The organism is Paenibacillus sp. Soil787, from assembly GCF_001429545.1.
Taxonomy (GTDB): domain Bacteria; phylum Bacillota; class Bacilli; order Paenibacillales; family NBRC-103111; genus Paenibacillus_E.
Genome location: NZ_LMSP01000045.1, coordinates 57672 through 172360 on the forward strand (window position 1 = coordinate 57672; position 114689 = coordinate 172360).

Genomic DNA, 114689 nt, shown 5'->3' on the forward strand with positions numbered 1-114689 from the left:
GGAAGCAACCTATTTTCAATTTAATGCGGATAAAATAGAAAGCATCGCCAGTGCCGGCAAAGAGCTTGGTATCGAGCTATTCGTTCTTGACGATGGTTGGTTCGGCAAAAGAGACAGCGATGACAGCTCCTTGGGCGATTGGGTCGTTGATAAGGCCAAACTACCGGGTGGACTAGAGGATCTCGTCTCCAGAGTCAATGGGATGGGACTTGAGTTTGGACTTTGGTTTGAACCCGAAATGGTATCCCCTGACAGTGACTTATATCGAAAACACCCAGACTGGTGCCTGCATGTACCGAACCGTAGACGTACGGAAGGCCGTCAGCAATTAATATTGGATTTTTCACGTGCAGATGTTTGTGAAGCGATCACCAAAATGATCCGTGATATTCTAAGCAGCGCGCCGATCACTTATGTCAAATGGGACATGAACCGTAATATGACCGAAATTGGTTCCGCTGCATTGCCGCCTGAAAGACAAAGAGAAACAGCTCATCGCTACATTCTTGGACTGTACCGTATTCTTGAAACATTGACGACCGAGTTCCCGCATATCTTGTTCGAGAGCTGCTCCGGTGGCGGTGGTCGGTTTGACCCAGGCATGCTGTATTATATGCCGCAAACATGGACAAGCGATAACACGGATGCAATCTCCCGTTTGAAAATTCAGTATGGAACGAGCATTGTTTATCCTGTGAGTACAATGGGAGCGCACGTATCCGCTGTACCAAATCACCAAGTTCACCGTGAGACATCTCTGGAAATGCGCGGCGATGTTGCGATGTCCGGCAACTTTGGTTACGAACTCGACTTAACCAAGTTTAGCGACGAGGAAAAAGAAATCGTCAAGAAGCAAATTGCCGATTATAAGCATATCCGACCACTCGTCCAATTCGGCGACATGTACCGCCTACTCAGTCCATTCGAAGGTAACGAAACGGCTTGGATGATCGTTTCTGAAGATAAGACCCAAGCTATGGTCGCTTACTTCCGAGTGCTCGCCGAGCCTAATGCGCCTCTCAAAACGCTGCGGCTCAAAGGTCTCAACCCATCCTTCGATTACCAAATCGCAGGCTTGCAAGGTCAGTACCCCGGCGACCATCTGCTTTACGCCGGCCTTCCAGTCTCTGGTCTCCACGGAGACTTCCAAAGTAAAATCTGGCTGCTCGAACATAAGCCATTATAGACAGTTCAAAAACACTGACTTCTTCACTGAGGTCAGTGTTTTTAGTTTCACGGAAGGGGGCTAGTGCAACAACGCTTTTCATTTTGATTGATGAGCTGGCTTCATATTTGTTCAGGTTTACGATATGATAAGGATATACATAATTTCTATTTTTTATCACGAAGGGAGATTCATTCGATATGCTGCAACGACCTGGTTGTGAAGAATACTCACCATTTTTTACTGGTTACATTTGTCAAGTTCCGGAAGGCGACTACTTGTCCTTTTTACACGGTCAATTAGACGCTGTTGACGCCTTGTTTTCGCCGATTACTGATGAGCAAGGGCTTTATCGATATGAGCCGGGGAAGTGGAGCTTGAAGGAAATTTTGGGGCATATGACGGATACGGAGCGTATTATGAGTTATCGGATGCTGCGTATTGCTCGTGGAGATACAACGAATTTACCAGGATTTGATCAGGATGTATACATCACGAATGCTTCTTTCGACGAATTGTCGATGGAGGATTTGTTGAAAGACTTTCAAGCCGTACGTCAAGCCACATTTTCACTGTTACAAACAATTTCAGAAGCTGCCTGGTCGCGTAAAGGGATAGCTAATAACAATGAAATCTCTGCACGCGCGATTGCCTATGTAATAGCCGGTCATGCTCAGCATCATCTTGGCGTCATCCAACAAAAATACAATTATTAAAAAACGAGAAGTCCTGAGGGACTTCTCGTTTTTTTAGTATAGGGATAAGGCAAGGGAGTCGCGCTCATTAAAGGAATGGAGAATCGCTTCACAACCTACGATTTCAATACTAATGATAGAGTCCAAACATTTCTTAATCGTTGCTCTTCCTTTGGTCACTTTCGCTTCAAGTGCGGATTTCAGTAAATTGAATTTCTTTTTATTTTTCTCATCTGAGTAGACTGGCACGGGTTTGTTGTGAATTGTAATAAACATTTTCATCATTTTTCACCATCCTAGGAATTGGATATAAGATTAGCATATATGAATATTATTAAATTAACCTTAAAATAGTTTTACAATTTTGAAACAAAACCATATATTTCTATGATTTTTACTTCTCATAAGAATATACGTATGAGAGACAAGAATTGTTTCATTCTTAGATAGCATTTCTTGAAAAATTTGTGAATTCAGTGATTTTAATTTTGCTGAGCGTTTTGGCGAAAAAGCTTGGGGGATGTCCCAAATCTATGTTTAAATGCTCGGTGGAAGTAGGGATAGCTGCCGAAACCGCAGCTTAAGGCGATTTGCTCTAGGGACATTGAACTATCATGCATGCGTTCCACAGCACTGGATAAGCGTACCTCAAGGGCATATTGGATCATGGTTTTGCCGAAGCATTCTTTGAACAAATGAACCGCGCGGGAAACGCTGAGCCCAACATGGTTGGCAACATCATCAACTTTAAAAGTAGCCGTAGCTTGTGCTTCAATGAACCTCTTCATACGTGTCCCAGTAAATGGGCGCCCTTGTAAGGAGACGGTTTCTGTTGCAGCACGCTCAACATATAGGCAAAGTGCTTGCAGCAAATAGCCGCTAAGCTCTTGATTTTCTTCTTCCATTCTTCGTTTTTCGAGAATAAGCTGCCGCCATAGCGAGATTAACCGTGCATCTAAGTCGATGCGCGTACAAGTCTGTTTAAGGCTGCGTTTCCACCATGCATCGATCCAAGCACCTTTACAGAATACATAATAGTCGCCACTGGCGATTTTATTGCTTGGTTGATCTGACTCGTGTTCGATACGAAGTTCATAAGGGTCACCCGGTTGAAAAAGGAGTAAATGACCAGCTTCCACTCGCTGCATCTGACCATCCACAAGAACCTCGGAAGTACCTTCTGTTTGTAAACGGAAAAGATAAGAGATTAGACCAGCTTTGGTACTCACATTAAACGGTTCCATATGAAAAGAATAGCCGCAGGTTAAGACCTCAGTTTCCATTGTATTCACCTTTCGTAGCCAAATAGGAGATGTTTTGATTATATCGTGAATGGTCATATAAGGCTATGATCCAGTATACTAATTCTATTATGTTCGATTTATCCAAATATAGATGATAAGAAAAGAGGAGAACAAATGGGACGTTTAGGAATTGGTCTGCAATTGTATACATTAAGAGATGATATGGAGAAAGATATGGAAGGCACACTTCGTCATGTAGCGAAGTTAGGATATGAAGGCGTAGAATTCGCGGGGTATTACGGTAAGCCTGCTGACGAACTTAAACAGCTGCTGGATGAGCTGGGTTTGAAAGCATTCGGCAGTCACGTGAGTTTAGAGAGATTTCGTAAAGATCTTCAAGGAGAACTGGACTACCTGAAAACAATCGGTGCGAAATATGCAATTTGCCCTTATGTTGGTGCTGAAGAACGTGAGTCAGCAGATCAATGGAAAGCACTAATTGCTGAATGCCAAGCGATTGCTGTAGAAACGAATAAACAAGGTTTGCAGTTCCTTTATCACAATCATGATTTCGAATTTCATTATAAAGTGAATGACGAGTTCGTCTTTGATGCCATGTTTGCCAAAACGGGTGAAGATGCCATTAACGTAGAGATGGACGTTTGTTGGGTTCAATTCGCCGGTCAAGATCCCCTTGCCTACATAGCCAAATATGCGGGCCGTTTACCGCTGCTTCATTTCAAAGATTTCACGAAAGATGCAGAAGGTAAATTAGTAACACTCGAACTGGGCTTAGGCGATGTTCCTTTGGAAAAAGTGATTAAAGCGGCAGAGCAAGCAGGCGTGGAATGGCTTGTTGTTGAGCAGGATCACTGCCAGAAGCCACCGCTAACAAGTGTCGAGAACAGCTTAAACTGGGTCAAAGAACATTACACGAATGTTCATAACTAACAATTAGAGGGAGCATAAATAAATATGAGCAAAATTAAAGTAGCCGTAGTAGGTTGCGGTTCTATAGCTAAACATAGACACATCCCCGAATATGCTTGGAATTCGAATGTTGAACTCGTTGCTTTCGTCGATCCTGTTCTGGAGAGAGCGGAGCACTATGCACAGCTGCACGGCGGCAAAGCATACAGCAATTATACCGAAATGTTGAAGCAGGAAAAAGTGGATGCAGTTAGTGTATGCACACCGAACTTTCTCCATGCTGAAGTATCCATTGCCGCTGCAAATGCAGGCGCTCATGTACTGGTTGAGAAGCCAATGGCTTCAACGGCTGAGGAAGCAGAGGCCATGATTGACGCGGCAAAGAAAAATGGTGTGTTTTTGATGGTTGGTCACAACCAACGACTGATGCCTCCACATGTCAAAGCCAAAGAAATTTTGAATTCCGGCAAATTAGGTAAAGTGCTGACATTCCGTACATCCTTCGGACATCCAGGTCCAGAAGGCTGGAGCGTCGACGGACGCGAAAGCTGGTTCTTCCGCAAAGAAGAAGCAACAATGGGCGCGATGGGCGATCTTGGCGTACACAAATCAGATTTAATTCGTTGGATGCTTGCCGATGAGGTGGCACAAGTAGCTGCTTTCGTCGGTACCCTGCATAAAGAAGGTACAGATGTTGACGATAACGCGACTTGCTTGCTGCGCATGAAAAGCGGTGCGACAGGATCACTAGTCGCAAGCTGGACTTATTATAAAGGTCAAGACAATTCAACCGTGTTATGGTGCGAGAATGGTGTTATCAAAATTGATACCGATCCGAATGACCAAGTCATTGTTGAGCTTCGTGACGGTACGGTTGAACGTTATAAAGTTGGACAAATCGCAACGAATGAGAAACAAACGCATAGTGGTATCATTGACGAGTTCATTACTTGCATTTTGGAAGGCCAAAAGCCGCGTATTTCCGGCGAAGAGGGGCTTCGCTCTTTGCAAGTTATCCTTGCAGCCTTCGAATCTGAAGCGACAGGAAAAATTATCTCCATGTAATCAAGGTCATATGATTGAAAAGACCCCTTTTCTCAAATTAGAGAAAAGGGGTCTTGGCGTCCAACTTAGCTTAACGCCCGCCGATTTCGATTGGCAGGGTGTTTGATTTACCAATAATGGTTTCCTTAGAATCTTTCACATTCACCTGAATGTCCCAGATTCCTGACTTGAGTAAATGACCTTCGACCTTGGCAGTCAGTGTATGTTCATCTTGCCATATGCTCGGAACGTCTTTCCCATTTAAAGTGACATAGCCAAGGGGGGGGATATTGCTCCCTCTCACCGTTAATGTCACGCTTGTACGTCCAGATAGGTCCTGTGTATCAGATTCGACTTTATCAAGCTGGATCGGTCCAAAACCGAGTATATACTTGGAATTTATTATGGGAACTTTGTAATCCTTGTAAGCATGCCGGTCGCCGAAAATGATATCATACTGCAAGGTCTCGTAATCCTTTAGGTCCTGTTCATTAATATTCATCGCCTCATAATGATCTTTCGGTGGTATGACAGGGATCTTTTTCGAAAGTTGACTTAAATAATCGGTGTAATAGCTGCCTTGCTGTTTGGATAATTCAATAAGATAAGGGCCTAAGAAAGCAGGGCTAATATTTAAGGTATCTTTGCGCTCATGGTCAAAATTGTTCCAAACGACAAGCGGAACGGTGTACATCTTTTTCAGGAAATCGGGATCGTCTTTGCCGCTAATATACTTTGTGTCAATGTAAGTGGCATAGTCATCACCTAGGGCTGGCAAATGGTCTCCCCAGAAAGCGATAATCGTTGGTTCTCCCTTTTTCTCGTAGTAATCGACTAATTCCTTTAACATGTTATCGGAGGCACTGATGCCTTGGGCAAGCGTCTCAAGCATCCCTCGAGAAGAAGGAGACACATCGCCAGTAACACCGATTGTATTTCTGGGAAATTTGCCTGGGAAAAAGTGAAAATGGTTTTCCATTGTGTTAGCAAATATGAAATCGGGTCCATCGCTTTGGTCCGTCGCATGAATAATATTAGCAGCAACTTCACTGTCTGCGATATAAGGACCTGAATAGTTAGGCTTAAAATATTCGATTGGAATATACTTGGAGAAGCCAAAGTACTTATATATTTTATTACTGTTGAAAAACCAGTTGTAGAATGGACTTATCGCTGTTGATGTATAACCTTGTCTAGCATAAATACTTGCCAAAGAATCTACTTCATTGGTAATGAATTGATTGTAGGCGATTGACCCTTGCGGTAGGAAACGCATAGAGTTGCCGGTCAAAACCTCGAACTCGACGTTAGCTGTACCCCCGCCATACTGCGGTGAAAGCATCGTGCCGCTTGTCCCTGTCTGCTGCAGCTTATGGAAGAAAGGGATGGGATCGCGACTGAATTCCACACCTTTAATGACGGTAGGATCCCAGAAGGCCTCACTTAACACGACAATAACATTTGGTTTTACATGGTTGTTTAGGTCCCCAGCTTTAATCGGTTTAGGTGAATTACTGACAATAGCTTCGACAGCTTTATCATCGTAACCTTCTCGTTTATCGGTTAACATCGATTTGGTATTTAGAAACGTTGCTAATGCGTAGCCGTTCGTTTGGGTATTCTCAACTTGGTTCCATACGGATGCTTTGATCCCGAACCATTTCTGAATCGGAAGGGGGAGATCCGTGTAAACCGCAGACAACATTGCAATCGCGATAATAGCAAGGATTCCACGTTCTTTTAGGACGACCTTCTTCGAGAATAAGGTCGTGCGGTATAACAAAAAATAACTGGCCGCGAGGAAAAGAAAAAGCATTATCAAGATTTGGAAGCTAAGAATATTGGAGATATATTTCACCATATCCGACGCTTCGCCGGCCAAGACGATATCCCAAGGTGTTAATGGGACCCCTAATATTTTCAACTTAACGCCGCTTACGAGAGCCAAGGTAAGAAGTATACCTGAAATGACCCAATAGGCAATTCTAGTCCGGCCAATCATGGCGATGAACAATAATAACAAACTGAATACGATCCATTCATTGAATAGCAGTTCAAGCAGATGCTTGTAACTCCAAGTTATCATTTCTATATAATTTCCGCGGCTCAAAATTTCCATGATCAAGACAGGAATTAGAGCAATTAATAATAGTGGCAATCGTTGCCGGGTTAGAAGCAATAAGCGATTAATGTGCTGGTTCATATATGTCTCCTATGATATTCAAATTAAGAAATTGTAAATGATAACAGCCATCATTATACCATGGCCAACGTTAATATTCGATGGTATATTATCTAACAATTTTTATAATAAAGTATCAAAGGAAAGGCCTAATTTGCAGGAAATAGATGGTTTTGTCGAGAAATGTATGTATAGAGGATAGAGAAATGAGGGGATTGTATGGCAGAAGAACAAATTCAATTGGTGAAAAAAGCAGCAATGCAAATGCAGCATCGAAGAATGACCAAGAAAGCTTTACTTCGGCGCAGCGTGTTTTTATTTTTAGGTGCTGTGTTAATGTCTATTGGATTGGAGATTTTCTTAGTACCTAACAGAATTATTGACGGAGGAATCACGGGGATATCGATCATTTTATCATATCTAACCAATATTCAAGTCGGGATATTTTTGACCTTATTAAATCTTCCATTCCTGTTTATCGGATATAAATTAATAGGAAAAACGTTTGCCTTATCAACGCTTTTCGCAATTCTGGTCATGTCCACAGGAACGTATCTGCTACACCCCGTTAAAGAGCTAACGCATGATCCTTTGCTTGCAGCTGTATTCGGCGGCATTATTCTCGGTATTGGGGTAGGAATGGTGATTCGTTTCGGGGGTTCACTCGATGGGACGGAAATTGTTGCGATTCTCGTGTCCAAAAAAATTCCATTCTCCGTAGGTGAGATTGTGATGTTTTTCAACCTATTTATTCTAGGCAGCGCAGGCTTTGTATACAGTTGGGATCGTGCGATGTATTCTCTAATCGCTTATTTTATTGCTTATAAAATGATTGATGTGACCATTGAAGGGTTTGATGAGTCGAAGTCCGTGTGGATTATCAGTGATAGCTTCAGACAAATAGGTGAAGCTATACTGGACCGCTTAGGGCGCGGTGTCACTTATCTGGAAGGGGAAGGCGGCTTCACGGGAGATAACAAAAAGGTCATCTTCTGTGTCATTACACGGCTGGAGGAAGCGAAGTTAAAATCCATCGTGGATGAGCTCGATTCTGCAGCATTTCTCGCAGTTGGCAATATCCACGATGTCAAAGGCGGACGATTCAAGAAGCGGGACATCCATTAGTCCCCTTTTCCGTTTCCGCCGCTTTCATTTCCTCGTTCAAACAAACCCAAGTCTCTGATTTTCTGCGCGGCATCTTTGCTGCTCGGACTACCTAGTTTTTTCAAGATATGCCCCACATGAATTTTGACGGTTCGCAAAGATATGAAAAAGCGATTAGCAATTTCTGTTTGCGTATGTCCTTGATCAATCATCTCCAGTACCTGAAGCTCTGTTGGCGTGATTAGATCGCTGACTTCTTTGACTTTGAATTGGTGTTCTAACCGTTTGAGTCTGCGGAATTCCTCTCGCATCTGTTCAGCTACTGCCGCGTTAATGGAAGATTGACGTGCATGCACGGCTCGAATAATGGCAGGAAGCTCTTCGAATCGGGATTTGATCTGGTAGTCAATAGCACCGGCTTGAAAGGAACGGAAGATGAAATCCTTCTCCTCCATCGAAGTAAGCATAATGACTTTAGCTCCCCAAGATAAAAGAGCTTGTTCAGCAAGTCCAATGCCCGCAGGCTCATCTTGCAGCATGATATCCATAAGTACGACATCGGCTTCTGGTTCCGCATTAGCAAATAGTTCCCTTGCCTCTTCTGCGGTTGTTAAAGTGCCCACGACACTCAAATCTGGCTGACGATTCAAATAAGCTTTAAGGCCGCGTAGCCAGTCAAGGTCATCCTCAACAATCAAAATACGAATTAGTTCCAAGTGGGAGTCCCCCTTTATTTCTTTCGTCGGTTGCCCGGGAAGGTTAGAAACACACTCGTGCCTTTCCCTGGCGCACTGCTTAATTCCAAGGCCCCTCCATGTTTCTTCATGACACTGTAGCAGTAGGCGAGTCCGAGTCCAAAGTTGCTATGACTGCCGCTTTTGGTCGTATAAAACGGTTCTAATACTTGCTTCAATACGGATTTCTCCATCCCTATTCCGGTATCTCTTATTTCCAAAATAATATTCTTTTTGGCATGAAACGCTTTAAGAGTAAGGTCGCCACCTTGTGGCATAGCTTCTACCGCATTCATGAGTATATTCGTTAACGTTTCCGCAATTTGAATAGGATCTAAATGAAGAATTAAGTTCTCAGGGATGTTCTGATTCACCTGGATATTACTTAGGTAAGGTCTAAGTGGAAGAAGGACTTCATTAATAAGTTCAGCTAAATCATTTGAGGATTCCCGAAGAGGGAGCTCTTGTGTTTGTTCGTGTACTCGGCTAATCATATCACGGATATGCATGGAAGATCCCATAACGACATCGATGTCCTGCATAAGTTCCGACTGATTCGTTTCCCCGGCATACTGCTTCATTTTCTCGAGGAACAAACGCATTTTCCCGACATCGTTCTTAATCGAATGGTTTAAAATCGCTGTTCCCGATGTGATGGCGCGGAGCGTCGAGTCCAGTTTGCGACGTTCGATGAGCAGACGCATGCCGAGAAAACCATATTTGAAAAAGGTGAATACGAAAAAAGGCACAACGAAAGCAAGAATCCATACGTGATAGACCCACATACGGTAAAAACCGAAGCTTGGCATAACGTAATTAAGTATCCCTACACAAAGGATAGGAGGAAGGAGGGCTAAGCAGGTGAAGAGGTGCGTTCGCTTCATAGCCGGAAGCCGTTCTGTTTTGATTACAATAAGTACAGTGCCAATGAAAATGTAAGGAACAGCCCAGGAGGCTACGATGGGAAAGGTAATAGGCATTTCCTCCGTGTAACCAGGTGTGAATAGTATACAGGCAATGGGAGGAATAAGTAGACCTATTGGCAGCCACGTTTGAATGGCTGGTTTCTGCCAGGATGCGTTATATCTCAAAGAAAGCATGGCAAATGAGTATGGCAAGCCGTAGTAAGATAACAGTGAGCTAATGCTCATGACGCGATAAAGATGAGCACTAATGGATGGGTTGGGTACTGTTTGCTGAATATAGGGGATAAAAGTTTCAGATAAAACAGCAGCAAGTGCGCCGAATCCACCAGTAAAAGCAATAGCGCTCATCCAGCGCATCGTACTGGATCGTGGATCAACCATGACAAGCCCCAACGCGATGATCCAGAGTGCAAATAGAACGAAAAGCATGTTTCCTCCGTCAAATGAGTCTAATGTTTCTTCTATTGTGGCATGGAGCCAACATTTGCACAAGAGTATCCTTTCCTTCTGAGACTGGCAGGATATAGGCGATTATTCTCGAATAAGTGATTTAGAAGGGAGTGGAACCTTATTGAAGTAAACAAGTCAAAGTTTTTATCCATACTAACGATTGTGGGTAAAGTATTATTAACACTCGTTTTTATTGTTGTTATTACCGTGTTATTATCAATCGTAGCCGCGGTTGTATCTATTCTGAGACATCCTGCACCTCAGGAGTTAAGTATGGCAGGAGTTGCTGGAGATCCATTCTTTATAAAGGCAGCTTTATGGGCGCAAATCATTGGTTTTATTAGCGGGGTTATTCTTTCGTATGCCATTTTTGAAAGACATAAAGGATGGACACTTGGTCTTCATACTCATCTGCTTGGCAGAAGAGTAGGAGAAGGCTTCGCTGCAGGCGCTTTACTTATTACGATCAGCAGTGCAGGGATATGGCTGCTGGGCGGGATTAAGATCATTTCGTTGCAATGGACTGAAACGCTCGGGATCGAGCTGATGTGGGGTTTTTTACTCTTCATAGGGGTTGCAGTTAATGAAGAGTTATTCGCACGCGGCTATTTACAAGGACTGGTGAAGATAAGGTTCGGCACCAAATCTGCAATAACGGTCTCGACCGTTGTATTTGCCTTTTTGCATACATTTAATCCAGGCATGTGGAATTCGCCTCTTCCAGTCTTGAATTTACTTCTAGCAGGCCTATTATTCGCCTTAAGCCGAGAGTACTCGGGCGGTTTGTGGATGCCGATAGGCATGCACTTGTCTTGGAATTTTTTTCAGGGCTGTATCCTCGGATTCGAAGTTTCCGGTACACCGATGTCGTCGCTCATTAAGACCGAGATACAGGGAGCTTCACTTATCTCAGGAGCTGACTTTGGGGCTGAAGGCAGCTTGGTCACCACCATCATCCTTGTACTTGGAATTGTTTTGATATCTAGATACTATCAAAGTCGTGCTAAGCAAATGCTACATACCAAGGAGGATTCATTATGAGTCAGTACGAGATTATCAGCAGCGAGTGGGACGGGGAGTCGACCCTGCGCCTAGTCGACCATCATGCACAGGCCGAGGCCGAAGTCATTCCGGCCGTCGGATTGCATCTGTTCCGCTTCGATGTGCGGAACCATGCCTACATCGCGAAGCCAGCCAGCTTGGCTGAGCTTCGCGTGAAGTCTTCGCGCTACGGCGTGCCCATTCTGTTCCCGCCGGGGCGCGTCAAGCTTGCGGCCTTCTCCTTCGAAGGCCGCGAGTACCGGCTCCCCGCGAATCGGGAGCCGGACCACGCCCACGGCGAGCTGCGCGAGCGGCCGTGGAAGGTCATTGCCAGCGGTGCGGATGCCGCTGGCGGGGCGTATGTCTCCGCGGAGTATCCTGACATGCTGGCGTATTATCCACACGCCGCATGCTTTCGATTCACGTACCGTCTGAAGGACGGTACGCTGTCGCTCAGCGGTGAAATCGCCAACCGCAGCGGCCAAACGATGCCGCTATCTCTTGGCTTTCACCCGTACTTCGCGTTCGCGAAGGGTGAAGCCGGCCGCGTGCGGGTCGTGATCCCCGCGGCGGCAGAGTGGCCGCTCAGCGCGGATGGCTACGCGGCAGCGGAGCCCGTGTCTTCGCCGCTCACTGCGGCGCTGCAGGAAGGCGCGCTCATCACGGAGCTGCCGAATTACCCGGGCGGCTCGCAGATGCTCAGCATCGAGCCGGGCCCGCAAACCTGCGAGCTTCAGTATGAAGCTCGAGGGACTAAGCTTGTGTACAACACGGGAGACAAGTTTCCCATTCATGTGCTATTCACAGCGCCATGGACGGAAGCTGTGTCGCTTGAACCTTATACAAGTATCATGAACGTGTTCAACGAGCCCTTTTCTCCAGAAATTTCGGGTGCCCAAGGCTTAGCAGCGGGTGAATCATTCAATTTCAATTGGTCAATCCATATTGAACCATTGCAATAACACTCAAAAAAGAGTCAAAGGAAGGCACATCAGCCTTCATACTTGACTCTTTTTTTAATTCCAATTTATGACTACTTACCATGGCTCATAACCAAAACCAACAGATGAATAACCAGCGTAACTGTGTCGGTGCAACTCCTGAATATGACCTTCTATTTGCTTAGATTTAACCACTGCACCTCCACGCGAGGTGTTGTAAGCGTTAAGCTCAACAGTGCCTTCAAGTAAATGAAAGTGAGTTCCATCTTGGAGCGCAATGGCAGGCCCAGTCGTACCATAATAAGCATGATAATGGCCATATCGGATGCCGGAAATGCCTTGGTATTGATGTACGTGATTGTCGTAAGCCGTACCGTTAACACTAAACGTATATAGTCGCAATAAGTGATGATGGTGTAATACTTCTGATGTTATTATTTTAAAGAAATGAACATGAGCAGGCGGTATACGTGGGTGCATGAAAAACCCCCTCGGCTACAGGATATGTTTCATCCTATTCGATGGGGGCTAGAGTCATGACTAGGGGAGAGGATAAAGGTTGGATTGGCCGATCTTCATCTTTTTATCATCGTGAATACGTACTTCAACTTGATGAGGTTTCCCAGGCATTAATGGTGGGTTATCTGACAGATCGACATAAAGCGTATCTTCACCATTGAAATTGGATTTAAAAGCTACACCATCAATATAAACATTGCAGGAAGAATAAAAGGGACTACCAACAACCTGAAGTTTATTTTCACTTTGAATTACTTTTGTTATAACGGGATCGCCGTAACCCAAGGTATATCCAGGTTGTACAATCGAGTTTTTAAAACCCTTGGCTTCGTACCCATACCGGCCTCCGAATAAGTTATCGTACTGAAGCTTCATGTAGTCGGAGAGATCACTATCTTTTATTTGATATTTGTCCCACATCTCATTTGGCGGAATAACAGGGATTTTTTGTGATAATTCGTAAAGATAGTCTGTGTAGTAACTGCCCTGAACACCAGCCATTTGAAGAACCTTAGGGCCTAGAAAGGAAGGGCTGATCTTTATATCCTTTTTCTCTTGATCCGCAGGCAGGAAATTGTTCCAAATTAAGAAAGGCGTGTAATGTGTCTTTGTATATAAATCCGGATCATCAGGAAGAACATACTTGGCATCGCGGTAGACTTTATAATTTTCCTCGAAAAAAGGTAAATGATCTCCGAAAAAGAGAATGATCGTTGGCTCGGACTTTTTTGAGTAATAGTCAACTAGTGACTGCAGCGCTTTGTCAGTACCCGAGATACCCTGGGCGTATGTCTCCAAAATACCCTTGGATTCAGGTGTGATATCTCCTTTAACTTCAATCGTGTTTTTGATGAATTTCCCCGGTTTAAAGGGATGATGATTCTCCATGGTGTTCGCGAAAATGAAATCAGGCCCCTGGCTTTTCTCCGTTTCTTCAATAATCTTTTTTACAACAGCTCTGTCCGCATAGTTCGGTCCTTCAAAATCATTTGGGAAAAACTCACTGGCAATGAATCGCGAAAACCCAAAATGCTTATACACCTTTCTGCTATCGAAGAAATAGCTGAAGAATGGGTTAATGGAGGTGGCGGTATAACCCTGCCGCGTCGTAATACTGGCTAAAGAGTCAACGCCATGATTCATATACTCGATGTAAGGCAATATTTTATCCGGTGATTTCCCAAAGAATCGCATGGAATTACTGGATAAGACTTCAAATTCAACATTGGCAGTGCTGCCTCCGAATTGTGGGGACAACATCCAACCGCTGGTGAATGTTTTTTGTAGCTGATGCAAATTGGGTATCGGATCCCGGCTAAACGTGATGTTTTTCATGATCGTTGGATCCCAGAAGGCTTCTCCAAGCATCACGATGATGTTTGGCTTTTTGTCATTCGCCGCTTTTTTCTCTGGAATTTGTTCCAGAATAGACGTAACGGCTTTTTTACTATAACCATCTGGTTTTGCTACATTCAGAAAACCTAACATTTGTACAGAGGAATACAAGTATCCATTCTCGTCGTAAGTGATTGTTTGATCCCAAGGCACCGTGTAAATGCCGTATAGATTCATGAAAGGAATAGGCTTGTCCATATAAAGACTAGTCGCCATAATGATGGCAATGATGGCATAAATACTACGTTCAATCCAAGTGAATTGGATACGTCGATGCAGCAACATCAAATGAAATAATAAAGCAATTATTGCGATGAAAATGATGACTGTACCCAGTAATCTATAATTGAGATACCCTTGCAAAAAAGCTCTGTACTCAACAATTTGATTATTAAATACGAGGTCCCATGGATAATAGGGCGCTCCAATGGCTTTTAATTTACTGCCGCTAATTGCTCCTAGAGGAAGTAAAATGGCACAAAGCACCCAAAAAGATAACCGGCTTCGACCAGTTATTGCAATAAGGAACAAATACATAGTACCAACAACAAAGTAGGCAAGAACCATTGATAGCGGGTGAGACATGATCCATTTATGAAGTTCTTCATAAGAGCCTCTTTCTAAGTATTCAACCATGTCCATCAGTAGAAAAGGTAATACAATAATCAAAATGCGAGAGGGTACATGCTTTAGTGTTTGAAGTAAATTAGTCATTTTTTTAACTCCTGTTCTATATGAGCCAGTTCCATTCGTCCATTGTCTCAATAATAGAGAGTCGGTTATTTTTGTTTTAAGCCTTTTCTTCCGTTTGCTCCTCGCTGATTTGCTGCAGGGCTTGCAGGAAGGTAGCCGAAGGCTGAGCGCCAGTAAGCGCATATTTACGATTGATTACGAAAAAGGGAACTCCCGAAACTCCAGCTTGTCTGGCAAAATCAAGATCATCCTCGACTTGCTTTAACCCTTCCTTTGCATTTAAGCGAGTGGAGGTTTGTACCCGATCCATGCCGAGTTTCTCAGCAAAATCAAGCAAAACATCCACTTTCCCAATATCTTTTCCATCTTCAAAATAAGCTTTAAACAAATCGTCAACAAGCTCTTTTTTACGATCTTCCGGTGCGATAGCGATGAGTTGATGCGCCTTTAACGTATTCGGCATCTTCTCAACTTTTGAGAAATCAAAATATAAACCTGACGCTTGACCAGCTTGAGTAACCTGCTGCAGCATGCCATTCAGCTTAGCTTCATCCGCTCGAACCTTTTGGAGCATAACATCACGGAAGGGTGATCCATCTGGAGGTGTTGAAGGGTCAAGTTGATAAGCACGATACTGGATTTCAACAGGCTCTGATGTAAAATTGGCTAACGCATCAGTCAAATTCTTTTTGCCGATACGGCACCATGGACAAACAATATCTTGAAATATTTCAATAATCATAAATTAGACTCCTTTGATGAAAAAATAGTAACTATATTTTAATTATAGCACATTAATTCATTTGCCTAAACCGCTCGGGTGTGAGTCCGACGTGCTTTCGAAAACTCGCGACAAAGTGGCTTGTATCTCGGAAACCTACCTGCTCAGCCACATCCTTGACAGTCTGATGCTGCTGCTTCAATAGCATCTCTTTGGATTTGCGAAGACGCAGCATAATTAAATAGGAATAAGGAGACAGCCCAAAGGCATGCTGAAACAGTGTATTCATGTGTCTAGGCGTAATCTGTAGGATCCCTGACATTACTTCAAGTCCGATATCAGGGTTATGATAGTGACTATCAAGCCAAATCAATAATGGCTGCAGCTGGACCATTTGATTACGAATAGAGGCGCGGTTATTGATTTGTCCATGCTTTTTTAGCTGAATTAGAAAGTAATATAAATCCGCGGAGGCTTCATACCCTGAATATTCGTGTGCTGCATCCATATTGGCCAAAATTCGTCCTATTTCCACTTGCAGCGGGCCTTCCTCATCCCAACGAAAAATTGCAGTCTCCATCAAATCAAAGGAACGAAGAATGGCATCTGCACAAGTCCCTCCGAATGTGACATATTGCGTACACCATTGTTCAGTTACAGCCCAATAAGAATGAGGTACACCTGGAAGCAATAAAATCCCTGAACCTTTGGTTAAGCTAAATTTTTTTCCTTCTATAATGAACTCCCCTTCACCTGCATAAGTTTGCAGCCAATGATAACTGGGAAACCCCTCAGGTCTTACTAATTTTTCTTGATCCTCATGGTGACCAATACTTTCAATAAATAATGGGAACGGTTGCGCAGTTGAAGGCATTAATTCATATCTCTTATGCATTTTTCACCATCCTGTTCCATTTTATTATATAGTTGTGTAAGAATATTATATTTTAAGCCAGAAAATAATCCAATACAATGTACTTATTCTTATATTAATTCCAAAAAAAGAGGTGCAAAACTTGATTAACAAGAAACTTCCTAAAATTTGGTATGGTGGAGACTACAACCCAGAGCAATGGGACAAAGAGATCATGAATGAAGATCTACGGATGTTTAATCTTTCAGGGATTGATGTTGCGACCATAAATGTTTTTTCGTGGGCGCTTTCACAGCTGAATGAAGATACCTACGACTTTACATGGCTGGACGAAATTATCGACCGTTTGTTTGACAACGGAACTTTCATATGCCTTGCCACAAGTACAGGGGCTCATCCTGCATGGATGGCACGTAAATATCCAGATATATTACGAGTTGATTTCGAGGGCCGTAAACGTAAATTTGGAGGACGACATAATTCTTGTCCAAATAGCCCAACCTATCGAAAATATTCGGAGCGAATTGCAGAAAAGCTTGCAGAACGCTACAAGGATCACCCAGCCATTTTAATCTGGCATGTTTCTAATGAATACGGTGGCTATTGTTACTGCGATCATTGCGCGGACGGCTTCCGGAATTGGCTCCAAGAGCGTTATACAACACTCGAAACCTTGAATAAAGCATGGAATTCAGGTTTCTGGGGTCATACTTTCTATGAGTGGGAAGAGATCGTTCCACCAAATGCTATTTCTGAAGAATGGGGAGTGGATAATACCAACTTCCAAGGAATCTCGCTTGATTACCGCCGTTTTATGTCAGATAGCTTGCTGGAGTGCTACAAACTAGAATATAACGCCATCAAAAAACATACACCTGACCTACCCGTAACAACGAATTTAATGGGACTATATAAAGAATTAGACTATTTCAAATGGGCCAAACATTTAGATGTTGTCTCATGGGATAATTATCCTTCCCTAAATACACCTATTAGTCTGACCGCTATGACCCATGACCTTATGCGCGGCTTGAAACAAGGACAGCCATTCATGCTTATGGAACAAACCCCGAGTCAGCAAAACTGGCAGCCCTATAATTCCCTCAAACGGCCCGGAGTTATGAAGCTTTGGAGCTATCAGGCGGTGGCTCATGGAGCAGATACCGTGATGTTTTTCCAGCTGCGCAGATCAGTAGGAGCATGTGAGAAATATCACGGTGCCGTCATCGAGCACGTGGGACATGAACATACACGAGTGTTCCGCGAATGCGCGGAGCTAGGTTCTGAATTGCAAAAACTGTCCGACAGTCTGCTAGACACCAGAATCAACGCTCGAGTCGCCATTGTTTTCGATTGGGAGAATCGCTGGGCAATAGAACTGTCAAGTGGCCCAACCGTTGCGCTCAACTATGTGGACGAAGTCCACAAATATTATGACGCTCTATTTCAGCAAAATATTCAAGCCGATCTAATAGGTATAGATACAGATCTATCAAACTATGACATCGTTATTGCACCTGTGCTATACATGGTGAAAAAAGGCTACGCGAAGCAGGTAGAGGACTTCGTTCGTTCAGGAGGAACCTTCCTGACGACATTCTTTAGCGGAATAGTCAATGAGAACGATATCGTTTCACTTGGCGGTTACCCTGGGGAATTACGTGAGCTGCTCGGAATATGGGCAGAAGAAATAGATGCGCTTTTCCCTGACCAAAAAAACCAAATCGTACTAAACGAACCGTGGGGAGCGCTCAGCGGTGAGTACCAATGTGGACTTCTATGTGACTTAATCCATTCAGAAGGAGCCGAAATAAAAGCGGTCTATGGCAGCGATTTCTATCAAGGAATGCCAGCACTTACCGTAAATAAATTCGGAGCAGGTCAAGCTTGGTATGTAGCCTCTAGTCCGGAACCATCCTTCTTGAAGGGGTTTCTAGCAAATTTGTGCAAAGAAAAAGGGATAACAGCACCTATTACCCCAGTTCCTGGTGTTGAAATTTCACAAAGAACCAATGAGAGTGAAACATATCTGTTTATCCTGAATCACAATGATCAACCCGTTAATGTAGATTTAGGTACCTTAAAGGGATTGGATTTAATAAAAGGTCAACCAGTAACCGATACCGTTACACTTTCAACAAAAGGTGTTCTCATTCTATCAATAAGCTGAACAAAAACTAGCATAAATTATTCAATAAGTTCTCGAAAACGGCCTCTGTCTAAAGACAGAGGTTATTTTCATTTTTGAGAAATTTTATCTCGCTATAGACGTAACTAATGTTAGTAAAAGCGTCTTGAAATGGGTAAGGTCGATATTTTCAGTCACTGTGAGGAAAAGCCAGTCCCAGGTTATTCATCAGCAAAACGTATATTCTGTGGTATCTACAATGAATAAGAAAAGGATAACCTAAACTAAAAATTAATAATTAATAATTAAAAATTAAAAATTAAAAACTAAAAACTAATAATTAATAATTATTAATAACTGATATCTGATCTAATATCTGATTGCTGATTACTAAATCAAACTTAAAGCAATTCTTTTAATAATTAATTGAACTACTGAATATCAACCGAATCATCAAACTAAACAGTTCGTCCAAAATGGACTACTGTGAGTACTATAATAACTTGAATAAACTTAGTAACTGAGTTTGCAAAGTTACCAGAACCATGCATATGGGCAGAGCTTGCGGAGTAGCAGAGTAAACAGAATTACAGATTGGCAAAGCTTGTGGAGTTGCAGAGTAACCAGAATTAACAGACTGGCAGAGTTTGCAGGGTGAGCAGAGTTAGGCGGCCCTTAAACTCCAACAAATTGAAAATTCGATTAGAGGTTAATTGAAGTAATATTTCTAGTTTGAAAATGTATTTTAATGGCTTTGTATATGTCACAGAATTTCATTTCTGCCAAGTATATATTGCTAGCTCGAGTAGCCTGAAAAGAACTTCACAAGAGAACATTTGTTTGGTATAATACATATAGGAACAAAAGTTCGCGTATGTAAAGGAGTGAGGAAATGGAACTGCATTTTAGCGATGTGCAATCTCATATGTTTCAAACAGAAGAGGAATGTGAGAATTTCTTAATGAAGATGCGCTGGTCTAATGGGTTTTGTTGTCCTTGCTGTGATTATAATGAAGCTTTTAAAATCCGTACACGTAGATTATTAGAGTGCAAGGAATGCAGAATGCAAGTCTCCATAACTGCTGGGACGATTATGCATAAATCCAAACTCTCATTACTCCATTGGTTCCGTGCCATCCAACTGCTATTGCAAGAAGGCAAAGAGTATACTGCGAGTTCATTGTCACATATCCTTGAAATTAATTATAGAAGTGCTAGATTGATGCTTCAGAAAATTCATTATGCAAATTTGATTAAAGAAAATAGGCTTAATTATTTTCAAAAAGTTAGAGAATCAGCCTCTGAAGCTCCGATATTTAATGATCAGGAATCTAATGAAGAAACGCCTCAAACCCACTTAAACCAAAACTCCTCTAATGAGTGGAGTCTACGCTTATACCTAGAATCCAAATTAAATAGACTCAATACCAAACTGATGATACAGAATATTTTGCCTAATGAATACCGAAGATATTTGGGTAATAAGAATCGATCGGGGTTTACGTTTAATTATTGGATCAAGACGTTTATGTCGGTCTATTTATATCCTACTTTTCTTAAGTGCTATCAACTCTCTGCGTAACACAATGGCTTGAATTGACTCAGTCCTTTTTTTCAGGCATGATGGAAGTGCAGCATGTTTTGAAAAACAATGGAGTAGGGAGAGAGGCTCGGTTGAAAAAGACTTTACAAGTACCTATTCATTTCTATCGGAAGTTTATTTCTCCGTTGAAGCCGCCTACTTGCCGATTCTATCCCACTTGTTCGCAATATGCGTTAGAAGCAATTGAAGTCCACGGTGCGTTGAAGGGATCATGGTTGACGGTGAAACGGATTTGTAAATGCCATCCTTTTCATCCGGGTGGTGTTGATCATGTGCCGGTACGAGCGGAAAATTTATCTCATAACGATCAGTCTGCTTGACAGGCAGCTCATTTTTTCGATATATTTGCCTTAAGTTGTAAATATGGTTTCGATGAACGGATAAGTACAAACGGATGCCTATAAACAGAGAGCCGGGTTAGGTGAAAGCCGGTATAGGAGTAGGTTTGGAATATGGTCCCGGAGAATAGGCCTTCGAGCTGCCCAGATTGCATTTGTGAAGCAAATGGTAAAATGGGAGTAAGCTGGCCTCGTGTCCCAGCGTTAATGGGCAAGTCGTAATCGACTTACTGAGCCCCGAGCTTGTGAAAGGCGGGGGAACCTGGGTGGTACCGCGTGAGTTAAGCTCTCGTCCCAAGATGGATGAGGGCTTTTTGTGTTTTCTACTATTTGCTAGGAGGAACGAATGATGTCAACGCAATCGAAAACATTTTACATTACAACACCGATTTATTACCCGAGCGATAAGCTTCATATCGGTCACGCTTATTCTACGGTAGCTGGTGACGCTATGGCACGCTACAAGCGGCTGCGCGGCTTTGATGTCAGATATTTAACCGGTACGGATGAACATGGTCAGAAGATCGAGCGTAAGGCTCAGGAGAAAGGGACAACGCCTCAGCAATTTGTTGATCATATTGTTTCAGGGATCAAAGAGCTTTGGACGAAGCTGGATATTTCTTATGATGATTTTATTCGAACAACCGAAGATCGTCATAAAGATGCCGTTGGAAAGATTTTTCAAAGATTACTGGATCAAGGGGATATTTATTTAGGGGAGTATGAGGGCTGGTATTGTATTCCCGATGAATCTTTTTTCCCGGAGAGCAAGCTGGTAGATGGGAAATGTCCAGATTGTGGGCGACCTGTGGAGAAAATGAAGGAGCAAACTTATTTCTTCCGGATGAGCAAGTATGCAGACCGCTTAGTGCAGTATTATGAGGATAATCCAGATTTCATCCACCCAGAATCTCGTAAAAATGAAATGCTGAATAACTTCATTAAACCAGGTCTTGAGGATTTGGCTGTGTCCAGAACGACATTTGACTGGGGAATTAAAGTTCCAGGGGATCCGAAGCATGTCATTTATGTCTGGATCGATGCACTTTCCAACTACATTACCGCGCTTGGCTATGGTTCTGAAGATGAAAGTAACTTCAAGAAATATTGGCCTGCGGATGTTCATTTAATGAGTAAGGAGATTGTTCGATTCCACACGATTTATTGGCCCATTATGTTGATGGCTCTTGACTTACCTTTGCCGAAGAAGGTGTTTGCGCACGGCTGGCTGCTCATGAAGGACGGCAAAATGTCGAAGTCCAAAGGGAATGTTGTTGATCCGGTTACGTTGATCGACCGCTATGGATTAGATGCGCTGCGTTACTATCTCATGCGCGAAGTGCCTTTTGGGGCGGATGGAACATTTACACCGGAAAGTTTTGTTGAGCGAGTCAATCATGACCTCGCCAATGATCTCGGGAATCTATTGAACCGTACGATCGTGATGATCGATAAGTACTTTGCAGGCAAGATTCCCGCTTATGTTGCGGGGGCTACCGAGTTTGACGAAAGTCTCTTGGAGACTGTTCGTTCTACGATAGCGAAGTACGAGGAAGCAATGGAAAAGATGGAATTTTCCATTGCGCTTTCAGCCGTGTGGCAGCTAATCAGCCGTACGAATAAATATATCGACGAGACGCAGCCGTGGTCGATGGTGAAGGATGAAGCCAAGCGCGAGACACTTGGCTCCGTGATGTATGTGCTGGCTGAATCCCAGCGCATCTCATCCGTGCTGCTGCGTCCGTTTTTGACTAAGACGCCGCAATTGATTTGGCAGCAGCTAGGCTTAGCTGCCGAAGACCTGCCACGTTTGACCTCATGGGAGAGCGTGCAGACCTTCGGGCATCTCCCTGCCGGCACTAAGGTGCAGAAGGGGGAGCCTATGTTTCCTCGGCTGGACGTGGAGGCAGAAGTCGCCTACATCGTCGAGGCCATGGGAGGCGGCGCTGCAGCTAGCACCGATGAATCAACATCGGCAGCTCCTTCGGCAGCTGCTAGCACTGTGCCCGCGCCAGAGGCAAAGGACGAAATCGCTATTGACGATTTCGCCAAGGTGGAGCTGCGCGTAGCACAGGTAATTTCGGCGGAGCCTGTGAAAGGCGCCGATAAGCTTCTCAAGCTGCAGCTCGACCTTGGATATGAGCAGCGCCAGGTTGTATCGGGCATCGCGAAGTTTTACTCGCCCGAAGAGCTTGCTGGACGCAAAGTGATTTGCGTCACGAATTTAAAGCCCGTCAAGCTGCGCGGCGAGCTGTCGCAAGGTATGATTCTCGCCGCTTCACATGGCGACCAGCTGACTCTTGCTACAGTCCCTGACTCGATGCCTAATGGAGCAATTGTGAAATAAATAGTAGTTAAAACGAACAAGTACCTCATCCCTTATTTTTCCGGGATGGGGTGTTTGTGTTAGAAGGGTGTTTTTAATGTGAGTGGGGCATGATAAAGGAAACTAACCACGGAGTGAGGCATATGAGAGTTCGGTTTCTTGTGAAAATAATGGGAATTACAGGAATGGTTATTCTTGTATCGGCTTGTTCAATTTTCGGTGGCGACTCGGCTAAGAAGAAGGAGGATGCCAAAAAGGAACAATCGAAATCTAAAGAGCAGAGTACGAAAGGGAAAGAGAGTATTATTAATCAAGAGTTGAAAAAGCAATACCAGATCTACAATGAGATTGTTCAGTATAAGATAGAACAGGATAAAAAGCTCATTAAACAGTCAGAAGAGCATTATAAGAAGTTAAAAGAGGAAAGTGAAAAACCATCTGGTTCAAAGAAAACTGAGGATTCAAGTAAAAAGGACTCAGGTGGGAAGAAAAGTAAAGAATCAGGTGGGTCAAAGGAGGGAGGTTCAGATAGCTCGAAAAAGACAGAAGGTGGCGGAGAACAATCGGAATAATCATTACGAACAATACTTGCAACAGTTGGGGCCATGCTGCGAATTCAACAGCTGGCTTTTTTGTTTTTTGCGCTTAGATGTATTGACTTCAATTAAGGGGACTCGTATAATCAATTCGTTAATAAAAATTATTACGATTTAGAAATGGGTGGATTGATTGTAATGTTAAGAAATAAGAAAGTTCTTTACATAGTCTTGTTGGCTATTTTAACTGTTATCATGGCGGGTTGTGGAAGTACTGTAAGTTCGAAAGCTAAGATGGTTCAAGGCAAAGTCAATGTGGTGACCAGTTTTTACCCCCTTTATGAATTTACCCGCAACATTGGCGGGGAGTATGTCAATGCAATCAATTTGGTCCCAGCAGGCGTAGAACCGCATGATTGGTCGCCAAAGAGCAAAGATATCAAAAATATGACCCAAGCTCAGGTTTTTGTGTATCAAGGAGCAGGGTTTGAAGGTTGGGTGCAAGACTTCCTCGGTAGTTTGTCAGCAGACTCTTCTTTAAAGGTAGTTGAGGCTAGTAAAGGGGCAGATTTAATAAAAACGACGGAAAATAAAGAGGAATATGATCCTCATGCTTGGTTAAGCCCGTTAAATGCTGTGAAAATGGCTAATAATATTAAAATAGCATTGATTGATGCGGATCCTGCTCATAAGGATGTTTTTGAGCAAAATTATACGAAATACGCAGCTAAATTGACCGATTTGGATGCACGATACAAAAAAGAAATTGCTCGTACATCGAAGAAAGAAATTGCGGTTTCTCATCACGCTTTTGCGTATTTATGTCGGGATTATGGTTTGACACAAATGTCCATAATGGGTTTATCACCGGATGCGGAGCCGACTGCTCAGGATTTGAAAAAAATGAATGAGTTTTTGAAAGATCATGACTTGAAATATATTTTCTTTGAAGAGCTGGTATCCGATAAATTAGCCAAGACGTTAGCTAAAGATGCGAAAGTGGACACAATGGTGCTTAACCCAATTGAAGGATTAACCGATGAACAGATGAAAGCAGGCAAAGATTATATCTCAATCATGGACGAAAATTTGAAAAACCTAGTAATTGCCTTACAATAAGGAGAGGAATTCCATTCTTAATAAGTCAGGAGTAAGAAGATGGAGAATAACAGTACAAACTTTTGCCATCGGAGCATAGTATCTATTGATAACCTTTCATTCTCTTATGATAATAAGAAAGTGATAGATAAGCTTCATTTCGATGTTCTTGAACGTGATTTTGTGGGTGTCATTGGTTCCAATGGCGCTGGTAAAACCACACTGCTTAAAATGCTTGTCGGTTTGTTAAAACCAACTATAGGGGAGATCAGGTTGTTTGATCGCCCGCTGAGCCAATTCAAAGATTGGGAACGTATCGGTTATGTTCCTCAAAAGAATGCGTTCAACCCCTTATTCCCAGCTACAGTCAGGGAAATTGTTCTATCTGGTATGTATAGCAAGAAGCGGGTCTATCGCCGGCTGACCAAGGCCGACCTTCAAAAGGCCGAAGATGCGATGCTCGCAATGCGCATCGAGGATTTGGCTGACCGACGCATCGGTCAACTGTCTGGCGGACAGCAGCAGCGTGCTTTCCTCGCACGCGCGATCGTAAACAACCCTGAGCTGCTCATTCTCGATGAGCCGACGGTAGGGATCGATGCTGAAACGCAGGTCGGATTTTTCCGGATGATCCGCCATATGCACCAGCATCATCATATGACCTTCATCATGGTATCCCATGATATGGACATGATGCAGTCTTATCTAGGTACAGAGCCGCAGAAGGTTAGCGGCGGTATTAAATTTTATGTAAAGCATACCCATGATCCGGAGGATTGCCGTGAAACGAATTTGACACACTCAATCGGCCAGATACGTGAGATGATCGGAATTCAATAAAGAGGAGAAACTTTGTTCTCCGAACAAAGATCCCTATATTAGGAGCGGGCATTTTGGACATATTTACGGAACACTTTTTTCAACGTGCATTACTTGGCGGCATACTGATTGGGCTTACAGCGCCTTTAATGGGCGTTTTTCTTGTCCTTCGACGGTTATCAATGATTGGGGATACACTAGCGCATGTCTCAATTGCGGGCGTTGCTCTTGGATTTCTCATTAATGTGTATCCTTTAGGTGTTGGCCTAGTGTTCGCTTTGCTTGCATCGTTTGCCATTGAACGTTTGCGCAAAGCCTACAAGACTTATGCTGAGCTATCCATAGCCATTATTATGTCAGGCGGCGTTGCACTAGCGACTCTCCTTTTTACCATTGGCAAAGGCTTTAATATGAACGTCATGAGTTATTTGTTCGGCAGTATTTATACATTGGATTCAACCGATTTATGGGTTGTTTTTATTGTTTGTATACTTGTTGTTGGCGTAATCGCGGCTCATTTCAAGGAGTTCTTTCTTATGTTCTTTGATGAAGATGCAGCGAGTGTAAGTGGACTTCCGCTTAAATATTATAATATGATGATTACAATGCTTACGGCTCTTGTAATATCAGTCGCTATCAAAATTGTTGGAGCACTGCTTGTTTCTTCGTTATTAACGATACCGGTAGCGTGCAGTTTATTGATCGCTCGGAGCTTTAAGCACTCCGTCTTTTTAGCGATACTATTTTCTGAAATTGCTGTGGTCATTGGTCTTGTCGTTGCGGGTGTGTGGGATCTTGCTCCAGGCGGAACGGTTGTACTCACGCTTATAGCGATACTGATCGGGATCATTTTGAAAAGAGGATTGAGGATTTAATATGGATTCTGTTAATTTGTGGATTGCTTTATGGGCGGGAATTGCTTCTTTCATATCACCTTGTTGTTTGCCCTTATATCCTTCTTATCTTTCTTACATAACGGGAATTTCAGTTAGTGAATTAAAATCTGGGGAATCTTCTTCAGCAGTTCGGCGACAAACGATGCTTCATACGTTAAGTTTTATCGTTGGGTTTTCGATCATTTTTTATGCTTTAGGCTTAACAGCGGGCTTCCTAGGCAATTTTTTCATCGATTATCGTGATTTGCTTCGACAAATAGCAGCTTTATTAATTTTCATTATGGGATTATTCCTGATTGGCATTTTCCAGCCTCAATGGTTAATGAAGGAACGTAAATTCAATATCAAATTTCGTCCTGCTGGGTATGTTGGTTCTGTTCTTGTTGGAATGGGCTTTGCAGCAGGATGGTCTCCTTGTGTTGGACCGATTCTGTCCGCCATCCTTGCACTGGCAACAACGGAACCTGGAACATGGTTTCAATTAACGACAGCCTATTCACTTGGTTTTGCAATTCCATTTTTTGTATTATCTTTTTTTATTGGATCTACGAAATGGATACTACGTTATTCCAACCTGATTATGAAAATAGGAGGGGGCTTGATGATCGTCATTGCGGTTCTGCTCTATACGGGCAAAATGACGCAAATTACGCTTTGGTTAAATTCCATAACCCCCGATTGGCTAAAGTTTTAGTTATTTGACCGTATCTAGGTTGATGCATTATGATAGTTAAGCAGTAGGCAGCAAATAAAGGAAAAGCAGGGGGAAATAAAGCAATGGCAACGCCAAGCATGGAAGACTATTTGGAGAGAATATACAAGCTTATTGACGAGAAAGGTTACGCTCGTGTCTCCGACATTGCTGAAGGGCTTGAGGTGCACCCCTCTTCTGTAACTAAAATGATTCAAAAGCTGGATAAAGATAATTACTTGATCTATGAAAAATATCGCGGACTCATGTTAACTCCCAAAGGGAAGAAAATGGGGAAACGTTTAGTGGAGCGTCATCAACTTCTAGAAAATTTCTTAACGACTATTGGTGTCCAAGAGGACAATATATATAAGGATGTAGAAGGAATTGAGCATCATCTAAGCTGGGATTCCATTACTTGTATTGAAACGTTATTAGAATATTTTCGAAGAGAACCGAATCGGATGGATGATTTAATGAATGTTCGTAAAGAATTAGAAGCTGAAAGCTAGGCAGAGACCGCTATTCGCGGTGCTTTGTCTTTTTTTATGGGTATATAAACAAACTGCCTTCGCATACATAACAATGGAAGCCCTATCGTCGATATACTAGGAGGGGTGTCGATTTGAAGATCAATGGCGTGTTTGAAGGCGGTGGCGTAAAGGGGATTGCACTGGCTGGCGGAGTAAGCGCGGCGATGAAGCAAGGGCATGTCTTCAATGAAGTCGCAGGTACAAGCTCAGGGGCCATTGTAGCGGCTCTTTTGGCCGCAGGTTATACAGGGGAAGACATGAAAGAAATGATCCTGAGAGCACCTTTCAGGTCGTTTATGCAGCGCTCACCTATTTTTAATACAAAAATTATTGGTCCAGCCGCGCGGCTATTCATCAAAAAAGGCTTGTACTCCGGAGCAGCGCTCGAGGAATGGGTAAATCAACAATTAGCAGCTAAAGGAATCCGTACATTCGGTGACTTGAGACACAATCAGCTGCGCGTTATTGCATCCGATATTACGCAAGGTAAGCTTTTGATCTTACCGAATGACATAGCGCAGTATGGGATCGATCCACGCAAATTTTCTATCGCGAAAGCCGTTCGGATGAGCTCAAGCATTCCTTATTTCTTCGATCCTGTCATGATTCGGCGCCAAATAAAAAGCTCTGCAAAGGCAGCGCCATTCGCAGAGCAGTTTTATTATATTGTAGACGGCGGCTTGTTAAGCAACTATCCACTTTGGGTGTTCGACCAGGAAACGGATCGCGAGGATATCATCCCTGTTATTGGGTTCCAATTAGTCGGTAAAAGCGATATGCCCACACGTAAAATTAAAGGACCGATAACCATGCTGGAAGCGTTATTTGGAACGATGCTGAGCGCTCATGATGAGCGCTACATTGAGCAAAAGAATCGGTTTCGTACGGTCAAAATCCCTACGTTAGGTGTGGGGAATACTCAGTTTAACTTATCGAAGGAACTCAGTATGTCTTTATACGACTCGGGCTTTCAAGCTTCCAATGATTACTTCAATAATTGGTCCGCCGAAACTTATGAACAAAACTATGAGAAGTTAGTATTGCGACGCCCATAATGCTTAGTGATATTAATGATATTTGGGGAAATCATCCGAATCAGAATCTTTACTGCCGTTGATAACGCGGAACTTGGCGTTTTTCCTTTTTCCTTTGGCAGGCCCACGACCCGTCGAATTCTTTTTCCAACGAGAAGGTGGGAATTTGTATAGAAGAAAAATAATCCCTAACACGAGAATAGGAATGAATAAAGTTCGCAAACTTACCAGCAAACCAATCGCAATCAAAATCGCAATGGCGACCTCGATCGGGGAAAATTTTCTTCTCATGCCCGTCCCTCCAAAATTCGTTGTTCTGCTTCACGCATGCGGTTGAAAGAAGCGATCGATACCTCAACTTGACTGTCTTCAGGTTCCTTGGTCGTAAGCAGTTGAAGCCATAGTCCAGGATATCCTAAGTAACGAAGGACAGGAACCTCACGAAGCGAGTTAGTGAATCGTAATACCTCGTAAGAAACACCGATTACTACAGGCAGCAATATTAAACGCTGCACGATGCGTTCGACATATCCGTCATAGTGTAGGAATGAGTAAATGACGACCCCGATCAATACGGTGAAAACGATGAAACTGCTGCCACAACGATAATGAAGCGTGTTGAATTTCTGTACGTTACTTACCGTAAGCTCTACGCCAGCCTCATAAGCACTAATAACCTTGTGCTCAGCGCCATGATATTGAAACAATCTGCGAATCATGGGTGTCAAAGATATGAAATAAATATATCCGACAAGTAAAATAATCTTAATAATACCTTCTATAAGATTATGAAGAAATTGATTGCTAAATACATTTTGGAACAAAAACTGTTCGATGACAGCTGGAACCAGCGTGAATACGAATTTCCCGAATAAAAATGAAAGTACACCCACAACAGCTACGCCAAGAATCATCGAAATGTTAGAAAAGAAACCTGGTTTTTCTTCTTTCTTGGCATTGTTGCCATCCTCACCCTCTTGTTCAGCAAAGGATTCAGCCGAGAAATTCAAATGCTGAGCGCCTTTAGCGCTAGATTCTATGATTCCCACAATACCGCGAATAAACGGAATTTTCTTGAGTGTTTGGACCCAAGGGATCACTTTCTTCGGTACTTCCAAGTAATCAAGGGAACCGTCTTTTTTGCGCACAGCGGTTACATGCACATTTTTTCCTGCGAACATGACGCCTTCAATGACGGCTTGTCCTCCGTATATACTGTTTTGTTCTGCCACAAGATCCACCTTCTTATCTTTCTCAAATTCAGTTATTTGTACTTCCTTATTGTAACGGATTCGCAGGTTGAATGCTACCGATAGCGGTAGAACATACTATTCTTACCTAAGGAAAGACAAGTAACATCTGCAGAGAAAGGAAGAAAATGCATGGAGAGAGATAAAAAGGAGGAAAAACTTCTGACAAACCGTTGGCTGTTTGTCCTTTACATCGGTTTTTTCGCTGGATTCATATGGGGGGCAATCAAAATTGTTGAGAACTATTTAAAGTTCACTACGATTATAATCGGTTTTCTTGTGGAGCCTTTTTTCAAGCATGATTTTCTGCATACCTGGCAAGGAACGCTCATTGGTTGGGGGTTCTTCACTGTATTTTCAATCTTTGCAGCGCTCATGTATATGGTTATGATGTGGAAGCTTCAGGGCCCTTGGTGGGGTCTTGGGTATGGAGCTTTATGGTGGGCTGTGATATATCTACTCATAGGGCCGTTATCGGGGATGACCTATTGGATTTATGATCTGGATCTAGATACAGTTCTTAGTGATTTTTGTTTGTTCCTACTGTGGGGGATGTTTATTGGTTATTCCATTTCCATTGAGTACACGGATGCAAGAACAATACGGCCTATACACAAGACATGAAAGTTATGGTAAAATATCAAAGGTTAAATAGGCTCATAAAGCCCATTTTTCAATGAAAAATGCTTGGGAGTGATTTCTTGTTGAAAAAGGTTCTAGTCATTAATGGTCCGAACTTAAATATGCTCGGCGTACGTGAACCTGGCGTGTACGGAACGCTTTCGCTTTCAATGATTATTCAAGGTTTAAATGATTTAGCTGGGACGCTGTCGATCGAGCTTGAGAGCTTTCAATCGAATCATGAAGGCGAGATTATTGATAAAATTCATGAAGCGTTCGGCAGTAAAGACGGTATAGTGATCAACCCAGGCGCATTCACGCATTATAGTTATGCCATTCGCGATGCACTTTCCGCGGTTCAATTGCCAACTGTAGAAGTTCACATTTCGAATATTCATAAGCGCGAGGAGTTCCGTCATCATTCGGTTACTGCGCCGGTTGTTATCGGTCAAATCAGTGGATTCGGTGCACAGAGCTATGAACTTGGTTTAAGAGCATTATTACCTCATCTGTAAGAAAGAATGGTGATCTGAATGCAGGAGAAACGTCTTGAACGTCTTCGCAAGGTTATGCAACAGCAAGATTTACCGGCAATACTCATCACGAACGCATACAACCGTACATATGTATCTGGTTTCACTGGTTCTTCCGGCTATGTTCTTATAACGTTAGACCGTGCCTTATTGTTAACTGATTTTCGTTATATGACGCAGGCGCCTCAGCAAGCTAAGTTATTTGAAGTTGTTGAGCACAAAGCTAAAGCCATCGAAACAGTGAAGGAACTCTTGCAGCAGCAAGGGATCACGAAGCTTGGTTTCGAGCAAGTGGATGTATCCTACGGCGATTTCCTAAGCTACCAAGAAGGATTAGCGGGTATCGAATTGGTGCCTACATCACGCGTTGTTGAGTTGATTCGTATGGTTAAAGATGAGGCGGAATTACAGATCATGCAAGAAGCCGCCGATCTAGCCGATCAAACTTTCTCACACATTCTGTCTTTCATCAAGCCAGGTGTTAAGGAGAAGGATATTGCCCTTGAGATCGAGATATTTATCCGCAAAAATGGCGGGACTTCAACTTCGTTTGAAACAATCGTTGCTTCTGGCGAACGCTCTGCGCTTCCTCATGGCAAAGCGAGCGATCGCGTGCTACAATTAAACGAATTTGTCAAATTAGATTTTGGAGCGTATTATAAAGGGTATTGCTCAGATATCACTAGAACGGTTATGCTAGGTAAGCCGACAGACAAACATAAAGAAATTTATGACATTGTACTGGAAGCCCAATTAAACTGTTTAGCCAATCTCAAACCAGGTATCTCTGGCAGAGAAGGCGATGCTTACGCACGTGATGTGATTGTGAAGCATGGTTATGGCGATTACTTCGGTCACGGTACCGGACATGGTTTAGGCATGGAGGTACATGAAAATCCACGCTTGTCGAAAACCGAGGACATGATTTTAACACCTGGTATGGTGGTTACTGTTGAACCCGGCATTTATCTCCCCGGCTTTGGCGGAGTTCGAATCGAGGATGATGCAGTAATTACTGACACCGGCATTAAAATACTTACACATTCTACCAAAGATTTTCTTATTATTGACTAGCGGAGGGATTCACAAGTGATATCAGTTAATGATTTTAAAACAGGCCTTACGATTACAGTTGAGCACGATATTTTCACCGTTCTGGATTTCCAACACGTTAAACCAGGCAAAGGTGCAGCATTCGTGCGCTCCAAGCTTAAAAACCTGCGTAACGGGAATACCGTTGAACGTACTTTCCGTGCTGGTGAGAACGTTGGCCGCGCACACATCGAAAACCGTGAAATGCAATACTTATACGCAGCTGGTGACGAGTATACGTTCATGGATACAGAAACGTTTGATCAGATTTCCCTTTCCCACGAACAATTGAAATGGGAATTGAACTTTCTAAAAGAAAACATGAACATCAAAATCTTGAGCTATCAAGGTGAAATTCTTGGGATTAACCTTCCGAAGAGCGTTGACTTGAAAGTTATCGAAACTGATGCAAGCGTTAAAGGAAACACAGCACAAGGTGCTTTGAAAAATGCGAAAGTGGAAACAGGTCTTAACGTGATGGTGCCACTTTTCATCAACGAAGGAGATATTCTTTCCGTTGATACGGATGATGGAAAATACCTTTCACGCGCGAGCAGCTAATGACTAAAGCCTTTCAGACTCTTTGGAGTCCAAAAGGCTTTTTTTCATTTCATGTGGATTTCTTACCACAACAAGGCGTTTTTATGCTATAATGTTGAATTGTTATGCTACTTGATGCGTTGGGAGTGGGTCGGCTTTGTCTCTTATAGTGATGAAATTTGGCGGAAGCTCTGTCGGTGATGCGGAGCGAATGAAGCGTGTTGCAAAAAGAATCGTTGAGCGAAAACAAGCAGGACATAGCTGCGTTGTTGTCGTCTCGGCGATGGGAGATACAACGGATGACTTGATCGACCTGTCTAAGCAAATTTACGATGGAGCCCCTCCGGCTCGTGAAATGGATATGCTGTTAACGACAGGAGAGCAGGTATCGGTAGCTCTCTTATCGATGGCGATACATAATTTGGGTGAGCAGGCGGTGTCTTATACCGGTTGGCAAAGCGGTATATTTACGGAACCGGTTCATGGTAAGGCAAGAATTACGGATATTCAGCCGCACCGTGTTCTGAAAGCTCTAGAACAAGGCAATGTCGTCATCGTAGCCGGCTTCCAAGGTATGACCGAAGCGGGTGAGATTACCACACTAGGCCGCGGCGGGTCCGATACAACGGCTGTTGCGCTTGCTGCTGCAATTAAAGCGGATCTATGTGAGATTTATACCGATGTAGACGGGATTTATTCGACAGATCCGCGCATCGTGAAGGTTGCGAGAAAGCTTAATGAGATTTCCTATGATGAGATGTTGGAGCTTGCTAATTTAGGGGCTGCTGTTCTGCATCCAAGGGCTGTAGAATATGCCAAAAATTATAACGTTACCTTAGTGGTGCGTTCCAGCTTTACTTACAATGAAGGTACCAACGTGAAGGAGGAAGCAGTGATGGAGCAAGGAATCGTCGTTAGAGGCATCGCTTACGATAAGAATGTGGCAAGAATTAGTATTCTGGGTGTACCTGAGAAACCGGGACAGCTGGCGAAAGTGTTCATTGCGCTTGCCGAAGAGCAAATTGATGTCGACATCATTGTACAAAGCGGTGTGATCAGCGGTTCGGCTGATTTCTCTTTCACAACGACCCTTGCAGATCGCGAAAAAGCATTGACCGTCATTGAACAAATTCGCCGTGACATCGGATACCGTGAAGTGACTTCGGAAGTGAATCTTGTGAAAGTGTCCATTGTTGGCGCAGGTATGGTAAGTACACCAGGTGTTGCTGCAACGATGTTCAAGGTAATTTCTGATCTTGGTATTTCAATTTCGTTAGTCAGTACGTCGGAGATTAAAATGTCCTGTGTCGTTGACAACACGAACCTTACTGAAGTAATCAGTGCTCTGCACACAGCATACGGCCTGGACACTAAAGAGCAGGCATTTGTTGGTGGACCAGAAGATCGCAGATAATCGAAACATTAATGCAACTTATCCGAAATAAAATAAGCCAGCTTTAATAAAAAAGCCGTTATCCCGGCTGCCATTAAGGGACCAACCGGAATTCCACGCATAAATATAATGCCAAATATAGAACCAATCACAAGACCCACAATTAATTGTGGGTCTAATTTCAGCAGTTCCAACCCTTTTCCATTCATATAGGTGGCAATAGCTCCGCCAAGTAGTGCGATGATGCCCGGCCAAGTGGTGAATACCGACAGGATATCCTTCAAGGAGATGCGCTCGCTGGCAAAGGGGACCAGCACCCCAATCGTTAAGAACAATAACCCGAGTTCTAAACCTCTGCGCTCCATCGTAGGGAAAAAACGGTCTAACCCAATAAGCTTGATCGCAAGTAAAATGCAAGCCGCGGTCGTAATAATTGGTGATCGGCCAATGAGTCCAATAATAATGAGAATAACTAAGAGCAAATCGCCATTCATAATGTCAAAACCCCTCGTCCTCATAACTTCAATCTTAGTTTATGAGAAGGGCTTGTATTTAGAACGAAGCGTGTCTGTCAAAGATGCATGAGTACCATCTGATCTCTTTCCAATATGGGAACTTGATCTGTGGTATTCGCTTTTGAACACATAACCAAATCAGCCTGGAAACCAGTTTTATTCATTTTCTTTCCATTACTGCAAGTTAATATGGTTTCATGCAATGTATTCTTCGATTGCAGATAACACCCTCGCATGGCCATGCCGAAATCATTGACTGCCATGTTCTTGTCACCGAGTAAAATTGACAATTCCTCAAGGATTAGACCTGCGCAAAGCCCATCTTCCAATGAGAAAACATCTTGAGTTCCTGCACACAATATAACGGTGTCCCGTTTGAAATCGACCGCTGCCCTCGCACAGGCTCTGCTATTTAGTAGGGCTCCAGCTAATACGTGATCGGCTTTCATCGCTTTCTGAATGCCTCTTGTTCCATTTGTGGTTGTAAGAATAATTCGCTTGCCCTGAACGGCTGCCTTTGTGTATTCCAGCGGCGAATTGCCGAAATCGAAACCAGGTATCTTTTTGCAAAAACGCTCGCCTCCAAGCAAATCACCTTCGCGAAATAACTCTTTGGCCTTCAGAACCGTTTCCACAGGAACAATGGCTTTGCAACCGTTCATTAGTGCGGTGATGATCGTGCTTGTTGCACGTAAAACATCAACGACTATGACGGTTTTATGGAGAAATTCGTCACTTCTAGCTTCGCCGATGTTGGCGACAACCTCGATATGCATCGTTTAATCCTTTCTGGTACCCAACGACAACGTATCGGAACGGAGTCCTCTCCGTAATGCTTCCAACGCAATCAACTCATCCGGTGGAATATTGCCCAAGTGGATGTTGGGGCCTAGCATGTTAATTAAATGCACCTGCTGACTTTTGAGCGGTGCTTCCCATAAGAGCTGCTGCCCTGGAATGGCGGAAATAACTCTTTGCAGTTCATCATCTTTACATTTCCCGCTATGATCAAAAATACCTACGCCCATGCCGGATTCCCGGGCTTCAATGGTAACCATTTTTGCCCCGAGTTCGGTGTCGATCAAGACCGTTTCAATTAATTCCTCCAACTCAATGGAGGATCCCCAGCCTTTCTTGCCATATTCGGTAATGACCTCGAAACCCTCATCCAATCCTCTGGCAATAAGCTCATTTCGAAGTCTGCGCTCCATCTCAATGGTCCCATCGGAAATTTCAATGCCATTAAAACCAAGTGCGATAAGCATGTCAAAAAAAGAGTTTACCTCATTTTGTCGGATGGCGACCTCCAGAAAGGTACCACCCGGGTAAATGCAGATGCCGCTTTCTTTGGCTGAGTTAATCTTACTTTTAAGTACGTTAAGCGGATATAGCGGCGAGGTACCGAAGCCAATTTTGATCATATCCAGATGGCTGCTAGACGTGCTGAGCAGATCTTGAAAAGCGTTCAAGCCTAATCCTTTATCCATCACCATCGTTTTGCCAAGCGTTCGTGGTTTAGCCTGCCTTTGTCCTGAGGGGTCGGCTAGAACGGGGTTCCATTTCAAATGAGAGGTCACTTTCATCTGTAATTCTCCTCACTGTCCTTTGAAGGTTCAATTCTGTGTTCAGCATATGCATCTTCGCAAATGGAGGTGCCCAGCATGCCTAAAATCAGACGAGCCTGCATAAGGTAGGGTAAAAAGAGTGAGCTGCTGTTGAACCCTGCCTATAAGATACTGTCGAGTGCTCCACGATTTTATAAAAACCTCCAGGACTCCATTGTAAAACTGTTCCTTTTATTGGATTGGCCTTCGGGTGGTAGGAACAGTTTTACAAAAGTCGTTCTTCCGGCCTTTTATAAAATCACTCCGCTGAGTAACTTTGGCATTGTTCAAAAGAGCTATTACTTTTTAAGGGAGGTAGTAGAAAGAAATGAACAAAATTGTCCTAACGATGGCTTCGCTGAGGATGATGTCGGGGAGTATCGAAATTATTGCGGCGATCTTGATGCTGAGGCTCGCGACGGTGGAGAAAGCGCTGCTGGTGAACTCGGGTTTGGCTCTAGTAGGTCCTCTAGTATTACTAGCAACAACGACGATTGGATTAGTAGGGATCGCAGAGAAACTATCAATGGGTAAGATGCTTTGGGTGATTGCTGGGGTTAGCTGTCTGTTTATAGGTATTTTAAAAAAGTAATCGGTCATATTTCTTTCTATTAAGCATAGAAATAAGTATAGAAGACTGGACAACTTGGAGGGATGTCTCCCTATGCTTGATTCGATTATGTACTTGCTGCCTCAAACTTTCCGATTTCTCTTAGCCGCACTTCCGCCAGACGTACAAGCTAGTGTTGAAGAAATCAGGGTGAGAGAGTCACGGCCTCTTGAGATTAGCTGGGGGGATCGTTATACCTTTGTGGGTGAACGGGGAGAGATGGTGACTCAGGAAATGAAGGCATATAAGCCGACACGGCAAGATTGTCTGACGCTGCTAGAGATGCTCACGAATCATTCCTTATACACCTTCGAGGAAGAGCTGCGTAGAGGCTATATCACGATTGCTGGCGGTCATCGAGTAGGACTAGCAGGGCGAACTGTTTTGGATCAGGGGCATGTCAAGCAAATTCGTGATGTGAGTTCTTTCAACATAAGGATTGCCCGTGAGATCCAAGGGGTCGGCCAAGAGGTGTTGCCACATCTATTCGATCCTTTGCTGAGAAGCATCCATCATACGCTCATTATTTCACCTCCGCAGCATGGGAAGACAACGTTGATCCGCGATTTAGCTAGATTGATAAGCCGGGGAGAATGGGGGGCGAATAACGTATCTGCGTCTGGTAAGAAGGTGGGGGTTGTGGATGAACGATCGGAACTGGCTGCGTGTGTCAAAGGTGTACCTAGATTCGATCTGGGGCCGCGAACTGACGTCATGGATGGTTGCCCGAAGGCGGAAGGCATGATGATGATGATTCGGTCGTTATCACCGGAAGTCCTGATTGTGGATGAGATTGGGCGTCCAGAAGATGCGAACGCCATTCATGAGGCTGTACACACGGGGATTCGCGTCGTAGCCACTGCGCACGGTGCTGATTATGACGATGTACGCAGGAGGCCTGTTCTGAAGCAGTTGTTGGATGAAGGGGTATTCACGAGGTATGTCATCCTGCATAGAAGAAAAGGTGCGCCGGCATCGTATCGCATCTTGGATTATCAGGGCAAGTCCTTGGAACTCTATCCTGTTCGCAAAGGATGATGTGAGATGCTGAAATTTATCGGCGGGGTTCTTATTATCGGTGCTGCCACATTGTTTGGCTTCCTAAAGGCTGCGCACTATGTTAGGCGTCCCAAGCAAATCCGCAGCCTTATTAGTGCGTTAGGGAGAATGGAGACGGAAATCATGTATGCACTCACACCGCTGCCTGAAGCATTCGTCTCGCTGAGCAAGCAGGTTGCAGAACCGCTATCTTCCTTATTTCGAATAACTTCAGAGCGTTTATTGAAGAGCGACGGTAAATCCACACGTGAGATTTGGCAATGGAGTGTCAATGATGTATGGACAAGAACTTCGATGAAGCAAGCGGAACAAGAGGTGGTGCTTCAGCTGGGTGCTGTTCTTGGACTCACAGATCGAAGTGATCAAATCAAACATCTACGGCTCGCAATTAGCCAACTTCAAACGGAAGAAACCGAGTCCAGGGAAGAGCAGCGGCGCTACGAGAAAATGTGGAAAAGCCTCGGTGTCTTAATCGGAGCATTGATCGTGATATTGATGTATTAAGGGTAGCAAGGGATACTTGGCCGTACAAGAGAGTTCCTTGTGAACAGAGTGAGGTGCCTGGAATGAACGTAGATGTGAATGCCATTTTCCAGATCGCCGGCATCGGTATCATCATCGCGATGATCCATTCGGTGCTCAAGCAGATGGGCAAAGAGGATATGGCACACTGGGTCACGGTCATTGGCTTCGTGGTCGTGCTCTTTATGGTCGTCAGTATGCTCGATCATTTATTTAAAGAAATCAAAACGATCTTCCTATTCCAATGAGGTGGGCCTGATGGAAATCATCCAGATCGTAGGTTTAGGACTCATCGTTACGATATTAACGCTCATCATCAAAGAGCAGAAGCCAATGTTCGCTTTCTTGCTGGCAGCATTTACGGGCATCATGATTTTCTTGTTCCTGATCGGTAAAATTTCTTCTGTCATCCAGGTGCTCGAGGACTTAGCTCAAAAATCTAGCATCAATATGGTTTTTCTCAAAACGATTCTGAAAATCATTGGTGTTGCTTACATTGCTGAATTCGGTGCTCAAATCGTGCGAGATGCCGGCCAAGAATCTATAGCCTCCAAGATCGAGCTTTCTGGGAAAGTGCTCATTATGGTGATGGCTATTCCAATTATTTCTGTCATCATTGAGACCGTCGTTAAACTGCTCCCCGCTTAGATGATCCATGAGGAGTGACATTTATGAATCTACTTTATTCGCACCAGAAGCTGAACAACCGCTGGATTATCTTGTTCATCATGATAATGGGTCTTTGGCTTGGATTGACGGGTACTATGGCCGCTGAATCGCCAACGGATATCATGATCAAGGAGCAGGCCAACCATCTAAATACGGAGCCTGTTGAGCAATATTGGGATAAGCTCATGAAGGATTACGGCGGTTACTTCCCTGAAAGTAAGACGCCAACCTTCATGGAGTTGCTGCTTGGGACTAAGGGTATTAGTATGAAGAGCATTTTCAAGGGGCTGCTAAGCTATGTGTTCCACGAAATCATCATTAATGGAAAGCTGTTAGCTTCGATCGTAATCCTGACGATTTTCAGTATGATTCTTGAAACACTTCAAAGCTCCTTTGAGAGAAACACGGTCAGCAAGCTTGGTTATTCAATTACCTATATGGTTCTGATCATTATAGCAATCAACAGCTTCAGCGTAGCAATCGGTTACGCCAAAACGGCTATTTCATCCATGATTCAGTTCATGATTGCCATTGTACCTTTGCTGTTAACTCTTTTGGCATCCATGGGAAATGTTACTTCTGTGGCGATTTTACATCCACTGATTGTGTTCATGATCCATTCAGTTGGCACAGCGATATATGTGTTTATATTCCCTTTGTTGTTCTTTTCGGCTGTCCTGCACATCGTAAGCTCGCTAAGTGAGAAATACAAAGTCACCCAGTTAGCAAACCTGCTGCGCACAATAAGTTTAAGCATGCTGGGCATATTCGTCACTGTTTTCCTAAGCGTAATATCGATTCAAGGGACTGCTGGAGCGGTTAGAGACGGGGTTGCGATTCGAACGGCAAAGTACATTACCGGAAACTTTGTTCCTGTAGTGGGACGCTTATTCTCGGATGCGACAGAGACAGTGATTGGGGCATCCCTGCTTGTGAAGAATGCAATCGGACTCGTCGGAGTAGTCATTCTCATCATGTTGTGCGCGTTTCCGGCTATCAAAATTTTAACACTAGCTTTCATCTATAATTTATCCGCAGCGATCATGCAGCCCTTGGGAGATAGTCCAATAATCGCCTGCTTGCAAACGATTGGGAAGAGCTTAGTTTATGTGTTTGCGGCACTAGCAGCCGTCAGCCTAATGTTCTTTCTAGCTCTAACGATCATGATTGCGATCAGTAATGTCTCCGTGATGATGCGGTGAAAGGAGGCAGCTATGGATTGGTTAGCGGGATGGCTAAAAAGCGTCATCATGGTCATTATGTTGGCTACATTTGTTGATCTGCTACTTCCTAGTAATACCATGCAGCGATATGTCAAAACGGTTATGAGTTTATTCATCCTGCTCACGCTTTTAACGCCAGTACTTCAATTGTTTCAGAAGAATTGGGACATCGATCAATTGATCGGTCAAGCGGAGCAGCGGCAAAACGAGAAAACCATGCTTGCGAGCAGCGGCGGTGGAAATTCATTAATGAAATCGCTCGATGTAATTACGAAGGATGCTCAAAAGCTTCAAGAAGCAGGACAAAAACAATCACAGCAAATGATTCAAACACAGCTGGCTGAGCTGATGAAAGAGGATTTACAGAAGCAAACCGAGCTGATCATCCAAGATGTTCAAGTGCTGGCGCAAATCGACAATAACGGGAAACCCGCTATAACGAAAGTCAGGGTAACCCTTGATGATATAGAAGCGACGAAACAGGGACAATCAAAGTCAGCCTCCAAAAGCATAGCTGTCATGGAACCAGTCAAGCCAATTGATCCGATACGGATCGAACCAACAACGAAGCAGCAGGGAAGTAACCCAAGCGACAAAGAAGCAGCTGCTATGCCTAAGTTATCCTCACGAATCGAGCAAGAGGTCGACCATCTCAAGCAAAAAATCGTGCGTGATTGGACCTTGGAGCCTGCACAGATTGATATCCAAATGAAACAAAGGAATGGAAGGATTGCGAGGTGATAGGGTGGGAACATTGCTGCAATGGATGGAGCACAAATTCGGCGGAGGTCCGGGAGGACCCAAACGAAAGAACACGCTCTTGTGGGTCGTCATGATTGGACTCTTGGGAGCTGCGCTGATGATTATGAATGCATTTATGACTGTAAAAGATGTTGATCCCATCAATGCGGGCAGAGCCTCTCCGCAACCCAGCAAAGAGACATTTCTCAACAGTACAGCCAAAGAAAATTCTACCTTTCACGATTATGAAGCGGCTTATCAAACACAGTTGAAGGAGATTTTGCAGAAAATTGTGGGCGTAGGCGATGTTGAAGTGCTCGTTACAATTGAGTCCACGGAAGAACTGACAGTCGACAAAAATTATAATGACAATCAGCAAATGACGGTAGAACGCGACAATGGTGGAGCGACACGGAATATATCCCAGGTAACGCGGAGCGGTGAAGTGGTTGTCTATCAAGTTTCCGGTGACCAGAAACCGCTTGTGCTCAAATACATTAAACCTAAGATCAGAGGCGTCATCGTTGTCGCCAAAGGCGCCGAGAATCTCACGGTGAAAAAAATGATTACAGAAGCTGTAGAGCGAGGACTTGATGTGCAAGCGAGTAGGATCTCTATTTTACCCCGCAAAACTGGGGGATGAATGTGGTAGTCAATCAAAATTGAGGAGGAATTTCAATGAATGCGAAAAGACAAACAATTTGGCTCGTTTCTATGCTTAGTTTAATGGTGGTGCTTTCTGCCTATTATCTGTTCACAGAGGATGTCAATAAGCTTGACTTAGCAACAACACAATCGATCAATAAAACACAAGAAGTGAAGATTGATATGAGTCAGGTTGACCCTGCGAACGCGGCCAAAACAGATGTGAAAGCATCAACAGGTGGAGATGCAAAAGTCGACACAAAAGCTGTAACTCCGCAAAATTCAACAAAAACAGACGTGAAAACCGATGCAAAAACGGATGTTAAAACAGATGCTAAAACAACAACGACGCAAGATGCTTCCAAAGAAACGAAACCAAATACAGCCAAAACAGATGATCAAGTTCTGAAGATCGTTGAAGAGCAAGCGAAAACGACATCTGCTAGCGATTATTTCACGAATGAGCAAATGAAACAAAGTGATTATTTTAGCAAAACGTCGACGGCTTTAATGGAGATTATTACCGATTCGAAGAAGACGCCAGAAGCTGTGGCTAAAGCGACAAACGATTTAGCGAAGCTGACAGATATCCAAGATAAAGTAGAAAATATAGAAGCTTTACTTTTGAAAGATTTTCCACAAGCCATCATTAATCAAGATGAAAACAAGTGGAAAGTGACAGTTCAAAGCGATAAATTGGAGAAAAGCCAAGGTGTATCGATTGTTGATTTGGTGATGAAAGAGCTTGGTACGGGTCCGGAAAATATTAAGATTCAATATGTTCGTCCTTAGTAAAAATAGGTGAGAATAGCCTGCCTAGGATGGCAATGGAAAGGGTCCGGACAAACTGGACTCTTTCCATTTCCTGCGTTTATGGGTATAATACATACGTTGCGGCTATGAAACCGCATTTTTACTGGTTCACCAACCTTGAAGGAGTGACATGAATGTTCAAATTGAGTGAAATCAAAGAGTTGATCAAACTCGTCGATCAATCCTCTTTACAAGAGCTTGAAATCGAAAATGAAGGTGCACGCCTTTCTATTCGCAAGCCGAATAAAACGGAGCCTGTCTATGTAACAGCCCCCGTTCAACACACGTATGCTCCGATCGGTCAAGCAAGCATTGCTAACACAGCACCTGCTGCCGCTCTCGAAGCTTCTATCCCTACGACTAATGGACATGCTAAGCAAGAGGACTCATCTTTACATAAGATAGTTTCACCGATGGTAGGAACGTTCTATCAGTCTGCTTCTCCTGGCTCTGCTCCTTTCGTAAGTGTTGGCTCCAAAGTAGGCGACAAAAACGTTGTCTGTATTGTGGAAGCTATGAAATTGATGAATGAAATCGAAGCTGAAATAAAGGGTGAAATCGTTGAAGTGCTCGTAGATAACGGTCAGCTTGTTGAGTACGGACAACCTTTATTTTTAGTTAGACCGGAGTAAGCGATTAGTAAGCATATGCTTATGACGCAGTTTTGCTTGAGCAAAACTCAGAACACGCTTATGATGCAAGTTTTCCTAACGGAAAACTCTTAGGAGGAAAAATAATGGAATTTCATAAAATCCTAATAGCGAACCGCGGAGAAATTGCTGTTCGTATTATCCGAGCTTGTCGTGAGCTCGGCATTTATACAGTTGCTGTTTATTCAGAAGCTGATCGTGATGCGCTTCATGTGCGTCTAGCCGATGAAGCTTATTGTATTGGGCCGACTGCCTCCAAGGACAGCTATTTGAACTTCACGAACTTGATGAGTGTTGCTACACTAACAGAATGTGATGCGATCCATCCGGGATATGGCTTCTTAGCAGAAAATGCGGACTTCGCAGAAATTTGCGAGAGCTGCAATATTACATTTATCGGTCCATCCCCAGATGCCATAAGCCGGATGGGTGATAAAGCGGTTGCCAAGCAAACGATGAAAGAAGCTAGAGTTCCGATCATTCCAGGTTCAGACGGTTTAGTTGAGAACGTTGATGACGCGATAGTCATTGCCAGAGATATCGGTTACCCGATTATTATTAAAGCGACAGCAGGCGGCGGCGGTAAAGGTATCCGTATTGCCGAGAATGAGGAAACACTCGTACAGCAAATAACTGCCGCGCAGCTAGAAGCACAAAATGCTTTTGGCAACGCAGGTATATATTTAGAGAAATACTTAACAGGCATGAAGCATGTTGAGATTCAAATTTTAGCTGATAAACACGGTAATGTTGTTCACTTAGGTGAGCGTGACTGTTCCGTTCAGCGCCGTAGACAGAAGCTTGTTGAGGAAGCACCATGCCCGATTCTGACAGCTGAAACACGCACAGCAATGGGGCAAGCGGCCGTTCGTGCAGCGAAAGCCGTTAATTACTCAGGTGCAGGAACACTTGAGTTCCTGCTTGGTCCTGATGGGAAGTTCTACTTCATGGAAATGAACACGAGAATTCAGGTTGAGCATCCGGTAACTGAAATGATTACAGGAATCGATATCATCCAAGAGATGATTCGTGTTGCAGAAGGCAATCCATTATCATTTGCGCAAGAGGACGTCCGCATCAATGGATGGGCCATCGAGTGTCGTGTGAATGCGGAGGATCCGAATCGGAACTTCATGCCTTCAGCCGGTCAAGTGAAGTTTTACTTGCCGCCAGGTGGCTTTGGTGTTCGTGTTGACAGTGCGGTATATCCGGGCTATACAATCCCGCCACACTATGATTCCATGATCGCGAAGCTGATCGTTTGGGGAAGTACGCGTGATGAAGCGATTGCCCGTATGAAAAGAGCGCTCACCGAATTTGCGGTAGATGGTGTGAACACGACAATTCCATTCCATTTGAAGCTGCTTGAACACAAGAAATTTATCAAGGGTGACCATGATATTAAGTTCTTGGAAGAGCATGACGTGAATGATCCAGAATCGTAGACAAACATTTGTCATATTTTTGGTGAAATGGTATACTTATAAATTAAGATGGCTTATCCAAACCATGGATTATGCAAGAGAATGCTTACGAAGAAAGTTTGTTCCACAAACTCTAGGGAGGTGCCACAATGAGCACAATCGCTCCGGATTACGTTAAAACAGACATGGGCAGCATCCAAATTGCCCCCGAGGTTATCGAAATCATTGCCGGTTTGGCAACGGTGGAAGTGCAAGGAGTAGCGGGGATGAGTGGCGGATTAGCTGGCGGCATTGCTGAATTACTTGGACGCAAGAATTTGTCCAAAGGCGTAAAGGTAGAAGTCGGACAACGTGAAGCAGCCATTGACGTCTCCATCATTATTGAATATGGCAATCGAATTCCTGAAGTTGCAAGCGACATTCAACAAAATGTGAAGCAGGCAATTGAATCGATGACAGGCTTGAACGTTGTTGAAGTCAACGTTCATATTCATGATGTTCATTTTAAACAGGCAGATAAACCGGTTGAAGAAGAAACAGCAGCTGCCCTTCGAGTGAAATAGGCGGATTGCTGCATCCATATGGATCAATTGAAACCCCCTACAGGTTGCAGGGGGTTTCCTCTAACTATAGGAAGGGGACAAGCTTACGTGGGTAAAATTGTGGACAGGCTCTTGCTACTTCTCTATAGCCTAATTATTCTAATTGCTTCTATCGTTGTTTTGTTCACAGCTTCGAGCTGGATCCCGTTAGAACAAGCAGGCCAAATGCTAAGAAATTTTTATTTCGAAAAAAGCTTTGCGTACCCGGCGATTATCATCAGCTTAATCATGCTGCTGATCTCTGTTCGCTTCCTCATTTTGACGCTGCGTCGTGGTCGTTCTCAGGCGCCATCGATTGACCAACGAACGGATTTCGGAGATATTCGCATCTCGATCGAAACGGTTGAGAATTTATCTTTGAAAGCTGCTGGTCGTATCAAAGGTTCCAAAGATCTACGTGCCCGTGTTAGGGTGAATCAATCAGGTCTAGAAATTACGATCAGAACTATTGTGGATGGGGAAAGTTCGATTCCTGAACTTACTGAAGAGATGCAAAGTACAGTGAAAAGTTACATCGAAGATATTACTGGCATTCCTGTAGCTTCCGTAACCGTATTCGTAGCGAACATCGTGCAATCAGCCCCAACTTTTAAAAGCCGAGTCGAATAGAGGTGAACCCACTCATGTGGAATGAGCTGTGGGCGTCCCATAGGGGCAAAGTGATCGGAGTGGCAGCAGGCGTTTTCTTCGGCTTCATTTATTTATTTTTTGGTTTTTGGGATATGTTGATCTTTGGATTCATTGTTCTGCTCGGATTGTATGTAGGGAACAAATTGGATCGGAAAGAAAATTTCGTCATTCTTGAAGACATTTGGCGCTACCTCACGCAAAAATGGAGAATGTTTCGCTAAAATCCCTGGTTCTACCATGGATTTTTTTGTTTGGATTCATTCCAATATGACGTATACTAGTAAAAAGAGTTTTTTAGGACGAATTACACAATCGAATGCTTACGAAGTCAGTTTTCTGGCGAAAACTTTAGGAGGACCACAATGAAACGCAGAGTTGCACGAGAAATTGCTGTACAAAGCCTTTACCAAATCCAGATGAATGAGGCTACACCTCAGGAAGCTGTCCAAATTGCGATTCATGAAGCAGAGCATGATAATGAAACAGAGTTGAATTTTTCCGGAGATAAAATTGACCCTCTTTACATTATTGAACTCGTTGAGGGTACATACAGTAACAAAGTTAGAATTGATGAACTGCTTGAAGAGTACTTAAAAGGTTGGGCGATGGACAGGCTCTCACGGATTGATCGTGAAGTGCTGCGTTTGGCTGTGTATGAAATGCTGTACAGAGATGATGTTCCACCTAAAGTTGTCGTCAATGAGGCGATTGATTTGGCCAAGCATTATGGCACGGAGGAGTCAGGTAAGTTCGTTAACGGTGTACTTGGTAAAATGATTAAAGAAGTTGAAGATTTAAAGGGTAAAGTAACACCATCCTAATTAACATTGATTATTCAACCATTTATATATTTAGCTTTAGCAAGCCCGAAGCAAATGTTTTTCACAAAACTCTTAGGGGGAAATAACATGTCTGCACAAGTTATTAATGGGAAAGAACTCGTGAGTTCCATCCGTGAGGAGATCAGGTCGGATGCGGCCGCGCTAACAGCGCAGGGCAGCCAGCCTGGTCTTGTTGTTGTTATTGTGGGAGAAGATGCGGCGTCACAGGTATATGTAAGAAACAAAGCGAAGGCCTGCGATGATGTAGGGATTTATTCCGAAGTCCATCGTTTGCCAGAACATACAACACAACAAGAGTTAATCGCACTTATTCATAAATTTAATAGTGATAACCGAATTAACGGCATACTTGTTCAATCGCCGCTGCCTAAGCATATCAATGAAGAAGCTGTTGTTGACGAAATTGATCCGCTTAAGGACGTAGATTGTTTCCACCCCATTAATGTCGGCAACTTGATGATTGGCAAAGACGGCATGAAGCCATGTACACCGCAAGGTGTAATCGAAATTCTAAAACGCACTGGAGTAGAAATAGCTGGTAAGCATGCTGTTGTTGTAGGAAGAAGCAACATCGTTGGCAAGCCAATGGCTATGCTGCTTCTACGCGAGCACGCGACGGTATCTATTGTTCACTCCCGTACTCCGAATATGGAGGAAATCACGAAACAAGCGGATATTCTTGTTGTTGCTGTCGGTAAAGCGCATTTGATTAAAGCTCATCACGTGAAGCCTGGTGCTGTCGTTATCGATGTGGGGATGAATCGTCCTGCTGACGGTAAACTGACAGGGGATGTTGATTTCGAAGCGGTTAAAGAGGTTGCAAGTAGCATCACACCCGTACCTGGTTGCGTAGGTCCCATGACGATTACCATGCTTCTTCGCAACACGGTAGATGCAGCGGGTCGCGCAGCTAAAGCGAATGTGAGTGTTTAACAAGGAGTATGGCGAGAAACGAGACGAAGATCTTATCTGTTAAGGATTTGAACCGGTATATTAAACTCATGCTAGAAGGCGATTCCCGACTGCAGGATGTTTGGGTTCGTGGGGAAATTTCTAATTTTACTCACCATTCCAGCGGCCATATGTATTTTACTATTAAAGATGCGGATGGCAGGCTCAAAAGCATCATGTTTGCTTCTCATAACCAGAAGCTCGGTTTTATACCGAAAGAGGGAACGAAAGTGATCGCTCGCGGTAATATTTCCGTATATGAAAGAGACGGAGCATATCAGTTCTATGTGACGGCGATGCAGCCGGATGGCATCGGCAGCTTGTATATGGCCTTCGAGCAGCTTAAGAAGAAGCTCGAAGGGGAAGGGCTGTTCGCGGCGGAGCGCAAGAAACCGATTCCTCGGTTTCCGCGCGCGATCGGCGTGATCACGTCTCCGACGGGGGCCGCCATTCGTGATGTCATCATCACACTGCAGCGGCGTTTTCCGTCGATTCCGATTCTCCTGTACCCAGTCTTGGTACAGGGGGCGCAAGCGGCGCCTTCGATCGTCAAGGCGATCGAAGCGATGAACCGGCTCGGTGAAGCCGACGTGCTCATCGTGGGCCGCGGCGGCGGCTCGCTCGAGGAGCTCTGGGCTTTCAACGAGGAAGCCGTTGCGCGGAGTATCGCGGCCTCCGCAATCCCTATCATCTCGGCCGTCGGCCACGAGACGGACTTCACGATCGCGGACTTCGTCGCCGATCTCAGAGCGCCGACGCCTACGGCGGCGGCCGAGCTCGCGGTGCCGCACCACCTCGAGCTGAAGCAGCAGCTATCGCAGCTCGCGCAGCGGCTGCACTACGGGCTGCTCCAGCAGCTGCGCCGCAAGCAGGAACGGCTGGAGCGCGCGAAGCGCTCTCCGTTCCTGACGAACCCCCGCAGGCAGCTGCTGATGCAGCCTGCGGAGCGGCTCGACCGGCTGGCGGAGCAGCTTAGGTTTCGTATGCGCCAGCGCCTAACGCTGCTGGCGGAACGGCGATTGAAGCTGGAGCGCCGCTTATCCAGCTTCAATCCCAAAGAGCAGGCCGTGGCCGCAAGGCGCCGTTTGAATACGGCGGAGCGGCAGATGCTCACGGCTATGCAGACCCTCCTGCGTACGAAGAAGCAGGAGTGGCAGTCCGGCGTCCGTCATTTGGACGCCCTCAGCCCGCTGAAGGTCATGCAGCGAGGCTACAGCTTGGCGTACGACGAACGAGAGCATGAGCTCATTCGTTCCGTCTCCCAAGTGAAGGTTGGGGATTTCGTTAAGATTCGTCTCAAGGACGGAAGGTTGAATTGTCAGGTATCGGGGATGGAGGAGAACAAAGATGTCAACGAGTGAAACGGAAGTTAGCTTTGAACTGGCCATTGAACAGCTGGAACGTATTGTTGCCCAATTGGAAAGCGGCGATGTGCCTTTGGAGAAAGCCATTGAGTTATATCAGGAAGGCGTTCGGCTCTCCCATCTGTGCGGTGTGAAGCTTGAACAAGTAGAGAAGAAAATTGAGATGCTGGTTGAAGGTGAAACGGGTACTGTAAGCAGGAAGCCTTTCCAGCCTGTCTTGGAAGATAAGGGGAATTAGGTTGAATAAGACGTCTACGATTCATGAATATATAGCTTCCCATGCAGACATGGTCGAAGCGGCTTTAATTCAGGCGCTGCCTGCAGCTTGGGACGTTCCTGGTTCTCTTCGTGAGTCCATGAACTATTCCTTAATGGCTGGGGGCAAGCGCTTGCGCCCCATTCTGGTACTTGCAGCAGCTGAAGTGCTTGGGGGTTCCCTAGAGGCAGCGATGCCTGTTGCAATAGCCATTGAGATGGTTCATACATACTCCCTGGTTCATGACGATTTGCCAGCAATGGATAATGATGATTATCGCCGCGGCAAGCTGACGAATCATAAGGTATATGGTGAGGCTATGGCCATTCTAGCTGGCGATGCATTGCTGACTCAAGCATTCTTCAGCATTACGCAAGCTCATAAAAGTCATGGCATTCCAGCAGAACGCGTGCTGGCCATTACAGAAGAACTTGCCGTATATGCAGGAGCAAGAGGGATGGTTGGCGGTCAAGCCGCTGATATGCTCGGGGAGCAAGGCATAACAAAGCTTGAAGAATTAGCTTTCATTCATACGCATAAGACAAGTGATCTCATTGTTTTTTCCTTACGTGCTGGCGGTCATATTGCCGGCGCAACGGAAGCGCAACTGAGTGCACTTAGTGAATTCGGCAATGCCATTGGTCTTGCTTTTCAAATTCAGGATGATATTTTGGATATTATCGGTGATGAGAAGAAGTTAGGTAAGCCTGTGAAGAGCGATGAGAAGCAGCAGAAGGTAACTTATCCCTTTTTTATCGGGATGGAAGCTTCGGAGCAGAAGGTCAAGGATTTAACGAATCACGCCAAAGAAACACTGCTTCGTGCACAGATTGCGCACCCTGAGAGGCTTCTCCAACTGGCGGATTACTTAATGCAGAGGGATCATTAATCCTATGTTGCGTGTATTTTCTCGTTGCATTTTTGTCGTTTTACACGAAATACCCAAATTATGATATAATAGTGAAATCGATCTCAGTATTTTCACATTGAAAGTGAGGAAACAAGCGTGCTGCTCGAACAAATCAATCGGCCTGAGGACTTGAAGCGTTTATCCTTGACGGAGCTTGAGACATTGGCTGGTGAAATCCGTCAATTTCTGATTGAGAAGCTGTCCGTTACAGGGGGACACCTTGCCCCGAACTTAGGCGTGGTTGAGCTCACCATTGCTTTACACACCCTGTTCCACAGCCCGTACGATAAATTTATTTTTGATGTGGGTCATCAAGCTTACGTACACAAAATTTTAACCGGTCGCAAAGATAAATTCGATACCCTGCGCAAGTACAAGGGGCTTTGTGGATTCGTGAAGCGTTCCGAAAGTGAACATGACGTATGGGAAGCCGGACATAGCAGTACTTCTCTGTCAGCCGCCATGGGTATGGCGATGGCGCGTGATCTCAAAGGTGAACATAATAAAGTTGTTGCCATAATCGGTGATGGGGCGATTACTGGTGGTATGGCTCTGGAAGCTATGAATCATATTGGTCATGAAAAGAAAAATATTATCGTCATTCTGAATGACAATGAAATGTCGATTGCGCCCAATGTCGGGGCTATTCATAATTATTTGAGTAAAATTCGTTCGGATCGTCATTATTTGAAAGCCAAAGAAGAAGTTGAACATTTACTGAAGAAAATTCCTGCCATCGGCGATACGCTGGCAAAAACAGCGGAAAAACTGAAGGACAGTCTCAAATATTTTGTTCTAAATGGAGTTTGGTTCGAAGAGTTGGGTTTCACATACATCGGTCCTGTTGATGGACATAATTTACAGGTACTGTTCGATACGCTTAAGCAAGCAGAAAAAGTGAACGGTCCTGTGCTTGTACACGTCGTTACAACCAAAGGAAAAGGCTATATACCTGCGGAGAAGGATTCGCATACATGGCATGGTCTGGGACCTTACAAGATCGAATCAGGTCAAGTGCTTAAATCCGTAGGTCCTCCTATGTATACAGAAATTTTTGGGAATACGTTAATCGAGCTTGCTGAGAAGGACTCCAGAATTATTGCGGTTACTCCTGCTATGCCTGGAGGCTCAGGGTTACTGAAGTTTGCGAAGCAATTCCCTAACCGGATGATTGACGTCGGGATTGCGGAGCAGCATGCGGCTACACTTTGTGCAGGACTTGCGAGTGAAGGTTTGAAACCTGTATTTGCGGTATATTCCACTTTTCTACAGCGAGCTTACGACCAAGTCGTTCACGACATTTGCCGTCCGAAGCTGAATGTTACATTTGCAATTGACCGTGCGGGGTTTGTGGGTCCAGATGGCGAGACCCATCATGGTGCCTTCGACATTTCATTTCTACGGACTCTTCCGAACATTGTTGTTATGATGCCGAAGGACGAACGTGAGTTAAGAGATATGATGCAGACTGCGCTTGAGTACAATGATGGACCTATCGCATACCGCTATCCAAGAAGCAGTGGAACGGGATCGAGCATTGTTGAAGCGCCAAAAGCGATTCCAATTGGTACGTGGGAGACACTACGTGACGGTGAATATGCTGCTGTACTTGCTGTTGGACCGATGGTGCAGATTGCTGAAGAGGCAGCCGAACAATTAGCTAAGGAAGGCATCAACCTTCGCGTTGTCAATGCACGATTCATTAAACCGCTTGATGAATCCTACTTACTTCAGTTAGCGAGCGAGTCTATTCCAATTATCACGATGGAAGAAGGGGCAATCCAAGGCGGACTTGGCAGCAGCATCATGGAATTCTATGCAGCCAAAGGGGTCGTAGGATTGAACGTTCAAATCATGGGTATTCCGGATTACTTCGTAGAGCATGGAAGCGTGAAGGAACAACTTGAAGAAGTTGGACTTACCGCTCAAAACTTAATCGCTGAAGTGAAGAAGCTAGTGCCGCGTAAACGACAACGAGCTTAAGGCTATGGATGATAAGAATAGGAGTAACACAAACACAATGTCATCGGATAAAGAACGATTAGATCTATTGCTTCTTGAGCAAGGTTATTTCGAAAGTAGAGAAAAGGCAAAGGCCGCCATTATGGCAGGCCTTGTTTTTGCTGACGAAGAACCAGTAGATAAAGCGGGAATGAAGATCAGCCGAAAGGCTGTTTTGAAAGTGAAAGGTGCCATTCATCCTTATGTAAGCAGGGGCGGCCTTAAGTTAGAGAAGGCATTGAAACACTTTGATATCGACTTAAACGGAGCAGTTATGTTAGATATCGGAGCTTCGACAGGCGGGTTTACAGACTGTGCTCTGCAAAATGGTGCTTCTTCTGTGTATGCTGTCGATGTTGGTTATAATCAATTGGACTGGTCGCTTCGTAATGATGAACGTGTTCATGTTATGGAGAGAACGAATTTTCGCTATACGAAAATGGAGGATTTGAACGGTCCACGACCTACATTTGCAAGCATTGATGTTTCTTTCATTTCATTGCGTATTATTTTACCGCCATTGAAAGAGATCTTGTTAAATCAGGGGCGAGTGGTTGCCCTCATTAAACCTCAGTTCGAGGCAGGTAGAGAGAAAGTTGGTAAATCCGGTGTTGTACGCGATCCCGATGTGCATGTGGATGTGCTGACTACTGTGTTAACTTTTGCAGAAGAGTTAGGCTTTCGCTTGATAGGGCTGACCTACTCACCAATCACAGGAGGGGAAGGGAATATTGAATTCCTTGCCTATTGGTCTAGTGATACAGATGAAAGTACTTCTCTTGCTGACGCTTCTTCTCTGAAAGTTTTGATAACGGAGACAGTCAAAGAAGCACAAAAATTGCACGGTAAATAAACTCATCTTTGAGAACGCCTTTTTGCGGCCCAGAGATGGGTTTTTTCAGTAGATAGTAAAGTATAAGGTTTTATACTTTTGCTTCGCATCTACCTTGACAAATGCGCTCGTCCCAGAAGGACGACGGAGTCGTTTATCCTTACTTCATAAAAAAGGGTTTTCCGGGTAAATTCGCGAATACTATGGCGAGGTGAAGGACATGGAACAAGGCGATGTTAAAGTCATTTTGTTAATCCTGATCATAGTTGTAGGCATTATCTTTTGGCGATTCCAAAGGTGGCTTGACGGACCGAAAAAGAAGCGAAGAAGGATTCCTAGACACTCAGTAGTACCACAGGATGAAGTCGTGGAGCTGCTTGAAGGGGCCGGCTTCGATGTGCTTGCAGGTAAAACCAAAATCCCCATCAGCATGACGATCAATGAAAGAGAACAGCTGGAAAGCCGGCTATTCATTGACTATTTTGCTCAGAAAGAAGAACAGATTTACCTCGTGAAAGTAGCGAAGGAACGTAAACCGCTTGAAATGACAGGCAGCGCTGTTCGTGATATGCTGCTAGCCTATAGTCTGATTTACCCAGAAGCTGACGGCATGCTTTATGTGGATATGGCTCTAAACAAAATTAAAAAAATCACATTTCATATAGAGGTGTAAGGATGAAAGGTCAAAGGCATGTAAAAATCAGAGAGATTATAACGAACCACGAGATTGAGACGCAGGATGAATTGGTGGAGACGCTTCGGGCTGCTGGCTTTCATGTCACACAGGCGACAGTCTCACGCGATATCAAAGAGCTTCATCTGATTAAGGTTCCCTTGGATGATGGCAGATATAAGTACTCCATGCCTGCTGATCAGCGATTTAATCCGATGCAAAGACTGCGTAGAGCTTTAAGTGACCATTTTGTAAGCATCGACCATACCGACAATCTTGTCGTGATGAAATGTTTGCCAGGCACCGCGAATACGATATGCGCACTTATTGATAATCTGGAGTGGAACGGTGTTATGGGAACAATTTGCGGAGATGATACCATTCTTGTGATTTGCCGCGGCAAAGAGAATAGCCTTACTTTTGTGGATGAAGTCATGTCATTACTATCTTAATTTCAGGGGGAGCACATGCTTACAGAACTTTCGATTCGTAATTTGGCTGTAATTGAACATGTACATATTCGTTTTAAAGCTGGTTTTCATGTCCTAACAGGAGAAACAGGTGCAGGTAAATCGATCATTATCGATGCCTTAACACTCATTGTTGGCGGTAGAGGATCTTCGGAGCTGGTACGTTATGGTGCCGACAAAGCGGAGATTGAAGCGTTGTTCGAATTACCACCTGCGCATCCGGTTTGGCATACGCTTACAGAACTTGGCATAAGTGCGGATGCTAGTGAACATTTACTCATTCGTAGAGAAATCACCGCATCGGGTAAAAGCTCAAGCCGAATTAACGGTCAGCTTGTTAACTTGACAATGCTTCGCAAAACAGGGGAGTGGCTGGTTAATATTCATGGTCAGCATGAGCATCAATCCTTGTTGAATGTAGATGAACATATAGATTCTCTTGATTTATTCGGTGATTCTGAAGTTGAGGCCGCGAAAAAAAACTATCAAGCTAGCTATGATCAATATATGAAGCTGCAAAAAGAGCTGCGAGAGATTCAAGAAACTAGCAAACAGGCGCTACAAATGCTTGATTTATATCGCTTTCAAATCGATGAAATTTCGGCTGCAAAGCTCAAAATGGGGGAAGATGAGACCTTAATCGAAGAGAAGCGAAAGCTGGCTAACGCGGAAAAATTATTTCAAAGCTCTTCCGAGGCGTATGATTTCCTCTACGCGACGAACCGCGGCTTAGATGCTGCCGGAAAGGCTGTTTCCAGACTGCAGGATATCGTACAACTTGATCCAACGAAGCTAAGTCCTCTTCTCGAGCAGGCGCAATCTGCTTATTATCAAATGGAAGACGCAGCATACCAACTGCGCGACTATCGAGATGGCATCGAGTTTAACCCTTCACGTTTGGATTTTATTGAACAAAGATTAGATCTGATCACGTCTCTTAAACGAAAATATGGAGAGAATATTAAAGAAATACTCGTTTATTTGGATAAAATTAAAAGTGAAGTCGATACCATTGAAAATAAAGATGAGCATATTCGCAAATTAGAAGACAAGCTTGCGGCCGAAGAAAAACAGCTGGGCATAGCGGCTTTGGATCTTTCCAATTTGCGCAAAGGGATTGCTGAACAGCTTGCAAATCAAATTGAGCATGAACTTCGCGATCTGCAGATGGAACGCACGCAGTTCCGTGTACAAGTGGAACAAACATTTGACGAACGCGGGATTCTTGTTGAAGGCAACAAAGTACGTTACTCACGGCAAGGGATCGATCAAATTGAGTTTCTCATGGCACCCAATCCTGGAGAGCCTTTACGCGGTCTTAGTAAAATTGCTTCTGGCGGAGAGCTCTCTCGTATTATGCTCGCGATGAAAACCATATTTGCAAGGATTGATCAAATTCCTGTCCTTGTTTTCGATGAAGTGGATACTGGTGTAAGCGGCCGCGCGGCGCAAGCTATTGCCGAAAAAATATCCGCACTGTCGACAAACTGCCAAGTTTTCTCGATTACGCATTTACCTCAAGTGGCTAGTTTCGCAGATGTTCATTTCTACATTCGGAAAGAGGTTGATCAAGAACGAACATTTACACGTGTTCAAGATATGCCTGATTCTGGACGAATTGAGGAATTAGCGAGAATGCTCGGAGGTGTCGAAGTGACGGAAACCACCCTGCATCATGCTGGGGAAATGCTTGCCATGGCAAGAAATAAGAAAGCAAGGGCATGAAAGTATAGATAGTCAGCATTTTCAGTTATAAAACGGGGTGAGTGGGGTTAACTTAAAGGTACGCATTTGACGACGACAATCGTCAGGGCTCAGGAAGTGTGAAGGAGCGTGAAGATATTGCAATCCAGCAAAAGAAAAAGATTGTTCGGACTCCTGCTCGTCTTCTTCGTTTGTATGGTAAGTTTGTCTCCGCCTTTTCAAAGCTTTGCCTCCTTCCCCCAGGAACTTCGCTTATTCAGCGGGCAAGGGAAGCAGCTCCAACTAACAATGCCGGTCAACGCCCAAGTCACGGTAAAAGATACGGATATTGTAAAGGTTAACGGCAATGCCAAGCACTCATTTCAAGTTAATTTGAAAGAACCCATCTCTTTACAATCCGATCACTCTGGGCAAACAGAAATGAAGCTCAAGCTATTCGGTGCAATCCCCATCAAGACCGTTAAAGTCAATGTAGTGCCGGATTTGAAAGTCATCCCAGGTGGTCAAACTATCGGTGTGAAAATTAAGTCTGCCGGTATTTTGGTCGTAGGTCATCATTTAGTAACTGTTGCCCAAGACCAAAAAGTTTCACCTGGTGAAGAAGCGAAAATTCAAGTAGGTGATTTAATTACTAAGATCAATGGTAAAGATTCCAAGGATGTCAGTAAGGTTGCTGATCTTGTAGCCAAATCCGGAGAAAGCAAATCACCGCTGGAGCTAAAAATCCTTCGTAACAATGAAGAGATTATTGTTAAGCTGCAGCCTGTCTATGACGTCGTAGATAAGTCCTATCGCTTAGGTTTGTACATTCGGGACTCAGCTGCGGGTGTTGGTACCTTAACCTTCTACGCACCAGATCAAGGCGTGTACGGGGCACTGGGACATGTTATCACGGATATGGATACCCAAACGCCAATTATCGTTGGAGACGGCGATATTGTGTACTCGAATGTGACCTCTATTTCTAAGAGTCATAATGGAGATCCAGGCGAGAAACATGCTACCTTGTACAAAGATAGTAAAGTCATTGGCAATATCGAAAGAAACACAGCATTCGGTATTTTTGGCAAAATGTATGCTGCTCCTGACCACAGCTTGGATAAAGAAGCCATACCTGTTGCTTTCGCTGAAGAAGTGAAAGAAGGTCCTGCTCAAATTTATACAGTCGTGGAAGGACAGAAGGTTGAGAAATTTGACATTCAAGTTGTCCATGTGTCCAAACAAGACATTCCAGGAACCAAAGGAATGGTCATTAAAATCACGGATCCGCGATTGTTAGATAAGACAGGCGGTATTGTGCAAGGGATGAGCGGCAGCCCCATTATCCAGAATGGCAAGTTAATCGGAGCCGTTACTCACGTATTTGTGAATGATCCTACAAGTGGTTACGGTTGTTTCATAGAGTGGATGCTTCAGGACTCAGGTATTATCCTTAGACCTTCTTCAGGAGCCTCGTACAAAGAATCAAAGGCGAGCTAAAAGCCTTTGATTCTTTATTTTATTTTAACCTTTATTCTACAGGAAAAACACAGCTTTATATGAGATTGTCGAAAAATGTTGGAAATAGAAGATAAATTTATTATTATATAAGAAAGTGAATTAAAAGAAAAGAAAAATAATATTCGACAGAAGGAATTTAAGTTAGGGTGTCGAATACCTTTACTTAAGAGAGAATAACCAACTTGTATGAGTAGCTAAAGGAGGATTTTAAGTTGCAAAAAATTCAGGTGTTACTAGCAGATGACAATCGTGAGTTTACCCATTTATTATCAGAGTTCATTGGTGAGCAAGAGGATATGGAAATTGTAGGAGTGGCGTACAACGGTAACGAAGTTCTTCGTTTTCTTGAACAACAGCGTGAATTACCGGATGTACTCATTTTAGATATTATTATGCCTCACTTGGATGGCTTGGGTGTACTTGAAAAAATGCGTGAGATGAATCTTCCCACACAACCAAAAATCATCATGCTAACTGCATTTGGGCAAGAAAATATCACTCAAAAAGCTGTGCAACTTGGAGCCTCTTACTACATTCTCTAGCCTTTTGATATGGAAACGCTAACGAACCGTATTCGCCAGCTTGTTGGTAACAATCAAGCATCCGCAACCACTTCAACATCACGTGCAAATATCGTACATATGCCTAAAGGTAAAAACTTAGATGCTAATATCACTAGCATCATACATGAAATCGGCGTTCCTGCGCATATTAAAGGATATCAATATCTTCGCGAAGCGATTACGATGGTTTACAATAATATCGAAATCCTTGGTGCGATCACCAAAACTCTGTACCCAGCTATTGCTGAGAAGTACAAGACTACACCAAGCCGAGTCGAGCGTGCCATTCGTCATGCGATTGAAGTCGCTTGGACCCGCGGCAACATTGACTCCATCTCGTTTATCTTCGGATATACGATTAATATCTCGAAGTCGAAACCAACAAATTCGGAGTTTATCGCCATGGTTGCTGATAAGCTTCGCATCGAGCATAAGGTTTCTTGAGAGGGTTAGATTCTTTGTAATGTTTCGGAGGTCATCAGAATGAAATATGAGCTCGGTCGCTGCCTGCTTAGTGAGCGATTACTTGAATCCAACATGACTGCCTTTGATCTCGCTCGAACTTTGCTTTACAAGCCAGAGCGGATTATCGACTTTGTTGAAAACAAAAGAATTATGCCGCTTAAGTCTGCTATATCTATCGCTGACACCCTAGGGTGTGATGTGAATGAATTGTATGAATTAGTCTCGATCGAGGCAAACGTATTGAATTGATGGCTGTAAGACTATATATCAAAAAGAGGGCGCTCTAATCCCAGAGCGTTCTTTTTTAGTTTTATTAAACTTTCATGGATTAGGGGAATGTCAGAAAGACTACCTATGATGATAGGTAGCCCTTCTGTATTTGTTTCAATTTACCAAACAAAAGCGCTTGTGATGATAACCAGTAAAATGAAAAGTACCAAGATTGCTGCTGAAGAAGTATAACCTACGCCAGTTCCACAACTCATTCGAATCAACCTCCAACTGAAAGTGGTTTGTGTTTCGAGATAGCTTATGACTATTTTGGAGGAATGTTTGGGCGAATCGACTGATTGTGCTTTTGTCCCTATTTTCGAAAAAAAATTGAAATCAAATCTTGGAACCATACGATGCGGATTTACGTTAATACATCTAGTCATAAAAAGACTATTCCAATAAGCTTAAACCTGGAGGCGGAAGTGAAGTTGTTACTTATATTAACGAGTATTGTAGTGGGAATTGTGTGCGTTATTGTTCTTTTTATGAAAGTTTACCCTGCTTTTGGGCGGAGACCCTCGAAGGAGAAGGCACAGGCTTTCTCTCGATCCTCTCAATATTTGAATGGGAAATTTGAAAACCCTGTTCCTACCATGATGAATATGGGCTTCGGGAATACGGTGGGGATCTTGCGTGATTTTGCGAAAAACAGTCCTAATCGACGTCCAAAAACGCAATTTGCGATGGGAACCCCCAATTTGATCAAGGATCAAGAAACGAAAGTGACTTGGTTTGGTCATTCCGCTTCCCTACTTACAATCGATGGAAAAGCCCTATTATTAGATCCTATGCTCGGCAAAGCTCCTTCGCCGTTTCCATGGTTCGGGAAGGGAAGATATAGTGGGGGATTGCCCTTTGAAATTGTACAGCTGCCCGTGATTGATGCCGTTATTCTGTCACATGATCATTATGATCATTTGGATTATGGATCGATCATGAAAATAAAGGATAAAGTGAACAAGTTTATTGTCCCTCTTGGGGTTGGCGGTCATCTGATCAGATGGGGTGTACAGCCTGAGAGGATCGAGGAGCATGATTGGTGGGAGGAGTTTATGTTTGAAGGTTTAACGATGGCCTGTACGCCAGCTACACACTTTTCGGGGAGAAGCATGACCGATCGTGGGGCTTCCCTTTGGTGCTCGTGGGTGATCAAAGGAAAGCAATGCAGCATCTTCTTCAGTGGTGATAGTGGTTATTCCTCTCATTTTAAAAAAATTGGGCTTAAATATGGTCCGTTCGATCTTACTCTGATGGAGTGCGGTCAATACGATGATCGCTGGTCTGATATTCATATGATGCCGGAAGAAACGGTCAAAGCCCATATGGATGTGAAGGGGAAGCTAATGATACCGATACATTGGGGAGCGTTCACGCTGGCCTTGCATGACTGGACAGATCCGGTAGAGCGTGCCATAAGGGCAGCGCAAACTAACAAAGTGTCAATTATCATACCGAAAATAGGTCAAACTGTCATCGTGAATGCCGCGGAATATCCGATAGAAACTTGGTGGAAGTAGAGGAGTCAAGCAGTTTCGTCATACCCATGAGTTTGTAAAGACGCAATAACTACGTGAAGAAGATTGCCGAAGAGACAGCGGAGTCTTCAAGGTCTCCGAGGTAAGAACTGGATACTAAGACGGCCACATGGTATTATGGATAAGGTTGGTAGATCGAAGTGATCAGGAGAGAAGAAGAATCTATGGTTGAACAAAAAAGTGAACGAAAATTTCATTTTCTGGGTGTACTTCTGGGTATAGCGGTTGATAACTTGGGGACTTTGATATCGACTTCGTTAATTGGCGGTATATATTTTGCTAATCGCCCGGTGGATGAGCAGGATGTAAGTGTTATATATTCGAATGTCGGCTTATTACTTTTGCTTATGGTAGTTGGTTTGTTCTGGTCGTTTCTTGGCGGATACATCGCCGCTAAAGTTGCGAAGCGTGCCGAATATTTCAATGCAGCCATTATTGGCGTCATCGGCGCTGCAGTCGGATTTGATTCCATGTTAACTAATCATAGCATTCCGTTATGGTATGAGCTGCTTGGTTTTGTCGTCATCGTACCGGTTTCACTATTAGGCGGATTCGTGGCCTTGAAGCTGAAAAAAGCCCCATTAAAATGAATGTTGGAACGTAAAAAGAGACTCAGTGATGTCGGTCACCGGGTCTCTTGACGTTATTAGCCCATTAACTAGTTGTAGTCGGCATGTGGGCAAGCATGGTTTCCTTCACTTTGTCGATCGTTTCTTGTAAATTCATATTCTCAAAAACATGCTCACAATCCTTGCGGTAGGAGACTTCCTCTATGTAGTGGTTCATGTAGTGGTCTATGACGTCCGTTGGTGTGTTTCGAGCAAGCATGCGTTCCAATATCGTTTGTTTGTTGACATAGATGAACAAGCGGATAGCTCTTTCTCCAAATGTATACTTGAAACGATTAGCAGCATAACGATTCACAATGACATAGATAAGTCCGTCTTTGCGAAGCGCTTCATCGATGTCCGCTTTCTTAATCCCATAGAAATTCCCGTCAATTTCAACAGTTTGAAAAAATTCACCTGCAATGTCACTATCGATGAACACTTTGCGCGAGATGAAATTGTAATCCTTCCCGTTGATTTCTTTGGGTCTAGGTATTCGAGTTGTGTAGGAGACGACAGATGAGAAACCAAGCTCTTTGGCAATGTGATGGGCAATTGTTTTACGACCAGAACCGCTAGTGCCAGTAAAGACAAACACCAATCCATTCGTTTCATGACTGCTCATATCAATTCCTCCTTCATATAATGAAAGCGATATCTTGATAGATTCATTATAGTACGAAAATTCTGAAAATTAAAGAAATACTTTCTCGTTTTGATAGGAATCAAAGGGTAAAAATACGTTATAATAGATAGCAACACTTCGTTTAAATGGAAAGGAACCTAACTATGCCTAAATATGCGAATTTGAGTGCGGAAGCAACGGAATTTCTACGTCAAAAAACGGGAAGCAATCACTTAGAGTGCTATACTTATATTGACGCAGAGCGTGGGGATGATAGTTTTTTTATCGTTAAAACGATCAACAAGGTCATTCAAGTTTCTTTTGCTGAAATGACCTATAATCCAAGCAGTTACCAGAGTTTGATGGAAGGTCTCTACCAGGCCATCTATGAATAAATACGTGACAACCCTATCGATAGATGGTAGGATGATCGTAATTGCATATCATAGGAATTAGGTGCCATATATCCTTTCGGGTGTATGGTTAAAAGGGAAGACTGGTGAAATACCAGCACGGACCCGCCACTGTAAAAATCACCGTTGATCACGGTAACTCCTTGCTACATGTCACTGGGTAACAACCTGGGAAGGCGCAAGGGAATGATTTAAGTCAGGAGACCTGCCTAATTCAACAACACAATAACCCTACGAGGAATTAGGGAGTGTTAGAGAGCGGTTACTTCTGGTTTTATTAACTGTAGTAATTTACCAAGCATTTCTAACATAAGACTTATGTTAGACATGCTTTTTTTTGTTGTGTACTAACGGGGAAGGGTGATTCAAGTTGTCGGGAAAATTACTCATTATCGGCTTTGGGCCGGGGAGTTTTGAACATATTACGAAGCGTGCTCGGGAAGCGATTGGGGAAAGTGAAGTTATCATCGGATATAACACCTATGTGGATCTTATAGCAGGTCTATTATCCGAACAGCAAGTGGTTCGAACAGGCATGACGGAAGAAGTGAGTCGTGCGCAAGAGGCTGTACGGCAAGCCAAGCAGGGTAAGAAAGTTGCCGTTATTTCCAGTGGAGACGCCGGTGTGTATGGGATGGCCGGTCTTGTCTATGAGGTATTAATGGAACAAGGCTGGACCCGTGAGGATGGCGTCCAAGTGGAAGTGATTCCCGGCATTTCAGCGGTTCATTCAGCTGGTTCTCTGCTAGGTGCGCCTATTATGCATGATTCTTGCACGATTAGCTTAAGTGATCATCTGACGCCATGGGAGCTGATTGCGAAGCGGGTTGAGGCAGCAGGGTTGGCTGATTTCGTCATTGCTCTCTATAACCCGCGAAGCGGTAGACGGACCAGACAAATCGTGGAGACTCAGCGCATTCTCCTTAAGCATCGTTCTCCTTTAACGCCTGTTGGGATTGTAAAAAGCGCGTATCGAGATCGCGAGCATGTTGTAGTGACGACGCTTGCTGAAATGCTCAATCATGATATTGGCATGTTAACGACCATTATTATTGGTAATTCCGCAACCAAGCTGTATGACGGTCTTATGATTACACCACGCGGTTATCAGCGGAAATACACATTAGGGGCTGAAACACAGCCGCTTAAACCACATCAAAGGTTGAAATCCGAGGCTGAGCCTTGGGCTTTGGAACAATTGGATGAGCAGGACTTTGATGAATCCATGGAGGAGTTCGATGAAGAAGATGAGCTCATGGATGATGTGGTTACTGAAAGCAAAGAACCTTCTCAACTGAAGTCATCTTCGAATTTGACTCCTAGTAACTCCTTACAACTTGCTATGGAAGCTTTGCAGCTAGTATCCAAAGGGAATGAAGAGGTGTCTTTTGAATTTGACAATAAGTTGACTGCAACCCAATCTATCTTTGAGTTTGCCGTAAGTCCCGGTATTGCGAATAAAAAGTTAACAGCAGCCCAACTGTGTGCGTTAGGCGAGATTGTTGGAGATCGAGGAGATATTGAATACTCACCGCATCATCAACTGATTGTTCGTGTGCAAACCAATAACCCTAAGCAGATTACATCCGAACTAAGTGAACTTGGTTTATTGTTATCACCGATTGGTGATGTTGCCCAAATCAAAGCATGCGACTTTTGTAATTTGGAAAAAGGTGAATCTATTCCTTATGCGGAAGCCATCCATCATCGTATTGGTAATCTAGAAGTACCTAAAGAGTTGAAAATTGGGTTCAACGGGTGTGGAATGGCTTGTTATGGGGCTGTCCAGCAAGATATTGGCATCGTCTATCGCAAAGAGAAATTTGATTTATTTCTTGGCGGAAAAACAGTAGGTCGAAATGCACATGCGGCTCAACCTGTTGCAGAAGGAATTGATCCTGATGAGCTTGTCAATTTAGTTGGCAGAATCGTGGAACGTTACCAAAAAGAAGGACATCCGAACGAACGGTTTCATAAATTTTTTAAGCGTGTCAAAGAAATTGAAGGCTACCGCCATCAAGAAATGGTAGGTTTCGTTATCGAAAATGCCATTTGCGGCGATTAGAATGAGGGGGAAATAAAGGATGAATGCTGTTTTATTTGTGGGTCATGGGAGTCGGGAAGAAGGCGGGAATGAGGAAGTTCGCCAATTCGTTTCCGAAATTGCAAGCAAAATGAACGAGCAAATTGTGGAGACATGTTTTCTTGAATTTGTTCAACCAACGATCATGCAAGGAATTGACCGCTGTGTAGAATTAAGAGCCACTCATATTGTGGTCATTCCAATTATCTTATTTGCGGCTGGGCATGCGAAAATTCATATCCCGTCTGCTATTGATGACGCGAAAATTAAATATCCTTTGGTGAAATTTACATACGGCAGACCTATTGGGGTGCATGAACAAATTCTGGGTATTTTATCCTCCAGGGTAGAAGATCTCGGAGTTCAAGTGAAAGAGGACTTAGGTGAAACAGCGTTGCTCATCGTAGGACGTGGAAGCAGTGATGCAGATGCGAATAGCGATCTGTTTAAAATCTCTCGCTTATTCTGGGAGAAGCTTCAGGTGAAATGGGTGGAAACCGCTTTTATCGGAGTTACGGCACCACTGATGGATGCTGGGATTGAGCGCTGTTTGCTGCTTGGGGCGAAGAATGTCATCATTTTGCCGTATTTCCTGTTCACAGGTGTTTTAATTGGACGTATGGAACAGATGGTTCAAGGATATCGGGAAACTTATCCGGATAAACAATTCCAGATGGCTCCTTATTTTGGCTTTCATCCGCTGCTTCAGGAGATTCTGATTGGACGCGCACAGGAAGCGCTCCAGGATGAAGTGAAGATGAACTGTGACATGTGCCAATATCGGCTTGAGGCGATGAAGCATATTGATCATCATCACCATCATGATCATGACGATCATCACCATCACGACCATGACCATCATGATCACGAGCATAAACACGATCACGATCATCATGATCATGATCACGAGCATAAACACGATCACGATCGTCACGACCATGATCACAAGCATGATCACGAGCATGACCATGCTCATTCAAGAGGTGACAAAAGATGATACTCGTTCTTGCAGGTACAAGTGACGCGAGGGAGCTGGCGTTAGGAATTCGCGCAGCAGGTTATGCTGTGCTCACAACAGTTGTGACCGAAAGCGCAGCGAAAAGCATGGAGGCGGAAGGTCTTCCTGTACTCACAGGTCGCCTAACCGCGGAAGATATGAACAAGCTTATTCAGGATAATGGCTTGCGCGTAGTTGTTGATGCGACCCACCCTTTTGCGGAGGAAGCGTCGAAGAATGCGATGGCGGCTGCGAAGCTGGCGGCTGTACCTTATGTTCGTTTCGAACGTCAAAGCTTGTCCATCGAGGAAGGGGCGCTCATCACGACGGTTGACGATTATAAACAGGCTGCAGAATTGGCAGCTGAGAAGCGTGGCAGCATTATGCTGACAACCGGCAGCAAAACATTGAAAATTTTTGCTGATCGTCTGATCGGCCTTCCAGATACTAGGCTCATTGCGCGGATGCTTCCACGCCAAGATAATATGGAAAAATGTGAGGAACTAGGCATTGAGCAGAAAAATATTGTGGCCATGCAGGGCCCTTTTTCTAAAGAGTTAAATAAAGCTCTCTATGACCATTACAAAGTTACCTTGATGATAACGAAAGAAAGCGGGAAAGTCGGTGCTGTGGATGAGAAGCTCGAAGCAGCGCTGGAAATGGGTATTCCGAGTATTGTCATAGGTAGACCGGAACTTGAATATGGGACGCATTATTCTGACTTTCAAGGCGTTATCCAATTTATAAATGATTGCATTCATAAGGAGGGCTAAATACGATGGATTTTCACACGGATTTTAAACCTTTAACGGTTCAACCGCAAGAAATTGAAGAGAAAAGCTTTGAGATGATTACAGAGGAATTAGGCGAGCATACGTTTACTGCGGAGCAATATCCAGTTGTACAGCGTGTCATTCATGCTTCAGCGGATTTTGAATTAGGACGCAGTCTTGTCTTTCACCCAAGAGCAATCGAAGCGGGTATTGCTGCCATTCGAGCTGGTAAACTCGTTGTTGCCGATGTTCAGATGGTGCAAGTCGGCATCAGCAAACCGCGTATCGAGCAATTCGGCGGCGATGTGAGAGTGTATATCTCGGACAAGGATGTCATGGAAGAAGCAAAGCGTCTGAACACGACACGGGCGATTATTTCAATTCGCAAAGCGATTAAGGAAGCGGATGGCGCTATTTATGCGATTGGGAATGCACCGACTGCCCTGCTGGAGCTGATTCGACTCGTCAAAGAAGGAATCGCGAAGCCAGGGCTCATCGTCGGTGTGCCTGTTGGCTTCGTTTCCGCAGCGGAATCGAAAGATGAACTGGCCAAGCTGGACATTCCGTTCATCACGAACATCGGCCGCAAAGGCGGAAGTCCCGTTGCTGTCGCAGCCGTCAACGCGCTGTCCATCATGGCGGCGCGCAAGGAGTAGCGCCTATGGAGGAAGTACCGGGCAAGCCGCTGCGCCACGGCTACACCACCGGCTCCTGCGCAACCGCAGGAGCCAAAGCAGCACTAGTGGCGCTCATCGAGCAAGCGCCACAAACGCACGTGCACATCCGTATCCCCATCGGGGAGACGGTTGAGTTTGCCCTGCACAGCTGCGCGTACACGCAGCTGTGGGGCGAAGCCGCCGTCATCAAGGACGGCGGCGATGATCCCGATGCGACGCACGGTGCGGAGATCATCGTGCGCGTGAGCTTCCGTGCCGAGCCTGGCGTCGGCATCGATGGGGGTGTCGGGGTTGGGCGCGTGACGAAGCCCGGCCTGCCGGTTGAGATCGGTCAAGCAGCGATCAACCCGGTTCCGCGGAAAATGATCCGCGAAACCGTGCAGGAGGTGCTTGATCAGTACGAGATCGTGCACGGTGTAGACGTGCTCGTCTCTGTGCCCGCCGGCGAAGAAATCGCCAAGAAGACGCTGAACGGGCGTCTTGGCATCCTCGGCGGCATCTCGATTCTCGGCACCCGTGGCACGGTGGTGCCATTCTCGAGTGCGGCCTACAAGGCCAGTGTCGCACAAGCGATTCGCGTAGCCGTGAAATGCGGCTGCAAGCATCTGGTGCTCTCGACCGGCGGCCGGACGGAAATATTCGGGATTAACATGTATCCCGAGCTTCCGGAGGAAGCTTTTATCGAGATGGGCGATTTTGTCGGGTTTGCTCTGATACAAGCCCAAAGACAAGGGATTCGTAAGGTAACTTTGGTCGGCATGATGGGCAAGTTCTCTAAGGTGGCACAAGGTGTGATGATGGTGCATTCGAAAAGTGCTCCAGTTGATTTTGGGTTTCTTGCACAGGTCGCAATTGAATCGGAAGCGTCCGATGCACTTGTTGAAGAAATCAGGGGCGCTAACACAGCCTCGCAGGTTGGAGATTTAATGGCGGCTACGGGAAATTTGCGTTATTTTGAGCGGTTGTGCGAGCGATGCAACCTAGCTGGACTAGAAGAGGTTGCGAGAGACGGGTTTGATTTCATAGAAACAGTGATCATTTCAATGAAAGCCGAACTCTTAGGGAAATCGGCGATGGTGAAGCGGAGCGAGAATGGAGAGATGGCATACGAATGAGTAGAAGCGTGAAAGTGATTGGTGTAGGCGATAACGGACAAGGGAGCCTGCTCCCTTTATATATCAAATGGATTCATGAAAGTGAAGTGCTTGTTGGCGGCGAGCGGAATCTGGCCTTTTTTCCAGAATATAAGGGTGAGAAGATCGTCATAAAAGGCAGCTTGCCAGAGCTGATGAGTAAACTCCAGAAAGAAGATCGTTCCGTTGTTATCTTGGCTTCGGGGGACCCGCTCTTCTACGGGATTGGCGGTTATGTAGAGAAGAAGTTGGAAGGTGTACAAATTTACCCGGCTGTTAGCTCAATCCAACTGGCTTTTGCCCGCATGGGGGAAAGCTGGCACGATGCTTATATCACAAGTGTTCATGGACGGAGCATCAAGGGCTTGGCGCAGCGAATTGACGGGAAAGACAAAGTGGCCCTGCTCACGGATGAAACGAATTCACCGAGTGCGATTGCGGCTTATTTGCTTTCTTTTGGGATGACTGAGTATCGTGCCTTTGTGGCAGAAAATTTGGACGGAGCCGAAGAACGCTGTGGTTGGTACGATTTGGACCAGCTGGCCACGGAAACATTTTCACCGCTCAATGTGGTTATTTTGAAAAAACAAGCCCAAGGTCCTGTATGGCCGATTGGCATTGAAGATGATCAATTCGCCCAACGCAAACCGGATAAAGGGCTAATCACGAAAAAAGAAATTCGTGTATTAAGCGTCAGTCAATTAGCTTTACAAGTGGATAGTGTCGTATGGGATATTGGCACTTGTACAGGTTCCATTGCCATTGAGGCAGCACGCATAGCTCGTGAAGGCGCCGTATTTGCTATCGAGAAAAACGAAGACGATCTCCAAAATTGCTTGGAAAACAGCGCCAAATTTCGTGTTGATCTTACGGCCGTGCATGGCAGAGCACCAAAGGGTCTCGATGCTTTCGATGATCCGGATGCGATCTTTATTGGCGGAAGCGGCGGAGAGATGCAAGAGCTGCTTGAAATATGTGCAGCTAGACTGAAGCCGAATGGCAGGATTGTGTTGAATGCAGCGACGATAGAGACGTTATACGAGGCTGATAAGACGTTCGAGAAGGTTGGTTTCGGGACGCAAATTTCGCTTGTACAAGTATCGCGCAGCAAGCCTATCCTTCATATGAAACGATTCGATGCACTGAATCCGATCTACATCATCACAGCGCAGCGCAAGCAGACAGATATTGAGGGAGGAACAGGTGATGAGTAATCTCGGCACGCTGTATGGTTTGGGTGTTGGCCCAGGCGATCCGGAATTAATTACGGTTAAGGCTTTTCGATTGTTAAAAGAATGTCCAGTAATCGCCTACCCAAGAAAGAAGCGTGGAGCCAAGAGCTATGCGCTAGCGATTACGGAGCTATACGTGAATACAGAGCAAAAAGAAATGATGGGGCTCACTTTTCCAATGACAAGGGATAAAGAAGCGCTTGAAATGCAATGGACGAAGACAGTTGAAAGTGTTTGGGCTCATTTGGTCCAAGGGAAAGATGTTGCTTTCGTGACGGAAGGCGATCCGATGATTTACAGTACCTACATTCACTTGATGCGTCTTATGAACGAACGTCATCCTGAAGTAAAGGCTGTCTCTATTCCAGGGATTTCTTCGATTAACGCGTCTGCTTCCCGTTTGGGTATCCCCTTAGCGGATGGTGATGAGCAAATTGCCATTGTCCCGGCTATGGACGACTACGACAAGATGCGCAAGGCTATCGAAGAACATGATTGTGTCGTGTTCATCAAAGTCGCTAAAGTGATAGATTTGATGCTATCCGTACTTCGCGATCTCGGACTCGTGAATAAGGCATCCGTTTTAACCAAAGTCACTTCCTCGGAAGAAGAGATTTGGCGTAATGTGGAAGAACTGCAAGGACGAGAATTAGAATATTTAACCTTGATGGTGGTGAGAAAATAGATGAAACTCTATATTATTGGCGCGGGGCCGGGAGATCCGGATTTGATCACAGTGAAAGGATTAAAGCTTCTTCAACAAGCTGATGTTGTGATGTATACGGATTCGCTTGTGAATGAAGAGTTGATCGCTAAGGCGAAGCCTGAAGCAGAGATATTGAAAAGCTCCGGTATGGAGCTGGTGGAAATGGTGGGCATCATTGTCGACCGGCTTAAACAGGGGAAGATGGTCGTACGCGTACATACCGGAGATCCGGCCATGTTCGGTGCGACGATGGAACAAATCGCTTTGCTGCGTAAAGAAAACATTGGCTATGAAATCATTCCAGGCGTTAGCTCCGTTTTCGCTTCAGCCGCGGCTGTTGGTGCAGAGCTCACGATTCCAGACCTTACCCAAACGGTTATTCTGACTCGAGCGGAAGGTCGTACGCCAGTTCCGGAGCTTGAGAAATTGCGGGATCTTGCCGCTCATCATTGTACAATCGCTTTGTTCCTAAGTGCTACTTTAATCAAAAAAGTCGTTAGCGAGTTTATGGAGGCGGGGTGGAACGAGGAGACACCTGTTGCGGTTGTTCAGCGTGCTACTTGGCCGGATCAGCTTATCGTTCGTACAACGGTAGGAAAGCTGGAAGAGGATATGCGGAGCCATGGTATCCGTTCGCATGCGATGATTCTGGCAGGCTGGGCGCTGGATCCAGAAATTCATGGCAAAGAGGAGTATCGCTCCAAGTTATATGATAAATCATTTACACACCGCTTCCGCAGAGGTGTTAAGCCATGACGATTAGCCTGCAAGAGGGAGTCATTCCTGCTATACGACAGCAAAATGACTATGCGATCGTAGCTATTACGAAGCATGGTGTAGAGATCGCACGCAAGCTGAATGAGCAAATGAGTGGCACAGATGTCTACTACATGAGCAAATTCGTCAAAGGTGATGAAGAGCAGCGCTCGATTCAAATGTTCGAGGGAAGTGTCCGTTTATTATTTCCAGCGCTATTTCCCGCATACCAAGGACTTATTATCATCATTTCTTTAGGTGCTGTTGTTCGTATGATTGCTCCGCTGCTGAAGGATAAGAAGAAAGATCCTGGCGTTGTTGTTATTGATGATAACGGGGAGCACGTCATCAGCGTGCTTTCTGGGCATTTGGGTGGCGCCAATGAGTTAACCCATGAGGTTGCAGCTGCTATTGATGCAAGGGCAGTGATTACTACGGCATCGGATGTTCAGAAAACGATTCCTGTCGACCTCTTCGGCCGCCGTTTCGGCTGGGTTTGGGACTCGGCAGATAAACTGACCCCGGTCAGCGCTGCTGTCGTTAATGAAGAGCGAATTGCTGTTATTCAGGAATCAGGTGAACCGAATTGGTGGACGCATGAGCGACCTATACCCGTCAATATTAGGCGGTTCACATCGATTTCGGATGGTCGAGCAAGCGAGCCGAATGCCGTACTGCTCATCACACATCGTCTTCTGAGGCCAGAAGAGGAAAGCATTTTAACTAATGGTGTGTTGTACAGGCCGAAAGTTATTATTCTCGGAATAGGCTGTAACCGCGGAACTTCAGCAGATGAAATTGAACAAGTCATACAAGTTACACTTGAAGAGCTATCATTTTCCATACGATGCGTGAAAGCAGTCTGCACGATCGACTTAAAAAAGGACGAAGCAGGCTTGCTTGAGGTTACTCGTAATCATGGCTGGGAGTTCATAACCTATACACCTGAAGAGTTGAACACCGTTACCGTTGAGGCACCTTCGGAGACTGTGTATCAGTTTACAGGAGCGTATGCGGTAAGTGAGCCGGCGGTTAAGCTTTATACGGGTCAAGACAAGCTGGCTCTAGTTAAGAAAAAATCAGGAAATGTCACGATTTCTGTGGGATTGCTCGACTTTTCCGCTGCTGCTCCATTGCAGCAAGGCGGCTTGTGATGGATCGGCGGATTGTCATTGCAGGAACCGGCAGCGGAGTAGGGAAGACCACCTTGACCATCGGCATTATGGCTGCTTTACAGAAACGTGGAATTACGGTTCAGGGATTTAAGTGCGGTCCCGATTATATTGATCCCACTTATCATTCAGCCGTAACGGGAAGACCTTCACGCAACTTGGATTCATGGATGACGGGGCGTGAAGCGGTAAAGGAAATATTTGAACGCGGAAGTCAAGCTTCAGATATTTCGATTATCGAAGGGGTTATGGGGATGTTTGATGGCAAAAACCCACTGACGGATGAAGGCAGTACCGCGGATATAGGACGCATTCTAGGTGCTCCGATCGTGTTAATTGTCAACATTGCCAGTATGGCAAGAAGCGCCGCTGCGATCGTGAAAGGCTTTCAGCAGTTTGGTCAAGGCGATAACATTGTAGGTGTTATTGCCAATCGAGCAGGCAGCGAAGGGCATTATAAGATGGTAAAGCAAGCTATCGAGCAGGAATGCGGTGTTCCTGTTCTTGGGTATTTGCCTCGTGATGTGAACATTGAGCTTCCCGAAAGACATTTAGGTTTGGTTCCATCGATTGAGCGAGGCGAGCTCCGACCTTTTTTTGAGCTTTTGGCTGAAAAAGTGACCGCACATATAGATTTGGACCTTTTGTTGGATTTAGCCGCAGCTGAGCCAATAGATTGTAAGTCCGTTTTATTCACTAGCCAAGATCAACTTGATGCATCTAAACGAGTTAAAATCGCGATCGCCAAAGATGCCGCATTTCACTTCTATTATCCGGAAAATCTGGAGCTGTTAGAGGCGGGAGGTGCGGAATGTGTTTTCTTCTCGCCGCTTGCAGGTGAAGAGATTCCTCTTGATGCGGATGGGCTATACATTGGTGGAGGGTTTCCCGAAGAATTCGCTGAACGATTAGCTGTCGAAGAAGGGGTTAAAGCCTCTGTTCGCAGCCGAATTGAGGAAGGTATTCCGACCCTCGCTGAATGTGGTGGATTTATGTTCCTCACCGAACAAATTGTAGATACAACAGGAAATGAGTTTCCAATGGTTGGTGTGATCCCCGGAAAAGTCACCATGCAAACGAAGTTAGCAGCTTTAGGTTACCGCGAGGCTACTGGTGTAGAAGGAAACTTCTTGCTGCGGAGCGGTGAAGAGGCTCGCGGTCATGAATTTCATTATTCAACTTTTCAAGCTAATGAGCGTGCGGAAGTGAAAGCTGCCTTTCAATCGAAGGGGAGACTAGGAACCAAAGCAGACGGATTTCTCAAAGGGAATCTCATTGCTGGTTATACACATTTGCATTTCGCCTCTAATCCGAACATGGTGAAGGCATGGATTCATGCGTGTGCGCAGTATCAACAAAGCCGTAAATAACAATGAAACCCCTTAGCTTAAGTGAGCTAGGGGGTTTCTTCATGCCATTATTTTATGAAGGTAAGAGCTTGATCCGCAATTGAATATTTGTAACGATCAAGACAGTTGCAAAGGTAATCTTTGCGACAGATCGGGCAAGGTTCTTTCATCAATCTATTCAAATCAGTCACTTTGCCGATACCGGTTTCGGAATCTCTTTCGAAGAAAAGACGACATTTATTGCGGTCTTTAAGGGAAACAACGACTTCGAAAAGACCATTTTTTTTGTTATCACTAACTATTGTTGCATCTACTACCTGCGGATCGTATGCCATTGTAATTCCTCCTAAGAGTTTTGCTTTAGCAAAACTTTCTACGTAAGCTTGCGCGCATTAGTATATTATATAAATAAAAAAGATTTAATTCAATAGGAGGGCCTACACTCGTGATTATGGACTATTGTGAGCAGGAAATTACGGAAGGGAAGATGCAGCTCCACATCGGTCTTCAGTTTGAAGATGAGCCTGATTCCTTATATGTAGCGGAGTTAGAGCTGGGGGATAATGGAGTTGTCAGGGAGTGGAAGCTGTTCTTTAACGGGTTTGACTGTAACTATACCTTTCGTCCTGCGGAAAGAGAATCGTTAGTCCGATATGCAGCCGAACAAGGAATCACGATCCAAGAACGTTAGGAAGCATGAAAAAAGGAATCATCACCATGCGAATGGTTCAAATTCCTTGATTTGTGTTTATGATTTTGTTTCGTTAGTAATTGTTTCCGTGTAGGCGTTGTTTTGGTTACTGGGTTGACTCCATGCCAATGCAATCGATGGATAGCAGGATCGAGCTTGCCTTCGCGTAAACTTCGTTGTCGATTTCTTTGTGCTTGGGTTCGTGACATTTGGATTCCTCTTTTCCTCTTACAAAATTGATTGTTAGTCAAGTTCATTTTAATGAATCATTTGGCCAGGAGCAATGGAAAGTTTTCGTATAACTTATTAATTCAACCTCATCGTAGAAAAGGGTGATAGCTTTGCGTATTCAAATTCAACTAGCCGTATCAGGCGAATTGGTTAAGCAGGATGTACTTGAAATAGCGGAATATAAACTAGGTGAAATGACGGATGAAGAAATCGAAAGCGCGATTGAAATCAAAATCCGAACATGGGTAGATCGCATGGTGCAAGTTGAATGGGAAGTGCTTGAATAACGAAGCAAGGATCGCATGAAAGTATAGAGCTCCGAAGGAGGTTAAATCCTCTTCGGAGCTCTTTGTATGCAAGCTTATGTATGGTTAGTGAACGATGTTGCCCACTCCTGTCTTTTGCAAGGCGTGTTCCCAGCTAGGGTAGTAATACAGGGCGTTTTTCATAAGATCAGGATGCAGCTTCTTCACATTTTTTTTGGCTAACGACTCCCCGGTGTTGTGAAGCTGTACAATGTGGCCTAATACTTCGTCAGCGCTCATGTTTAGCTCCATGGATGTTTCAACTCCTTTCAATTAGAATATAACCCAATACTTGCCATCGGATGGGTAAAATATACATAGAATATAGTGGCAAAGGACAAAATAAGTGGGCCAAGAGACGAAAGGAAAGTCGGTGTCTATCATGAATTGGCCCTCATTGTCATTGTTTTCTTCGAAGCCGCTGCCGCTCTGCAAAGGGAAGATTAGCGTAGGGGCGATTACGAAAGTATTGCTGCGTGATTTGCCGCCAGGCCGAATTGTTGTTTTACAGCACCGTGACCTAGATGAAGTCATTGCACAGGAACTCATCGATCGTAAAGTTAAAGCAATCATTAATTGCCGCTCAACGATGAGTGGCACGTATCCGACCCAAGGTCCCTTGCTGCTGCTGCAGCAGCATATACCGATTTGGGAAGTAGAGTCGTCTGCGTTTGAAGTTTTTGAATCGAGCAAGGAAATTGCGATTTATGAGGATAGGATCATCGTCGGAGATCAACTTATCTCCTGTACCGCATTTACACGTGAGAATTGGATAAGCTTGCAGCAGCTTGCGAATGATCAATCGTCAAGACTATTGGAGCAATTTATTGATAATACATTAACCTATGCAATTCGGGAGAAGCAAGCTGTTATGGAGCCGCTGCCTTCACTTCCTCTAAGGGTAAATTGCGAGGGTAAGCACGTGTTGGTTGTTTCCAGAAGGAAGGGGTATAAGAAGGATTTACTTGCTGCAAAAGCATTTATCTCAAAGATCAAGCCGATTCTTATTGGAGTTGATGGGGGAGCCGATGCGCTGCTGGAATGCGGTTATCAACCGGATCTCATTGTTGGAGATATGGACAGTGTGACGGATCGAGCACTAATGTGCGGGGCGGAATTAATTGTCCATGCCTACCCAAATGGAACAGCACCGGGAATGGCTCGAACGAACGCATTAGGGTTATTCGCGCACGTACTGCCATGTTTCGGAACCAGTGAGGACGCGGCGCTTTTACTTGCCTTTGAGCAGCGGGGGGAGTGGCTAGTTACGGTAGGCGCGCATACCCACATGATTGATTTTCTGGAAAAAGGGAGGGAAGGCATGGGAAGTACACTTCTTGTTCGGATGAAGATAGGGTCGCGTTTGGTTGATATCAAAAGTATAGGTGCCCTGTATAAGCAGCCATATCTATGGACGAAAGAGGTAGCGACCACTGTTTTTCTTTCGCTTTTCTTTATTTCTTTAGGGCTTTTTCAGCTTCACTGGATTTTGAAACGAGTTGCTCATGTTGTTTGGCATCTTGGAGGTGAAGGATGAAGCCGTATCTATCCATCATTATTCCAGCTTGGAATGAAGCCAGCACGATTCCGAGTACACTTCAACATCTGTTGAATCAGGCCGAAATCATTTGGGGGGCGGGAATGAGTTTCGAAATTATTGTGGTCGACGATGGCAGTGTCGATAATACCTATGAGGTTGCTTGGCCTTGGGTGGACAAGCTGGTCAAGCATAATCGCCGCCGCGGCAAAGGAGCGGCGCTGCAATCAGGTGTCGCCAAGGCACGCGGCGACCTGCTGCTCTTCCTTGACGCCGACCTGCAGGCAACGGCCGGGGAGGCGCTCGTCCTCATCGAGCCGCTGCTGCGGCGCGAAGCGGATATGGCGATAGCGAAGCTGCCGCCTTCCGGCGCCAAAGCAGGCTTCGGCTTGGTCAAGGGCTTGGCCCGCCGCGGTATTCACCGACTCAGCGGCTATAAGACCGAAGCTCCCTTGTCCGGACAGCGCGCGGTGCGTGCTGATCGGCTGCGGGAGCTTGGGGGGTTCGCGCGCGGCTTCGGCGTGGAAGTCGCGCTAACGATCGATGCGGTGAGGCATGGCCTGCGCATCGTAGAGTTGGACTTGCCCATCACGCACCGGGAGACGGGGCGGGATTGGCAAGGGTACATGCACCGCGGCAGGCAATTCGCCGCGGTAGGTTTGACACTTCTGACTCGCTGGAAGGAGAGGAAGCGCGTATGGTTCTCATCGGATCGATCCTCGATCTGATTGTGCTTGGAGCGGCAGGGCGGTGGATGCTGCCGCACGTAAGGCGATTTCTAGAGGCCCATGGGCAGGTGGGGCCGAACTATCTTGGCCAAACCATCCCTCGAGGGATGGGGGTTGTTCTTTGGTTGCTCTTATGGCTGCAGGAGCTGGTTCTTCAAGGTGCTGTAAGGTTAGGATCTTCAGGCTTGATGGACGAAATTACATGGATAAAAGAGCTTGGTTCCCTTGAATTGAATCATCGGGTATTCACATTTGCCGCTACCTTTATTTTCTTATTAGGTTGGACGGATGATTTAATAGGTAGTAAAGCCGTAAAAGGTCTTAAAGGACACTTCCAGTATTGGAAGGAGTCAAAGACTTTATCGATGGGGGCCGTTAAGGCGTTAGGCACATTAACGATTGCCGCATGGCTTGTCGTAACGGTCGAAAACGATCAAACCCCCATCTGGCAGATGGGGGTTGAGCTCATACTGCTCATACTCATGACGAATACCTTGAATTTGCTTGATGTTCGTCCAGGTCGTTCCTTAAAAGCATTTTTGGGCAGTTTTTGTGCGATTTTGTTCTTTGGGTTGTATTTTTTAGATTTGGAAATGAGTATGTTTTTTCCAATGATCCCGGTCTGCATGGGTGGATTGATACTATTAAGCCTTGATATTCGCGGCTTCGGGATGCTTGGTGATGCCGGATCGAATCTACTTGGTTTTACATTAGGATATGGAGTCATCTTGATCTTGCCTTGGGAGGCACAATGTGTGATTGTGGCTGTAATCGGCTTCCTTCATAAACAAGCGGAGGTGAGCTCCATTACACAAATGATTGAACAGAATCGGTTCCTTCATTGGTTAGATCGTTTAGGCCGAACTTGAAAGTTCGGTCTATTTGCGGCGGTTAGGTTTAAATCTTGGTGCCACATAGTTTCGTTTCCGATCACGGAAAAACGTCCATCCTCCAATAAAAGCAACACCCAGGAGAAACAAAATAAGCCCAAGGATAAATTTTCCCCACAGGATATGACCGTCCGTATCGAATTGAGCGAAAAAGGCGTCCTTCATGGCAAGGAACCCATAGGTGGCTGTCAAACCGGGAATAACGAGAAGAAGAATAGCAATAAATCGATAAAATGGCGCTCTCATAGCTGCTCCTTACTTTGCACGATACCTATTTTATATCATCATACTCTGAATCTGTTAGTGTGTCTAATTCACAAATAAGACTATGATTTGGTAACCAAAAAAGGGTAATATAATAGAGAGAAGTGTATACATATGAGGTAGTCAATGCTTAATAGGGAGGAAATACATAATGAGTGAACATAGATATGATGTCGTCGTTCTTGGTGGTGGTATTGGAGGTTATACCGCGGCTATACGGGCTGCACAATTAGGAAAAACGGTGGCTGTCGTGGAAAGGGACAAGCTTGGAGGCACTTGTTTACATCAAGGCTGTATTCCAAGTAAATCTCTCCTTCGGAGTGCTGAAGTGTACGCGACAATGAAGAAAAGCGAGGATTATGGCATTTCTGCGGAGTCCATTGAAGTGAAGTTTGACAATGTGCTTAATCGTAAACAACGGATTGTTGATCAACTGCATCAAGGACTGCAATTTTTGATGAAGAAAAATAAAATCACGGTTCATTACGGCAATGGCCGCATTATTGGGCCTTCTATCTTTTCACCACGGAGTGGTGCCGTCTCTGTAGAGAAAGAAGACGGGGATATCGAAACGCTTTTATCGAGTAATTTGATCATTGCTACAGGTTCCAGACCGCGTAGTTTACCAGGTTTAGAGATCGATGGCACCCATATTTTAACAAGTGAAGACGCTTTGCGTATGGAAAGCTTACCGAAATCAATCATTATTGTTGGCGGCGGTGTGATTGGGGTAGAATGGGCTTCGATGTTAAGCGATTTTGGCGTAGCGGTTACCATCGTTGAGCTGGATAAACGATTAGTGAGCTTAGAAGATGCGGATATCTCCAAAGAGCTGGAGCGCTTGTTTAAGAAACGCGGCATTAACATGGTTACGGGAGCAAAAGTGCTTCCTGAGTCTGTGGAGGTAACGGAAGGCAGTGTTACTTTGCAAGCGGACAAGCAAGGAGAGATCGTTGAATTAACGGCTGATAAAGTGCTTGTTTCAGTTGGCCGTATAGCCAATATTGAAGGAATCGGACTTGAAAATACAGATATTAAAATAGATAAAGGTGTCATTCGTGTGAATCGGTTCATGCAAACGACAGAATCACATATCTATGCGGTTGGCGATGTTATTGGAGGGCTTATGCTGGCGCATATGGCCGGTCATGAGGGCATCTTGGCAGCTGAGCACATGGCTGGTCAAACTCCGCATGAACTGCAGGCGCATCTCGTTTCAAGATGTACATACACAAGACCGGAGATAGCTAGTGTTGGTTGGACCGAACAACAGGCTGTAGACAAAGGACACAAAGTGAAGATCGGCAAATTCAGCTTTAAAGGGATTGGGAAAGCACTTGTATACGGAGATACAGATGGCTTCGTAAAGGTTATTGCAGATAGCGAAACGAATGACATTCTAGGTGTGCACATGATTGGACCGCATGTGACTAACAGCATATCCGAAGCAGCACTTGCACAGGTACTGAATGCGACACCTTGGGAAGTGGGTCAAACTATACATCCGCATCCTACTTTGTCTGAAGCATTAGGAGAAGCGATGCTGGCCGTCGATGGGATTGCAATAAGCGGATAAAAATTGTAATCATAAACATTTGCGTTTATAATAAGCATATAGAGTCAAGTACTAGGACCAGGTAATAAATTTATGTGGTACCTAAAATTTCTAAAGGAGGCAACCTCCATGTCTATTGGTCAACTATATAAACATAGAAGTTTAGGTTTGTCTGACGACGAAGCCGTTCGTATGTATACAGTCATGAGTCTTGCTGCTAAATATGATGAGCGAGCTTTCATGCTGCAGCGCGCAGGTAAAATACCTTTTCATGTGTCTGGAATGGGACAATATGCCGGCCAGGTAGGGATGGCTTTTGCGATGAAAGCGCAAAAAGACTATTTCTTGCCGTATTATCGTGACTATGCGTTTGTCCTATCTGTAGGCATGACAGTGAAGGATTTAATGCTTGCGGTTTTTTGCAAAGCCGAAGACGTCAACAGCGGTGGAAGACAAATGGCTGGTCACTTTGGGGATAAGAAAAATCATATCGTCACAGGGTCGTCCCCTGTTACAACGCAAGTTCCGCATGCTGCTGGAATTGCGCTTGCTGCCAAAATGAAAAAGCAAGATTTTGCTACATTTGTTTCCTTCGGTGAAGGTTCCAGCAATCAGGGGGATTTCCACGAGGGCTGTAATTTCGCTGGTGTACATAAGCTGCCTGTTATTTTCGTTTGTGAAAATAATCAATATGCGATTTCCGTTCCTCTTCATAAACAAGTAGCGGGAAAAATCGCAGATCGTGCTCTTGGATATGGGTTCCCAGGTATTCAAGTAGATGGCAGTGATGTATTAGAAATGTATCGGGTGACGAAGGAAGCAAGAGAAAGAGCCATTCGTGGCGAAGGTCCAACGCTCATCGAAATGATTTCTTATCGCCTCATGCCACATTCAACGTCGGATGATGACATGCTGTACCGGACGAAAGAAGAAGTTGAACAGAACCGTCAAAAAGACGGCATCCTTAAATTCAATGAATATTTAATGGAATGCGGACTATGGAGTGAAGATCAGGACCGTGACCTTCAGGAACGGCAAAAGCAAGAGATTAATGAAGCTACCAAGTATGCGGATCTCGCGCCTTATCCGAAACCGGAAGATACGCTCCTTCATGTTTACGCGGAAGGAGATGACCATAAATAATGGCTGTCATTACATATTTGGAAGCAATCCGCTCTGCCATGCAGGAAGAAATGCAGCAGGATGATAACGTCTTCGTACTTGGTGAAGACGTTGGTAAAGGCGGTGTCTTGAACACGACCAAAGGGCTGCGCGATTTGTTTGGTGAAGAGCGAGTTCTAGACACGCCGTTAGCGGAGTCCGCCATAGTAGGCGTCGCTATTGGTGCGGCGATGTACGGGATGAAACCGATCGCCGAAATTCAGTTTGCTGATTTCATCTTTCCGGCAACGAACCAAATTCTAAGTGAAGCGGCGAAGATTCGCTATCGTTCTAATAATGACTGGACATGCCCGATCGTCATTCGTGCTCCATATGGAGCGACCGGCGCAGGTGCCTTATACCATTCCCAATGTCCGGAATCTGTTTTCTTCGGCACGCCGGGTGTTAAGATCGTTGCACCTTCGAATCCATATGATGCTAAGGGGCTGCTGAAGGCAGCAATCCGGGATGCTGATCCTGTGTTATTCTTCGAGCACAAGAAGTGTTATCTGGCATTATCTGCTGACGTACCAGATGACGATTATATCGTGCCGATCGGCAAGGCTGACATCAAGCGCCAGGGCACAGACATTACGGTCATCGCCTACGGCATGGTTGTCAATTATGCATTACAAGCAGCTGAAGAGCTTGCGAAGGAAGGCATTTCCGCACACGTACTTGATCTGCGCTCCCTACAGCCGTTAGATAAAGAGGCTATATTGGAGGCCGCTAGGAAGACTGGCAAAGTGCTCATTGCTCATGAAGACAACAAAACGGGCGGCGTTGGCGCTGAAGTGTCGGCGATTATAGCCGAAGAAATGCTATTTGAGCTTGATGCGCCAATCGCAAGACTTTGCGGACCTGACGTTCCGGCAGTGGGCAGTAACCCACCGATGGAGAAATTTTTCTTGCTTAATCCAGATAAGCTGAAGGAGGCCATGCTCAAGTTGGCTATGTTCTAAATTGCAAATCTAAATTTCTTTCATTGATCATTTCCTGAACAATGAGCGTATGCTTACGATGCCAGTTTTCTTACGAAAACTTTTAGGAGGTACACCCATGAACCAAACCAACAGCCGACTAACCGAGGTAACCGTCCCGCATCTAGCGGAGAGCCTCGTTTCGGCTACAATAGGCAAATGGCTCAAGAAGCCTGGCGATTATATCGAACAATACGATGTACTTTGTGAGCTTTTTACAGAGAAAGTGAATACGGAAATGCCTTCACCAATTGAAGGCACACTTGTCAAAATTATTGTCGGCGATGGCGAAACAGCTGCTGTTGGCGAAGCTATTTGTTTGATTGAAGAGCCGGGTGCAGCTATAGCGAATGGAGCATCAGCCCCAGGAATAGCAGCTGCTAATCATGCTGGAGCCGCGCTGGCGGAAGACTCAGACCAAAGCATGCGCGGTCGTTATTCACCAGCTGTACATCGTCTTGCCCAAGATAATCGCGTAGATTTGTCTCGTGTTGCAGGAACAGGGCTTGGCGGAAGGATTACGCGTAAGGACGTTGAACAATTCATCGCTTCAGGTGGAGTGAGTGCAGCTCCTGCCGCGTTGCAAACGAATCAACAGGCAGCTCCTGTTGCTCCACAAACCGTCCCACCTGTGGATCCGCAGCCGGCTCACCAGCCTGTTCGCAGCACCGGCATCCATTTATCGGCCAGTCCGCAAACACCGCTGATTGAAGCGGAAGGACATTCATTAGACTCTCGCAATGAGCATTTCATTGACGTTACGCCAATGCGCAATGCCATTGCTTCAAAAATGCGCCAGAGTGTAACAGAAATTCCGCATGCTTGGACAATGATTGAGGTCGATGTAACGAATCTTGTTGTTCTGCGGAATAAAGTGAAAGACGAGTTTATGCGCCGAGAAGGCATTAACTTAACGTACTTGGCATTCATGCTGAAAGCGGTCGTTAATGCCATTAAGGATTACCCGATCATCAACTCCGTCTGGGCCGTAGATAAAATTATCGTGAAACGCGATATTAACATTTCGTTGTCCGTAGGAACAGAAGATTCGGTCTTGACTCCGGTCATCAAGAAAGCGGATCAAAAAAATATCGCAGGATTAGCCAGAGAAATCGATGAATTGACGAAGAAAACACGTGCGGGGAAACTATCGCTGAATGATATGGTTGGCGGGACATTTACTGTAAATAATACAGGCTCCTTCGGTTCGATTCTGTCTTATCCGATCATCAACTACCCGCAAGCAGCTATTGTGACCTTCGAATCGATTGTGAAGAAGCCTGTCGTTATTCAAGATATGATTGCGGTTCGTTCGATGGTTAACCTTTGTCTGTCACTGGATCACCGTATTCTTGACGGTGTCATCTGCGGCAGGTTCCTACAGAGAGTGAAAGAAAATTTAGAAAGTTATAATGCGGATACAAAGATTTATTAAACTAAGCTTTAAAAAATAATCCCGCAGTAAACAATATGCTTGATAGCAGCATCGTGAGCAGCATAACGTAAATCACGATTTTAAACCAACGCTTATTCTGTAGCAATGAAGATTCACTCCTTTTTCGTGAAAAAGCTTGTACGGTTTTATTGTAACTCATAGTGTGTATCGGAGGAAAGTACATGATTCAGCAAAATCGTTTGGTGGAAGAGTTCATCTCCTTAGTGCAAGTAGACAGCGAGACCCGATTTGAGCAGGAGATTTGTGTCGTTCTTAAAGAAAAGTTCAGCCGCTTAGGGCTGCATGTCGTGGAAGATGATTCGATGGCGAAAAGCGGCCACGGATCAGGAAATTTGATCTGTACACTTGAAGCAACCGACAGCAACGCAGCTATTCCGACTATTTTCTTCACCTCTCATATGGATACGGTAGCTCCTGGGAAAGGTATCAAGCCGCAAATTGGCGACGATGGCTATATCCGCAGCGACGGAACGACGATTCTAGGCAGCGATGACAAAGCGGGTATTGCGGCGATGATCGAAGGCATACAAGTGTTAAAAGAGCAAAACATCCCACATGGCCGCATTCAATTCGTGATTACGGCAGGGGAAGAGAGCGGTCTGAAAGGCGCCCGTGCCATGGATCGCAGCGTTATGGAAGCAGAGTTCGGCTTCGCCCTTGATTCGAACGGCAGCATTGGCGATATCGCGACAGCAGCGCCTGGACGTGCAGAAATTGAAATTATATTCCACGGAAAGTCAGCTCATGCCGGCGTTAATCCGGAAGATGGCATCAGTGCCATCCAAGTAGCGAGTAAAGCGGTTTCGCGTATGTCGCTCGGTCGAATTGATAACGAAACTACTGCGAATATCGGCAGTTTCTCAGGCGTAGGTCCTTTGAACGTGGTATGCGATAATGTGAAGATGGAAGCAGAAGCTCGCAGTATCGTTCAGCATAAGCTGGAAGCGCAAATCGCCGCGATGAAAGAGGCTTGTGAATCAGCAGCAGCTGATGCTGGCACCACATGCGAGTTTAATGCGGATATTGTGTATGCTTCCTATATGCATGATGACTCTGCTCCGATTGTACAATTGACTTCTAGAGCACTCTCAACCCTGGGATTGACAGCTCGAACTTTCCACTCTGGCGGCGGCAGTGATGCTAATATCTTTAACGGAATGGGCATACCAACGGTTAATCTCGCGGTTGGTTACCATGAAATTCATACAACGAAAGAACATATTGCCATCAGTGATTTGGTCAAAACGGCTGAATTACTCGTTGCTCTTGTGAAGGAAGCTGCAAAAGTTTAATTTTGTAGAGAACCGATTAGTCTGCCGATGTCATGGCATGGCTGATCGGTTTTTTATTCATTTACCGGGCAAAATGGGGTAAAACCGACCTTTTCCTCATATGCTTCGAGTAAGACACGTCCAGAAAGGGGAAACTGGCTTGATGATGCGGGATGAGGGTACGGTTGCGGAAATTATTTCGGTCAGAGAGGGGGTGCAGATTGTCACCGTACGGATGCGGGGCGGTGAGCTGGAGCGCGCTGTACACTACACCGATACGTTACCTTTGTTAACACCAGGGGACGTGGTTGACTTAAATGTGACAGCCATGAAGCTGAGGTTAGGTTCAGGGGGATTCCATATTGTAATATCCATTCGTGACCGAGGTGTGAATAACCATTCAACACCCGCAACATCTAATGGACACATCATGAAGCTCAAATATACCTCGATGCAGCGAAGTGTGTTCGCTATAGAAGAGCCTGCAAGTTCGTTTCATTCTTCGTTTCAAGGTGACAAGAATATAGAGGGGATGCCTGTCTTGCTGGGTGAACTGCATAGTATGCTGCCTGTAGTGATGTGCTGGCTTCGATATCGACATCAACAAAAAAATTCATCTAGTCGAGCATTGGAGGTCGCCTATATCATGACAGATGGGGGTGCTCTTCCACTTGCATGGAGTGAGCACGTGGCCATACTTGAGGGAATGGGATGGCTTAAAACATCCATTACTTATGGTCAAGCCTACGGGGGTAAGGTAGAAGCGGTTAATAAATTTAGCGCATTAGTTGCAGCGAAGCATGCAGTGAAAGCCGATCTCAGTCTTGTAACCATGGGGCCGGGCATCGTAGGGACGAATACCCGATACGGTTTTTCAGGTCTTGAGGTGGGGGAACTCGTAAATGCTGTATACGCTCTTGGTGGGATTCCAGTAGCCATTCCGAGAATCTCTTTTGCTGATCCGAGGAATCGACATCAGGGCATTAGTCATCATACGCTTACAGCACTGCAGCTGGCAGCGAGATGTCCGGCTGTAGTGCCTCTCCCACTTTTGGAGGCGCAAGAAAATTATATTATACAGAAACAAGCACAGAATCTACTGCTTCATCAAATTGTACCCATGCCGAGCCCAGCGATAACGGAAATCGCTGAAGCTTTTTCCCAGTATCCACAGCCCATTACCTCGATGGGAAGGGGATTATCGCAGGACCCGGCTTATTTCCAAGCGATTTGTGCGGCTGTGGATTGTGCAAGCCAGATACATAATCGACTAATGTAATTGTATGTCCGCCTTGCTGCAGCATAAGCTGCAATTGACGTTTGATTTCCCATGCTTTCCCTACAAGTCGAATTTGACGTTCGGTTACATAGCTCTTCATATCCATTTTCCTCTTTTCAGGTGAAATTTTGATATAATGAACCTTATGCATGAATGGGACAAGTTAGACCAACATTAACAAGGGTGAGGTGTTCGTATGTCATTACACAAAAAATTCGAAGAAATAACCGTCAAGACTGAACCTATTTTCAAAGGTAAAATTATTTCGCTGCAGGTGGACCATGTCCTATTACCTAATGGAGAATCCGCAACTCGTGAAATTGTAAAGCACCCAGGCGCTGTAGCTGTTATTCCGCTATTAGGCGATAAAATGATTGTTGTGGAACAGTATCGAAAGCCGCTGGAGAAAAGTCAGGTTGAGATCCCAGCTGGAAAGCTGGATGCAGGAGAAGAACCGCTTAAGGCAGCTTTACGTGAATTAGAGGAAGAAACGGGCTTTCGTACGGAAAATATCAAGCTGGTTAGTTCCTTCTATACCTCGCCGGGTTTCGCGGATGAAATCATTCATCTGTATATCGCAGAAGATTTGGTGAAGGGCGAAGCGAATCCCGATGAGGATGAATTCCTGGAATGCGAAGCGATTACTTTGGAACAAGCTCAGCAGTACATACGAGAAGGGCGAATTAGCGATGCGAAGACGATAATGGCTGTTTACGCCTGGCAGCTGTACCTTTTAACGGGTCAAATCTAAATGGAGGCTTATTATGTTGATCTCCATATTCACATAGGTCGATCAGAGAATGGACAAGCGGTGAAGATCAGCGCTGCGAATGACCTGACTTTCTTTAATATTGCGCAGGAAGCTGCCGTTAGAAAAGGAATGGAGATCATCGGGATAATCGATTGCCACTCGCCTTCTGTACAGGATGACATCATGACGTACTTGGATCGGGGTGAAATGGTGGAGCTGGAGGGCGGCGGCATCCGGTATCAGGACACGACGATTATATTGGGCAGTGAAATAGAAGTACGCGATCCCGGTATGGGTCCTGCCCATCTGCTTGCCTATATGCCTAATCTGACAACGATGCAGGGGTTCACTGAGTGGATGAAGGGCCGCATGAAAAATGTGGAGCTAAGCTCTCAACGCATTTATGTACCTGCTCGCGTACTTCAAGAAGAAGTGCTCGGCAGGGGCGGTATCCTTATACCCGCGCATATTTTCACTCCGCACAAAAGTGTGTATGGAAGCGCGACTTCAAAGATGGAGCACCTTCTTGATCTTAAAGGCATTTCGGCTGTTGAACTGGGGCTAAGTGCTGATTCCGAGATGGCTGGTTTAATTTCGGAGCTTGATCCGTTCACTTTCGTTACCAACTCAGATGCTCACTCTCTTAGTAAAATCGGACGTGAATATAACGAAATGAAGCTGGCTGCCCCTACTTATGAGGAACTCGTCAAAGCGCTTCATCGTCAAGAGAAACGCGGTATAGTAGCAAACTACGGGCTTAATCCACGACTTGGTAAATACCATCGAACCTATTGCAGCTTATGCGAATCCGTTCTGGATGAAAATGACACAACTGTAGAACGCTGTGCCGACTGTGGCAGCAATAAAATCGTCAGAGGGGTCATGGATCGGATCCAGCACTTAGCGGACCGTGAATTGGCTTACCTCCCGCCCTATCGACCTCCGTATCATTTTCAAGTTCCACTAGAATTTATCCCAGGCTTAGGGCCTAAAAAGCTTAGTCAGCTGCTTCACCGCTTCGGAACGGAAATGAATGTACTGCATCGTACGACACCAGATGAACTTGCAAGTGAAGTTGGTGAAGAAATTGCTTCTTATATTGTAAAAGCGCGAGAAGGCACCTTACAGCTTGAAGTTGGCGGAGGGGGTAGGTACGGCAAAGTTAAAAATCGTTCATAGTTTCCAGCACTCGCTCATAAGCTTGTCTTTGTAGAGGTTGACACAAGGAAGGAGCTGCGAGATGAATAGGAACCTAACGATGAAACAATATATGAAGGATAATTTGCCGCTTTTTATATTCGTCTCCGTACTTTTCATCATTGGGGTTGTGTTCGGTGCCGTAATGGTGAATGCACTTTCATTGGAACAAAAGCAAGAAATGACTCGTCATTTGGGTAGTTTCTTTCATGAAATTAATGAAGGCGCCGAGTTTGACAGCAGGCAATCGTTCGTTCAAGCTTTTGGCATGCATATGAAGTGGATTTTGTTGATATGGCTTTTTGGTTTGTCTATTGTCGGGCTGCCATTGATTCTAGTCTTGGACTTTCTCAAGGGTGTGCTAATTGGGTTTACGGTGGGGTATCTGGTCGGCCAAATGTCATGGAAGGGCATGTTATTTGCACTTGTTTCCGTTGCGCCGCAGAATCTGATTGTTATTCCGGCTATCCTATTCTGCAGTGTAGCTGCTATGGCGTTCTCTATCTATATGATCAAAAATCGCTTTATGAGCCGCAATGGCAATATATATCAGCCCTTTATGCGTTATACAACGATAACTCTCCTTATGGGGGTATTCCTTCTTGGAGCAGCGCTTTGGGAAGGATATATGTCCCAAATGATGATGAAATGGGTAACGCCTATGCTTGTTGGCCTTTATGGATAACAGATCCACTTATGTTTCTGTTTGACTTTGTCCGTCAGCTCCCCCTATAATAAAAAGAGTGGCTAAAACTGGGCTTGGATGCCCACCTTTCTGAGGGGGAGGCATATGGAAGCAAGGATTGAGAAGATTAAGCAGCAATTGCAATCCCAAGGGTACAAACTAACCCCTCAACGGGAAGCGACAGTTCGTGTACTTTTAGAGAATGAACAAGATCATTTAAGCGCTGAAGATGTGTTTATGCTTGTGAAGGACAAGGCCCCAGAGATCGGACTAGCGACAGTTTACCGAACTCTAGAGCTGCTGAGCGAGCTGCATGTCTTGGAGAAAATGAATTTTGGCGACGGTGTCGCTCGTTACGATTTACGTGACGACAGTACTCGTCATCATCACCATCACTTAATCTGCGTGCAGTGCGGAGCCGTGGATGAAATTATGGAAGATTGGCTCGGACCTTTGGAAGAACGGTTAGAGCAAGATTTTCATTTTCAAGTGCTAGATCATCGACTTGATTTTCAAGGTATTTGCTATCGCTGTAACGATCGAGGAAAACCGGACTCATTGGACAAATCTAAAATAACAGTTTCTGAAGAGTAGCTGTTTATACAATGAAAATGCCTGTATGATCACCTTGTGCGTACAGGCATTTTTGTGTTCTTTTCATATACTAGGTAATAAGAAAGTCGGATAATTACTCACATAATTCGGAGTGAAGCTTGGCACATTATGTTTAGCGATAATAAGGAAGAAGGTAGCAACTATGACACAGCAACCTATTGTAGTTGGGGTTCCAAAAGAAATCAAAAACAATGAAAACAGAGTAGCTTTAACGCCTGGCGGAGCGGGTATGCTCTTGATGGCAGGACATCAAGTGCTTGTTGAAGCAGGAGCAGGTGTTGGCAGCGGCTTCGGGGATGAGGACTATGCTCGTGAAGGCGCTGTTATTGTCGCGGATGCTGCTGAGGTATGGGCCTCTAGCGATATGATTATGAAAGTCAAGGAACCATTACCCGCAGAGTATGGTTATTTCCGAGAAGGACAAATGCTGTTCACTTATTTGCATTTGGCAGCAGCAGGAGACTTGGCAGAACATTTGCTAAGTAAGAAAGTGACAGGAATTGCGTACGAAACGATTCAACTTCCGAATGGCTCACTGCCGCTTTTGACACCGATGAGTGAAGTCGCTGGCCGGATGTCGGTACAAATCGGTGCCCACTTTTTGGAAAAGTTCTATGGGGGACGCGGAATTTTATTGGGTGGTGTACCCGGTGTGCCACCAGCCGATGTCATTATTTTGGGCGGAGGGATCGTTGGAACAAACGCGGCCAAAATGGCGCTAGGTCTTGGAGCTAATGTTGTGATTATTGAACGGAGTGCTGATCGGATGAGAGCTCTGGACGATATATTCGGGGGAAGACTGCGAACATTGATGTCTAACCCACATAATATTGCGAGTGCTGTACAGAAGGCGGATTTATTAATTGGCGCTGTTCTTATTCCTGGAGCAAGAGCTCCGAGATTAGTAACGGAAGTGATGGTTCAGAGTATGAAGCCAGGCGCTGTAATTGTGGATGTTGCCGTGGACCAAGGCGGATCGATTGAAACGATTGATCGTGTGACAACTCACAGCAATCCCACTTACGAGAAGCATGGTGTGCTGCATTATGCGGTTGCCAATATGCCTGGTGCCGTTCCGAGAACTTCAACGCTTGGGTTAACCAATGTGACGATACCCTATGCCATGGAGCTTGCCAATAAAGGTTTTGCACAGGCCATAACTGCTAATTACGCACTTCAACTAGGCGTGAATACGTACAAGGGGAGCGTAACGCATCCCGCGGTGGCTGAGGCTCTAGGAATGCCGTATGTGAAGTTGTCCGATCTGTCATAATCAGAGAACAAGCCTCATATCTTGATCTTAAAAAGGGGATAGAAATGAGGACTGGCTATGATATTTTCATATCGAAAACTCGTTGTTCGCTTACGGTTTATTTTGCTTTTTATGACTTTGACCGTGATTCTATATCAAGTTATGCTTGTTCTAACTGGATGGATTCAACCTGTGAACAAATACAGAACACCAACGGGAAATTCCGTTAAGGTGTTTGGCCATCACGAGCATGCTTCGGTTTCGGATACAGGTACAATGAGTGACCGCTTGCGTTTATTTTATTGGTATGGGGAATAAAGAAATCGTAAAAAAGAGGAGTTCGCACTGGAATCGTTGAATGCTATTCGGTATGAAGATATGGCATGATAACGAAGGAGTATATCGGCATGATGACGAATGACCTGCAATCCTTCATCCGATTTTTGTCAGTTGAACGGGGATTATCGCGGAATACGCTGGAATCCTATGAAAGAGACCTACAGCAATTTGTTGAATATCTACAGCAGCAAGGCATCACGGCTTGGAGAGATTCAGGGAAAACTTACATCTCAGGATACTTATCGCAGTTGAAAATGCTCGGGCGAGCATCGGCAACCTTGTCTCGCAATATGGTTTCCATTCGAGCTCTTTATCAATATTTAGTGAAAGAACGTATAATGGATTCAGATCCAAGTATTTATGTGGATGCCCCCAAGTTGGAAAAAAAGCTTCCAAAAGTGCTGTCAATCGGCGAGGTAGAGAAGCTGCTCGATGCACCACAAACTGAGCTTGTAAGCGGCGCTCGTGATAAGGCTATGCTCGAACTGCTCTATGCGACTGGGATTCGAGTATCGGAGCTCATTTCTCTGAATGTAACGGATATCAATTTGCAAATGGGCTTCATCCGCTGTATAGGTAAAGCGGATAAAGAACGAAATATTCCTCTAAGTTCAATCGCCATTCGGTGTTTAACGAGCTATATACATAATTCCCGGATGAAGTTGTTAAAAAAAACGACGGATGAAGAAGCCTTATTTATCGGTCATTTGGGAACAAGGATGACAAGGCAAGGGTTTTGGAAGATTTTGAAGAAATATGCCAGTGAGATGAAGATCGCGAATGAGATAACACCTCATGCTTTAAGGCATTCCTTCGCTGCCCATTTAATTGAAAATGGTGCAGATCTGAGATCGGTTCAAGAAATGCTGGGACATTCCGATATTTCTTCGACACAAATGTATGTTCAAGTCACCAAGCTCAAAATGAAAGACGTTTACAACCTTGCACACCCAAGAGCGAATTTATAACTTGCACAGCGGCATTTCCTTTAGGGGGAAGCTGCTGTTTTGCATTCATAGGGTGGAAGTGAGATAATCGAGGGTGGATAACATTAGGAATTGATTTGGAGGGACTTTTCGTGCGCTTCGAACGAATATGTTTAATTGTATTGGATAGTGTAGGCATCGGCGAATTACCGGATGCCAAGCAATTTGGCGATAGTGGCGCTCACACACTAGGACATATTGCAGAGAAAGTAAGCGGATTTGCACTCCCTAATTTACAGCGAATGGGACTGGGGAGCATAGCTGAGATTAAAGGGATTCCTGCTGCAGATTCACCCGAAGGATATTATGGAAAAATGGCTGAGGTATCTGTTGGGAAAGACACGATGACTGGACACTGGGAATTGATGGGGCTTCGAATCACTACACCATTTAATGTATTCCCCGAAGGATTTCCAGCTAAATTGATTTCTCAATTTGAGGAGGAGACAGGTCGTAAGGTCATTGGCAATAAACCGGCCTCAGGCACTGAAATTTTAGACGAGCTCGGAGAAGAGCAGATGAAAACAGGGGCATGGATCGTTTATACATCTGCCGATAGTGTATTTCAATTAGCTGCGCATGAAGACATCATTCCGTTAGATGAGCTGTATCGGGCATGTAAGATTGCCAGACGGTTAACCATGCAGGATGAGTTTGCAGTAGGCAGAGTAATAGCAAGACCGTACCTCGGGGAGCCTGGCGCTTTCAAACGTACTCCGAATCGCCATGATTATGCCGTGAAGCCGCCAGCGCCAACGGTCATGAATCATTTGAAGGATGCTGGATTTGATGTGATTGCGATTGGAAAAATCAATGATATTTTTGATGGGGAAGGTGTTACAAAAGCCACTTCAACTAAAAGTAATCTAGATGGTATTCAGAAGACAATTGAAGTTCTGGGCACCTCGTACAAAGGACTGGCTTTTACGAATCTTGTAGATTTTGACTCGTTGTTTGGTCATCGTCGTGATCCTGAGGGCTATGGAAGGTCACTGGAGGAATTTGATGCTTATTTGCCTGAGCTCAAAGCGGGTTTAGGTCCGAACGATCTATTAATCCTTACAGCGGACCATGGCAATGATCCCGTACATCCGGGAACCGATCATACGCGCGAATATGTACCTATTTTGTTGTACAGTCCAAGCTTTCAATCACCTGCTTCGATTGGTATCCGCGGAACCTTTGCTGATCTTGGAGCAACTATCTCAGATAATTTTGGCGTGAGTGCTACCGATCAAGGTGAGAGCTTCTTACATCTTTTAAAATAAATAATTACGAAATACTCAGTTTATGTGAACTGAAATCGCTTAGGAGGAATCTATCCATGTCCGAGACGTCCATGATTCTCAAGATTCAAGAAGCAGCTGCATTTATTAGCAAGGAAACGAATATTAAACCCCAAATTGGACTGATTCTAGGTTCTGGTCTCGGCGTTCTTGCTGATCTTATTGAGCAGCCTATCGTTGTAGACTACTCGAAAATTCCCCATTTCCCAGTGTCTACCGTGGAAGGGCATGCCGGGGAATTGGTCGTTGGTACGATTCAAGGCAAGCAAGTGTTAGTGATGAAAGGCCGCTTTCATGCTTACGAAGGCTATGGTGCGGAAACGGTTTCTTTTCCAGTAAGAGTCATGAAAGAACTAGGTGTGGAAACGTTGATCGTCACGAATGCAGCTGGTGGAATCAATGAATCCTATCAGGTTGGCGATCTGATGGTCATAAGTGATCATCTGAATTTGACATACCGCAATCCACTCATCGGCCCGAATGATTCGGCTTTAGGTGTTCGCTTTCCGGATATGTCGGAAGCTTACAGCAAACGTCTGCGTAAATTGGCGCACGAAGTGGCGGCTTCACAGAACTTCCACTTACAAGAAGGCGTATATGTGGGACTCCTCGGACCTAACTATGAAACTCCTGCAGAGATTCGCATGTTCCGCACTTTAGGCGGCGATTCCGTTGGTATGTCGACTGTGCCTGAAGTGATTGTAGCACGTCATGCAGGAATTGAAGTGCTTGGTTTCTCCTGTATTTCGAATATGGCATCAGGTATTTTGGACCAGCCACTCTCGCATGCCGAAGTCATGGAAACGACGGAGAAAGTAAAGCCTAAGTTTTTGAAATTAGTACTTGGCATTATTGAAGCACTTTAACAAGAAGAGGAGAACAAAATGGAATTGACTTATATAGATAAAATAAAAGAAGCAGCGAGCTTTATTGAGCAGCGTTTGGGCAGTGTTAAGCCTGTTATCGGATTAGTTTTGGGATCAGGCTTGGGAGATATGGCTAATCAGGTTGAGCAGCCCATAGCTATCGACTATAGCGAGGTTCCTCACTTTCCCGTTTCAACCGTTGAAGGCCATGAAGGTCGGTTTGTTGTAGGCACACTAGAAGGTAAGCAAGTCATCGTTATGCAGGGACGTTTTCATTATTATGAAGGCTATGATATGAAAAAGGTTGTATTTCCTGTTTACGTCATGAAAGCGATCGGCGTTCAGACCGTTGTGATGACGAACGCGGCAGGCGGCATGAATCGAGCATTCAAAGCAGGAGATCTTATGGTCATTAGCGACCATCTGAATATGACGGGAGATAACCCGCTTATCGGGCCTAACCATGCTGATCTCGGTGTTCGTTTCCCAGACATGTCGGAAGCTTACAACCGTGAATATCGCAAGCTCGCGCATGAGCTGGCACAAACGGTCGTTGGAGAAGATGGCGTGCCGCTGCAGCTGCAGGAAGGGGTCTATGCGGGAATTACAGGACCAACCTACTGTACGCCAGCTGAACTTACGATGTTAGCTCGTATCGGTGGCGACGCGATTGGCATGTCCACAGTGGGAGAAGTTATTGCAGCTCGTCACGCAGGTCTTAAGGTATTAGGGATTTCGTGTATTACCGATATGGCGATAGGTGAAGAACTGGAACCATTGACGCATGAGCAGGTTGTAGCTGTTGCAAATCGGACGAAACCGAAGTTCATAGCTCTTGTTAAGGCCTTTGTTCGCGAGGTTCGTCTGGGATAATTTGGCTATATTTTTTATGAACTTTTAATGAAAAAAGGCTTCTATAGACCTATGAATTCGGAGGAAGTCATGCTAATATATAGTTAATTAGAACTATATATGAGGGTGTCCTAGATACGGATACCCATTCCATAACAAGGATGTGATGGAGCATGTCAGTCCAACAATTAATGGTCGCTAACTGTCCTAGATGCGGGAAAGTGTTCCAGAAAAATTTGCGAAACCAATGTTCAGATTGCAGCCGCAGCATGGATTCCATGCTTACGAGCAGTCTTGAATTTCTACGTAAAAATTATCGCTCAACGAATATACAATTCAGTGAAGCGACAGGTGTTTCCCATGAGCAAATGTATATTTGGATCAAAGAGGGGAAGCTGCTGCTTTCGGATTATCCGAATTTGAACTATCCCTGCGCTTCATGCTCGAGACCAATTCGTGTGCAAAAGCTGTGCCCGGATTGCTCGTACCGAATTGATCGCGATATTAGAAAATTGAAAGAGAAAGACAGAACTTTTCAACCACTTCTTAGAGAAAAACAAACAGCATCCGCTGGCGGTTTCCATATACGTGAGAGACTTAGTGGTGTGTAATTTATAACAAAATGGGTAATAGTAATGGTGATATCCCCCGATAAGGGGGATGTTTTTTGGAACGCCGCATTCACAATTTCGTCACAAAATATTCAAGGATTTGCCACTGACTATGTATGGGATTGTCTTAAAATGTTAGGTAGAATAGATGAAGTGAACACATTATGAGGGGGATATGCATGCAAAAGTGGATTTTCTTTGTGTTATTTATACTTGCGGGCGCATTGGGGCTGGGAGTCCTCTTTCAAGATATTTCTGGCCGCCAAGTGGCTAAGGAAGCAGAGGCTGCCGCTAGCAAAGGTCAACAGCTTAAAATTGCAGCTTCTAACTGGCAGTTCGATTCAGCAGATTATACGGTTAAAAGTGGTGAGCCTACGAAAGTTTCATTGTCTCTAAAAGAAGGTGTTCATGCGATTGAAATCGTAGGATTGGATATTAAGCTAGATAAAGAGAATCCTTCCAAGACAGTAACTTTTGATAAACCAGGTACTTATGAAATTCATTGTGTGCTTCCTTGTGGTGAAGGTCATGCCAAAATGAAATCCAAATTAGTTGTTTCTTAATTAAAAATGGTAGTATCAGAGGGGGCTATAGCAGCTCCCTTTTTTCGATTTTGAAGAGTATGCATACGAGGCAAGTTTTCAAACGAAACTCTTAGGTAAACTTAAGGAGGAATGCACATGAGAATGGTTGATTTAATCCATAAAAAACGTTCTGGTGAAGTGCTAAGTGAGCAAGAAATTACGTATATCGTTAGCGGATATACACGAGGTGATATTCCGGATTATCAAATGTCTGCTTTACTGATGGCTATTTTATTCAATGGGATGACTAGTGAAGAGATCTCATCTCTCACGCTAGCCATGGCAGGGTCGGGAGAAATGATCGATTTATCGGAGATTGCAGGAATTAAAGTGGATAAACACTCAACAGGCGGGGTTGGCGACAAAATAAGCCTTATTGTTGGACCTATTGTAGCTTCGCTTGGAATCCCTGTTGCCAAAATGTCTGGCAGAGGATTAGGACATACGGGTGGAACGGTAGATAAGCTGGAGTCGATTCCAGGCTTTCGGATTGAATTATCCAAAGAAGATTTTATTCATGCGGTCAATACAAATAAAATTGCCATCGTTGGCCAGAGTGGTAATTTAGCTCCTGCTGACAAGAAGATGTATGCACTTCGCGACGTAACTGCAACGGTAGATTCGATTCCCTTAATCGCCAGTTCAATTATGAGCAAGAAGATTGCTTCCGGAGCAGATGCCATTGTGCTGGACGTGAAAATAGGTTCAGGCGCTTTCATGAAAACGGTGGAAGATGCAAAAGCCCTGGCTCGTACGATGGTTGATATTGGAACGCAATTGAAACGGAACACGATTGCTATGATTACCGACATGGAGCAGCCGTTAGGACGTGAAATCGGAAACGCGAATGAGATACGCGAATCCATTGAGGTGCTCCGCGGTACTGGTGATAAGGAGCTGACTGAGGTAGCGATTTCGGTTGCAGCCTACATGTCGCTGCTGGGGAAAGCGTTTGAGAGCTTCGAGGAGGCTCAGGCGGCTGTCCGCGATATTGTCTTGAATGGAAAGGCGTTAGAGACTTTCAAGCGCTTCATAGCAAGCCAGGGGGGCGATCCGAATGTGGTAGACCAGCCTGAGCTCCTTCCGATGGCAGCTTATCATTTCGAAGTGCTCGCTGAGAAAGACGGCTTTATCAATCAGATCAATGCGGAACAAATCGGCATTGCCGCTATGCTGCTTGGTGCCGGTCGTGCGAAGAAGGAAGATCAGATTGATTATGCAGTGGGTCTTACTTTGAATAAGAAAATCGGTGACGAGGTGAAGATTGGGGAATCAATCTGTACCATTCATGCGAATCAACAGGATGTGGAGGCAGTCGAGACCATGATTCAAGGGGCCTATCGCATCGAGACAAGCAAGCCTGCACCTGTTCAATTAATTTATGATGTGATTATCTAATGCCAAATGATTGCCCAAGCACTTTCCACTCGGAAAGTGCTTTTTTATTTTCTTCCTTTTGGAATATTTTGTGCGGAAATCGTCAAGACTGATTAGCAGTCATTCAAGCTGCAAGTGTCAGGCTTTCACTTCATACATCTCAGGAGGGGTACAATTGCTATGCGAAAAAAAGGGCTAATAAGTTTAATCTGTTTACAGCTATGTTTGATGCTGCTCTTACCGGCTGCGTATGCGGAAGAGAAGAATGCACCTTCGGTCGATTTGACACCGAATGCACAATCTGCTGTGTTAATGGATGCAGACACGGGCACGGTCATTGCCGAAAAGAATAAGGATGCAAAGCTTCCTCCGGCCAGTATTACGAAAATAATGACGATGCTGCTCATTATGGAAGCTATCGACAAAGGCAACATTAAGATGGGTGAGAAGGTCAAGGTCAGTGAATACGCGGCTTCCATGGGTGGATCGCAAATTTTCCTTGAGCCTGGCGAAGAGATGACCGTTGAGGAAATGCTGAAGGGGATTGCCATGGCTTCCGGCAACGATGCATCCGTAGCAATGGCCGAGAAAATCGCAGGATCGGAAGAGAATTTTGTGCAAATGATGAACGAGCGTGCACAGCAGTTAGGCATGAATAACACTCATTTCTCAAACTGCAACGGACTGCCTGTGGCCAATCATTATACTTCAGCGAATGATATCGCCATCATGTCGAGAGAACTGCTCAAGCATGAGGAAATTACTAAATTTACAGGTGCTTATCAAGACTATCTGCGGAAAGAAACAGCAACTCCATTCTGGCTCGTGAATACAAACAAGCTGGTTCGCTTCTACAACGGTGCAGATGGTCTGAAAACGGGATACACAAGCGAAGCGAAATTCTGCTTATCTGCAACAGCCAAACGGGAAAATTTACGTGTCGTTGCTGTGGTCCTCGGTGAACCGAATACAAAAACACGGAATGCTGAAGTTACGAAGCTGTTTGATTACGCTTTTGCGCAATTTACGAACTATCCTTTGTTTAAGTCAGGCGACAGTCTTGGAAATTTTACGATTAATAAAGGTCAGGTTTCGACAGTACCGTTAGTCGCGAAGCAAAATTATAGCATTTTAATGAAAAAGGGCTCCGTGACTGGGGAGATTCGACATGAGTTGAAACTCGATCCTAACATAAAAGCTCCGATTGCCATGGGGCAGCCTATCGGTAGAATTATTGTATACAATGGGGATAATTTGCTTGCTGAATACCCGCTTGAGTCTCCTGTTGCTGTAGATAAAGCATCTTGGTGGAAGCTATTTAAGCGAACCACATCGCATCTGTTTCATACGGATTAATGGTGAGAATTCGCGAATAAACGCAGTTTTCTTCTAGTTTTAGCAGTTTTCTTCTAGTTTTGTCGGGGTGCAGGAGATTCCCTCTCAGTTGTAGAAACTTAAGTTTCATGATGGGGTCTTTGAGTAAGCTCAAAGTCTCTCAGCTGAGAGGAGTGAACATGTTGAGCCTGCAAATTGAATTCGAGCAAGGAAGAAGAGCGCTGATTGTTAGATTGAAAGGCGAGCTGGATCATCACACAGCCGATGTTGTGAAGGCGAGGATGGAGGAAGCGATTGCCAAAGAGCACACGCGCCATTTGATCCTTAGTTTGAAGGATCTATCCTTCATGGACAGCTCAGGTCTAGGCGTCATACTCGGACGCTATAAGCAGATTACGAGTAAAGGCGGCAAAATGGTCGTCTGTGATGTTGCTCCTGCTGTCTATCGCTTGTTCGAGCTTTCTGGAATGTTCAAGATTGTATCTATACAGGACAACGAACGCAATGCAATGTCCAGTTTGGAGGTTGCATTATGAGCGAACATAACTTTATGACTCTAGAGTTTGCCAGTCGTTCGGAGAATGAAGCTTTTGCTCGTGTAGCCGTTGCTGCTTTCGTCTCTCAATTGGATCCTACGCTGAATGAATTGACCGATATTAAGACGGTTGTTTCTGAAGCAGTAACGAATTCGATTATTCATGGTTATAACAATAGAACGGATGGCGTTATCATCATTTCGACGCAAATTGATGATGATGTGGTTCGGATTACGATTGAAGACAAGGGTTCAGGTATTGCTGATTTAGAACAGGCGAAACAGCCGCTATATACATCCAAACCAGAGTTGGAACGCTCTGGCATGGGTTTCACGATTATGGAAAATTTCATGGACGAAGTAGAAGTTGTGACGGCCGTCGGAATCGGAACCAAAATAAACATGTTGAAGCGAATTGAATCTAAAAAAGCTTTATACAATTAGGGGTTTGATCTATGGATGTCGATCTGAAACATGCTTCTCATAGTTATTTAGACGATTCGGAAGTCAAACGGTTAATCGCCCTCAGCCAATCCGGAGATGGACTCGCCAGAGAAACACTTGTCAGCTGCAATATCCGTTTGGTTTGGTCTGTGGTTCAACGTTTCTTGAACCGAGGATACGAAGCCGAAGACTTGTTCCAGATCGGTTGTATCGGGCTCCTGAAGTCCGTGGACAAATTCGATCTATCTTATGATGTAAAGTTTTCAACCTATGCGGTACCGATGATTATCGGTGAAATTCAACGTTTTCTTCGCGATGACGGAACACTTAAAGTAAGCCGTTCGCTCAAAGAATTGGCGAATAAGATTCGCAAGACGAAGGACGAGCTGTCGAAGCGGCTAGGCAGATTGCCTACGATCAAAGAGGTCGCAGAGGAGCTTATGGTCACGGCGGAGGAAGTTGTTTTCGCGCAAGAGGCGAATAAACCTCTCTCTTCCATCCATGAGACCGTCTTTGAGAACGATGGTGATCCAATCACACTAATGGATCAAATTTCGGATGAGTCCGGTGAGAAGTGGTTCGAAAAGCTTGCGCTGAATGAAGCGATTGGGACGCTGTCGGAGCGAGAACGGCTCATTGTTTATCTCCGTTATTTCCGGGACCAAACGCAATCCGAGGTCGCAAGCAGGCTAGGTATTTCCCAAGTGCAGGTATCACGATTGGAAAAGAAAATCTTGCAATCGATTAAAGATCAGATTGCTCAATAACAGGCTTTGAGATAGATAACCGTTCCTCCTAAGAGGAACGGTTATTTGTCTATGTAGAGATATAGGCTCGATTTGTGTATAATACATATTGAAAATAACGGACTCGACTTTTCTGCGAGTGAAAAGTCAAAGAAATGAACATAGGAGTGTGTATTTTTTGAATTATAGTGAATGGAAGGATTCATGGTTTTTTAATATTCGTAAGGATGTTTTGTCCGGTATAACGGTTGCCTTAGCTTTGATTCCCGAAGCCATTGCGTTTTCCATTCTAGCAGGCGTAGACCCGATGGTTGGCTTGTATGCTTCTTTCATTATTGCCATAGTCATATCCTTTACAGGCGGTCGGATGGGGATGATTTCAGCGGCTACAGGTGCGATGGCCTCCCTTATGGGTCCTTTAGTTGCCAAATATGGGATTGAATATTTGTTTGCAGCCAGTATTTTGACAGGTGTCATTCAATATGTGATGGGTGTTTTGAAATTTGGCAAATTCATTACGTTTATTCCGCACTCTGTCATTGTCGGATTTGTTAATGCACTCGCCATTATTATTTTCATGGCTCAACTTACGAATTTCAACGGGGCAAGCTGGCAGATGTATGCCATGGTAGCAGGTACTTTGGCTATTATTTATTTGCTGCCTTTGATCACGAAAGCCATACCGTCTGCTCTGGTAGCCATTATCGTGATGACGATTCTGTCAATTAACTTAGAGCTAGATTTACGAACGGTTGGTGATATGGGTGAAATTACACAGACTTTACCGTTCTTCCATATTCCTAACTTAACGTTATCTATTCAAGCAATTGGCTATATATTTCCTATTTCCTTGGCATTAGCCGTTGTAGGTATGACCGAATCTCTGATGACTGCAACGATTGTAGACGAAATGACTGAAACGAAAAGTGATAAAAATAAAGAGGTAAGAGGGCAGGGCATAGCCAATATTGTGTCTGGCTTTTTCGGTGGGATGGCAGGTTGTGCCATGATTGGTCAAACGGTTATTAATGTGAAATCGGGCGGACGATCCCGACTATCTACCTTTGTTTCAGGCGTTTTCCTGCTGTTCTTAATCATGGTATTAGGCAATGTGGTCAAGCAAATTCCAATGGCCGCGCTAGTTGGGGTAATGTTCATGGTGTCTGTGGGCACATTTGACTGGCAGTCACTTAGAACGATAGTCAAAATTCCGCGAAGCGACGCGTTAGTCATGATCATTACAGTAGCCATTGTAGTAGCAACTTCCAATTTAGCAATAGGCGTATTATCAGGGGTAATTTTAAGTGCAGTGATATTTGGTTGGAGATCGGCCAAAATTAAGGCGCATAAATCAAGCGACAGGAATGGCGCAAAAATATATCACATTTCAGGCCAGTTGTTTTTTGGAACAATGACACATTTTATTGATCTATTTGATTATAGAAGCGACCCCGAGACAATTACGATTGATTTTAGCTCATCTCATGTTTGGGACCATTCCGCTGTGACAGCAATAACCAAAACGATTTCGAAATATGAGCAACTGAATAAAAAAGTCATTTGTATAGGTTTAAATGAGGAAAGTAAATTAATGGTTGAACAAGTCAGATAGCCTGCAACGAATAAAAAAGAGCCGCTGATTACCAGGATTCTTCACTGGGTAGTTTGCGGCTTTTTGTAATCACGAACGTGTTTATCGGGCAGAGTGCCTGTCGTCTGAATAAAATCTCACGCAGTAAATTCCGCATAAGCCAACGACCGTATAAACGATGCGGCTTATACCGGAAGATGCACGATGAGAATCTCCTCCCAATAAAGCAGAAACTAAATCCCATTGGAAAAGCCCAACCAAGAGCCAATTCAGCGCACCAATAATGACTAGTGTTAACGCGAATTTTGCCATGTTATCACCTTCTTTATATGGAATAAGTTATCGTTATTCGATCTTACTATGCCATAATGCAGGTGACATTATTCCTGGAGAATTTACCATCTTATCCGGTGTTTATGGGAAGGAAAGATTTTGCATACTACTCTTATACATGGAGGATTCACCGTAAAGCTCTGAGAGGAGTGAAACCATGGTTCGAGAGGGAAAACCCTGTCTATACATCCGACTTCGACGAAAAGCTAGCGTTCGCAAAGGGAATATTGTGTATTTACATCATATCGCTCAGATTTTCGTGGAGCCTGAATATGAAAAAGCTCTAAACGAGTTGATCATTCATCATCCTCAACATGAAGATGGCAATCGCGTTCTCATTGACATGATGCTGATCGTTCGTAAAGTGAAAGCTCTTTATCCACAGCTGCAAGTTGAGCATTTCGGAGAACCTCATGTGCTTCTCGAGATTATCTCCGATCCTAGAAAGCCAAGTCCAATACTTATCGGATTGGTTTGGTTGCTCTTGTTCATCGGTTCGGGACTGGCCATCATGAATTTTCATGCTGATGTGTCCATGTTGGAAGTTCACCAACGAATTTATGAATTGATGACAGGGAAAAAGGTGGAACATCCGCTCATTCTACAAATCCCTTATTCCCTTGGGATAGGAGTTGGCATGGTCATTTTTTTCAACCATCTATTTAAGAAGAAATTCAATGAAGAACCAAGCCCGCTTGAAGTAGAGATGTTCATGTACCAGGAAAATATAAACCATTATGTGATAACAGAAGAATACATCAAAATTCATGAGGAAGGAGACCGTCCGTGATTACCCAATTGGGGGAAGCCTTCTTGGCGGCTTTTATCGGGTTAGCTGGAGGGATCGCTGTTGGCAGCGGCATGGTCGCGTTCCTTGTAGTGCTGGATATTATTCCAAGACTTGCTCAGATCACACGTTCGTTTTCGAAAATTCATGTTTATGAAGCAGCTGTTGTGATGGGCTCACTCCTATTTACTTGGGTTGATTTCAGCGATGCTAAGGTACACCTTTTTCCGATGGGAACAGCACTAGTGGGCATATTTGCCGGTTGTTTTGTTGGAATGTTAGCGGCCGCATTAACGGAAATCATTAACGTGCTGCCTATTCTCGCCAAGCGTGTTGGCATGGGATCTTACATGATTTTGCTGCTCATGGCAATGATTTTCGGTAAAGTATTCGGATCCTTGTTCGAATGGTTATTTTATTAACGTGTGTTAAAGGAGGCGCTCAAGTGAAGTTTATTGTGAAAAAGGGAAATGGGAGCGGTCAGAATGACTCGAACGAACCAAACGAATCGAACAATTCGAACAAATCGCAGGAACAGAATGAGAAACTGGCCATAGATGAGGAAGGGAATTTATCTGATTACAATCCAATAACGGACATGACGTCTGAGGAGAAGGCATACAAAGTCCAGGAGGATATCCCTAGAAGTCTTCGAGAAATTCGAAGGGTGCTGGAAGAACGAGTAGGACTCGATCGAAGCTTTGATCTCATCCTCAGAGAAATGGTGTTCGGATCCAAGCGCGTAGGCATCTTCTATTGCAATGGATTTGCCAAAGATACGGTGTTAACCGATATCATTACACGTCTCACTTATGCGGATGAAGAATCCGTCTCACATCATACATTGGAAGCATTCATTGAGAAATTAATTCCGCACATTCAAGTGAAGACCTATAAGAAAATGTCTGAAATCGTAGGACAAGTATTGATGGGCGGAACGGCGTTTTTCATTGAAGGGGAGACAGCGGGCATTACGGTCGATGCCAAAAGTTTTCCCATTCGCTCGATCGCTGAACCTGACTTGGAGCGGGTTGTCCGAGGTTCTCGAGATGGCTTCGTCGAAACCCTTTTATTGAATGTGACCCTTGTTAGACGTAGAATTCGCGATGAGAGATTTAAGCTGGAAATCATGCAAATCGGCAAAAGAACCAAGACGGATATCTGTGTGGCTTATATCAATGATATCGCTGATGCGGACTTGGTTCAAGCTGTGAAAGATAAAATAAAGAATGTTGAAATCGACGGACTTCCTCTAGCTGAAAAACAACTGGAAGAAGCGATAGTAAATAAGGGTTGGAATCCTTACCCGATGGTACGGTATTCGGAACGGCCGGATGTTGTCTCCGCTCATTTACTTGAAGGACATGTATGTATTTTTTTGGACACATCTCCGAGTGTCATGATTCTGCCCACCACATTTTTCCATCATGTGCAGCATGCAGAAGAATATCGACAAACGCCATTCATCGGTACTTATTTAAGGTGGGTGCGCTTTGCAGGCATTATGGCTTCGATTTTCCTGCTACCGCTTTGGTTTATGATGGTTATGGATCCTTCCTTAAAACCGGCGGGGCTAGAATTCCTCGGTCCGCAAAAAGAAGGAGCACTGCCGCTATTGGTTCAATTCTTGTTAGCGGATATAGGGATCGATCTCATGCGAATGGCTGCTGTTCATACACCTACACCTCTCGCTACCGCAATGGGTTTGGTTGCAGCCATTTTGGTTGGAGATATCGCGGTAAAAACAGGTCTCTTTATCAATGAGGTTATCCTATATTTGGCACTCGCCTCCATTGGGATGTTCGCGACACCGAGCTATGAATTGGGTCTAGCTAACCGAATAGTAAGGCTCGCTCTTTTAATCATCGTGGCGATCTTCCATGTCCCCGGATTTGTAGTGGGTTCAACGCTATGGTTGATTCTGTTGGCCACAAGGAAATACTTTAACGCACCCTATATGTGGCCCCTTATTCCATTTAATGCCAAAAGCTTCTTTGCCATCCTGGTTCGTCGTCCAGTGCTTGCTGGCAAAACACGGCTAAGTATTACAAAGCCAATTGACGGCACACGTCAACCAAAATCTAAATAACAGAAAATAGGCAGGGAATTCTCCTGTCCTTTTTTGCTTTAATGTCGAAGCATGTATTGTCAAAAGCTTATTCCATATGGTACTTTTAATAGTAATGTACATTAACCTCTTTGGCGGAATATAGCAAGAAGATGGTTCAGGGAGAAGGGGAAATAAAGCTATGTATTTACATGGTACCAGTAAAATAAACGACCAAGGGCACCTCGAAATCGGCGGTGTCGATGCAACGAAATTGGTTGCTGAATATGGCACCCCTTTATATGTATTTGATGAAGCGTTAGTTCGTGGGCGCTGCCGTGAATTTGTAGAAGCTTTCAAAACATCCGGTCTGAAATTCCAAGTGGCTTATGCCAGCAAAGCATTCTGCGTAATGGCCATGTGCCGAATTGTAGAAGAAGAAGGAATGTCACTTGACGTTGTTTCCGATGGTGAGCTTTATACAGCGCTTCAAGCAGGTTTTCCAGCGGACCGAATTCATTTCCATGGCAATAACAAAACTATCTCTGAATTGGAAATGGCGATCGATGCCAAAATCGGCTGTTTCGTTGTAGATAATTTTGTCGAACTTCAAATGTTGAATGCAATAGCCGAAGAGAAGCGCCAAAAGGTGAAGATATTACTGCGTATTACGCCAGGCGTTGAGGCACATACGCATGAATATATTTCTACAGGCCAGGAGGATTCCAAATTCGGTTTCGACATGGGCAATGGATCGGCTTTCCGCGCTGTTCAAGAGGCTTCACAATTAAGCTATTTGGAACTATTGGGCGTTCATTCCCATATTGGCTCCCAAATTTTTGAAGTGGAAGGCTTCCGCATGGCAGCTGAGAAAGTGGCTGGCTTTGCTGTTCAAGTTCGCAAAGAAATAGGCGTTACGTTCAAGGTTATTAACCTTGGCGGCGGTTTCGGAATTCGTTATGTGAGCGATGATAGCCCACTTCCGGTTGCCGTTTATGTCAAAGCTATTACAGACGCAATTAAAGACAACTTTGGCAGCAATGATTTTCCAATGCCCGAAATTTGGGTTGAACCAGGTCGCAGTATCGTAGGTGACGCTGGAACTACGTTGTACACTGTAGGTACAACCAAGGATATCCCAGGGGTGCGTAAATACGTAGCTGTTGATGGCGGCATGACGGATAATCCACGTCCTGCTTTGTATGATGCTGTATATGAAGCAATGTTGGCTAACCGCGCTACAGAGCAACCAACTGAGGTAGTATCTATTGCAGGAAAATGCTGTGAGAGCGGCGATATGCTGATCTGGGATCTGAACCTGCCTAAAGTAAGTTCAGGGGACGTTTTAGCTGTATCTTGTACAGGAGCATACAATTATGCAATGGCAAGCAATTATAACCGTATCCGTCGTCCTGGCGTTGTGTTCGTGAAAGATGGTCAAAGCGATCTCGTCGTGAAACGTGAATCGTTCGATAACATCGTTGGTAACGACATCATTCCTGCAAGAATGAAACAAATGAGCGAGACCGTTTAAATGTAATAAAAAGAAGGAAACCTGAGCTTTCACGGGGTTTCCTTCTTTGCATTTCTGTCATCTCGCATTGTCGAGATGACAGGTCAGTTCTAGCTTCCCAAGTTAGAAATATAGCGCAGTTTGTGAAATAGAAGTTTTCATAGTAGAATAAGATATTATTTCCTAAAGGAGTGGACCACAAATGGCCAAACAAGCAAAAATTAAACTAGCAGGTGGCGGCGAAGTCGTTATCGATCTTTTCGAAAATGATGCACCGAATACCGTTGCTAACTTTGAAAAATTAGCAAATTCCGGTTTCTACAACGGACTTGTTTTTCATCGTGTAATTCCAGGATTCGTAGCACAAGGTGGTTGTCCTACAGGAACAGGAACAGGTGGCCCTGGTTACCAAATCGACTGTGAAATCAACCCGAACAAACATGAGCGCGGCTCCTTGGCTATGGCTCATGCAGGCAGAAATACAGGTGGCAGCCAGTTCTATATTGCTTACCAACCGCAACCGCATTTGGATGGACAACATACCGTATTCGGTAAAGTATCCAAAGGCATGGAGTTAGTTGATGCTTTCAAAGGCAAAGATTTGATGGAGAAAGTTGAAGTTGTAGAAGTATAAATCGTCATCTTCGAAAAGGAAGTCTGTTGATTCATTTCAACAGGTTTCTTTTTTGATTTAATTCCGAGTGAATTCATTGAAAAAGTAAGAAATTAATGTAAAAAGGAAAAAAGCACTTGCTTTTTGTAAGTGTGAGTGATAAATTTTTCATTATCAAAGTAATTTTTAGCTAGTTCTTAGTTGTAAGTTACTTTTATATGTATGCAAAACCTTCGGGGCGTGGTGAAATTCCACACCGGCGGTGATTCGATAACATGTACCCGTTACATGATTTCGATAAGTCCGTGACCCGTATTGAAGCTAGCGGTACCTGATACACAGCTTCGCTACGGCTGATCCGGTGCAATTCCGGAACCGACAGTATAGTCTGGATGGGAGAAGGAAAACGCGAACATTTGATTTCGCTATGCATACTTGTACATTTTTTCACGTAAACAAAAATTCGGCAGGTCTGTTTTTTGAAGCAGATACGTCGGTGTTGTTTGATTTGATCAAAAATGCGGCAAGTATGGATGGTAGAAGCTTCTTCGTGTTATCTAGACAATCTCTGGCCCCTATCCGATAAACGGAGGGGCCTTTTTGCATTCAAATTTTGGGATGGACCAGAAAGGCGGTGAACTTCGTGCATGTACTGAATGATGAAGCTTACATGAGACTTGCTCTGCAAATGGCTGAAAGTGCTCTTGGTCAGACGGGGATTAATCCCGTAGTAGGTTGTGTACTTGTGAAAAATGGACGCATCGTTGGCATGGGAGCACACCTGAAGCGCGGACAAGGCCATGCCGAGGTTCTCGCCTTGCAAATGGCAGGCGAGGAAGCTAAGGGCAGCACCGCTTATGTGACATTAGAGCCGTGCAGTCACTTTGGCAAGACACCACCTTGCAGCGACCGCCTCATTGAGGCGGGAGTGACACGGGTTGTCGTAGCTGGAACTGATCCTAACCCGCAGGTTGCTGGGACAGGCATCGCTAAGCTGCGAGAGCATGGTCTTGACGTGACAGTTGGGCTGCTTGCAGAGGAGGCCGCGGCTATGAACGAGGCCTTCAACAAATACATCGTCACCCGCATGCCTTATGTGACGATGAAGACTGCGAGCACGCTCGACGGTCGCATCGCCTCGCAAACCGGCGATAGCAAGTGGATCACGTCGCCAGCGTCGCGTGCCTTCGTTCATACCCTGCGTCATCGGCACCAGGGGATCATGGTCGGCGTCAGCACGGTCATTGCTGACGACCCGCTGCTGAGCGCGCGCGGCGACGTACCGGCTGTGCAGCCGGTACGGATCGTCGCGGACTCGCGCTTGCGAGTCCCGCTGGGCGCCCGGGTGCTCACAGAGCAGGATCGTCAGCCGACGATCCTGCTCGCGAGTGCACAGGCGCCCCATGCGCGGCGTGCCGCGCTGGAAGCGCGCGGCATCACGGTCCTCACCTGCGGGGACGGCCCGCAGGTGGATCTGACGCTCGCCATGCGGCAGCTCGGCGAGCGCGAGATCGGCTCCATCCTCCTAGAGGGTGGAGGGAAGCTCAACGGCGCCATGCTGGAGCGGCGCCTGATCGATAAGCTGGTGCTGATGTTTGCGCCGAAAATCATCGGCGGCGGCTCTGCAGCACCTGTTAACATCAACTTCGATGGCTTCGCGAAGATGGATGATGCGATTACGCTCGACCGACTCAAGGTCGAGCAGTTCGGACCGGATATTTGCATAACCGGCTATCCGAATTATAAGAGCTAACGAATGGAGGACTTGCATGTTTACCGGAATTATCGAAGAAATCGGCCACATGCGCCGCATTCATAGTCAAGGGCAAGCAATGGTGTTGACTATCGCTGCCAAGAAAGTGCTGGAAGATATCCATCTGGGTGACAGTATTTCTGTCAATGGCGTCTGTTTGACGGTCATCTCCTTTGATAGCGACTCATTTTCCGCGGATGTTATGCCAGAGACGTACCGCAAGACGAATCTTCGCAAACTACAAACAGGCACACGCGTGAATTTGGAGCGGGCTATGGCAGTGAATGGTCGGTTCGGTGGGCACATTGTTCAAGGGCATGTGGATGCAACCGCAACGATTCTTTCACGAATATCCGAAGAAAATGCTGTCGTTTACCGGTTCGAACCGGAGAATAAGCACATTTTCCGATACATTATTTCCGGGGGTTCCATCACAATTGACGGAATAAGCCTTACTGTTGTTGATGTCAACGATCGTGAAGTGGCGGTTTCCATCATCCCGCATACTCTCGCTCAAACGGTTCTACATGATAAAAAGGCCGGAGATACGGTCAACATGGAATGTGACGTGCTAGGTAAATATATGGAGCGTCTACTTAAGTTCGGTCCATCCGAATCTTCGAATGGAACCGGGAAAAAGCAAAGTACGCTGACTGCGAGCTTTCTTGCCGATAACGGCTTTATGTAGTAGTACGAAGAAAGCTTTGCTAAAGCAAAGTCAGTTTACGCTTACGAAGAAAGCTTTGCTAAAGCAAAGCTCAGTTTACGCTTACGAAGAAAGCTTTGCTAAAGCAAAGCTCAGTTTACGCTTACGAAGAAAGCTTTGCTAAAGCAAAGCTCTAAGGAGAGGTGAATATGACACAAATAAACTTCAACACCATAGAAGAAGCGCTAGACGATCTCAAACTAGGTAAAGTCATTATTGTTGTAGACGATGAAGACCGTGAGAACGAAGGCGACTTTATCGCTCTTGCTGATAAAACTACACCAGAGGTCATTAATTTCATGATCAGGGAAGGACGCGGACTCGTTTGTGCACCTATAACGGAAGAGCGTGCACAAGAACTTGATCTGCCTCCCATGGTTGCTCGGAATACGGATTATCACGGAACAGCGTTTACCGTTTCTGTTGACCATATGGATACAAGCACAGGGATATCTGCGCATGAGCGTTCAAGAACGATCATGGGCTTGATTGATCCCGAAACAAAACCACAGGATTTCCGCAGACCTGGTCATATTTTCCCTCTGATTGCCAAGAAGGGCGGTGTCCTCCGCAGAGCTGGACATACCGAAGCGACGATTGATCTAGCTATCTTGTGTGGCTCTTACCCAGCAGGCGTCATCTGTGAAGTCATCAAAGAAGACGGGACGATGGCACGTGTACCGGATCTGATGGAGATTGCCGATAAACACGATTTGCGTATTATTACGATTCAGGACTTAATTCATTACCGGAATCAGCAGGAGAAATTGGTTGAGCGTGAAGTTGAAATTAAGCTTCCAACCGATTTTGGCACTTTCAAGGCTATTGCCTATACGAACCTACTGGATAACAAAGAGCATGTGGCCCTTGTCAAAGGAACAATTGACCCTTCCAAACCAACGTTGGTACGCGTGCATTCCGAGTGCTTGACTGGAGATGTCTTCCATTCTCATCGCTGTGACTGCGGTCCACAACTGGATGCCGCATTAAAACAGATTGATGAAGAGGGCAATGGTGTATTATTATATATGCGACAGGAAGGCCGCGGAATCGGTTTAATCAATAAATTGAAGGCTTATGCCTTACAAGAGCAGGGATTAGACACCGTAGAAGCGAATATTAAGCTTGGCTTTGCTCCAGATCTTCGGGATTATGGGATTGGGGCGCAAATTTTGAAAGATCTTGGCATCACGCAACTTCGTCTATTAACGAATAATCCACGCAAAATTAAAGGACTTGAAGGCTACGGCCTTGAAGTTGTTGAGCGGGTTCCGATTCAAATGGATAGTAAGGCTGATAACCTCAGTTATTTACAAACGAAGAAAAACAAGCTTGGTCATATGCTGAGTTTTCATGACTCGGGCAGCGGCATCTAAATCCAATCTAAACCAAATAACTTGTTCAAATAGGAAAGGGAGAATCTCACCATGGCTAACATTTTTGAAGGACATTTAATTTCGCAAAACTTGAAATATGGTATCGTTGTAGGTCGTTTCAATGAATTTATTACATCTAAATTGTTGGGTGGCGCACAGGACGCTCTGAAACGTCATGGCGTAAATGAAGACGAAGTAGATATTGCTTGGGTACCAGGCGCATTCGAACTTCCGCTAATCGCTCAAAAAATGGCTGAAAGCGGAAAGTATGATGCTGTTATTACATTAGGTGCGGTAATTAGAGGATCAACTCCGCATTTTGATTATGTGTGCAGCGAAGTTGCGAAGGGTGTTTCTGCTATTAACCTGAAAACAGGTGTTCCTACGATTTTCGGTGTATTGACGACAGATTCCATTGAGCAAGCGGTGGAACGTGCGGGTACCAAAGCTGGAAATAAAGGCTGGGAAGCTGCTGTAACAGCGATTGAAATGGCGAATTTGACGAAGCAATTCACTTCGTAATGCTTTCTTATTATCATTTGGAAACACTGCTGCCCAGGTTGTTCGCTTTTCTAATCGCAATGACGCTGCACGATGCGGCTCATGCGGGGGTAGCTTGGCTGCTCGGAGATCGTACAGCTCGAGAAAGCAAACGGTTATCGCTAAACCCCTTGGCACATCTAGATGCCTTGGGGCTAGCTATGATCGTCTTCGGTCCATATGGCTGGTCAAAGAGATTACCGGTAGATGAATCACGATTTAAGAAGAGACCGAGGCTTTCCCACACACTTGTCTATTTAGCGGGACCTTTTACGAATTTACTGCTCGTTTTGTTCTTCTGGTGGCTCTATTTCTTTCTTCCGGCTTTGGCAGGAGGAGGGACAGAATCCATTGCCGTTGAACAGTGGCGAGTCTATTTGCAGTACTGTGTCATCGTCAATTTAATGATTTGCCTAATACATATGCTGCCCCTTTATCCGCTCGACGGATGGTTTATTTTGAAAGGACTTGTTGCTTCCCGCAAGCAAGGATGGTTTGCACGTAATCAACGCTATGCACTTATTTTAGTTATTGTTTTACTAGTTACACCAGTTGGTCAATGGGCACTCGGACATATTTATCCGTTTGCCGCGCAGTTTGTTATGAATCTATTTTCACTATGACAAGGGGGAACGAAATGAAAGTAACCTATAAGTTAGAAGCATTTGAAGGCCCCCTTGATCTATTACTTCATCTTATCGATAAAAATGAACTCGACATTTATAATATTCCGATCAAAGAAATAACAGATCAGTACTTGGGTTATGTTCAAGCTATGCATGAATTGGAGCTGGATATTACGAGCGAATTTCTTGTGATGGCAGCAACACTTCTCTCTATCAAGAGCAAAATGCTATTACCTAAGCCGCCCGTTATTGAATTTGATGAATATTTTGATGATATGGACGACTCTCTAGATCCTCGCGCAGAACTTGTTGCGAAGCTAATTGAATATCGTAAGTACAAATCAATTGCCGATATGCTTAGGGATAAAGAAGTAGAACGCAGTCTCGTGTACACGCGAGAACCAGAGGATTTGACATCATACCTGCCTGACATTCAGGAGAACCCTGTTGAGGGGCTTGATGTCGCAGATCTATTGTTTGCCTTTCAGAGAACGTTAAGGAAGCTGGCTAACCGCAATGTGGTTACGAGAATACGCAGAGATGAAATTTCCGTTAAAGATCGTATCCGCGAAGTTATTGACTTACTTAAGTTCAAAGGCGGTAAGCTGCTTTTCTCAAAGCTATTTGATTACGAAATGACACGTGAAGAAATTGTTGTGACTTTCTTAGCGATTCTCGAATTAATGAAAATGAAAAAAGTTATTTGTTATCAATACAAGCTATTTGAAGACATCGTCATCCAAGCGAAAGAGGAGGTTTCTGACATTGACACTCAATTTCCAACAGATGAAATCAATTATTGAAGGACTGCTCTTTGCCTCTGGCGACGAAGGATTGGATGCCAAGCAATTAGCTGAAGTCATGGAGCTTGATCTTTATTTGGTTCGTGATCTGCTCAAAGATATGAGAACGGAGTTCAAACGAAAGGGTCGCGGCATTCAGATTGTGGAGGTAGCTGGGGCGTATCAGTTAACGACCTTAGCTGAGCATGCGCCTTATTTTGAACGTCTTGCTTATTCACCATCGCGATCATCCCTATCGCAAGCCGCGTTAGAGACTTTATCCATCGTCGCTTATAAACAGCCAATTACAAGAGTTGAAATTGAGGAGATTCGCGGCGTGAAATGCGACCGGGCCTTGGCAACCTTAACCGGCAAAGATTTAATAACGGAAGTCGGACGCGCTGATGCGGTAGGTAGACCGATTTTGTACGGAACCTCTAAGCAATTTCTAGAATATTTCGGTCTTAGTTCGATTACGGAACTGCCGGATTCGGCAAGCTTCCAAGGGAATTTCGACTTGGAAGAAGAGACGCGTCTATTATTCGACCGAATAGGCGGGGATCAGAAGCAAATTACTCTTGATGATGTAAGTGATGAAACTGAATAATACACATGCATTTCATTTCCTTTTTAGGGTCATACTAACTCCACCTACGAGAAGATTTTTTCTTGCAGGCGGAGTTTTTTGTTAAGCGGAGAGACTTTGAGCGTAGCTCAAAGATCCCAAAGCGGAGAGACTTTGAGCGTAGCTCAAAGATCCCTATATTAGGAGGGATTCTAGTTGTTGTGGCTGGGAATTGTCATTCTTTTTATCATTTTTGCGATCGTGGTTTTCTTATTCAGTTTCATTCGTGGAGAGTTCAACTTCACTCGAGTGAAGGACAACGATACGTTATCCGTGGAAATGCGGGCGTTATTTGGGCTTATACGCTATCGTTACGTCATTCCAATCATACAATTCAAAAGCTTAACGAAGGGGATTATGATAAAATCGGAAACCGTCACCAAATCCAGTTCCGAACTTAAAGATGAAACCAAGGATCATATCACGAAAGATAAAATAATTAACATATACAAAGAAGCAAAGGTAGCACTTGTACATACATTAAACTTTAACGATTGGATGAAGCAGACATTAGCGAAAGTAGAGTGTACCGATTTGAAATGGATAACTCACATAGGTGTAGGTGATGCTCCTGAAACAGCGATTACATCAGGAGCAATATGGGGAATCAAATCTTCGCTGCTTGGCTTTTCCATTCGCTATGTGAACCTAAAGGCACAACCGCACATCGATGTTATACCGCAATATAATGAGAAGCATTTTTCAACCGATTTTCGTTTTGCAGGACGTATTCGCGTATGGTTTATTGTAGTTGCAGCAATTCGTTTGATTAGCAGAGCGGCCAAAGTAAAAGGTGGTATTCGTACATGGATTCAAATCGTTATGAAGACAAGGGCACGAGTTAAAACGGCTTCTTGAAGTGTACATAACGATAATCCACTAAGGGCATTCTATAAATGAACCATTATTGCTTTTTGACGTTTGTGCTTCCAGGTTTATCTGGCTAAAAATTCTAAGGAGGAATACGATCATGTCCGAACACCCGATTCAAGGCCTCATGAAAGTCGCCATGGAAAATATTAAAGAAATGGTCGACGTTAACACGATTGTCGGTGATCCTGTTGAAACGCCGGACGGTAGTGTTATTATGCCGATATCCAAAGTAGGTTTCGGTTTTGCTGCGGGCGGCAGCGAATTCGTGACAGATTCTGAAATTGAAATCGAAGGCGGCTTAGCAGGTAGAAGCGATGCGCTGAATGCGAAGGTTGCTCTTCCCTTCGGCGGCGGCAGCGGCGGCGGGGTTTCCATTACACCAATTGCTTTCCTCGTCGTAGGTAAGAATGGCGTGAAGGTTGTTCCACTGGACAATCAAACACATATTCTTGAGCGCCTTATTGATTCCGCTCCGCAAGTGGTGGACAAAATCCAAAGCATGATCAAAGGCTTTGGAGCAAAGACACCTGCCAGCACTATAGGTGCGAACGGAACGAATGTAACCAATATCGAGAATCAAAATTTCATAGTGTAGCTGATTGGTCTTTGTTTGAGCTGTCCTTTGGGGACAGCTTTTTTTGTTGCAGCTCGCCTAGCCAAGTTAGGTTCAACTTAATGATGGAAGTTCAATCGAGGTAAGAGCCAAGTCGCCTCGTAGCTACTTGTTCAAGCAAGTCGAGGAGGTGCTAGAGGGATGGGTGTGAGGGTGGAAAGGCGCTTTACGGTGGGCCGACTTTGAAGTCGTGTTTATACCGCATCTGCCCTGACGGTTTTTCTTAAGTGGCAACTCCAAATTTAATGTTTGAGAGCGACTCCCTTCCCCAAGTCTGTGCTGTGGGTCCCCCCTACTTTATGGAGTACCTTTCTCCCTTCATTGTTGCATCATGTACATCATATACAACAATTTGATCCTACACAGGCCAATTGGCAATAAAAGGGCTCGAAATGTTGTACAAACTGCAACTTCAAGTTGCAAAATAGCCTTTGAGAGTGTGG

Annotated in this window: 127 protein-coding genes, 1 pseudogene and 2 riboswitches (1 of these 130 only partly in view); of the genes and pseudogenes, 106 read left to right on the forward strand and 22 right to left on the reverse strand. The window is 44.7% G+C overall.

Annotation, left to right across the window (positions count from 1 at the left end; all coding sequences use genetic code 11):
• Together ASG93_RS28900 and ASG93_RS28905 are read left to right on the forward strand one after the other, a co-directional pair.
• On the forward strand, positions 1-1186 hold the 3' portion of the coding sequence (locus tag ASG93_RS28900) for an alpha-galactosidase (protein ID WP_056837807.1). The gene continues 1010 nt to the left of window position 1, outside the view; only the last 1186 of its 2196 coding nucleotides appear in the window; the start codon falls outside the window, past its left edge; its stop codon occupies positions 1184-1186.
• A 179-nt stretch (positions 1187-1365) separates the two neighbouring features.
• Positions 1366-1881 (forward strand): DinB family protein, encoded by a 516-nt coding sequence (locus ASG93_RS28905; RefSeq protein WP_056837809.1) that lies wholly within the window; start codon positions 1366-1368, stop codon positions 1879-1881.
• 33 nt (positions 1882-1914) lie between these two features.
• Here the strand turns inward: ASG93_RS28905 and ASG93_RS28910 are convergent, their stop codons facing one another.
• Both ASG93_RS28910 and ASG93_RS28915 read right to left on the reverse strand, forming a co-directional pair.
• The gene (locus ASG93_RS28910) at positions 1915-2142 is read right to left on the reverse strand and encodes a hypothetical protein (RefSeq protein ID WP_029198041.1); all 228 of its coding nucleotides are present in this window, start codon (positions 2140-2142) and stop codon (positions 1915-1917) included.
• A gap of 200 nt (positions 2143-2342) precedes the next feature.
• Positions 2343-3143, reverse strand: coding sequence for a helix-turn-helix domain-containing protein (locus ASG93_RS28915; RefSeq protein ID WP_056837810.1), 801 nt, complete (start codon positions 3141-3143; stop codon positions 2343-2345).
• A gap of 135 nt (positions 3144-3278) precedes the next feature.
• On the opposite strand from ASG93_RS28915, the gene ASG93_RS28920 reads away from it, so the two are divergent.
• Positions 3279-4055, forward strand: coding sequence for a sugar phosphate isomerase/epimerase family protein (locus ASG93_RS28920; protein WP_056837812.1), 777 nt, complete (start codon positions 3279-3281; stop codon positions 4053-4055).
• A gap of 24 nt (positions 4056-4079) precedes the next feature.
• Positions 4080-5099, forward strand: coding sequence for a Gfo/Idh/MocA family protein (locus tag ASG93_RS28925; protein ID WP_056837813.1), 1020 nt, complete (start codon positions 4080-4082; stop codon positions 5097-5099).
• A 70-nt stretch (positions 5100-5169) separates the two neighbouring features.
• Here the strand turns inward: ASG93_RS28925 and ASG93_RS28930 are convergent, their stop codons facing one another.
• Positions 5170-7281, reverse strand: coding sequence for an LTA synthase family protein (locus ASG93_RS28930; RefSeq protein ID WP_063891991.1), 2112 nt, complete (start codon positions 7279-7281; stop codon positions 5170-5172).
• 243 nt (positions 7282-7524) lie between these two features.
• On the opposite strand from ASG93_RS28930, the gene ASG93_RS28935 reads away from it, so the two are divergent.
• Positions 7525-8385: a YitT family protein gene (locus ASG93_RS28935; RefSeq protein ID WP_414858899.1), complete on the forward strand. Its 861-nt coding sequence runs from the start codon at positions 7525-7527 to the stop codon at positions 8383-8385.
• Here ASG93_RS28935 and ASG93_RS28940 read toward each other — a convergent pair.
• On the reverse strand, positions 8382-9080 hold the full coding sequence (locus ASG93_RS28940) for a response regulator transcription factor (RefSeq protein WP_056837815.1): 699 nt from the start codon (positions 9078-9080) through the stop codon (positions 8382-8384). The two genes, ASG93_RS28935 and ASG93_RS28940, sit on opposite strands and share 4 nt — an antisense overlap.
• Positions 9081-9094: 14 nt before the next feature.
• Complete coding sequence (locus ASG93_RS28945) at positions 9095-10453, reverse strand: sensor histidine kinase (protein WP_056837817.1); 1359 nt, start codon at positions 10451-10453, stop codon at positions 9095-9097.
• A 294-nt stretch (positions 10454-10747) separates the two neighbouring features.
• On the opposite strand from ASG93_RS28945, the gene ASG93_RS28950 reads away from it, so the two are divergent.
• Both ASG93_RS28950 and ASG93_RS28955 read left to right on the forward strand, forming a co-directional pair.
• Complete coding sequence (locus ASG93_RS28950; protein ID WP_056837819.1) at positions 10748-11515, forward strand: CPBP family intramembrane glutamic endopeptidase; 768 nt, start codon at positions 10748-10750, stop codon at positions 11513-11515.
• Positions 11512-12477 (forward strand): aldose 1-epimerase, encoded by a 966-nt coding sequence (locus ASG93_RS28955; RefSeq protein ID WP_056837822.1) that lies wholly within the window; start codon positions 11512-11514, stop codon positions 12475-12477. The genes ASG93_RS28950 and ASG93_RS28955 overlap by 4 nt, the downstream gene beginning before the upstream one ends.
• A gap of 75 nt (positions 12478-12552) precedes the next feature.
• Here ASG93_RS28955 and ASG93_RS28960 read toward each other — a convergent pair whose 3' ends face one another.
• From ASG93_RS28960 to ASG93_RS28975, 4 genes are all read right to left on the reverse strand, one after another.
• The gene (locus ASG93_RS28960) at positions 12553-12936 is read right to left on the reverse strand and encodes a YmaF family protein (RefSeq protein WP_056837823.1); all 384 of its coding nucleotides are present in this window, start codon (positions 12934-12936) and stop codon (positions 12553-12555) included.
• A gap of 60 nt (positions 12937-12996) precedes the next feature.
• Positions 12997-15084, reverse strand: a complete 2088-nt coding sequence (locus ASG93_RS28965; protein WP_056837825.1) for an LTA synthase family protein — start codon at positions 15082-15084, stop codon at positions 12997-12999.
• Between the two features lie 76 nt (positions 15085-15160).
• Complete coding sequence (locus ASG93_RS28970) at positions 15161-15805, reverse strand: DsbA family protein (protein WP_056837827.1); 645 nt, start codon at positions 15803-15805, stop codon at positions 15161-15163.
• Positions 15806-15857: 52 nt separating this feature from the next.
• Positions 15858-16679 (reverse strand): AraC family transcriptional regulator, encoded by an 822-nt coding sequence (locus ASG93_RS28975; RefSeq protein WP_056837829.1) that lies wholly within the window; start codon positions 16677-16679, stop codon positions 15858-15860.
• A 121-nt stretch (positions 16680-16800) separates the two neighbouring features.
• On the opposite strand from ASG93_RS28975, the gene ASG93_RS28980 reads away from it, so the two are divergent.
• From ASG93_RS28980 to ASG93_RS29025, 11 genes are all read left to right on the forward strand, one after another.
• On the forward strand, positions 16801-18828 hold the full coding sequence (locus ASG93_RS28980) for a beta-galactosidase (RefSeq protein ID WP_056837831.1): 2028 nt from the start codon (positions 16801-16803) through the stop codon (positions 18826-18828).
• An 850-nt stretch (positions 18829-19678) separates the two neighbouring features.
• Positions 19679-20368 carry a transposase gene (locus tag ASG93_RS28985; protein WP_056837833.1) on the forward strand — a complete coding sequence of 230 codons (690 nt, stop codon included), beginning with the start codon at positions 19679-19681 and terminating at the stop codon, positions 20366-20368.
• Positions 20369-20409: 41 nt separating this feature from the next.
• A complete protein-coding gene (gene yidD / locus ASG93_RS34610; RefSeq protein ID WP_082615174.1) occupies positions 20410-20709 on the forward strand; it encodes a membrane protein insertion efficiency factor YidD in 300 nt (99 codons plus the stop codon).
• Positions 20710-21076: 367 nt separating this feature from the next.
• On the forward strand, positions 21077-23074 hold the full coding sequence (gene metG / locus ASG93_RS28990) for a methionine--tRNA ligase (protein WP_056837835.1): 1998 nt from the start codon (positions 21077-21079) through the stop codon (positions 23072-23074).
• A gap of 140 nt (positions 23075-23214) precedes the next feature.
• Positions 23215-23625 carry a hypothetical protein gene (locus ASG93_RS28995; protein ID WP_156411092.1) on the forward strand — a complete coding sequence of 137 codons (411 nt, stop codon included), beginning with the start codon at positions 23215-23217 and terminating at the stop codon, positions 23623-23625.
• Positions 23626-23787: 162 nt separating this feature from the next.
• Positions 23788-24708: a metal ABC transporter substrate-binding protein gene (locus ASG93_RS29000; RefSeq protein ID WP_056837839.1), complete on the forward strand. Its 921-nt coding sequence runs from the start codon at positions 23788-23790 to the stop codon at positions 24706-24708.
• Positions 24709-24747: 39 nt separating this feature from the next.
• Positions 24748-25527: a metal ABC transporter ATP-binding protein gene (locus tag ASG93_RS29005; RefSeq protein WP_056837841.1), complete on the forward strand. Its 780-nt coding sequence runs from the start codon at positions 24748-24750 to the stop codon at positions 25525-25527.
• A 53-nt stretch (positions 25528-25580) separates the two neighbouring features.
• Positions 25581-26381: a metal ABC transporter permease gene (locus ASG93_RS29010; RefSeq protein ID WP_056837843.1), complete on the forward strand. Its 801-nt coding sequence runs from the start codon at positions 25581-25583 to the stop codon at positions 26379-26381.
• 1 nt (position 26382) lies between these two features.
• Positions 26383-27096, forward strand: a complete 714-nt coding sequence (locus ASG93_RS29015) for a cytochrome c biogenesis CcdA family protein (RefSeq protein WP_056837845.1) — start codon at positions 26383-26385, stop codon at positions 27094-27096.
• 83 nt (positions 27097-27179) lie between these two features.
• Entirely contained in the window at positions 27180-27605 is a 426-nt protein-coding gene (gene mntR / locus ASG93_RS29020; protein WP_029197173.1) for a transcriptional regulator MntR, read from the forward strand.
• Positions 27606-27718: 113 nt separating this feature from the next.
• Positions 27719-28681 carry a patatin-like phospholipase family protein gene (locus ASG93_RS29025; protein ID WP_056837847.1) on the forward strand — a complete coding sequence of 321 codons (963 nt, stop codon included), beginning with the start codon at positions 27719-27721 and terminating at the stop codon, positions 28679-28681.
• Positions 28682-28693: 12 nt separating this feature from the next.
• Here the strand turns inward: ASG93_RS29025 and ASG93_RS29030 are convergent, their stop codons facing one another.
• Positions 28694-28951 (reverse strand): hypothetical protein, encoded by a 258-nt coding sequence (locus ASG93_RS29030; protein ID WP_056837848.1) that lies wholly within the window; start codon positions 28949-28951, stop codon positions 28694-28696.
• Entirely contained in the window at positions 28948-29841 is an 894-nt protein-coding gene (locus ASG93_RS29035; RefSeq protein ID WP_056838202.1) for a DUF1385 domain-containing protein, read from the reverse strand. Before ASG93_RS29035 ends, ASG93_RS29030 begins: the two co-directional genes overlap by 4 nt.
• A gap of 201 nt (positions 29842-30042) precedes the next feature.
• Between ASG93_RS29035 and ASG93_RS29040 the strand changes: the two genes are divergently transcribed.
• From ASG93_RS29040 to ASG93_RS29060, 5 genes are all read left to right on the forward strand, one after another.
• A complete protein-coding gene (locus tag ASG93_RS29040) occupies positions 30043-30534 on the forward strand; it encodes a YqhR family membrane protein (protein WP_056837849.1) in 492 nt (163 codons plus the stop codon).
• 80 nt (positions 30535-30614) lie between these two features.
• Entirely contained in the window at positions 30615-31046 is a 432-nt protein-coding gene (gene aroQ / locus ASG93_RS29045; RefSeq protein WP_056838204.1) for a type II 3-dehydroquinate dehydratase, read from the forward strand.
• A gap of 18 nt (positions 31047-31064) precedes the next feature.
• Positions 31065-32138 (forward strand): M24 family metallopeptidase, encoded by a 1074-nt coding sequence (locus ASG93_RS29050; protein ID WP_056837851.1) that lies wholly within the window; start codon positions 31065-31067, stop codon positions 32136-32138.
• A gap of 15 nt (positions 32139-32153) precedes the next feature.
• Positions 32154-32717, forward strand: a complete 564-nt coding sequence (gene efp, locus ASG93_RS29055; RefSeq protein ID WP_056837853.1) for an elongation factor P — start codon at positions 32154-32156, stop codon at positions 32715-32717.
• Positions 32718-32853: 136 nt separating this feature from the next.
• Positions 32854-34110, forward strand: a complete 1257-nt coding sequence (locus ASG93_RS29060; RefSeq protein ID WP_056837855.1) for an aspartate kinase — start codon at positions 32854-32856, stop codon at positions 34108-34110.
• Positions 34111-34118: 8 nt separating this feature from the next.
• Here the strand turns inward: ASG93_RS29060 and ASG93_RS29065 are convergent, their stop codons facing one another.
• The 3 genes from ASG93_RS29065 to ASG93_RS29075 form a co-directional block, all read right to left on the reverse strand.
• Complete coding sequence (locus tag ASG93_RS29065) at positions 34119-34583, reverse strand: DUF441 domain-containing protein (RefSeq protein ID WP_056837856.1); 465 nt, start codon at positions 34581-34583, stop codon at positions 34119-34121.
• Between the two features lie 77 nt (positions 34584-34660).
• Entirely contained in the window at positions 34661-35380 is a 720-nt protein-coding gene (locus tag ASG93_RS29070) for a 2-phosphosulfolactate phosphatase (RefSeq protein ID WP_056837859.1), read from the reverse strand.
• A gap of 3 nt (positions 35381-35383) precedes the next feature.
• Positions 35384-36187 carry a phosphosulfolactate synthase gene (locus tag ASG93_RS29075; protein ID WP_056837861.1) on the reverse strand — a complete coding sequence of 268 codons (804 nt, stop codon included), beginning with the start codon at positions 36185-36187 and terminating at the stop codon, positions 35384-35386.
• 349 nt (positions 36188-36536) lie between these two features.
• Here ASG93_RS29075 and ASG93_RS29080 point away from each other — a divergent pair, with 349 nt between their 5' ends.
• The 27 genes and pseudogenes from ASG93_RS29080 (at position 36537) to ASG93_RS29210 (ending at position 58576) form a co-directional block, all read left to right on the forward strand.
• Positions 36537-36800 (forward strand): YqhV family protein, encoded by a 264-nt coding sequence (locus tag ASG93_RS29080; protein WP_029197161.1) that lies wholly within the window; start codon positions 36537-36539, stop codon positions 36798-36800.
• Positions 36801-36872: 72 nt separating this feature from the next.
• Complete coding sequence (gene spoIIIAA / locus ASG93_RS29085) at positions 36873-37856, forward strand: stage III sporulation protein AA (protein ID WP_056837863.1); 984 nt, start codon at positions 36873-36875, stop codon at positions 37854-37856.
• Between the two features lie 6 nt (positions 37857-37862).
• Complete coding sequence (gene spoIIIAB / locus ASG93_RS29090) at positions 37863-38381, forward strand: stage III sporulation protein SpoIIIAB (protein WP_056837865.1); 519 nt, start codon at positions 37863-37865, stop codon at positions 38379-38381.
• A gap of 62 nt (positions 38382-38443) precedes the next feature.
• Positions 38444-38647, forward strand: a complete 204-nt coding sequence (gene spoIIIAC, locus ASG93_RS29095; RefSeq protein WP_029197158.1) for a stage III sporulation protein AC — start codon at positions 38444-38446, stop codon at positions 38645-38647.
• Positions 38648-38657: 10 nt separating this feature from the next.
• Positions 38658-39047: a stage III sporulation protein AD gene (spoIIIAD, locus tag ASG93_RS29100; protein ID WP_056837867.1), complete on the forward strand. Its 390-nt coding sequence runs from the start codon at positions 38658-38660 to the stop codon at positions 39045-39047.
• A 23-nt stretch (positions 39048-39070) separates the two neighbouring features.
• Positions 39071-40270, forward strand: coding sequence for a stage III sporulation protein AE (gene spoIIIAE, locus ASG93_RS29105; protein WP_056837870.1), 1200 nt, complete (start codon positions 39071-39073; stop codon positions 40268-40270).
• A 12-nt stretch (positions 40271-40282) separates the two neighbouring features.
• Positions 40283-41032 (forward strand): stage III sporulation protein AF, encoded by a 750-nt coding sequence (gene spoIIIAF / locus ASG93_RS29110; protein WP_056837872.1) that lies wholly within the window; start codon positions 40283-40285, stop codon positions 41030-41032.
• Between the two features lie 4 nt (positions 41033-41036).
• On the forward strand, positions 41037-41675 hold the full coding sequence (spoIIIAG, locus tag ASG93_RS29115) for a stage III sporulation protein AG (RefSeq protein WP_321166710.1): 639 nt from the start codon (positions 41037-41039) through the stop codon (positions 41673-41675).
• A gap of 35 nt (positions 41676-41710) precedes the next feature.
• The gene (locus ASG93_RS29120) at positions 41711-42469 is read left to right on the forward strand and encodes a SpoIIIAH-like family protein (RefSeq protein ID WP_056837873.1); all 759 of its coding nucleotides are present in this window, start codon (positions 41711-41713) and stop codon (positions 42467-42469) included.
• Positions 42470-42624: 155 nt separating this feature from the next.
• Positions 42625-43122 carry an acetyl-CoA carboxylase biotin carboxyl carrier protein gene (gene accB, locus ASG93_RS29125; protein ID WP_056837875.1) on the forward strand — a complete coding sequence of 166 codons (498 nt, stop codon included), beginning with the start codon at positions 42625-42627 and terminating at the stop codon, positions 43120-43122.
• Positions 43123-43226: 104 nt separating this feature from the next.
• On the forward strand, positions 43227-44585 hold the full coding sequence (gene accC / locus ASG93_RS29130; RefSeq protein ID WP_056837877.1) for an acetyl-CoA carboxylase biotin carboxylase subunit: 1359 nt from the start codon (positions 43227-43229) through the stop codon (positions 44583-44585).
• Positions 44586-44713: 128 nt separating this feature from the next.
• Positions 44714-45127, forward strand: a complete 414-nt coding sequence (locus ASG93_RS29135) for an Asp23/Gls24 family envelope stress response protein (RefSeq protein WP_056837878.1) — start codon at positions 44714-44716, stop codon at positions 45125-45127.
• Between the two features lie 87 nt (positions 45128-45214).
• Entirely contained in the window at positions 45215-45775 is a 561-nt protein-coding gene (gene amaP / locus ASG93_RS29140; protein ID WP_056837880.1) for an alkaline shock response membrane anchor protein AmaP, read from the forward strand.
• 14 nt (positions 45776-45789) lie between these two features.
• Positions 45790-46017 carry a DUF2273 domain-containing protein gene (locus ASG93_RS29145; RefSeq protein ID WP_056837882.1) on the forward strand — a complete coding sequence of 76 codons (228 nt, stop codon included), beginning with the start codon at positions 45790-45792 and terminating at the stop codon, positions 46015-46017.
• 141 nt (positions 46018-46158) lie between these two features.
• Complete coding sequence (gene nusB, locus ASG93_RS29150; protein WP_047673943.1) at positions 46159-46617, forward strand: transcription antitermination factor NusB; 459 nt, start codon at positions 46159-46161, stop codon at positions 46615-46617.
• A gap of 87 nt (positions 46618-46704) precedes the next feature.
• Entirely contained in the window at positions 46705-47571 is an 867-nt protein-coding gene (folD, locus tag ASG93_RS29155; RefSeq protein ID WP_056837885.1) for a bifunctional methylenetetrahydrofolate dehydrogenase/methenyltetrahydrofolate cyclohydrolase FolD, read from the forward strand.
• A gap of 8 nt (positions 47572-47579) precedes the next feature.
• Positions 47580-48950 (forward strand): exodeoxyribonuclease VII large subunit, encoded by a 1371-nt coding sequence (gene xseA, locus ASG93_RS29160; RefSeq protein WP_056837887.1) that lies wholly within the window; start codon positions 47580-47582, stop codon positions 48948-48950.
• Entirely contained in the window at positions 48937-49191 is a 255-nt protein-coding gene (gene xseB, locus ASG93_RS29165; protein WP_029197145.1) for an exodeoxyribonuclease VII small subunit, read from the forward strand. The genes xseA and xseB overlap by 14 nt, the downstream gene beginning before the upstream one ends.
• A 49-nt stretch (positions 49192-49240) precedes the next feature.
• Positions 49241-50098 (forward strand): polyprenyl synthetase family protein, encoded by an 858-nt coding sequence (locus ASG93_RS29170; protein ID WP_056838208.1) that lies wholly within the window; start codon positions 49241-49243, stop codon positions 50096-50098.
• A gap of 117 nt (positions 50099-50215) precedes the next feature.
• A complete protein-coding gene (gene dxs / locus ASG93_RS29175; protein WP_056837889.1) occupies positions 50216-52102 on the forward strand; it encodes a 1-deoxy-D-xylulose-5-phosphate synthase in 1887 nt (628 codons plus the stop codon).
• A 37-nt stretch (positions 52103-52139) separates the two neighbouring features.
• Positions 52140-52973, forward strand: a complete 834-nt coding sequence (locus ASG93_RS29180; protein ID WP_056837891.1) for a TlyA family RNA methyltransferase — start codon at positions 52140-52142, stop codon at positions 52971-52973.
• Positions 52974-53172: 199 nt separating this feature from the next.
• Complete coding sequence (locus tag ASG93_RS29185) at positions 53173-53625, forward strand: hypothetical protein (protein WP_056837893.1); 453 nt, start codon at positions 53173-53175, stop codon at positions 53623-53625.
• 2 nt (positions 53626-53627) lie between these two features.
• Complete coding sequence (gene ahrC, locus ASG93_RS29190) at positions 53628-54077, forward strand: transcriptional regulator AhrC/ArgR (RefSeq protein ID WP_029197140.1); 450 nt, start codon at positions 53628-53630, stop codon at positions 54075-54077.
• A gap of 15 nt (positions 54078-54092) precedes the next feature.
• Positions 54093-55820 (forward strand): DNA repair protein RecN, encoded by a 1728-nt coding sequence (recN, locus tag ASG93_RS29195; protein ID WP_056837895.1) that lies wholly within the window; start codon positions 54093-54095, stop codon positions 55818-55820.
• Positions 55821-55937: 117 nt separating this feature from the next.
• Positions 55938-57278, forward strand: coding sequence for a SpoIVB peptidase (spoIVB, locus tag ASG93_RS29200; RefSeq protein WP_056837897.1), 1341 nt, complete (start codon positions 55938-55940; stop codon positions 57276-57278).
• 233 nt (positions 57279-57511) lie between these two features.
• Positions 57512-58306 (forward strand): annotated as a pseudogene (gene spo0A / locus ASG93_RS29205) (sporulation transcription factor Spo0A).
• Between the two features lie 39 nt (positions 58307-58345).
• The gene (locus ASG93_RS29210; protein ID WP_056837899.1) at positions 58346-58576 is read left to right on the forward strand and encodes a helix-turn-helix domain-containing protein; all 231 of its coding nucleotides are present in this window, start codon (positions 58346-58348) and stop codon (positions 58574-58576) included.
• Positions 58577-58716: 140 nt separating this feature from the next.
• Here ASG93_RS29210 and ASG93_RS34615 read toward each other — a convergent pair whose 3' ends face one another.
• A complete protein-coding gene (locus ASG93_RS34615) occupies positions 58717-58812 on the reverse strand; it encodes a YjcZ family sporulation protein (protein WP_082615175.1) in 96 nt (31 codons plus the stop codon).
• Positions 58813-59022: 210 nt separating this feature from the next.
• Between ASG93_RS34615 and ASG93_RS29215 the strand changes: the two genes are divergently transcribed.
• Both ASG93_RS29215 and ASG93_RS29220 read left to right on the forward strand, forming a co-directional pair.
• A complete protein-coding gene (locus tag ASG93_RS29215) occupies positions 59023-60117 on the forward strand; it encodes an MBL fold metallo-hydrolase (RefSeq protein ID WP_235551010.1) in 1095 nt (364 codons plus the stop codon).
• A 182-nt stretch (positions 60118-60299) separates the two neighbouring features.
• Complete coding sequence (locus tag ASG93_RS29220) at positions 60300-60725, forward strand: hypothetical protein (RefSeq protein ID WP_056837901.1); 426 nt, start codon at positions 60300-60302, stop codon at positions 60723-60725.
• A 64-nt stretch (positions 60726-60789) separates the two neighbouring features.
• Here ASG93_RS29220 and ASG93_RS29225 read toward each other — a convergent pair whose 3' ends face one another.
• Positions 60790-61368, reverse strand: coding sequence for a guanylate kinase (locus ASG93_RS29225; RefSeq protein ID WP_056837902.1), 579 nt, complete (start codon positions 61366-61368; stop codon positions 60790-60792).
• Positions 61369-61532: 164 nt separating this feature from the next.
• On the opposite strand from ASG93_RS29225, the gene ASG93_RS29230 reads away from it, so the two are divergent.
• The 11 genes from ASG93_RS29230 (at position 61533) to ASG93_RS29280 (ending at position 72680) form a co-directional block, all read left to right on the forward strand.
• A complete protein-coding gene (locus ASG93_RS29230) occupies positions 61533-61763 on the forward strand; it encodes a hypothetical protein (protein WP_056837905.1) in 231 nt (76 codons plus the stop codon).
• Positions 61764-61805: 42 nt separating this feature from the next.
• Positions 61806-62009, forward strand: a riboswitch (cobalamin riboswitch).
• A 142-nt stretch (positions 62010-62151) separates the two neighbouring features.
• Entirely contained in the window at positions 62152-63846 is a 1695-nt protein-coding gene (gene cobJ / locus ASG93_RS29235) for a precorrin-3B C(17)-methyltransferase (RefSeq protein ID WP_056837907.1), read from the forward strand.
• 19 nt (positions 63847-63865) lie between these two features.
• A complete protein-coding gene (locus ASG93_RS29240) occupies positions 63866-64861 on the forward strand; it encodes a sirohydrochlorin chelatase (RefSeq protein WP_056837909.1) in 996 nt (331 codons plus the stop codon).
• Positions 64858-65634 carry a precorrin-6A reductase gene (cobK, locus tag ASG93_RS29245; RefSeq protein WP_056837910.1) on the forward strand — a complete coding sequence of 259 codons (777 nt, stop codon included), beginning with the start codon at positions 64858-64860 and terminating at the stop codon, positions 65632-65634. The genes ASG93_RS29240 and cobK overlap by 4 nt, the downstream gene beginning before the upstream one ends.
• Positions 65635-65639: 5 nt before the next feature.
• Complete coding sequence (locus ASG93_RS29250; protein WP_056837912.1) at positions 65640-66290, forward strand: precorrin-8X methylmutase; 651 nt, start codon at positions 65640-65642, stop codon at positions 66288-66290.
• A 5-nt stretch (positions 66291-66295) separates the two neighbouring features.
• On the forward strand, positions 66296-67426 hold the full coding sequence (locus ASG93_RS29255) for a cobalt-precorrin-5B (C(1))-methyltransferase (RefSeq protein WP_056837914.1): 1131 nt from the start codon (positions 66296-66298) through the stop codon (positions 67424-67426).
• On the forward strand, positions 67423-68658 hold the full coding sequence (locus ASG93_RS29260) for a bifunctional cobalt-precorrin-7 (C(5))-methyltransferase/cobalt-precorrin-6B (C(15))-methyltransferase (protein WP_056837916.1): 1236 nt from the start codon (positions 67423-67425) through the stop codon (positions 68656-68658). Before ASG93_RS29255 ends, ASG93_RS29260 begins: the two co-directional genes overlap by 4 nt.
• Complete coding sequence (gene cobI, locus ASG93_RS29265; protein ID WP_047673976.1) at positions 68651-69361, forward strand: precorrin-2 C(20)-methyltransferase; 711 nt, start codon at positions 68651-68653, stop codon at positions 69359-69361. The genes ASG93_RS29260 and cobI overlap by 8 nt, the downstream gene beginning before the upstream one ends.
• Complete coding sequence (gene cobM, locus ASG93_RS29270; RefSeq protein WP_056837919.1) at positions 69362-70138, forward strand: precorrin-4 C(11)-methyltransferase; 777 nt, start codon at positions 69362-69364, stop codon at positions 70136-70138.
• Positions 70135-71292: a cobalt-precorrin 5A hydrolase gene (locus tag ASG93_RS29275; protein WP_056837921.1), complete on the forward strand. Its 1158-nt coding sequence runs from the start codon at positions 70135-70137 to the stop codon at positions 71290-71292. The genes cobM and ASG93_RS29275 overlap by 4 nt, the downstream gene beginning before the upstream one ends.
• A complete protein-coding gene (locus tag ASG93_RS29280; protein WP_056837922.1) occupies positions 71292-72680 on the forward strand; it encodes a cobyrinate a,c-diamide synthase in 1389 nt (462 codons plus the stop codon). The genes ASG93_RS29275 and ASG93_RS29280 overlap by 1 nt, the downstream gene beginning before the upstream one ends.
• Positions 72681-72727: 47 nt before the next feature.
• On the opposite strand, the gene ASG93_RS29285 is transcribed toward ASG93_RS29280, so the two are convergent.
• Positions 72728-72994 carry a hypothetical protein gene (locus tag ASG93_RS29285; RefSeq protein WP_029192924.1) on the reverse strand — a complete coding sequence of 89 codons (267 nt, stop codon included), beginning with the start codon at positions 72992-72994 and terminating at the stop codon, positions 72728-72730.
• A 110-nt stretch (positions 72995-73104) separates the two neighbouring features.
• Here ASG93_RS29285 and ASG93_RS29290 point away from each other — a divergent pair, with 110 nt between their 5' ends.
• Positions 73105-73350, forward strand: coding sequence for a hypothetical protein (locus ASG93_RS29290; protein ID WP_056837924.1), 246 nt, complete (start codon positions 73105-73107; stop codon positions 73348-73350).
• A 341-nt stretch (positions 73351-73691) separates the two neighbouring features.
• Positions 73692-73868 (forward strand): hypothetical protein, encoded by a 177-nt coding sequence (locus ASG93_RS36020; protein ID WP_171643456.1) that lies wholly within the window; start codon positions 73692-73694, stop codon positions 73866-73868.
• Between the two features lie 84 nt (positions 73869-73952).
• Here the strand turns inward: ASG93_RS36020 and ASG93_RS29300 are convergent, their stop codons facing one another.
• Positions 73953-74138, reverse strand: coding sequence for a hypothetical protein (locus tag ASG93_RS29300; RefSeq protein WP_047674694.1), 186 nt, complete (start codon positions 74136-74138; stop codon positions 73953-73955).
• A gap of 130 nt (positions 74139-74268) precedes the next feature.
• Here ASG93_RS29300 and steA point away from each other — a divergent pair, with 130 nt between their 5' ends.
• The 3 genes from steA to ASG93_RS29315 are packed head-to-tail and all read left to right on the forward strand — an operon-like array spanning position 74269 to position 77020.
• Positions 74269-75423 (forward strand): putative cytokinetic ring protein SteA, encoded by a 1155-nt coding sequence (gene steA / locus ASG93_RS29305; protein WP_056837928.1) that lies wholly within the window; start codon positions 74269-74271, stop codon positions 75421-75423.
• On the forward strand, positions 75420-76151 hold the full coding sequence (locus tag ASG93_RS29310; protein WP_056837930.1) for a glycosyltransferase family 2 protein: 732 nt from the start codon (positions 75420-75422) through the stop codon (positions 76149-76151). The genes steA and ASG93_RS29310 overlap by 4 nt, the downstream gene beginning before the upstream one ends.
• Positions 76121-77020, forward strand: coding sequence for a hypothetical protein (locus ASG93_RS29315; RefSeq protein ID WP_056837932.1), 900 nt, complete (start codon positions 76121-76123; stop codon positions 77018-77020). The genes ASG93_RS29310 and ASG93_RS29315 overlap by 31 nt, the downstream gene beginning before the upstream one ends.
• Positions 77021-77029: 9 nt before the next feature.
• Here the strand turns inward: ASG93_RS29315 and ASG93_RS29320 are convergent, their stop codons facing one another.
• Positions 77030-77287 (reverse strand): DUF2627 domain-containing protein, encoded by a 258-nt coding sequence (locus ASG93_RS29320; protein ID WP_029192929.1) that lies wholly within the window; start codon positions 77285-77287, stop codon positions 77030-77032.
• Positions 77288-77456: 169 nt separating this feature from the next.
• Between ASG93_RS29320 and lpdA the strand changes: the two genes are divergently transcribed.
• From lpdA to ASG93_RS29340, 4 genes are all read left to right on the forward strand, one after another.
• Entirely contained in the window at positions 77457-78881 is a 1425-nt protein-coding gene (lpdA, locus tag ASG93_RS29325; protein WP_056837934.1) for a dihydrolipoyl dehydrogenase, read from the forward strand.
• Between the two features lie 108 nt (positions 78882-78989).
• Positions 78990-80003: a thiamine pyrophosphate-dependent dehydrogenase E1 component subunit alpha gene (locus ASG93_RS29330; protein WP_056837936.1), complete on the forward strand. Its 1014-nt coding sequence runs from the start codon at positions 78990-78992 to the stop codon at positions 80001-80003.
• Positions 80003-80983 carry an alpha-ketoacid dehydrogenase subunit beta gene (locus ASG93_RS29335; RefSeq protein WP_056837938.1) on the forward strand — a complete coding sequence of 327 codons (981 nt, stop codon included), beginning with the start codon at positions 80003-80005 and terminating at the stop codon, positions 80981-80983. The genes ASG93_RS29330 and ASG93_RS29335 overlap by 1 nt, the downstream gene beginning before the upstream one ends.
• Before the next feature lie 97 nt (positions 80984-81080).
• Positions 81081-82436, forward strand: a complete 1356-nt coding sequence (locus ASG93_RS29340) for a dihydrolipoamide acetyltransferase family protein (RefSeq protein WP_056837940.1) — start codon at positions 81081-81083, stop codon at positions 82434-82436.
• A 1-nt stretch (position 82437) separates the two neighbouring features.
• On the opposite strand, the gene prli42 is transcribed toward ASG93_RS29340, so the two are convergent.
• Positions 82438-82620 carry a stressosome-associated protein Prli42 gene (gene prli42, locus ASG93_RS36880; RefSeq protein WP_321166711.1) on the reverse strand — a complete coding sequence of 61 codons (183 nt, stop codon included), beginning with the start codon at positions 82618-82620 and terminating at the stop codon, positions 82438-82440.
• Between prli42 and ASG93_RS29345 the strand changes: the two genes are divergently transcribed.
• Both ASG93_RS29345 and ASG93_RS29350 read left to right on the forward strand, forming a co-directional pair.
• The gene (locus ASG93_RS29345) at positions 82619-83749 is read left to right on the forward strand and encodes a M20/M25/M40 family metallo-hydrolase (protein WP_056837942.1); all 1131 of its coding nucleotides are present in this window, start codon (positions 82619-82621) and stop codon (positions 83747-83749) included. The two genes, prli42 and ASG93_RS29345, sit on opposite strands and share 2 nt — an antisense overlap.
• 142 nt (positions 83750-83891) lie before the next feature.
• The gene (locus ASG93_RS29350) at positions 83892-85007 is read left to right on the forward strand and encodes a DUF3866 family protein (protein WP_056837944.1); all 1116 of its coding nucleotides are present in this window, start codon (positions 83892-83894) and stop codon (positions 85005-85007) included.
• Here the strand turns inward: ASG93_RS29350 and mciZ are convergent.
• The gene (mciZ, locus tag ASG93_RS37340) at positions 84907-85158 is read right to left on the reverse strand and encodes a Z-ring formation inhibitor MciZ (protein ID WP_082615177.1); all 252 of its coding nucleotides are present in this window, start codon (positions 85156-85158) and stop codon (positions 84907-84909) included. The two genes, ASG93_RS29350 and mciZ, sit on opposite strands and share 101 nt — an antisense overlap.
• Positions 85159-85203: 45 nt before the next feature.
• Between mciZ and ASG93_RS29355 the strand changes: the two genes are divergently transcribed.
• From ASG93_RS29355 to ASG93_RS29440, 18 genes are all read left to right on the forward strand, one after another.
• The gene (locus ASG93_RS29355; protein ID WP_047674015.1) at positions 85204-85758 is read left to right on the forward strand and encodes an NUDIX hydrolase; all 555 of its coding nucleotides are present in this window, start codon (positions 85204-85206) and stop codon (positions 85756-85758) included.
• Entirely contained in the window at positions 85759-86937 is a 1179-nt protein-coding gene (locus tag ASG93_RS29360) for an endonuclease Q family protein (RefSeq protein ID WP_056837946.1), read from the forward strand.
• Positions 86938-86998: 61 nt separating this feature from the next.
• A complete protein-coding gene (gene spoIIM, locus ASG93_RS29365; protein WP_056837948.1) occupies positions 86999-87640 on the forward strand; it encodes a stage II sporulation protein M in 642 nt (213 codons plus the stop codon).
• Between the two features lie 105 nt (positions 87641-87745).
• Complete coding sequence (locus ASG93_RS29370) at positions 87746-88234, forward strand: Fur family transcriptional regulator (RefSeq protein WP_056837950.1); 489 nt, start codon at positions 87746-87748, stop codon at positions 88232-88234.
• Between the two features lie 178 nt (positions 88235-88412).
• Complete coding sequence (gene ald, locus ASG93_RS29375) at positions 88413-89528, forward strand: alanine dehydrogenase (RefSeq protein ID WP_056838211.1); 1116 nt, start codon at positions 88413-88415, stop codon at positions 89526-89528.
• A gap of 57 nt (positions 89529-89585) precedes the next feature.
• A complete protein-coding gene (locus ASG93_RS29380; RefSeq protein WP_056837952.1) occupies positions 89586-89825 on the forward strand; it encodes a DUF4227 family protein in 240 nt (79 codons plus the stop codon).
• Between the two features lie 92 nt (positions 89826-89917).
• On the forward strand, positions 89918-90814 hold the full coding sequence (gene xerD, locus ASG93_RS29385; RefSeq protein ID WP_056838213.1) for a site-specific tyrosine recombinase XerD: 897 nt from the start codon (positions 89918-89920) through the stop codon (positions 90812-90814).
• Between the two features lie 110 nt (positions 90815-90924).
• Positions 90925-92100 (forward strand): phosphopentomutase, encoded by a 1176-nt coding sequence (gene deoB / locus ASG93_RS29390; protein ID WP_056837954.1) that lies wholly within the window; start codon positions 90925-90927, stop codon positions 92098-92100.
• 56 nt (positions 92101-92156) lie between these two features.
• Entirely contained in the window at positions 92157-92984 is an 828-nt protein-coding gene (locus tag ASG93_RS29395) for a purine-nucleoside phosphorylase (RefSeq protein WP_056837956.1), read from the forward strand.
• Between the two features lie 18 nt (positions 92985-93002).
• A complete protein-coding gene (locus ASG93_RS29400) occupies positions 93003-93857 on the forward strand; it encodes a purine-nucleoside phosphorylase (RefSeq protein ID WP_056837958.1) in 855 nt (284 codons plus the stop codon).
• 152 nt (positions 93858-94009) lie between these two features.
• Positions 94010-94447 carry a hypothetical protein gene (locus tag ASG93_RS29405; RefSeq protein ID WP_056837960.1) on the forward strand — a complete coding sequence of 146 codons (438 nt, stop codon included), beginning with the start codon at positions 94010-94012 and terminating at the stop codon, positions 94445-94447.
• A gap of 179 nt (positions 94448-94626) precedes the next feature.
• Positions 94627-95010 carry a cupredoxin domain-containing protein gene (locus ASG93_RS29410; protein ID WP_056837962.1) on the forward strand — a complete coding sequence of 128 codons (384 nt, stop codon included), beginning with the start codon at positions 94627-94629 and terminating at the stop codon, positions 95008-95010.
• 117 nt (positions 95011-95127) lie between these two features.
• Entirely contained in the window at positions 95128-96429 is a 1302-nt protein-coding gene (locus ASG93_RS29415) for a pyrimidine-nucleoside phosphorylase (protein ID WP_056837964.1), read from the forward strand.
• Between the two features lie 159 nt (positions 96430-96588).
• On the forward strand, positions 96589-97764 hold the full coding sequence (locus tag ASG93_RS29420; RefSeq protein ID WP_056837965.1) for a D-alanyl-D-alanine carboxypeptidase family protein: 1176 nt from the start codon (positions 96589-96591) through the stop codon (positions 97762-97764).
• Between the two features lie 161 nt (positions 97765-97925).
• The gene (spoIIAA, locus tag ASG93_RS29425; protein WP_047674049.1) at positions 97926-98279 is read left to right on the forward strand and encodes an anti-sigma F factor antagonist; all 354 of its coding nucleotides are present in this window, start codon (positions 97926-97928) and stop codon (positions 98277-98279) included.
• Positions 98276-98722 carry an anti-sigma F factor gene (spoIIAB, locus tag ASG93_RS29430; RefSeq protein WP_029192951.1) on the forward strand — a complete coding sequence of 149 codons (447 nt, stop codon included), beginning with the start codon at positions 98276-98278 and terminating at the stop codon, positions 98720-98722. Before spoIIAA ends, spoIIAB begins: the two co-directional genes overlap by 4 nt.
• Before the next feature lie 11 nt (positions 98723-98733).
• Entirely contained in the window at positions 98734-99489 is a 756-nt protein-coding gene (gene sigF, locus ASG93_RS29435; protein ID WP_056837966.1) for an RNA polymerase sporulation sigma factor SigF, read from the forward strand.
• Between the two features lie 157 nt (positions 99490-99646).
• Positions 99647-101080, forward strand: coding sequence for a SulP family inorganic anion transporter (locus ASG93_RS29440; protein ID WP_056837967.1), 1434 nt, complete (start codon positions 99647-99649; stop codon positions 101078-101080).
• A gap of 81 nt (positions 101081-101161) precedes the next feature.
• Here ASG93_RS29440 and ASG93_RS29445 read toward each other — a convergent pair whose 3' ends face one another.
• Positions 101162-101371 carry a DUF378 domain-containing protein gene (locus ASG93_RS29445; protein ID WP_056837969.1) on the reverse strand — a complete coding sequence of 70 codons (210 nt, stop codon included), beginning with the start codon at positions 101369-101371 and terminating at the stop codon, positions 101162-101164.
• A 178-nt stretch (positions 101372-101549) separates the two neighbouring features.
• Here ASG93_RS29445 and ASG93_RS29450 point away from each other — a divergent pair, with 178 nt between their 5' ends.
• The 14 genes from ASG93_RS29450 (at position 101550) to ytfJ (ending at position 114228) form a co-directional block, all read left to right on the forward strand.
• Positions 101550-102182, forward strand: coding sequence for a stage V sporulation protein AA (locus ASG93_RS29450; RefSeq protein ID WP_056837971.1), 633 nt, complete (start codon positions 101550-101552; stop codon positions 102180-102182).
• Positions 102179-102601 (forward strand): stage V sporulation protein AB, encoded by a 423-nt coding sequence (locus tag ASG93_RS29455; RefSeq protein ID WP_056837973.1) that lies wholly within the window; start codon positions 102179-102181, stop codon positions 102599-102601. The genes ASG93_RS29450 and ASG93_RS29455 overlap by 4 nt, the downstream gene beginning before the upstream one ends.
• Positions 102586-104268, forward strand: a complete 1683-nt coding sequence (locus tag ASG93_RS29460; protein WP_056837975.1) for a spore germination protein — start codon at positions 102586-102588, stop codon at positions 104266-104268. The genes ASG93_RS29455 and ASG93_RS29460 overlap by 16 nt, the downstream gene beginning before the upstream one ends.
• A gap of 160 nt (positions 104269-104428) precedes the next feature.
• A complete protein-coding gene (lysA, locus tag ASG93_RS29465) occupies positions 104429-105760 on the forward strand; it encodes a diaminopimelate decarboxylase (protein ID WP_056837977.1) in 1332 nt (443 codons plus the stop codon).
• 181 nt (positions 105761-105941) lie between these two features.
• The gene (locus tag ASG93_RS29470; protein WP_056837979.1) at positions 105942-106373 is read left to right on the forward strand and encodes a peptidylprolyl isomerase; all 432 of its coding nucleotides are present in this window, start codon (positions 105942-105944) and stop codon (positions 106371-106373) included.
• A gap of 204 nt (positions 106374-106577) precedes the next feature.
• Positions 106578-106760: riboswitch (FMN riboswitch) on the forward strand.
• 262 nt (positions 106761-107022) lie between these two features.
• Positions 107023-108105: a bifunctional diaminohydroxyphosphoribosylaminopyrimidine deaminase/5-amino-6-(5-phosphoribosylamino)uracil reductase RibD gene (gene ribD / locus ASG93_RS29475; protein ID WP_056838215.1), complete on the forward strand. Its 1083-nt coding sequence runs from the start codon at positions 107023-107025 to the stop codon at positions 108103-108105.
• A 16-nt stretch (positions 108106-108121) separates the two neighbouring features.
• Entirely contained in the window at positions 108122-108793 is a 672-nt protein-coding gene (ribE, locus tag ASG93_RS29480; protein WP_056837981.1) for a riboflavin synthase, read from the forward strand.
• Between the two features lie 167 nt (positions 108794-108960).
• Complete coding sequence (locus ASG93_RS29485) at positions 108961-110187, forward strand: bifunctional 3,4-dihydroxy-2-butanone-4-phosphate synthase/GTP cyclohydrolase II (RefSeq protein ID WP_056837983.1); 1227 nt, start codon at positions 108961-108963, stop codon at positions 110185-110187.
• 51 nt (positions 110188-110238) lie between these two features.
• A complete protein-coding gene (ribE, locus tag ASG93_RS29490; RefSeq protein ID WP_029192962.1) occupies positions 110239-110709 on the forward strand; it encodes a 6,7-dimethyl-8-ribityllumazine synthase in 471 nt (156 codons plus the stop codon).
• On the forward strand, positions 110709-111350 hold the full coding sequence (locus ASG93_RS29495) for a site-2 protease family protein (RefSeq protein ID WP_056837985.1): 642 nt from the start codon (positions 110709-110711) through the stop codon (positions 111348-111350). Before ribE (ASG93_RS29490) ends, ASG93_RS29495 begins: the two co-directional genes overlap by 1 nt.
• Positions 111351-111364: 14 nt before the next feature.
• Entirely contained in the window at positions 111365-112156 is a 792-nt protein-coding gene (locus ASG93_RS29500; RefSeq protein WP_056837987.1) for a segregation and condensation protein A, read from the forward strand.
• Entirely contained in the window at positions 112140-112742 is a 603-nt protein-coding gene (gene scpB / locus ASG93_RS29505; RefSeq protein WP_056837989.1) for an SMC-Scp complex subunit ScpB, read from the forward strand. The genes ASG93_RS29500 and scpB overlap by 17 nt, the downstream gene beginning before the upstream one ends.
• A gap of 174 nt (positions 112743-112916) precedes the next feature.
• Positions 112917-113618, forward strand: a complete 702-nt coding sequence (locus ASG93_RS29510; protein ID WP_056837991.1) for a DUF2953 domain-containing protein — start codon at positions 112917-112919, stop codon at positions 113616-113618.
• 112 nt (positions 113619-113730) lie between these two features.
• A complete protein-coding gene (ytfJ, locus tag ASG93_RS29515; protein ID WP_056837994.1) occupies positions 113731-114228 on the forward strand; it encodes a GerW family sporulation protein in 498 nt (165 codons plus the stop codon).
• The last annotated feature ends 461 nt before the right edge of the window (positions 114229-114689 follow it).

Bases quoted from the DNA above. Each gene is read 5' to 3' on its own strand.
- ASG93_RS28905 (WP_056837809.1), top strand. From the start codon at position 1,366: ATGCTGCAACGACCTGGTTGTGAAGAATACTCACCATTTTTTACTGGT.
- ASG93_RS28910 (WP_029198041.1), bottom strand. From the start codon at position 2,142: ATGAAAATGTTTATTACAATTCACAACAAACCCGTGCCAGTCTACTCA.
- ASG93_RS28915 (WP_056837810.1), bottom strand. From the start codon at position 3,143: ATGGAAACTGAGGTCTTAACCTGCGGCTATTCTTTTCATATGGAACCG.
- ASG93_RS28920 (WP_056837812.1), top strand. From the start codon at position 3,279: ATGGGACGTTTAGGAATTGGTCTGCAATTGTATACATTAAGAGATGAT.
- ASG93_RS28925 (WP_056837813.1), top strand. From the start codon at position 4,080: ATGAGCAAAATTAAAGTAGCCGTAGTAGGTTGCGGTTCTATAGCTAAA.
- ASG93_RS28930 (WP_063891991.1), bottom strand. From the start codon at position 7,281: ATGAACCAGCACATTAATCGCTTATTGCTTCTAACCCGGCAACGATTG.
- ASG93_RS28935 (WP_414858899.1), top strand. From the start codon at position 7,525: ATGCAGCATCGAAGAATGACCAAGAAAGCTTTACTTCGGCGCAGCGTG.
- ASG93_RS28945 (WP_056837817.1), bottom strand. From the start codon at position 10,453: ATGCTTTTCGTTCTATTTGCACTCTGGATCATCGCGTTGGGGCTTGTC.
- ASG93_RS28950 (WP_056837819.1), top strand. From the start codon at position 10,748: ATGGCAGGAGTTGCTGGAGATCCATTCTTTATAAAGGCAGCTTTATGG.
- ASG93_RS28955 (WP_056837822.1), top strand. From the start codon at position 11,512: ATGAGTCAGTACGAGATTATCAGCAGCGAGTGGGACGGGGAGTCGACC.
- ASG93_RS28960 (WP_056837823.1), bottom strand. From the start codon at position 12,936: ATGCACCCACGTATACCGCCTGCTCATGTTCATTTCTTTAAAATAATA.
- ASG93_RS28965 (WP_056837825.1), bottom strand. From the start codon at position 15,084: ATGACTAATTTACTTCAAACACTAAAGCATGTACCCTCTCGCATTTTG.
- ASG93_RS28970 (WP_056837827.1), bottom strand. From the start codon at position 15,805: ATGATTATTGAAATATTTCAAGATATTGTTTGTCCATGGTGCCGTATC.
- ASG93_RS28975 (WP_056837829.1), bottom strand. From the start codon at position 16,679: ATGCATAAGAGATATGAATTAATGCCTTCAACTGCGCAACCGTTCCCA.
- ASG93_RS28985 (WP_056837833.1), top strand. From the start codon at position 19,679: ATGGAACTGCATTTTAGCGATGTGCAATCTCATATGTTTCAAACAGAA.
- yidD (WP_082615174.1), top strand. From the start codon at position 20,410: ATGGAAGTGCAGCATGTTTTGAAAAACAATGGAGTAGGGAGAGAGGCT.
- metG (WP_056837835.1), top strand. From the start codon at position 21,077: ATGTCAACGCAATCGAAAACATTTTACATTACAACACCGATTTATTAC.
- ASG93_RS29000 (WP_056837839.1), top strand. From the start codon at position 23,788: ATGTTAAGAAATAAGAAAGTTCTTTACATAGTCTTGTTGGCTATTTTA.
- ASG93_RS29005 (WP_056837841.1), top strand. From the start codon at position 24,748: ATGGAGAATAACAGTACAAACTTTTGCCATCGGAGCATAGTATCTATT.
- ASG93_RS29015 (WP_056837845.1), top strand. From the start codon at position 26,383: ATGGATTCTGTTAATTTGTGGATTGCTTTATGGGCGGGAATTGCTTCT.
- mntR (WP_029197173.1), top strand. From the start codon at position 27,180: ATGGCAACGCCAAGCATGGAAGACTATTTGGAGAGAATATACAAGCTT.
- ASG93_RS29030 (WP_056837848.1), bottom strand. From the start codon at position 28,951: ATGAGAAGAAAATTTTCCCCGATCGAGGTCGCCATTGCGATTTTGATT.
- ASG93_RS29035 (WP_056838202.1), bottom strand. From the start codon at position 29,841: ATGTTCGCAGGAAAAAATGTGCATGTAACCGCTGTGCGCAAAAAAGAC.
- ASG93_RS29040 (WP_056837849.1), top strand. From the start codon at position 30,043: ATGGAGAGAGATAAAAAGGAGGAAAAACTTCTGACAAACCGTTGGCTG.
- ASG93_RS29050 (WP_056837851.1), top strand. From the start codon at position 31,065: ATGCAGGAGAAACGTCTTGAACGTCTTCGCAAGGTTATGCAACAGCAA.
- ASG93_RS29065 (WP_056837856.1), bottom strand. From the start codon at position 34,583: ATGAATGGCGATTTGCTCTTAGTTATTCTCATTATTATTGGACTCATT.
- ASG93_RS29070 (WP_056837859.1), bottom strand. From the start codon at position 35,380: ATGCATATCGAGGTTGTCGCCAACATCGGCGAAGCTAGAAGTGACGAA.
- ASG93_RS29075 (WP_056837861.1), bottom strand. From the start codon at position 36,187: ATGAAAGTGACCTCTCATTTGAAATGGAACCCCGTTCTAGCCGACCCC.
- ASG93_RS29080 (WP_029197161.1), top strand. From the start codon at position 36,537: ATGAACAAAATTGTCCTAACGATGGCTTCGCTGAGGATGATGTCGGGG.
- spoIIIAA (WP_056837863.1), top strand. From the start codon at position 36,873: ATGCTTGATTCGATTATGTACTTGCTGCCTCAAACTTTCCGATTTCTC.
- spoIIIAB (WP_056837865.1), top strand. From the start codon at position 37,863: ATGCTGAAATTTATCGGCGGGGTTCTTATTATCGGTGCTGCCACATTG.
- spoIIIAC (WP_029197158.1), top strand. From the start codon at position 38,444: ATGAACGTAGATGTGAATGCCATTTTCCAGATCGCCGGCATCGGTATC.
- spoIIIAD (WP_056837867.1), top strand. From the start codon at position 38,658: ATGGAAATCATCCAGATCGTAGGTTTAGGACTCATCGTTACGATATTA.
- spoIIIAE (WP_056837870.1), top strand. From the start codon at position 39,071: ATGAATCTACTTTATTCGCACCAGAAGCTGAACAACCGCTGGATTATC.
- spoIIIAF (WP_056837872.1), top strand. From the start codon at position 40,283: ATGGATTGGTTAGCGGGATGGCTAAAAAGCGTCATCATGGTCATTATG.
- ASG93_RS29120 (WP_056837873.1), top strand. From the start codon at position 41,711: ATGAATGCGAAAAGACAAACAATTTGGCTCGTTTCTATGCTTAGTTTA.
- accB (WP_056837875.1), top strand. From the start codon at position 42,625: ATGTTCAAATTGAGTGAAATCAAAGAGTTGATCAAACTCGTCGATCAA.
- accC (WP_056837877.1), top strand. From the start codon at position 43,227: ATGGAATTTCATAAAATCCTAATAGCGAACCGCGGAGAAATTGCTGTT.
- ASG93_RS29135 (WP_056837878.1), top strand. From the start codon at position 44,714: ATGAGCACAATCGCTCCGGATTACGTTAAAACAGACATGGGCAGCATC.
- ASG93_RS29145 (WP_056837882.1), top strand. From the start codon at position 45,790: ATGTGGAATGAGCTGTGGGCGTCCCATAGGGGCAAAGTGATCGGAGTG.
- nusB (WP_047673943.1), top strand. From the start codon at position 46,159: ATGAAACGCAGAGTTGCACGAGAAATTGCTGTACAAAGCCTTTACCAA.
- folD (WP_056837885.1), top strand. From the start codon at position 46,705: ATGTCTGCACAAGTTATTAATGGGAAAGAACTCGTGAGTTCCATCCGT.
- xseA (WP_056837887.1), top strand. From the start codon at position 47,580: ATGGCGAGAAACGAGACGAAGATCTTATCTGTTAAGGATTTGAACCGG.
- xseB (WP_029197145.1), top strand. From the start codon at position 48,937: ATGTCAACGAGTGAAACGGAAGTTAGCTTTGAACTGGCCATTGAACAG.
- ASG93_RS29170 (WP_056838208.1), top strand. From the start codon at position 49,241: ATGGTCGAAGCGGCTTTAATTCAGGCGCTGCCTGCAGCTTGGGACGTT.
- ASG93_RS29180 (WP_056837891.1), top strand. From the start codon at position 52,140: ATGTCATCGGATAAAGAACGATTAGATCTATTGCTTCTTGAGCAAGGT.
- ASG93_RS29185 (WP_056837893.1), top strand. From the start codon at position 53,173: ATGGAACAAGGCGATGTTAAAGTCATTTTGTTAATCCTGATCATAGTT.
- ahrC (WP_029197140.1), top strand. From the start codon at position 53,628: ATGAAAGGTCAAAGGCATGTAAAAATCAGAGAGATTATAACGAACCAC.
- recN (WP_056837895.1), top strand. From the start codon at position 54,093: ATGCTTACAGAACTTTCGATTCGTAATTTGGCTGTAATTGAACATGTA.
- ASG93_RS29210 (WP_056837899.1), top strand. From the start codon at position 58,346: ATGAAATATGAGCTCGGTCGCTGCCTGCTTAGTGAGCGATTACTTGAA.
- ASG93_RS34615 (WP_082615175.1), bottom strand. From the start codon at position 58,812: ATGAGTTGTGGAACTGGCGTAGGTTATACTTCTTCAGCAGCAATCTTG.
- ASG93_RS29220 (WP_056837901.1), top strand. From the start codon at position 60,300: ATGGTTGAACAAAAAAGTGAACGAAAATTTCATTTTCTGGGTGTACTT.
- ASG93_RS29225 (WP_056837902.1), bottom strand. From the start codon at position 61,368: ATGAGCAGTCATGAAACGAATGGATTGGTGTTTGTCTTTACTGGCACT.
- ASG93_RS29230 (WP_056837905.1), top strand. From the start codon at position 61,533: ATGCCTAAATATGCGAATTTGAGTGCGGAAGCAACGGAATTTCTACGT.
- ASG93_RS29240 (WP_056837909.1), top strand. From the start codon at position 63,866: ATGAATGCTGTTTTATTTGTGGGTCATGGGAGTCGGGAAGAAGGCGGG.
- cobK (WP_056837910.1), top strand. From the start codon at position 64,858: ATGATACTCGTTCTTGCAGGTACAAGTGACGCGAGGGAGCTGGCGTTA.
- ASG93_RS29250 (WP_056837912.1), top strand. From the start codon at position 65,640: ATGGATTTTCACACGGATTTTAAACCTTTAACGGTTCAACCGCAAGAA.
- ASG93_RS29255 (WP_056837914.1), top strand. From the start codon at position 66,296: ATGGAGGAAGTACCGGGCAAGCCGCTGCGCCACGGCTACACCACCGGC.
- ASG93_RS29260 (WP_056837916.1), top strand. From the start codon at position 67,423: ATGAGTAGAAGCGTGAAAGTGATTGGTGTAGGCGATAACGGACAAGGG.
- cobI (WP_047673976.1), top strand. From the start codon at position 68,651: ATGAGTAATCTCGGCACGCTGTATGGTTTGGGTGTTGGCCCAGGCGAT.
- cobM (WP_056837919.1), top strand. From the start codon at position 69,362: ATGAAACTCTATATTATTGGCGCGGGGCCGGGAGATCCGGATTTGATC.
- ASG93_RS29275 (WP_056837921.1), top strand. From the start codon at position 70,135: ATGACGATTAGCCTGCAAGAGGGAGTCATTCCTGCTATACGACAGCAA.
- ASG93_RS29280 (WP_056837922.1), top strand. From the start codon at position 71,292: ATGGATCGGCGGATTGTCATTGCAGGAACCGGCAGCGGAGTAGGGAAG.
- ASG93_RS29285 (WP_029192924.1), bottom strand. From the start codon at position 72,994: ATGGCATACGATCCGCAGGTAGTAGATGCAACAATAGTTAGTGATAAC.
- ASG93_RS29300 (WP_047674694.1), bottom strand. From the start codon at position 74,138: ATGGAGCTAAACATGAGCGCTGACGAAGTATTAGGCCACATTGTACAG.
- steA (WP_056837928.1), top strand. From the start codon at position 74,269: ATGAATTGGCCCTCATTGTCATTGTTTTCTTCGAAGCCGCTGCCGCTC.
- ASG93_RS29310 (WP_056837930.1), top strand. From the start codon at position 75,420: ATGAAGCCGTATCTATCCATCATTATTCCAGCTTGGAATGAAGCCAGC.
- ASG93_RS29315 (WP_056837932.1), top strand. From the start codon at position 76,121: ATGGTTCTCATCGGATCGATCCTCGATCTGATTGTGCTTGGAGCGGCA.
- ASG93_RS29320 (WP_029192929.1), bottom strand. From the start codon at position 77,287: ATGAGAGCGCCATTTTATCGATTTATTGCTATTCTTCTTCTCGTTATT.
- lpdA (WP_056837934.1), top strand. From the start codon at position 77,457: ATGAGTGAACATAGATATGATGTCGTCGTTCTTGGTGGTGGTATTGGA.
- ASG93_RS29330 (WP_056837936.1), top strand. From the start codon at position 78,990: ATGTCTATTGGTCAACTATATAAACATAGAAGTTTAGGTTTGTCTGAC.
- ASG93_RS29335 (WP_056837938.1), top strand. From the start codon at position 80,003: ATGGCTGTCATTACATATTTGGAAGCAATCCGCTCTGCCATGCAGGAA.
- ASG93_RS29340 (WP_056837940.1), top strand. From the start codon at position 81,081: ATGAACCAAACCAACAGCCGACTAACCGAGGTAACCGTCCCGCATCTA.
- ASG93_RS29345 (WP_056837942.1), top strand. From the start codon at position 82,619: ATGATTCAGCAAAATCGTTTGGTGGAAGAGTTCATCTCCTTAGTGCAA.
- prli42 (WP_321166711.1), bottom strand. From the start codon at position 82,620: ATGTACTTTCCTCCGATACACACTATGAGTTACAATAAAACCGTACAA.
- ASG93_RS29350 (WP_056837944.1), top strand. From the start codon at position 83,892: ATGATGCGGGATGAGGGTACGGTTGCGGAAATTATTTCGGTCAGAGAG.
- mciZ (WP_082615177.1), bottom strand. From the start codon at position 85,158: ATGCATAAGGTTCATTATATCAAAATTTCACCTGAAAAGAGGAAAATG.
- ASG93_RS29355 (WP_047674015.1), top strand. From the start codon at position 85,204: ATGTCATTACACAAAAAATTCGAAGAAATAACCGTCAAGACTGAACCT.
- ASG93_RS29360 (WP_056837946.1), top strand. From the start codon at position 85,759: ATGGAGGCTTATTATGTTGATCTCCATATTCACATAGGTCGATCAGAG.
- spoIIM (WP_056837948.1), top strand. From the start codon at position 86,999: ATGAATAGGAACCTAACGATGAAACAATATATGAAGGATAATTTGCCG.
- ASG93_RS29370 (WP_056837950.1), top strand. From the start codon at position 87,746: ATGGAAGCAAGGATTGAGAAGATTAAGCAGCAATTGCAATCCCAAGGG.
- ASG93_RS29380 (WP_056837952.1), top strand. From the start codon at position 89,586: ATGATATTTTCATATCGAAAACTCGTTGTTCGCTTACGGTTTATTTTG.
- xerD (WP_056838213.1), top strand. From the start codon at position 89,918: ATGACGAATGACCTGCAATCCTTCATCCGATTTTTGTCAGTTGAACGG.
- ASG93_RS29395 (WP_056837956.1), top strand. From the start codon at position 92,157: ATGTCCGAGACGTCCATGATTCTCAAGATTCAAGAAGCAGCTGCATTT.
- ASG93_RS29400 (WP_056837958.1), top strand. From the start codon at position 93,003: ATGGAATTGACTTATATAGATAAAATAAAAGAAGCAGCGAGCTTTATT.
- ASG93_RS29405 (WP_056837960.1), top strand. From the start codon at position 94,010: ATGTCAGTCCAACAATTAATGGTCGCTAACTGTCCTAGATGCGGGAAA.
- ASG93_RS29410 (WP_056837962.1), top strand. From the start codon at position 94,627: ATGCAAAAGTGGATTTTCTTTGTGTTATTTATACTTGCGGGCGCATTG.
- ASG93_RS29415 (WP_056837964.1), top strand. From the start codon at position 95,128: ATGAGAATGGTTGATTTAATCCATAAAAAACGTTCTGGTGAAGTGCTA.
- ASG93_RS29420 (WP_056837965.1), top strand. From the start codon at position 96,589: ATGCGAAAAAAAGGGCTAATAAGTTTAATCTGTTTACAGCTATGTTTG.
- spoIIAB (WP_029192951.1), top strand. From the start codon at position 98,276: ATGAGCGAACATAACTTTATGACTCTAGAGTTTGCCAGTCGTTCGGAG.
- sigF (WP_056837966.1), top strand. From the start codon at position 98,734: ATGGATGTCGATCTGAAACATGCTTCTCATAGTTATTTAGACGATTCG.
- ASG93_RS29445 (WP_056837969.1), bottom strand. From the start codon at position 101,371: ATGGCAAAATTCGCGTTAACACTAGTCATTATTGGTGCGCTGAATTGG.
- ASG93_RS29450 (WP_056837971.1), top strand. From the start codon at position 101,550: ATGGTTCGAGAGGGAAAACCCTGTCTATACATCCGACTTCGACGAAAA.
- ASG93_RS29460 (WP_056837975.1), top strand. From the start codon at position 102,586: ATGGTTATTTTATTAACGTGTGTTAAAGGAGGCGCTCAAGTGAAGTTT.
- lysA (WP_056837977.1), top strand. From the start codon at position 104,429: ATGTATTTACATGGTACCAGTAAAATAAACGACCAAGGGCACCTCGAA.
- ASG93_RS29470 (WP_056837979.1), top strand. From the start codon at position 105,942: ATGGCCAAACAAGCAAAAATTAAACTAGCAGGTGGCGGCGAAGTCGTT.
- ribD (WP_056838215.1), top strand. From the start codon at position 107,023: ATGAGACTTGCTCTGCAAATGGCTGAAAGTGCTCTTGGTCAGACGGGG.
- ribE (WP_056837981.1), top strand. From the start codon at position 108,122: ATGTTTACCGGAATTATCGAAGAAATCGGCCACATGCGCCGCATTCAT.
- ASG93_RS29485 (WP_056837983.1), top strand. From the start codon at position 108,961: ATGACACAAATAAACTTCAACACCATAGAAGAAGCGCTAGACGATCTC.
- ribE (WP_029192962.1), top strand. From the start codon at position 110,239: ATGGCTAACATTTTTGAAGGACATTTAATTTCGCAAAACTTGAAATAT.
- ASG93_RS29495 (WP_056837985.1), top strand. From the start codon at position 110,709: ATGCTTTCTTATTATCATTTGGAAACACTGCTGCCCAGGTTGTTCGCT.
- ASG93_RS29500 (WP_056837987.1), top strand. From the start codon at position 111,365: ATGAAAGTAACCTATAAGTTAGAAGCATTTGAAGGCCCCCTTGATCTA.
- scpB (WP_056837989.1), top strand. From the start codon at position 112,140: ATGAAATCAATTATTGAAGGACTGCTCTTTGCCTCTGGCGACGAAGGA.
- ytfJ (WP_056837994.1), top strand. From the start codon at position 113,731: ATGTCCGAACACCCGATTCAAGGCCTCATGAAAGTCGCCATGGAAAAT.